Source organism: Novipirellula rosea (genome assembly GCF_039541335.1).
Taxonomy (GTDB): domain Bacteria; phylum Planctomycetota; class Planctomycetia; order Pirellulales; family Pirellulaceae; genus Novipirellula; species Novipirellula rosea.
Map to the genome: position 1 here is coordinate 230,686 of NZ_BAABGA010000120.1, position 115,343 is coordinate 346,028.

A 115,343-nucleotide genomic window follows, 5' to 3' on the forward strand; every position below is an offset into this window, starting at 1 on the left:
CGATTCCACGGTTACGGTCGAGTTGTTTGACGCGATCGATTCGGAACAAGTGTCGGTACAGTTTATTGCCTTAGATGCAAATCACGCGAATGTGTTGATCGAAAATCGAACCGATCGCGTCTTACATCTCGAGTTGCCCAACGCAATCGCCGCCGTTCCCGTACTGGCTCAACTTGGTTTCGGTGGACAACAAGCAGGCTTCGGAGCTCAGCAGGGGCAAGGCGGTCAGAACGGCGGCGGCAACCAAAGCGTCGGCGGAGGTTTTCAGCAAGGTGCACAACCGGGCGGCAATGCCTTTGGTAACAACGGACTAGGAAACAATCTTGGTGGCGGCAACGCCAGACAGGGCAACGGGTTTGGGATGGGATTCATGCGAATCGCGGCTCAGAAAACTCGCAAACTGGTCGCCACGACGGTTTGTTTGGAACAGGGGAAACCCGAGCCCAATGCCAAAGTGAAATACCAGATGATCCGCATCGAGCAATACACGCAGGACGAAAGATTAGTCGAACTTTGTCAGCAACTGGCTCTTGAAAACGTGTCGCAAAAAGTGGCTCAGGCGGTCGCATGGCATTATGCCAACGGTTTGAGTTGGGAAGAACTCGCCAAACTCAACCGTATCGAATCACGGTATTTGGGGAACATTCGGATGTTTCGCCAACAGGAACTCAATGACGCCAAAGCCTTTGTCGAAGCACTGGAAAAATCGAGCAACGAAAGCTCGCAAACGCTTCCAGAATCCTCACTCTCGCAGAATCTGTCGGTTTCCCAGAATTCCGCTGTCTTGATTGCAAGATAAACAGCGGGATTTGATCTTTCCGACGCCAAGCGGGTTTTGGTATCTGCAATGCACGATGAAGACCATTGCATTCCCAACACCGCGTTCTCGGCAAACATCCCGATCCACCCCTCACGGCGGTGAAGGACATTCGGCTGGAAATTCGTCGAAACAATCGGCGGCGAAACGGAAGATGTTGGGGTTCGATGCGGTTCGCGGTGTCGCCGCGCTGGCGGTGGTGCTGCTGCATGCCTGTGTGCCCTATTTGCAAAACCCGATGCCTGGCTTGGCGTGGTCGGTTCGCGATTCCGCTAGCCGATCGGTGGATTGGCTGTTCTGGGGCATCGAAGTTTTCATCATGCCCTTGTTCTTGGTTTTAGCAGGCTATTTTGCCTGGCAAACCTTGTCATGCCGTGGCATCGGTCCGCTCGTCCGCAGTCGCGCTAAACGATTGTTGGTGCCGCTTGCCTTTGCGGTGTGTGTGGTGTTGCCAATGGACTTGTACACCTGGGTGCTGGGGTGGGTCGTCGAAGGCATTGTCGAACCAGTCAAGCTAAAGAGTTTGAAGTTTGACGGAGCCGTGGATCGTGATTTGTGGGGCCTGAGTCATTTATGGTTCTTGCAATACGTCTTCTTGTACGTTGTCGTTGCCGCCGTTGTCGCTCGCTTTGATACGCTGCGAAATTTGACAACCAAAATTGCCGAACGTTTGCCGCTCGCCGTTACACTGTTAGCCGCAGCAGGCGTCGTCACGCTGATGGTCGCACCGGAAGTCGTATGGGGATTTCAACACGCGTTTCTTCCTGTGGCCAGTAAATGGGTTTACAGTGGAACGTTTTTCGCTGCGGGGATGTTGGTCAGTAAAGTGGATCCCCGATTGGCGTTTTTTGAGACCCGAATTAAACCGTTGGCAATTGCAAGCGTGATGCTATTAGTGACTGCCGTATCACTGGGGCGCTGGAATCTGCAGTATGGCGAGAGCGCATTAGCACAATCGGGACTCGCGGTCGTCACGGTGCTGGCGGCTTATGCAGTGACATTCTTGACGATCGCCGTGAGCCGCAAAATCAATCATCTTTCGTTGCCGCTGCAATACTTAGCGGCGGCGTCGTTCTGGATCTACTTGGTCCATCATCCAATCCTTGGCTTGGTCCATCTTGATCTCAAGCAGTGGATGCCTGCGACGGCACCTGCGGTCAAGATGGCAGCCGCATTCTGTATCAGCGTAGGGCTAAGCTTGTTGACCTACGAAGGGCTCGTTCGCCGCACGCGACTGGGACGAATGCTGGGAATGCAGTGGACGCCTTCATCACCGCCGGTCGATGTGTTGCCAATGCGACGAGAGTCGGTCGTAACCGAAACCGAAATCGCAACCGAAAGCGTGCCACAGCGCCGCGCTGCCTAAGCGGCGTCAAGTAAAGAGCCCACGTGATCGCTATTGCGGGGGAAGGATAATTTCGACCTGGGAATCGTCGATCATCGCATCGAATGGACTCACGGGTTCAAATTGGTTCATCGGTTCGAGACATCCGATGCCGCAACCGCCGATCATCTCGAGTTCAACGGAACCACCGTTCACGCGAACGCGAGGATGATGATTTGGGCAGTCAGGATTTCGACAATCCGGAGTGTTGGGACAAACGCTCGCATACGGGATTTGGTCCAACTGAGCTTTGGCCACACAGGCGGCTTGATTCTCTCGGAGCGTTCCTGCGGCATAGGGGGAAATGATTTCGGGCTTCAAGAAAACAATTAGCTCACTTTCGCGAACTTCGCTACTCTGGCTTCGAAACAGTCTACCGATATATTTGACATCTTTCAAATAGGGAACACCCCGCACCGTTTCGGTGATGTTCTTTTGGCGAAGTCCTCCCATCGCAAACAGTTGTCCATTGCCAACGCGAACCGTCGTCTCGGCGTTACGACTGTCAATTACCGGGTATGCGTTGCGGTATTCCGCAACGACGCTGTATTCCGGTTGCACCTGCATTTCAATCGTGCCATCTTGGCTGATCCGCGGGGTGACGTTCAGGATGATGCCCGCTTCTTCGAACTCGACTTGGGGAATCGATCCGGTGCTGGTTACGATCGAAGTGACAATCGGTAAACGTTGGACAATTTTTATCGACGCTTGGCAGCGATCACCCACCGTGACGGTCGGATCCGCAAGGATCTTGGCTTCGGATGTGGCGCTAAGTGCTTGCAGGGCCACACTTGCATCATAAGAGTTATTGAGGGTACGAAATCCGAGTGACGAGGTGGGACTGCCTAGTCCCAAGTCAGTGCCCGCTTCGATCGCATTTCGAAAAACGCTGATCTCTTCGTCGGTGCCTGGGTTTAGCAAGCTTGTCGATCGGCTATGGGGACCATGGGACCAATTCACCCCCAATCCTTCTGCCTCTTTTAAACTGACGTCATAGATCAATGCCGTGATGCGGACTTGGGGGCGAGGGATATCAAGTTGCTCGATCGCTTGGGCCGCCAACCGCAATTGATCCGGCGTCCCTCGGATCATGATGCGATTTTCTTTTGCGTAGGTCGCCACCGTGATCGTGTCTCCGAGCACCGCTTGCAGTGATTCGGTCATCTCTTCCGCTTCGGTGAATTGAGGCGTGAAGTAGGCGATACCATCGGTAGTCAAAATCGTCTCGGTGATTGTCTGCGCTGCACCCGGTAAAGGTAGATGCGGAGGAGGAGGAGGAAGCGTTGCTGCGACTTGGGGCGACAATCGCAAGATCAACTCTTGCACGTTGTCGACGCGTTCGGGGCGGTCGACGATCAAGATCGATCCGTTTCCAATCTTGCGGATCTGACCTCGCTCGCTGAGCAACAACTGCACCGCATCGATCGTTGCATCGAGATCGCCAGCATTTGCCGGTACCGGAATCAATCGCGAAACAAAATCGGGGTTGTTGGATCCCACTTGATCGATTGGCAGCACTACCAAGCTGCTGCCGGTTTGTCGGTAACTGTAGCCGGATGAATTGAGTACTGCGGACAAGACTTCACGTAGCGGTGTCTCGTAAAAGGTTCCGCTAACCTCACCGCTGATCGTATCCGCCGCGACAATGTTGACTTTCCAAAGGTCGCTGAGCAAGAAGATCACTTCGTTGAGCGGCGTTTTGCGAAATGTGATGCTCCCTTTTTGATCCAACTGTGCGGCGATGCTGTTGGAACCCGAGTTTTTTTCTTGCTCGCCCGGAGGAACGTCGTGATGCGGTTCCGCAGTCGCGGGCTGTTTCACACTTTCCGCTGTGAACAGGACGTCAGGGGCATTGGCCGCCGTCAACACTCGGCTCTCGGGCTTGAAGATCACGGGGTGACCGCTGCCGGGAATCGGAATCAGATCGGGGACATCGGCGACACTCAGATTCGTAGCTGCGCCGCTTGTGTTGAAATCGCCAATCGGGGCGAATGTCTCTTCGCCCACGGCGCTTAGCAGACCGCAGCCGGCTACAAGCAGAGCCGCTGCAAGTCGTCCAAATAGACCACGCTTCGGTGCAAGGCACGAAAGCGTGGCGATAGAATCATTTTTCGACATTGTGCCATCCATGGCAGTGTGTTGATTCAGCTAGTTCTGGTCGGCATTACGTTGGCAAATAAACTTGGTCTAGTAAAAAATCCGAATGCCCCGGGGGTGACGAGCGAACTCGTCTTCGTCTTCGATTGGTTTGAGGCTAAGCCCGAAAACAATCAATCGCAACTCTGACGCGACAACCGGCAGATTCCCTTCCGTGGGCATCATCACCATGCTGTTCGTCGATAAATACCAACCCTGATTGGCGATGCCTTGCAGGATTTTGGTTACCGTTTCGAGAGATCCATCAATTCGCAACTCAATTTCATGAGTGTGCAAAATGTAATCCGATTCGTCACTGTATTGAGGCGGTGATTCTTCGCGAGGATCATCATTTTCGATGGCCCACGGTCGGACACGCCCCTTACTGATTTCGAGACTTCGCAGTCGTCCTCCTGCATTGCGAATGATCGCAATCAAGGTGCTGCGAACCTCTTGGCTCTTTTCTGGATCGATCGAACGATTCCGATGAGAGGCCAAGTCGGTGCGAATGTGATTTTCAAGTTCACGCAAACGTTTTTGATTGTTTTGCACTAATGTGAACTGACCATCCATTGCACGAAGTTCGCGTGCTTCACTCTGCAGCCTAAAGTATTCATCGACCCATGGAATACCTATCGCGATGATCGCAAGCAAACTTAGGCTCGCGACGATTGCTCGGGTTGCCCGGCTATTCAGGTTATTCATGTTGTGCTGGCTCGACAGAGAGGGGATGACGCGGAGTCATGGACAAACGAATCGAGAATCGAGTCGCTTCCGAATTGGCCTCCGGCGTGGTGGAATGCAGAGCCACTTCGCTCACTTCAGGCAACTGTCGTAATTGTTCGAGGATTTCGTAAACGACGCGTTCATCGAGCACCGTGCCTTCGAGCCGTATGTGCGATCCCGACTCGACGCGATATTCATTCAGTTTTGCCAAGTCCGGCAAACTTTGCGTGATCCGTTCCAGCTGTGCAATCCAATCGACTTCGGCGGATTGACGTTCAATTGCCTTGCGGTGTTCAAGCAACTCGCGTTGGCGTGCGAGTTCGGTCATCCGTGTTTGAGTGGCGATCACTTGAGCCTGGACTTGCTCGGTCCCTTGTTTTAGCTGCGAAGCGTGATGGCGGGCGTGATGGACCATCGTGAAACTGAGCATCAGCAACAGAGCCGCTACCAACGCAGGCCACGCGACGCGAAGGATCTGAGCGGGCAACGAAAGTTCGGGGGCGCGGCGGACATCACGCAGCAGATCGGGGACCTCCTCGACCGTCACGCCAAGCATCAGCGGCAAGACCGAAGCGACGGCAGGAACACAGTGCGAATCGCAATCGACGTTACTGATATCGTAAAGTTGCGGGCAGGGGGGCACGCGGAGGATGACTTCGTCAAATTCGGGACTGCGTTGAAAGCGTTCCGCGGCGTCTTCTACTTTTTCAGCCGTGCCGCAAATCAATAGTTTTTTGAGGCCGCCGCCGTCGATCCCCAAATGGCGATGACAGAATCGTTGCAGGCGTGAAATATGTCCATCCAACGTGGCTTGTAGCGCTTCGACCGTTTTGGCAGTGGCCGGACGGTAATCCAAAATCAAGCGGCCTTCGTGAATGATACCCACATTCCAGCGGGTTCCTGTGCCGTCGGCGATCAGTAAGGGATGCGCGGAATCGGTACTGGTGTAGCCGATCAACCGTGCCATGCTGATCAGCGAGGGTTCCGCCCACGCGACCTCGATATCGCTCTCTCGCAACGTGTCGTAAATCATTCGCATCACCGATTGATTGGCGACGCTGGTGGCGGCGTAATCCGATTGAGCATCGATGCGAGTCCGCAGCAATCCGGTGACTTTCTCGCCCGGTCCCAATTGCAGGTAACGGGGCACTCGATGCTGCAGCGTCGACAATTCGTGGTCGACCGTGTCGGATGTCCCTAGCGTGATTCGGTTAACACAAATGTCACCATCCAACGACAAACATACCGTGCCTCGCCGCATGTCGTGACGGTCCACCAGCGTGGCGATTGCATCGGCAAAGGCCGAAGCGTGCGACGCAGTCAACCATCCGTTGGCGATAGGGCAGCGAATGGCATCAATTTCCAGCCGATACCGTTCCCCTTGAATCGGAGTGGCGATCGCGACCTGAACCATTCGGTTTTCAATCCACAAACCAAAAAGTTTGCCGCGTTCATTGTCGTTTTTTTGTTTCGATGACAGAGATGTCATTGCAGGAAATCCTCCTGCATCAAGCGTAGGTTGTGGTTAACGCAACGAATCAAAATTTCGTTTTGCAAGCATCTCGACTTTAACGGTCGTTCGGATCGTGCCGCATCGGCGAGATGTAGTGATGGTAGGGGGCGGTTTTTGCCGAAAGTACTACTGGTCTGCAGCAACAACGACGGTCGTTCCCAAGTAGGTCCTTTCCGCCCAGCCAGCAATCACTCAGTTCGTAATCGCCCAACACGTAATCGTCATGCTCGATACACCGGTCGCCTTTATCGTATTTAACCGTCCTGCGCAGACACGGCAGTCGTTTGCGGCCATTCGAAAGGCTCGCCCGAAGACCTTGTTCATCATCAGCGATGGTCCCCGACGCGAGCGAAAGGGCGAGGCTGAATTGGTGGCCCAGTCACGGCAAATTGCCGAGAGCGTTGATTGGCCTTGCGACATCCGGCGCATCTATTCAGACACCAATTTGGGCTGCGCCCAGCGTGTTAGCAGCGGGATCACGGCGGTGTTTCAGCAGGTCGAACAAGCGATCATCTTAGAGGACGACTGCGTCCCCAACCAAACCTTCTTTCGCTTTTGCAACGAACTGCTCGTTCGATATCGAGATGACACACGCGTGATGGCGATCAGCGGCGACAATTTTCAAACGGGGACGCACGACCCGGCGGATTCTTATTACTTCTCGAAATACCTGCACTGTTGGGGCTGGGCTACGTGGCGCCGGGCCTGGCAGCATTACGCAGGGACTCTCGAGGCGTGGCCCGATTTTCGCGACCGCGATGGTTTGCAGACGTTTTGTCACTCGCTGAGCGAACGAGACTATTGGATGCGAACATTCAATCGCGTTCACGCGGGAGAAATCGACACCTGGGATTTCACCTGGTTGTTGGCCTGTTGGATGAACCATGGCCTGACCGTTTTACCGACAAAGAATTTGGTGTCGAATATTGGTTTCGGCGAAGACGCAACTCACACGTCCCACTCGAGTCCGTTTGAGAATTTGCCAACGTACGAATTCCAAACGCTCGAGCATCCGAAATATGTTTGCCGGTCGGTCGAAAAAGACTTGGCAACGGATCGGATGATGTTCAGTCGCGGTAAGCTGCGGTTTCGCCACGTCGTGCAGCTCGCCCGCCAATACAATCCGCTCGTTCGTCGTGCGGCATAACGAGGCGGCTTTACGACCTGTTGCCAGCAATTTGACGGTTGCAGTGCTTTGCCAGTTGGCAGAGCGTTGCCGATTAGCCGTGCTCAATCAGGCTGTCTTTGGCAAAACACGTGGGGCGGTCCAAAGACGCCCGCCCCTGCCGTCTCACTCAGGCGACGTGGCGGAGTGAGTGATTGAATTGATCGAGTCGGTCCAACATGTCAAACTCGTTGTTGTGGACGGTCAACTCGGTCACGCCCATCCTTTTGAAATCGATATAGTTACCGTGCAACTGCTCACCCCCGTAACGATGCAGCAGCATCATTTGTCCGGGGAATAGAGCGTTCAGGTAGGCGGCACCACCCTGGACTGCGATCCGGTGCTGTGATTGCGAAAGCAAACACAACTGGAACTCGTTAAACGACAGATGCTGGTAATCTTCGTACAGATCTTCGGCGAGTATCACACCTTGATCACGCAGTCGTTCTTTCTCATTCAGATTCCCCACGGGCATGTGGTCGTGCACGATGTGCGACGTGGGACGGAGGTAGACCAGACTAAACCGATCTTGGGTCTTCTGCACGACGCGGTCCAAGAACGCAGTGGACAGGAAATTGATCGGCGGATGATCCCACTCGACGTTGTATTTGTTGAAAATCAACAACAGCGGTTTGGAAAAACTTAAGTCGATTTTGTTGCCGTAATGTGCCGCAAAGTTGGGCGGTTCCCAGCGGTTTGCATCGGGGCTCTCGTGAGGCCGTTGATCGATCGAATCGAGGTGTTTTACGAACTGGCGTCGATCGTAGACCTCGCGATGATCGGGCGAGAAGAAATAGAAACACTTTGTCCCGCTACAGCTGACCGTTCGCTGCAGACATCCGATTTTTGCGAGATGGTAGGCGTAGGGAACGTGGTAGAACATTTCATAACCAAACTCACAGCCTTGGCTATCCACGATCGAACTCGGGTACGGACCGATCGGCCGAACGTTGGGTTTGCCTTGCAGCCGATGCTTTAACGCAGCGAGACGATTCGACCAAGAAAACGTTGGTTTGATGTCGTCATGGCATGCCAGCCGAGGATTTTGATTACGCTGCATTTTGCTTCTCCGCAAGTTCTCGCTTCGCATAACGTCGCTCTCGCCATTTTGCTTTTAACGCTCGGCGAAACGAGCGGATTTGAAATGCGAGGGAAGGGGGTTCGTTGTCGATAATCCAAGTAGCCCGTTCCACCTTTAGGAAGCGAGAATGCTTTTCACAGAAATCGTAAACGGGTTTGCGAATGGCACATTCACCTTGTTCGTCGGTCCAACACCAATCATCGCCAGTCATAATGGCATTGGGGAACAGTTCATGGCAAAGTTCGATTTCACTGCCGACTTTGTCCGAGTCCAAGTAAATAAGGTCGGGCTTTAGACCCATCGCCGACAGTTCGTAAAGGATCGCGGGCGAGTATTCTTTGACGGGAATCACACGGTCTTGGTTGTCCCACAAGTTGGTGAGAAAGGTTTGATAGAATCCGTTCTCACGTCCTAGCTGATTCGCAACCATTTCACTTTGGTTGTTTTCAATTGCGTAAGTCTTCAGATCCCAGGATGCAGGCCAAGGGTCGACCGCCACCACATTGACGGTCGATGATGCGGCCAACCAATCACGGATCGATCCTCCGAGAAACGAGCCAATTTCTAAGATCAGGCTGACGTTGTTGCGGCGAATCTTTTCCGTGACCATCCAGCGACCACCGCCATCCATGCTCCAATGAATCGGATCAAAATCAGGGCGTTCGATTGGCCAAGGATACCGTTGACGAAGCAAGTCGATTGCGGCTTGATTGGTTGCGGAAAGAGAAGGGATCATCGGAACCTCAATTTTTTAGATCGAACGAGTCGAATCGCACGACGAACAGTCAACATAAATGATGCAATGAAATTTGACCTGCGACTCGCTTCGCCGCCGGTCCCGTAGCGGGATTATGCCGCGCGGCGAGTTTCCAAAGGATGCGGAGCGAGTTGCAAGATGCGACCCGAACGACGTTGCATTTCTTTGTCAGCTAAGTGCATTGCCGAAGCAATGACTTGGTGCATGTCGTAATACCGATACGTAGCTAATCGGCCGCCGATTAAATAATTGTCCGGAAGCATGGCGGCGTAACGCTGTTGAAGTGCTTCGCCCTGTTCGTTGTTGACGGGATAATACATCTCGTCACCCACTTTCCAATCCGCAGGGTACTCGTGCGTGATCACCGTATGATCACTGCGGACGGGATCAAAATGTTTGTGTTCGACACATCGCGTGTAAGGCGTTTCCGCGTCGGTGTAATTGATCGCCGCGATGCCTTGATAATCAGGCGACTGAATGACTTGTTGCTCGAATCGCAATCCACGCCAATCGTTGGCCCCAAGCTGGTATTGAAACAACCGATCCAGCGGACCCGTGTAGACGATGCGGTCGCTGATGGATTCGAAATGAGATTGATCGCCTAAAAAATCGACGTTGGTTTCGACGGCGATTCCCTTCAGCAATTTTTGGAACAACTGGGTGTAACCACCCTCGGGAATCCCACAGAATCGATCGTTGAAATAGTCGTCGTTCCAGGTCAATCGAATCGGTAAGCGGCGGATAATCGAGCTGGGCAACTCTTTGGGGTCACGTCCCCACTGCTTTTTGGTGTAGCCGTATACAAACGTTTCGTAGATTTCTTGGCCAACTTGTGACAACACCCATTCTTCGAGATTGGCAGGGTTTTCAATCGGGACACGCTCGGCTTCGAGACGCCGCTCCGCTTCCTGTGGTGTTTTGACGCCCCAAAGTTGGTGCAGTGTTGTCAAATTGATCGGGAACGAGAGCATTCGACCGCGAAAATTGACTTTGGGCCGATAGCTGAAGCGGCTGAAGCGTGCAAATTGGTTGACAAAGTTCCAGACGCCTTCGTCATTGGTGTGAAAGATATGTGGCCCGTATTGATGAACGTGAATACCGCCGACATCGTCCGTGTAGCAATTGCCCGCAATATGACCTCGTTTTTCGATAACGAGGCACTTGGCTCCTGCGTCGGTCATTCGTCTTGCGAAGACCGAACCAAAGAATCCGGCGCCCACGATTACGTAGTCATACATCCCTGTCTCACTTCAGCCATTCTGGCGAATTCGCGGCGATAGAGCACACCGATGTCATCAATCGGATGGGTTTTACCAAAGGTAGCGATCGCGCACTTCCTAACGGTCAGCTTCGTCCGGATTGTGACGATTGCTTGAACAAAAAACTTGACTTTTGTTGTTTTGGCAAGTGTCATGATGGCTGCCAATAAGTTCTCGGAATATTCGCTATAACGAGTGAAGTCCTTCGGATCCGATCACTTGCCCTTTTTGCTGATCTCGTTTGTGCTTTTTGGAGTCAAACACCATGCTTCCCTCGCTGCGACGTCGTATTTTGTCCGCTACTGGACACCGGACCGCGCGTCGTGACCGTTTGACGTGGAGCTTGGCTGCTTTAGAGCCACGGGTTTTGCTTGCCGGCGACGCGGGCGTCGCCGTCGCCAATTCGGTTGACTTTGTCGAAGTTGGATCGCCCGCAGAAAACGCTGCCCACTCGCCCACCGCCGCAGCAGCGAACGACGCGATCGCAAAGGATGCCGGTCAGTCCATCGCAACCCGCAGCATCGTGTTTGTTGATTCGGAGGTCGCCGATCACGATCTGTTGTCGAGCGCCGTATCGCCCGGCGCCGAAGTGATCCTGTTGTCGATCAACCAAGATGCGATCTCGCAAATCACCGAGACGCTTGCGAGTCGGCACAATGTTGCGTCGATTCACATCGTTAGCCACGGCGCGGCTGGGCAATTGCAACTCTCGGGCGAAATCGTCGACGCCGCCACGATCCAGTCACACGCCCAGCAATTGGCAAAGTGGTCTTTTTCTCTCACACCCGACGCCGACATCTTGCTGTATGGGTGCGAAGTGGGGGCGGGAAGTGGCGGGGAAGCGTTGCTGCGCAGTATCGCCAACTTGACCGGTGCCGATGTTGCTGCATCGATCGACATCAGCGGTGCGAGGTCGCAAGGGGCGAATTGGGCTCTCGAAAAAACGATTGGTCAAATCGAATCGGGACTCGCGTTTCAAGCAAACGTCCTGGCACGCTACAAACACACGCTGCCGGTCAACACGTCGTTGGTTAATCTGACCAGCTTTTCGTCTGCGGATTCAATCAATCTTAATGGGGGTGCCTCGTTCACCGGGGATGGCAAGTTGCAGCTAACCTCGGCGGCGATGTATCAAGCCGGGTCTGGATTCTTCGCGACTCCGGTTGCGCTCAGCAAAAATACTTCGTTTCAAACCAGCTTCTCGTTCGAGATCAATGAGGGGGCCGGAGCGGGCGGTGCTGACGGGCTTGCCTTTGTCTTGCAGAATTCGCCTCAGGGGGCTGACGCGGTTGGCGGGAATGCAGGATGGTTGGGGTATGGAGGTATCGGACGCAGCATCGCGATCGAGTTGGATACTTGGAAAAATAGCTGGGACCAATTTGGCGACGAAATTGCAGTCACTCTCAATGGCGATTTTCGAACACAAATCGCAGCGGTAGCGTCTCCAATCAATCTAAATTCAGGCTCGGTGGGGCACGCATGGATCGATTACGACGGAGCCACGAACATGCTCAGTGTGTTTGTGGCGAATTCCAATACCAAACCGGCGACGGCGTCGCTGGTGACCAATGTCGACCTGCAAGCTCATCTGGGGGAACGCTTCTTTGCTGGTTTTACCGCCAGCAACTATAACTTGCCCAATGCCCACAAAATCGATTCGTGGTCGATGGATATCCAAGACGACTTCGGTATCGGCGGCGTCACCACTTACGCGTTAGCTCAGAGTCAAATCTCGGTCAGCGAAGCGGCCGGTGGGACGACGCTACAAATCGTGCGAACCGGTGACATTTCCCAGGCGGGTTCGGTTCGTTACCAAAGCAGCAACCAATCGGCGACGGCGGGCAGCGATTATACCGCGGTCAGCGGCATCGCCTACTTTGCCGCAAACGAATCGATGGTGCAGGTTGATTTGTCAATCCTTGACGATGACGAAACCGAACCCGCAGAATCGTTCAGACTGTCTCTTAGCGATCCCGACGCAGGTGTGTTGGGGGCGCGTCAAACAGCGACGGTAACGATTTACGATGATGAGCAAGCCGTGCCGAGTTTCGCCAGTTTCAGCAGCGGCGATCCGATCAATTTGAACGGCGGGGCTTCGATTTCCGGCGGTGCGTTACAGGTCACCTCGTCAGCCGCGTACCAAGCGGGGGCGGCGTTTTACACCACTCCGATCAACATCAGCGAAAATACCTCGTTCCAAACCAGTTTTGCTTTCCAGATTAACGGGGGTGCAGGAGCGGGCGGTGCCGATGGCTTCGCCCTTGTGCTGCAGAATTCGCCTCGTGGAAGTGACGCGTTAGGTGGCAACGCAGGATGGCTTGGTTACGGAGGGATCGGGCAAAGCGTGGCGATCGAATTCGATACTTGGCGAAACGGCTGGGACCAATTCAGTGACGAGATCGCCGTCACTCGCAATGGTGACTTTCAAAATCAAATCGCGGCTGCAGCGTCTCCGGTCAATTTGAATTCGGGCTCCGTCAACTATGCTTGGGTCGAGTACAACGGCGACACCAATGAATTGACGGTTTACGTCTCCGACACCAATCAACGTCCCACCACACCAAGTTTGACCACTCAGATTGACTTGCGAAGTGTGGTTGGTAATCAGTTGTACGCTGGTTTCTCCGCGAGTTCCTACAACTTGCCCAACGCTCATCGGATTCTATCCTGGTCGATGACCGTGGATGATACACCCCCGGTTCCACCAGCGCCTACGTTTGTTTTGGAAAGAAGCCAAATCAGTGTGAGCGAATCAGCGGGCGAGGTGGTTTTGCGTGTTCGTCGTAGCGGCGATTTATCCCAAGCCGCATCGGTGCGATACCAAACAGAGAATCAAACTGCGACCGCGGGCAGCGATTACGTTGGCAAAAGTGGTACATTGTCGTTTGGTGTCAATCAAGCGGTCGCTGAAATCGTGATCGACCTTATTGATGATGCGGACCCCGAGTCGCTGGAATCGTTTACTGTTTCGCTCTCCAATCCAAGTGGGGCGGCATTAGGCAGTGTCAGCTCCGCCGTTGTGAATCTTTTGGATGATGAGCAATCGCTCCCGAACTTTGCCAACTTTGACGGTGGCAGCCCGATCACTCGCAACGGCAGTGCTTCGGTCACGGGGGGGCGACTGCAAATCACTTCAGCCGCTCCGTACCAAGCCGGCTCGGCGTTTTATAACGACGCGATCGATCTGAACAGCAACACCTCGTTTCAGTCCAACTTTTCCTTTGCGATCAATGGCGGTGCCGGGGCAGGCGGTGCCGATGGTTTTGCCTTTGTGCTGCAGAATTCGCCGCAATCCACCGCAGCCCTCGGTGGTAACGCGGGCTGGCTCGGCTATGGTGGAATTAGCCGAAGTGTTGCGATTGAGTTTGATACTTGGAAAAACACATGGGACGCGTTTGGCGACGAAGTTTCGGTGAACCTCAATGGTGATTTTCAAAACTCGATCGGTTCGGCGGCTTCGCCGATCAATTTGAATTCTGGTGCGATCGGCTACGCATGGGTGGACTACGACGGGATCACCAACACGCTGCGTGTTTATGTGTCCGAGAAAAATCAAAAACCGACGACTCCCACGCTCGTTCGCAATATCGACCTCGCTGCCGTACTGGGCAATCGATTTTATGCGGGGTTCACCGCGAGCAACTACAACCTGCCCAATGCTCATCAGATTGTTTCGTGGTCGATGAATTTGGATCAGCCTGTTGATCCAAGCAACAATGGTCCTGCCACCTTCGCGCTGCAGTCCACGCAAGTGACCGTCAATGAATCGGCTGGCGAAGCGATCGTTGGGGTGGTTCGCACCGGCAACGCCTCAGCGGCCGCGTCGATCAACTACCAGACCTTCGACGCGACGGGTTCGCAAGCCGCCAAGGCAGGGGTTGATTACACGCGAACCGTCGGGGTGCTGAACTTTTCAGCAGGGCAACGTTATGCCGAAATCCGCATTCCCATTCTGAATGATGATTTGGAAGAAGGGCTCGAATCGTTTGTCGTAACTATCGACAATCCGGTTGACGCCGAACTTGGTGTGCCGCGAACCGCGACGGTCGCGATTCTGGATGACGAGCAACAATTGCCCTCGTTTGTCAATTTTGACTCTGCGGATCTAATCAATCTCAATGGCAACGCGTCAGTCAGTGGAGGGTATCTGCAACTCACCTCGGACGCTCCGATTCAGACCGGCACCGCATTTTTTTCAGCCCCGGTAGACGTCTTTTCGAGTTCGTCGTTTCAAACCAGCTTTAGCTTCCAAATGAATGGGGGTTGGGGGGCCGGAGGCGCCGACGGACTTGCATTTGTCATGCAAAATTCGGCTGCAGGTTCGGATGCGATCGGCTTCGGGTCGTATGGACTCGGTTACGGCGGACTCGCGAACAGCGTCGCCATCGAACTGGATACTTGGAAAAACGGTTTCGACAAATACAACGACGAGATCGCGATCGTCGTAAATGGAAACGTTCAAACACCGCTCTCGCAAGCGCCATCGCCGATCAATCTAAACTTCGGCGGCGTCTACTATGCGTGGATTGATTACAACGGGACCAGCGATGTGTTGGCGGTCTACATTTCCGATACCCCCGAGAAACCAGGGTTGGCGAACGTCAAAGCGACCGTGCAACTTGATCAAGTGGTCGGCAGCCAGATGTATGTGGGCTTTAGTGCCGCCGATTACGATCGACCTAATCGCCACCGGATCGGATCATGGTGGATGAACACTCAGGCACCTGTTGCAGATCCGCCGGTGCTTCCCAAAGGTGAAATCCGCACCTCGATTGTTCACAGCGGTTTGATTCAACCCACCGCGATCGATTGGTCCGCCGATGGACGTAATCTGTATGTTGCTGAGAAAGCGGGAATCGTCAAGGTGTACCGAGATGGTAAGTTGGCGTCGGCTCCGATCATCAACATTTCACGTATCGTCAATAACGTATCCGACCGCGGGCTGTTGGATGTGGCAGTGCACCCGGATTTAGAAAACAACCCCTACATGTACTTGCTGTACACCTACGATCCTCCGGAGGTGTGGAATCATGTCGGCAATGGTCTAGCAGGACCGGACGGAACTGGAAATCGCGTTGGGCAATTGATGCGGATCACGCTCGATGAGACGACGGATTTCACGACGATGGTGGCGGGATCGGAAACGATTCTGTTGGGCAATGCGAGTACTTGGGGCAACTTCAACGCGTTTACCAATAGTGTCACGAACATGGCCGAGCCTCCCGCCGGTCAAAACCCAGACGGTTCGTACATCCAAGATTTTATCAATAGCGACAGCACGACGCATTCGATTGCATCGCTCGAGTTTGCTCCAGACGGCAGTCTGTTTGTCTCGATTGGTGACGGCGCTAGTTACAACCAGATGGATCCTCGTGCGGTCCGCGTCCAGGATATCGATAGCTTGTCCGGAAAGGTGTTGCGTATCGATCCAGTCACCGGCCAAGGCTTAGCAGATAATCCCTTCTTCAATGGTGACGCCGACGCTAATCGTTCGAAAGTCTATCAACTCGGACTACGCAACCCATTCCGGATTGCAGTGGACGACGTCACAGGCCGATTGTTCATTGGCGATGTCGGCTGGACCACGTGGGAAGAAATCAACACTGGCGATCCAGGAGCCAACTTTGGCTGGCCCTATTACGAAGGAGGCCAGGGGTACAATATCGTCACCCCAGGCGGTTACCTCGGACTTCCCTCGGGACAACAATTTTTGGCCAACGGCGGCGAAGCAACTCCGTCAATCATTTCGCTCAATCACGCTGGCGATGGTATCAACGCGATTGTGATGGGCGATGTGATTCGCGGCGGCGACCTGGGGCTGTTGTATGAAGGTGACATCATCTTCAATGATTTGGGCCAAGGCATCGTGCGACGGGCGTCCGTGAACGCTGATGGAAAAGTGACCGAGATTTCGGCCTTCACCACTGGCGCGCAGTATGTGGTCGATATGCGTCAGGGGATCGACGGCGAGATGTACTTTGTCGACCTTTTGGATGGCCAGATCGGCCGCTGGGAAGTGGTCTAGCCACCAGGACTTTTTAGAGCGGAGCGGCGCGAGCCGCCCGGTCATAATCGAACGACTTGCTTAGAAGCGGCGATTGACGGCAAATTCGGCAATCGCTTTCAGTGATGTTTTGGCCGCTGAATCCGCCAACACGTCGAGCGCCGCGATCGCTTTGCGTTGATATTGCAAAGCGGTTTCTCGGGTGTAATCGCAAGCATCGCTCTGGTCCAGCCAAGGCATGATCGTCTCGGTTCGGCGACGACTCGGTTCGGCCAATAATTGCAAGATCTGAGTTCGTCTCGCATCGTCGGCGGTTTGCAAAAGGCGAATGATCGGCAATGTCATTTTGCCCTGCTGAAGATCGGTCCCGAGCGTTTTGCCGACTCGTTCGTCGCTGCCCCACAGATCGAGGTAATCGTCGGCGATTTGGAACGCGATGCCCAGCGAATCACCGTACTCGGCAAGCGACGCGGTGACTTCGGGACTGCCGTCGGCGAAATGGGATCCCAATTGGCAGGCGACTCGGCACAGCTCAGCGGTCTTACCCTGAATCATTTCGATGTAGGTCGTCTCGTCGATGTCCAAAACATCCCGCTTCAACACTTGCCGCATCTCGCCTTCGCACACCAAACGCGACGCTTCACCGATCCAGCGGCATGCTTCGGTCGATGGCAAGGTTGCCGCCAAACGGAAACTTTGGGCGAAAAGATAGTCTCCCAACAAGATGCTGGTGTGGTTGTTCCACTTGGCATTGACCGTGGGCACATGGCGACGGGTATCCGCATCATCAAGCACGTCATCGTGGATCAGCGTGGCGGTATGGACCATTTCGATCACGACGCCGAGCACCACGTGGTCCTCGCGAACCGATCCGACGGCCGAGGCCGCCAACAGCAACATCGCTGGCCGCAACCGTTTTCCGCCTAATTGAGTGCCGTGGCGGAGTACCGGAACGAGCGATTCATAAGGCGACTGCAGCTCTTGGTGGAACCGTTTTTCGACGCGAACGAGGTCCGACGCGATCGGGCCATACAACTTGGCAAATTGGTCGGCCAAGACACGCGACGTCGCGTGGCCGTTGGATTCGCTAGGGCGAGATTCGCTGTCATTTTCCGTCGTCAATTGAGCAGCGTGAAAGGTTGAGGTCGAATCCATTTCGGCGAAACCGTTAAGTGAAACAGGATGGACGAGCCAATGCGGCATACCACATTCCAATGGAACCGCAATAAAGCACGCGAAGCAACCGACAATCCCCCCGCTAGCTTGCTAGAAATTTAACGATTTCTAGCCGCGACGTTAATTCCAGCCATAGCTTGGCAACAAATCGCGGTTTTGGCGATAGGGCTTAGCGTCCCCGGCCCGGCCGGGCTCTCGTTGACATCGATGCTTTCGAGCCGCATACTTCGTCAAGACTTGGGTGCTGAATCGACCTGTCGTCGCTTCAGAGAATAGGGAAAACGGTGCAAATCCGTTGCGGTCCCGCCGCTGTAACCGGAAATGAACCCCGCACAATGCCACTGTGGTCGAATCGACCTTGGGAAGGCGTGGGGGACAAATAATCCGGGAGCCAGAAGACCTGCCCAAACGTCATTTTTAGTTGTGGTAGTACCCTCGGGGAATTGGGAACTATCGCGTCTCTACCTTGATGATTTCGGGAATGGTATCGCGGCCGCAGCGTGGTCGTGATGCGGTCTTCGTTTGTCTGCGCGTGAGTCGTGATACGTGATCGATCAATCCTGCCGGGGGGGCTGCGCCGGAGGTTTACGCCTCCGCTCATTCACTCGAGGAACAAGATGAGCAAGCGTTTTTGTCGGTCACGAGGTTTCACGTTGGTCGAATTGCTGGTGGTGATCGCAATCATCGGCGTCTTAGTCGGGCTGCTATTGCCCGCGGTCCAGGCCGCCCGCGAGGCGGCGAGACGAATGCAGTGTGGAAACAATCTGAAACAGATCGGATTGGCACTGCACAATTACGAGTCCGCATATCGGGTTTGGCCAGCGCAGTCGTCCTCTCCGAGTCAAGGAAAAGGGTTCATTACCAAACGCGGCAGCTGGTTCACGGCGGTGCTGCCATTTATTGAACAAGATGGCTTGTTCCAATCCTTTGATGGAAATTACCACTGGCACGATCCAGAAAACGCGGAGGCGGTGAATGCCAAAGTGCCCGCCATGAGCTGTCCGTCGGTTCCCGAGCGTCGTGGTTTCGAGTGGACCGTGCTGGTCGATTATGCCAATGCCACGACGACCTCGTACACATTGTCCGCTCGTGATTTCTATGACGGCGCAACAACCGATTACGCCAACGTCGGAGGAGTTGGGACGCAGCTCAACGCCGTGTTGCCCCCATCGCAGCAACTTCATGATCCTCGAAATTGTGGGATTCTAAAATCGACCGCCGTCCGGCTCTCGGATGTTATCGATGGTTTGTCAAACACCCTGCTAGTGGTCGAGTGTGCGGGACGACCCGAGCTTTTCCAAAACGGTCGACTCGTCGGCGATGGGGCGTCTCCGAAAACGTGGAGCGGCAGTTCCAGTGTTACGCGTCCGTTTCCAACCGGCGGCGTGTGGGCCAGTCATAACAAAGGCTTCACAGTGGACGGGGCACTGCCCGATGGCAACACCGCGATCCGCCCTGGATCGTGTTCGATCAATTGCAGCAACGATAACGAAGTCTACTCGTTTCATGTCGGAGGGGCACAAACCTTGGTCGCCGATGGTTCGGTCCGTTTTTTGACGAGCTCGCTGCCCATCGATCAGCTTGTCGCACTTGTGAGCCGCAATGGACACGAAGTGGTGACGTTGGACTAAGCCAATCCTCGGACATGCTTTGCCTTACTTCCACTGGGGTGGTGAGCGTTCATTGGGCTCGGCGGGAAGCAAGGCACGGAAAAATTGCAGCAATGAAAGTGAGACGACAATGACCGCCAAGACATTAATGATCCAAGGAACGAGCTCGTCGGCTGGCAAGAGTTTGCTGACTGCGGCGATTTGTCGTTGCTTTGCGCGTCGAGGTGTCCGCGTTGCTCCGTTCAAGGCTCAAAACATGTCGAATAATGCTGCCGTTTGTGCGGATGGATCCGAGATTGGGCGTTCCCAAGCTCTGCAAGCGATCGCCGCCGGTGTGCCCCCGACCGCCGATATGAATCCGATCTTGCTGAAACCCGAGGGCGACTCGCATTCGCAAGTGATTGTCAACGGTCGACCGCTCGGATCGCTCGCAGCGGCAGCTTACTTCCGCCGCCGCAGCGAATACTGGGGTGTGGTCACCGGTGCGTTGGATCGGATGCGAGACGAATATGAATTGGTCGTGATCGAAGGGGCCGGCAGCCCCGCGGAACTCAACCTCGCCGACGTCGAAATGGTCAACATGTCGGTTGCTCGTTATTGCCAATCACCAGTGCTGCTGGTGGGCGACATCGAGCGAGGCGGTGTGTTTGCTCAGCTGCTGGGTACTCTATGGTTGCTAACGCCCGAAGATCGAGCACTCGTGCGGGGGCTAATTGTCAACAAGTTTCGTGGCGATCTACGGCTGTTTGATCGCGGTGTCGAGATGCTCGAAACGCGAGGCGAGGTTCCTGTTTTAGGCGTCTTGCCCTGGATCGATTCGCTGCGGTTGCCCGAAGAAGACGCGGCCACGCTGTCTGAGAAATCTAGCAGCCCTGCACTAATGTCCGACGCCGACCAGGTCAACGTTGTCGTCATCCAATTCCCTCACATCGCGAATTTTGACGACTTCGATCCGCTGGAGAATGAACCGGGCGTGTCGCTCCGCTACGTTCGTTCGTCGGGATCGTTCGGACGCCCCGATCTGATCATTCTGCCAGGCACCAAGAATACGATCGCGGATTTGGATTGGCTGCGATCAACAGGATTGGAGCGGTGCATCATGGCGTCCCATGACCAGGGATCCAGGGTGGTTGGGATCTGCGGCGGCTATCAAATGCTCGGTCGCCGAATCAACAACCCCCATCATCTCGAACATGCTCGCAGCCGTGTCGAGGGGCTCGGGTTGCTTGAGATCGAGACGACGTTTCAGCACGAAAAACAAACCTTTCAAGTTGAAACACAAATTACCGACGACGCAATCGCGCCTGGTACACAGAGACAACGGGTCCGCGGCTACGAGATTCATGTGGGCCAAACGGTTTCGCAATCGACATGGCTTCAGCGAGCGAATTTGTCGACTGGATCGGTGCCGCCTGCGAACGCATCGGATGGTGCCCGTTCCGCCGATGGTCGCGTGTGGGGCTGTTATCTGCATGGTCTGTTTCACAACGACGCCTTTCGTCATGCATGGCTGAGAACGTTTCGAACGTTTTCACAAGACTCGTCCTTGGTCAATGCCGACGACGTTTTAACCACATCGCTGGACCGCCTTGCGGACGCTTTTGAATCGCATGTCGACATTCAACAACTCGATCAGATTATTTGGCCTCAGGAGATTTCTAAATGAATTCAGCAAACGACGTTAACGGCGAACGCGACGTTAACCAAGAACACAAAGCGAAGATGGTTCGCATCAATGAGGCTGCCGATCGGAAGCTTGCCAAAGCAACGATCGAAAAAGGGCTGGTCATCGTTCACACCGGAGCCGGCAAAGGAAAATCGACAGCGGCGTTTGGGATGGCGATCCGGGCACTCGGGCAAGGAATGAAGGTCGGAATTGTCCAGTTCATCAAAGGAGCGATCCCGACCGGCGAGGCCGCATTTTTTGCCAAACTCGATCTCCCTGTCGAAATGCACACACTCGGGGAAGGGTTCACTTGGAAGACGCAAGACCGCGAGCGCGATATCGCAACCGCCGAAAAAGGCTGGCAAAAAGCAGTTGAATTGATGCGAGATCCATCGTTCGACATGGTGATCCTCGATGAATTGAACATCGCGACCAAATATGACTATGTGTCGATCACGCGAGTCATCGAAGAATTGAAGCAGAAACGACAAATGTTGCATGTCGTTTTGACCGGCCGCAATGCAAGTCCCGAATTGATCGAGATCGCCGACCTCGTTTCCGAAATGAAAGTCATCAAACATCCGTACGGGCACGGTGTGAAACCTCAACGCGGAGTCGAGTTTTGAGCAATATGCTTCACCCCCAACGCAAAGGGACGCTGACCTTGATCCTGGGCGGTGTGCGAAGTGGCAAGAGCCAATTTGCACACTCCTTGGCGCTCGAGCTGGGCGATGACGACGTGCTGTTTGTGGCCACCGCCGAAGTGGGCGACCAAGAGATGTCACGGAGGATCGAGCTGCACCGCCGGTCACGCCCTGCGACGTGGCAGACACTCGAACAGACTCGCGGTATCGGCAAAACGTTGGCCGCGATGCCATCGCTGCCCGCGGTGGTGCTGGTGGATTGTCTGACGCTTTTAACCAGCAATGTGATGCTGAGCGACGATCCCGTGCACGATCCTCTGAACGATCCTCTGCACAATGCCATGAACAAGGGAAATCGGGACCCACGCGATACCGACATCGCAGCAACGGACGCGTCGATCGAAAGTCGTTTGGATACCGAAGTGGATGATCTGATTCAATTCGCAGAACGGCACTGCGTGCATCTGATCGTTGTCTCCGGCGAAGTTGGCATGGGGATCGTGCCGGAGCACTCGCTCGGTCGACAGTTCCGAGACTTGTTAGGACGAGCCAACCAAACGCTTGCAGCCCACGCCACCGCGACCTACTTGATGGTGGCGGGGTTGCCCGTCGAGGTATCCGCGATTGCGACCACGGTGCAGCAAGCGTCGAGCTATTTACAGGCGACAAGAACCAAGGAGATTCTATGACTCAGAACATGATTGTCCTCAGCTTGTTGGTGGCTGTCCTCGGTTGCCACGACCACTTTCCACAGACGCCCACGCCTCCCACGCCTCCCACGGCCGCGAGCGTCGTGGTCGTGGATCGCTTGGATCGTGAACTGCGATTCGAAGCGATACCACGACGGATCGTCTCGCTATCCCCATCGACGACGGAGTTATTGTTTGCCATCGGTGCCGGTCCCCAAGTTGTCGGGGCAACAAAACATTGCAATTACCCCGATGCCGCCGCCGAGGTGCCTCGCGTGGGAGCGGGCACTTTGGAAAGCATCAGTCGTGAAACCATTCTCAGCTTGCAACCGGACCTCGTGCTTTGCAAATGGGACACGCATCAACCGCTGGTCGATCCGCTGACGCGACTCGGCATTTCCGTGATTGCGATCGGTCCAGAAAACCTTCAAGCCCTGTTTCAGGAAGCTCGCTTGTTAGGAAAGGTTCTCGGCAGAGAATCCGAAGCCGACGCATTAGTGGATTCGATGACGATGCGACTCGATCACTTGACCTCGTTGGTCGAGCAGATAGCGCCGCGTGAGCGTCGTAGCGTTTTTTATGAAGTTTGGGACGATCCGCTGATGACGGCGGGGCCGAATTCGTTCATCGGCGAATTGCTGACACTTGGCGGTATGCAAAACATTTTTGCCGACACATCGGTTCGCTACCCCAAAGTCAGCGGTGAGGTGGTGGTGCATCGAAATCCCGAGGTGATTTTGGCGCCCTCGACCCACGCAGACCAAGTCAGTGTTCAGCAATTGCTCTCACGCCAAGGCTGGAGCGAAATTACTGCGATTCGCGAGCAACAAGTTTTCTTGATTGATGGCGATCAAGTTTCACGCTGCGGGCCACGACTGATCGATGCACTCGAACAAATGATCACCGCGGTTTATCCCGATCAAATGGTAATGATGAAGGGATCCAATCTTTGAACCGCTGTATTTTTGTCCTTGTCGCGTCCGGCGTGCTGTTGTTCGTGCTGGCGTTGGTCAGTCTGGTCGTTGGACCGATCCCCATTCGGCTAACCAGCGTCGTGCAGTGGTTGATCGGCGGCGATGGCGTCAGTTTAACATCGAGCGAACAGGCGATCTTGTGGGAGCTCCGCTTGCCACGCATCGTGACCGCTTGTTTTGTGGGCGGATCGCTTGGGATATCGGGCGTCGGTTTTCAAGCCTTGTTCCGCAATCCGTTGGCCGACCCGTACGTGATTGGTGCCTCTAGCGGCGCCGCGTTGGGCGTGACGTTAGCGTTGGTCACGGGGTTTCAGCTCAGTTTTATGGGACTCGGCGGCACCGCACTCGCAGCCCTGTTGGGATCGATTCTCGCGGTGATCGTCGTCTTTGCGATTGGATCGGTCGGTCGCGACGGTTCTTCCCTTTCGCTGCTGTTGGCCGGAGTGGCACTTAGCAGCATGATCAACGCCCTGGTTTCACTGATGATGTATTTGCATGAGGAAAAGGTGGTCGTGATCCTGGCGTGGTTGATGGGCAGTTTGGCCGACAATGATTGGAACGTTGTGCTCGCGACTGCCATCGCATCGTTTGCGGGATTCAGCATTCTGTTCAGTTTGTCGCGAGCACTCGATGCGTTCTCGCTCGGGGATGTTGCCTCTCAATCGTTAGGCTTGGACTTAGTTCGCTTTCGCATTTTGATGGTCACGGGATCCAGTTTGGCAACGGCCGCCGCCGTCGCCGCCGCTGGCATCATCGGATTCATCGGCTTGATCGCTCCGCACATTGCCCGGGCTCTAGTGGGTCCGCGACATCGCTTTTTGATTCCCATGAGTGCAGTGGTGGGAGCCACCTTGTTATTGATTGCCGACGGATTGGCACGCACGATTGTGGCTCCTGCCGAGTTGCCGGTGGGGATCGTCACCGCGATTCTCGGCTGCCCTTTCTTTCTGTTTTTACTGAAAACGCGTGCAAAAGTAGGAGGCTTGGCATCATGACGCGTTTCTACGCCCAAGGGCTGACTTTTTCGTACGCCGATCGTTTGATTCTCGATTCGATCTCGTTGGAGTTTTGCGCGGGCGAAATCTTGGTGCTGCTGGGAGCCAACGGAGCGGGCAAGACGACATTGTTGCAATCGCTCAGTCGCCAATTGAATCCGGTGAATGGCGTCGTTGGTGTCGACGGCCGCGATATCCAAACGATGTCGCGACGATCGCTGGCTCAATCGATCGCGTTCATGCCTCAGCAAGAGAACCGAGGAACGCCGCTGCGAGTGATCGATGTCGTTCGACTCGGCCGGACACCGCATCGCGGTTGGTGGATGCCTTTGACCCGCGATGATTCCGATATCGTGGATCAATCGCTCGAGGCCGCAGGGTTGACGGACCTGCGAGATCGTGTGATTACGGAATTGTCCGGCGGTGAATGGAGGCGAATGATTTTGGCGAGGGCATTGGCTCAAGCGTCCCCAATTGTTTTGCTGGATGAACCCACCGCAGGGCTTGATCTGAAATTTCAATTTGATGTTCTCGATCGCGTGCGTCAGATGGCCAAGCAACGGGGGCTAATCGTCGTGGTGACATTGCATGACCTGAACCATGCGGCGCTGTTCGGCGACCGTTTGGCACTGCTGTCGCAGCGTTCCATTTTGGCGCTCGGTTCGCCGCAAGAAGTTTTGCAGCCGCACCTTATCGAGCAGGCCTTTGGCGTTTCGGTGGTGGTGATCGAACATCCCGTTCATGGCACCCCCTTTGTCGTTCCACTGGGTGAATCGTGTACGAGTGAAACTCAGCAGCGCCACGGCAAAGGAGTGCCCCGTGAGTGAAGTGACCGCTGTCTGCGTGCTACTAATCGCCGTGGTTCTCGATGGCGTACTGGGCGACCCACCCAATTCGCTGCACCCCGTCGCATGGATGGGACGCTTTGTTGGTTGGGGACGTAAACGAAGCCGCGCGACGAAAAATTCAATCCGTTTTCTGCAGGGATGTGCAGTGTTCGCCTGTGGGGCCGTCATCGTCGCCACGGTGGGAGTCTTGATTCAGATCGCTTGCCGGCAATTCCCGCACTGGTTTGCCCTCCTCGTTCAAGCGGCGGTGTTGAAGAGTACATTTAGCGTTCGCTCACTCGCGGGCGCCGCGGGATCCGTTGCAGAGGCGTTGTCAAACGAAGATCTAAACACAGCACGCCACCAAGTTGCTTATCATCTGGTCAGCCGCGATGTGACGACGCTCGATGCGTCTCAGTTATCTGCCGCGACGATTGAATCGGTCGCCGAGAATACAAGCGACTCGTTCATCGCTCCGCTTTTCTATTTTGTTGTCGCCGGACTTCCCGGAGCACTGCTGTATCGATTCGTCAACACGGCCGATGCGATGCTTGGTTATCGCACTCACGAACTCGAGTGGTTTGGCAAACCCGCGGCAAAAATCGATGATCTTCTGAATTTGATTCCGTCACGATTAACGGCTCTCGTGATGCTGATGATCTATGGCGCCTATGTGCGCCGGACCAATCCTGCGATTGCGATTTGGTGGCGAGACCATTCGTTGACGGCAAGCCCAAACGCGGGGCACCCGATGAGTGCGGCGGCTGGCGTTTTGGGGATCGTGTTGGAAAAACAAGACCACTATCGCCTTGGTGAGGGACAACCGCTGCCCGGCATCCAGTCGCTCCAACAATCAATCGCGATGTTGTGGACAACCGCCATCGCCGCCGTTGTCTTGAGCGTCGCGGGGTTGTTGATGTGGAGAACGTTATGAAACGAGTCAGCTCTGAATGCATGTCGGACCGCAGTCATCACACCGAAGCGGTTCATGGTGGCTTGGACCCAAGTGAATTAGCACGCTACGGCGTTGCTATCGACACGATGCTTGATTTCAGCAGCAATCTATTGCCATTTGGGCCTGCCCCGAGTGTTCGCCGAGCGGTGGAATCGGTGTCGCTTGACCGTTATCCCGATCGCGATTGCAATCAGCTTCGTGATGCGATTGCCAAGCGGTATGGCGTTGATCGCGAAACGTTGTTGGTGGGCAACGGATGTAGTGAATTGATTCACTTGGTGGCATCGGCGTTCGTGGATTCCCATCGGCACACGCTGATTGTCGGACCCACGTTCACCGAGTACCAGCGGGCAACGCGTATCGCCGGTGGGACGGTGCGTTTCGTTACTGCCGAGGCAAACGATGGCTTTGCCGTGGATGTCGACGTCATCGATCACGCTGTCTCTTCGCAAACATCGCTCAAAGTGGTTTGGATATGCAATCCGAATAACCCTACCGGCCAGAGTGTCGCAAAATCGGATCTCGTCGATTTAATTCAACGTCATCCGCACGTGGTCTTTGTAGTCGATGAGTCCTACATCGAATTTGCAGAGAACACCGAATCACTGCTCGACACCGAGCATGAGAATTTGGTGGTGCTGCGTTCGATGACCAAAGCCTATTGCATCGCCGGATTGCGACTAGGGTTCGCCAAACTTCCGGAAAACCTGCACCGCACGCTTCGTGGTCGCCGCATCCCATGGTCGGTCAACAGCATTGCTCAAGCCGCTGGCGTTGCCGCGATCCAAGACGTGGCCTACTACAACGAAGCGATGGCACGCTTGCAGGATGCGAAACAGGATTTTCTTTGCAAGTTGACCGCACGCTCGCTGACTCCGCTGGCGAGTGACACAGGATTCTTTTTGCTGCCCGTGAACGATGCGTCAGAAATACGGAAGCAATTGATCGCCCAAGGCATGGTGGTCCGTGATTGCCATTCCTTTGGACTGGACAATTTTCTGCGAATCGCGGTACTTGCCCCGTCACACAACCGCCGATTGGTTGCGGCGCTGACACGACTGCTTTCGAATTCGCCATCCCCAAATTTAACACCACCCTCTTTGCGTGATCCGAGGATCCAATGACCGACGCTGTCATCCACGATTGCAACGATTTGGTTCGTGATCGTCTGAATCGACTGTGCAAACCGCCAGGCAGTTTGGGGGATCTCGAATCGCTTGCGCATCGATTGTGTACGACTCAGCAAACGTTGACGCCGAAAACGACCCCGCGACGCACGGTTGTCTTCGCCGCCGATCATGGAGTCACGCGGGAAGGGGTAACCGCGTGGCCCAGTGAAGTGACCGCATCGGTCGTCCGCTTGATGCAACAACAACGAACCGCCAGCGGTGTTTTCGCCCGTGCGCTACAGTGCGGTTACGAAGTCGCGGATGTCGGTTTGTTGCATCCTGTTGAGTCCGTGTCGTCAAGCGTCCGGTTTTTCAATGCCGCGAAGCGACGAGGAACTGGTAATCTGCGATGCGAACCGGCAATGAGCGAGGACGAATTCGATTACGTCTGGCAGGTCGGTGGAAAACGAGCCGAAGCGGCCGCGAGCGACGGATGTCATTTGGTCGTCGGCGGCGAAATGGGAATCGGCAATACCACCTCGGCCAGTTGCATGATCGGTTTGCTTGCCGATGTAGATGCATCCCAAGTCGTCGGGCGTGGGGCGGGGATTGACGATGAGGGTTTGGTTCGCAAACGCGGCGTGGTCTGCGACGCGATCGATCGAGTTCGCTCACTCGGTGGCACGGATGCAAAACAAGTGGGATGCCAAGTTGGCGGATTGGAGATCGTCGCGTTGGCGGGGTTCTACGCACGTGCCGCCGAGCTTGGTTTGACCATTGTGCTGGATGGTTTTATCGCGACGGCGGCGGCGATTCTGGCGGAATCGATATGCCAAGGCAGCGTGCAGCGGATGATCGCGGGGCATTGTTCTGCGGAACCGGGACATCGGGCGGCGCTATCGCATTTGGGTTTGTCGCCGCTACTGGATCTGAATTTCCGACTCGGCGAAGCCACCGGTGCTTTGACGGCACTGCCGCTGATCGATTTGGCCGCAGCAATGATCAATGACATGGCAACCTTGGATGATTTGGAAAAACCATGAGCAATCTCGAAACGACAATCGCCGACGATGATGCCACGTCGTGGTGGCGGGACTTCTGCACCGCGGTTCAGTTCCTGACTCGCATTCCGATTCCTCATGATGGTGATGCAACGCCCGAATCCTACACGCATTCACTCCGCCGATCGGTCTTGTTTTTTCCATTGGTTGGCGGGTTGATCGGGCTCGCCACCGCGGCCGTAGCATTGACGACGTCGATTGGATTTTCACCGCTGGTTTGCGGTTTCCTGGCGATCGGGATGGAGGCGTTGTTGACGGGGGCGTTTCACGAAGACGCACTCGCCGACACTTGTGACGCATTGGGCGGCGGATGGACCCGCGAACAAGTGCTCGAAATCATGAAAGACAGTCGGCTGGGCACCTACGGGACGCTCGGTTTGGTCGTGGGGGTGGGGGTGCGGGTAGCCGCAACTGCAACACTGTTGTCCGCCGGTTGGATGTGGGCGATGGCCAGCATCGTGGCGGCGTCAACGCTCGCTCGCATTGCGATCATCGGCATGATGATTTCGACGCCACCCATCACGAGTCGGCAATCGCAAGCCAAGGACATATCGGGAATGCAAACAACACGGACCCTGATCGTGTCGACATTGATGACGATGCCGCTTTGGGTGGGATGGTTTTGGTTGTCGCCGATGACCGCGTGCGGATCGACCCTCGCTGCGTTCATCATGTTGCTGTGGTTTCGACACAAAATTCTCTCGCGCGTTCAAGGCACCACCGGTGATTTATTGGGGTGCAGTGCGTTTCTGGTTCAGCTTGTCATCTTGATGGGGTCGACGTGGAGCATCCGACATGGCTGAGCTGATCATGATTCGACACGCCGAAGTCGAGGCTCGTTGGAAGTCGATATGTTACGGCGCGAGCGATGTGCCGCTTAGCGAGGCTGGATTGCTGCAATCGCAAAGGCTTGCCGATCGTTGGAAACATCGTCCACAACCGATCTGTGTTTACCACAGCGGCGTGCGGCGAACTGAGTTGCTTGCACGAATGATCGCGGGACATTTCCCCTCGCTGAATCTCGTCGCCGACGCTCGGCTTTGTGAGCGCGACTACGGCGATTGGCAGGGGAAAAGCTGGGACGAGGTCTACGCCGCCGATCCTGATTTCCATCGTCTGATTCATCAACCCGAGACCTATCGTCCGCCTCGCGGTGAGTCAACGAGTGTGATGCAATCACGAATCGCAGAGTGGTTCGCCTCGGTCATCAAATCGACATCCGAGGGAACGGTGATCGCGATCAGCCACAGTGGACCGATGGCGGCATTGGCGGGTCACTGCTTGAATCTACATGCTTCGCAGTGGGAACCGTGGATGATGAAACCGCTCGAAGCGATTCGGTTGCGGTGGGATCGATGCGACGGCCAGGTTCACGTCAGCCGTGATGGACGCCGGTAATCGCCGGACTTGCCGCCGGATTTGGCCTCCAAGACGACGGGCCCGATTTCGATCCCGCGGTCGATCGATTTGACCATGTCATAGACCGTCAGCGCTGCGATCGATGCCGCCGTCATCGCTTCCATTTCGACCCCGGTTTTCGCGGATGTTCGCACGGTGACATGGCAGACCAATGTCGCCTGAAGCTCTCCGGTGTCATCGTCGGACTCGTGATCGGTTTTCCAGTTGAAATCGACGCTGACCGATTCGATCGGGATCGCATGGCACAGCGGGATCAGTTGCGAGGTTAACTTGGTTGCTTGGATTGCGGCCAAGCGGGCCACTGCCAACACGTCGCCTTTGGCGGCTTTGGATCCTCGGATCACCTCGGCGGTCGCCGGGGCCATCACGATTTCAGCCGACGCGATCGCTTCACGTACGGTGACCGGTTTGGCCGACACGTCGACCATGTGGGCGTTGCCCGAGGCATCAAAATGAGACAAGGGTGAATCCGAATGGCGAGGAGGTAGCTGATTTCCTATTAAAACCGATTCTGCATTGAAACCGATTCTGCAGGGATCCATTTTATCGGGAACGCGTCGCGATTTTTCGGTTGGGAAATAAAAAAACGTCGCACACCTCGGGATGGTGTGCGACGTCTTTGATCGAGGCATTCAGGATCATCTATCAGCGGCGAACCGACTTGCTTCAGCCGCCTTGGTTTGCTGACTAGACTAATTCTTTCTTGCTTCCGACGAGAGTTCGCAAGCGTTCGGCGAGCAGGTGCGCGTCGAATGGCTTTTTGAACGTCTCATTGATGCTGCTTCGGTCGAAGCTCATCGGTTGCCCATCGTCGGGAAGCAATGCAATCAGCACGATATCGGTGAAGTCGATGTTCTTGCGCAGATTTTGGCAAATCTGAACCGCCTCGATCTTACCGATCGAGAAGTCGACAATGATACAGTCTGGATTGAAGCTTTCCGCTTGAATTCCCGCTTCGAAACCGCTCGCGGCCACAGCCACTTTGAATGCTTTTTCGGGTGGAAGTTCACGCTTGAGGTTCTCGATCAGCACCTGGTCTTGGGCGACGATCAGGCATTTCGCCATCGCTTCGTCTTCCAAGTCGCCCAGGGGCATACCGTGTTCCTTCAAGAACTTGATCAGGTACTCACGCGGAATGCGTCGGTCCTGAGATCCTGGAATGCGATAACCTTTTAATCGTCCCGAATCGAACCATTTTGATACAGTTCGGGGTGCTACTTTACAGATCTTGGCGACCTGTCCAGTTGTGAAGACCTTCATACTAGGTACTCCATAACGCCTCGTTTAATTTTCCCTCGACCAATGGTGCGTCGGTAACCATTGATCTAGCGGCCTTATTCGTCCTTCACTTCCTGTACAACCGGTCCTGAGTCGGTCGTTTTGTTTTCGTAGTGGGTTACGAACGCAAAGTTACAGTCATGATTAACGCTGGGTCGGGCCAGCCGGCTCGCATCCTGCGACGCTTACCGAGCGGGATTCCTCGCGGTTTGTTTATTAAAAATTAGGCGAACCCATTCACATGAGATCGTTTTTCAGGGGATAGAAGCTGCGAGTCGTCGTGACAAACCGTCATCGATCGGAGAGCATCCCCAACGCATTCACCATCCGTGCCGAAGTAACACTGATGCTTGTTCGTTGTGGGTTGCAACCCAATGCCATGTTGGTCGTTCGTACTCGCGGATACCCAAACTAAGTTGCCTGTGCAGCAAAGTCTTGGTGATCGCGTTTCCCAGATTCCCCCCTGGGCAGATCGAGGCTAATGTCTTGGTTGCCCTTCACGAAGAATCGCTGCGATGCTCTGACGAATCAAAAACCTCGCAACGTTCGACGCGTCAAGAAAAGACACCTCGATCCGAGAGTTAATGTCGAGTAAAACAGGGTCAACTCTTTAGTGCGTTTGATCTCGAAAAAGCAGTATCAACGGTTTCGCCTGTCAAGAGCGTTTTGACGACAGCAACGTCCACAAGGGATGTTCTGCAAAAACTCTCGCGTTTCTCACTCTTTCGACGCACGGATGGCGTGCCAAACGATTGGCAAAGCAGCTCGATTTAACCATAAAAAAATTTTGGGGCTCAATCGACTTTTCTGAATTGCACGACCGCACTGTTCCTTTGGCGTTGCCAAAACGGGGCAAAAGATTCGAGAAATCGCGGTTTCGTGGCGAACTTCCCTCAAGTTTTCGTTGCGACATCAAGTTCGCAAGAGCCGCTTCTGTGTTCCTCTTTTACTCTAGTCTACCCGCTCCCATTGCGGTTCCGCTAAACTTTGCCCACGAATTCGATTTCAGTCACGACCCAACCCTCGTCCGCTCGGAATCGCTTCGGCTAAGTTGATAGCATGTCACCGACGTCTCTAGGATATTTTTGATGCAAGACGCAGCTCGCTCGTTCTTTCGTTCCGCGATCGAGACCCCCAGTCCTTCGGGGTTTGAAGAGCCGATCCAGTCGCTGATTCGCGACTACATCACTCCCTTTGCCGACAACGTCCGCTCGGATGTGCACGGAAACCTGGTTGCCAGCGTGGGGGATTTGTCGGGCCCAAAGCTGATGTATGCCGGTCACTGCGACCAAATTGGGATGCTGATTTCGCATATCGATGAATTGGGGTTCCTCTACGCCCAAACAATTGGCGGCTGGGATCCTCAGCAATTGATCGGTCAAGCGATGACGATTTGGACCGCCCAAGGTCCCGTCGCTGCGGTGATCAGCCGCAAGCCGATTCACTTGCTGAATGATCAAGAACGAAAGCAAGTGGTTCAGCTCAAAGAAATGTGGCTCGATATCGGTGCCAAAGACGAAACCGAAGCGAGGCAATTGGTTCGCATCGGCGACCCGGTGACATTGGACCTCACCTACCGACCCCTGCTGGGGGATTTGGTCAGCGGTCCGGGAATGGACAACAAAACCGGCATGTGGACCGTGATGGAAGCACTTCGGCGGGCATCGACGTCGGTCGGCTCGCTTCGCTGTCACCTGCACAGTGTCTCGACCGTCCAGGAAGAGATTGGATTGCGTGGCGCAAAAACGGCGGCCGGCAGTATCAATCCTGATGTCGCCATCGCTGTCGACGTGACACACGCATCGGATTGCCCCACCATCGAAAAGCAACAACAAGGCGACATTCGTCTTGGTAGAGGTCCAGTTATTTTCCGTGGGCCGAACATCAATGCCAAGGTGGCACAACGATTGATCGAATTGGCGGAAAAAAACTCAATTCCTTACCAGCTCGCCGCCATCGGCCGCGCCACGCCCAATGATGCAAATGTATTGCAGACCCACGGCGGAGGGGTGGCGACCGGTCTCGTCTCGATCCCGAATCGTTATATGCACTCGGCAGTCGAGGTCGTCTCGTTGTCGGATATCGACCATGTCGCTGAATTGTTAGCAAAGTTCGCACAATCCTTAACATTGGATGATGATTTTATTCCATCATAGAAAGGTTGCTTGAGAGTGATTCGAGCATCGATGGGAGTGAATGGCGGTTTATGGCTCAGGACAGTGGATACCTTGAACGCGTGTTTGCAGATGCACGCTCGACCTACCAGGCGCTCGCCGATGCGCTGCCGGTCAGCTTGCTGATCAAAGACACCGAAGGTCGGCGGCTGTTTGCCAATAAAAAGTATCTGGAAGTGCGAGGTCAATCACTCGACGAGATCCTCAACAAAGACGACTTCGACCTGTTTCCAGTCCATCTTGCCGCCTGTTACGTCGCGGACGACCAAGTGGTGATGCGAAGTGGCGAGGCGCTGCACAACATCGAAGAAACGATCGCCATCGATGGCAGCCCTCGTTGGATCGAGAGGATGAAGTGTCCGATCAAGGACAGCCAGCAGAAAGTGATCGGCATTCAGGTCATGTTTTGGGATGTGACCGAGCGGATCAAAGCCGAAGAAGAACTGCGGCACGAGCAGAGTTTGCTGAAGACGCTGCTGGACAACATCCCCGACTCGATCTATTTCAAAGATACCGAAAGTCGCTTTCTAAGAATTAGTCGAGCGATGGCGAAGAAATTCGCGATGGAAAATGCAAGTGATGTCGTCGGCAAAGACGACTCGGATATTTTTACTTCCGAACATGCACAGCTGGCTCGCAAAGATGAACTGCGAGTGATGCAAAGTGGTGAAGCGCTCGTGGACCGTCTCGAACGTGAGACGTGGGCCGATCGCGAAGACACTTGGTGCATGTCGACCAAAATGCCGTTCCGTGACGAGTCCGGGAAAATCATCGGCACGTTTGGTATCAGTCGCGATGTCACCGAGCTGACTAAATCGCAACAAGAGCTCCGCGAAGCACGTGACGTTGCCACCAAAGCGAATGAAGCCAAGAGTAACTTTTTGGCCAATATGAGCCACGAGATCCGCACTCCGATGAATGCGATCATCGGTATGTCCGAGCTGTTGGCCCAATCCGATCTGACGCCCGAACAGCGTGATTACAACACGCTCGTTCGTGATTCTGCCGACTCGTTACTGCGACTGTTGAACGAGATTCTCGACTTTTCCAAGATCGAAGCCAATAAACTTGAACTCGAGTCGATCCCCTTTGCCACGCGTGATGTGATTGAAAAAGCGGGGCAGACGCTGTCGTTGAAAGCATCCGAAAAGAACCTCGAGTTGCTCTGCCGCATCGCCCCCGACGTGCCCAGCCGTTTGATGGGTGACCCCGGTCGGTTGCGGCAAGTGTTGGTGAATTTGATCGGCAATGCGATCAAGTTTACTGAGACGGGACACATCTTTGTCGACGTCAACACGACCGAGGCTCCTTGCACCGGGTCGACACCCGAGTCGACGCCCGGGCAGGTAGGTGGGCAGGTAAATGACGAGGCCGAATTGGCGGACAATACGCTTTGGCTTCGCTTTCAAATTTCCGATACGGGCATTGGAATCCCCGAGGACAAGATCCAATCCGTGCTCGAGGCGTTCACTCAAGCCGACTCGTCAACCACACGTCGTTTTGGAGGGACCGGGCTCGGGCTCGCCATTTCAAGGCAGTTGATCGATTTGATGAAAGGGAAATTGGAAGTCGAAAGCGAAGTCGGCAAAGGCACTACGTTCTGGTTCGCGGCGCCGTTTCCGATTGCTGCCGTGCAAACATCTCCTGACAATCATCTGCGACAACTTGCGGGAACGCGGGTGTTGGTCGTCGACGATAACCCGGTGAACCGTCGCATTCTAGAAGAGATTTTTTCAGTTTGGGGGTTCAAGCCGACACTGGTGGATGGTGGCAAGAATGCCTTGCTGCGAGTTCGTGAAGCCAATCTTCGAGAGCAGCCGTTTCAGTTAATCGTGCTCGATTGCATGATGCCCGAGATGGATGGTTTCCAGTTGGCCCGACTGCTTCGCGAACAGTTTCCCGGCGACGCCGCTCGGCTGATCATGTTGTCTTCCGCAAATCTGCCGGATCGCTCGGACGAACTCGACGAACTCAACATCTCGCGTTACTTGAACAAACCGGTGATCCAATCTGAATTGTTGGACACAATCGTGCAAGTACTTGAAGTCGCTCCCCCTTGCGAACCGCCCCTGCAAACGCCCGTCAACGCAACCACGCCGATGCGAGTCCTTGTTGCCGAGGATGGGTTGGCAAACCAGCAAGTCGCGATTGGGATGCTGAAAGCGTGCGGGCACAAAATCAAAATTGCCAACGATGGAAGCGAAGCGGTTGCATGTTGGCAGAGCGAACCGTTCGATGTCATCTTGATGGACATGCACATGCCGGTAATGGATGGCATTGAAGCGACCAAGCTGATACGCGAGCAGGAAAAAGAATTCAATCCGCCGCGGCATATCCCGATCATCGCGTTGACGGCCGCCGCAATGCAAGAAGATTCCGATTCCTGCTTGTCCGCTGGCATGGACGCGTTTTTGACCAAGCCGATTCACCCGCGACGGCTGCAGGAAACGCTGGCTCGTTTCGCCGACCAGCCTGGCTGTGACTCTGCCGACCACGAAGCGACTGCCGACCGCGAGTCAACATCCGATCGCGAGTCGACTGTGGTCGACGCAGTGGTTTCCGACCACAAGTCCCCCGTTTCGTCGACCGGCGGTTCGCTGGCCGATACGACGGGTGACGGGTTATCACAGGCAGATTTTGATTCGCAGTACGATGATTCGGACGTGGTCGATCTGCGGGCTGCGGAGTCACGGATCCCCGGCGGACGCCGCGGCGTACGACGGTTGGCCGAGGTTTTTATCGGCGAATGCGAGACGCTGCTGGGAATTTTGGTCAAAACGGTTCCCGACGGCGATTTGACCGAGATCGGACGTGCTGCGCATACTTTGAAGGGCTCGGCGAACCTGTTCTTCGCCCACCAGGTGTACGGGACGGCTCGCGAGATCGAGCAGTCCGCAAAAGAGGGCCGCCGTGAAGATCTTGTCAAACTTCTGAAAAAACTAAACGGTGAAGCGGCAGCGATGCTCCGGGTTTTACGGCATATTGTTGCCACATCCTCCGGTTCTAAAAGAACTTAGGTCTCATTTGCTAAGTGTCCAGTGCAGCCCGCTGCTGTCCGGCGTGTCACCCCGAGGGACCTGGACATTCGGGGCGCCCCCCTATTAGAACACAGCCGAAATGCTTGCTTGGCGTCCGAGAGAGGCTCGTGTGGTTTGAGGGCCCAGGCTCATGGTGCTGCCGGATCCCCCGAATATTATTGACCTTCGCCCCTTTTTTTGCTACAATCGTCCTCTGAAACGCGTGATTGCCTAACAATCCCGCTGAAAAACAAGCCTATAGACTTGCCACCCTCCCCAAAAAACACCAGAGCCATCCGCGACTTTTATCAAAAATAGTTGCTTTACGGATCTGGGCCTACCTAAACACCGCATCGAATCCTGGCGAGCTTGACTCACCGCACGCCCGGAGATGTTGTCCCCACCTTGAGTTTGACGTGATGAAACAAAACTCCATCACATCGATTCCTCGAGACTGTGCCCATCGAGCGTTCTCGTTTCCATTATCGATCGCTTGAATTCTATCCAATCACGTTGAACGTTTTCTCAATTCGGAGAATTGCAAACATGCGTTGTCACGGAAATCCTTTTAGCCGTCGTGGCTTTCTCGCCGCCGGAACCCTCGGCACGATTGGGTTGTCGCTACCCGAATTGCTCATGCGTCAGGCGGCGGCGGAACAAAAACAATATGATTTTGTGGAAGCCAAAGCAAAAAGCGTCATCCATATCTTTTTGCCCGGCGGTTTGGCACAACAGGAATCGTTTGACCCCAAACCGTATAGCCCTCTGGAATACCGGGGCGAACTCAAAACGATCAAAACTAATACGGGCGAAGTCTTCTGCGAGACGATCCCGCAATTAGCCAAGCGGGCAGACAAGTTCAGCGTGATTCGGTCGATGAGCCACGGCGAGGCGGCCCATGAGCGGGGCACCCACAATATGTTCACTGGCTACAAGCCGAGCCCGGCACTGCAGTATCCTTGCTTCGGTTCGGTCGTCAGTCACGAGTACGGCCCACGCAATAATTTGCCACCGTACGTATGTATCCCCAACGTCCCCAACGAATTCGCTGGGACGGGCTATTTGCCAAGCAGCTATGGTGCGTTCGCGCTCGGTTCGGATCCCAATCGCAGCGATTTCAAGGTCCGCGACCTGAATCTTGCTGGCGGTGTGGACGAAGCACGCTTCACGCGTCGCAAAAGTGCACTGGAAGTGGTCAACAGCCACTTCACCTCGGTGACCCAGGCTGACAATATCGAAGCGATGAACACGTTCTATCAACGAGCGTATGATTTGCTCGATACCCCGGCAGCTCGCGAAGCGTTTGATATCGAAAAAGAAGACGCCAAAATGCGAGATCGCTACGGTCGCAACGACGCGGGGCAACGCATGTTGATGGCTCGCCGTTTGGTCGAGGCCGGATCTCGTTTAGTGACCCTGACCTATGGTGGCTGGGATATGCACAACGACATCACCGGCGGGATGCGACGATCCACTCCGGCATTGGACGTGGCGTTGTCCGCGCTGTTGGACGATTTGTCCGAGCGAGGCATGCTCGATGAAACGCTCGTCATGGTCAGCAGCGAATTTGGCCGCACGCCGAAGATCAACAAAGATGCCGGCCGTGACCACTGGCCAAAGGTGTTCAGTGTGATGTTGGCTGGTGGGGGAATCAAGGGAGGCACAATCTACGGTGCCTCGGATTCGACCGCATCGGAACCCGAAGAAAATGCGGTTTCCCCAGCTGACCTTGCGACCACCATGTATCGCTTGCTGGGCATTGTTGCCGACAAAGAATTGATGGCTCCTGGGGATCGCCCGATCGAAATCGTCGATGGCGGCAACATCATCGAGCCATTGTTGGCGTAACGCGGCACATTTTGCTGCCCGTTTTGTCAGGAGAATTCGAGTGAGGGCACCTTGTGTCCTCGCTCTGCTCTGACGCCTTTCGTTAATCATTTTAGTGCGGCGTCGACTCGCCGCCTTGCATCGTTTGAACTCGCCTCTATTGGACGCCCAAGTGAATTCACGATCCCTCGCCACCGCGTTTGTTGCATTGAGCTTGACTACGCTGGTTGCCACTACCGCAATGGCAACGCTGCCGGAAGTCACCCGTCTGAAACCCCTCGGCGTCCGCCGTGGCGAAGAAACGACGGTCTTGTTTCAAGGTGCCCGGCTGAAGGATGCACATCAAGTGCTGACCGATGTCCCCGGCATCACGATTCTTGAAGTCAAACCGATCGACAACGCCAAGGTCGAAGTCAAGCTGAAGGCGGATGAAAAACTTGCCCCTGGCTTGTACCCCGTTCGCTTGATCACCAAGAGCGGCATTGCCAACCTGCGACTGTTGGGCGTTGGAACGATGCCTGTGGTTCAAGAGGTGGAACCGAACAATGATTTCAGCAAGCCGCAAACCATCGAGCTGAACACGACGGTCGAAGGGGTTGTCGATCGTGAAGACGTTGATCATTTTCAGGTCAAGTTGAAGGCGGGCGATACGCTAAACGTCGAGATCGAAGGACTCCGTTTGGCTTATTCGCTGAACAATCAGAATATTCTCGATCCCTTTGTTTCGATTCTGAACGAAGGACGTTTCGAAGTCGCCACCAGCGACGATTCGGCTCTGTTGCAACAAGATGGTGTGTGTTCGTTCACCGCGACCGAAGATGGTACCTACACCGTCCTTGTCCGCGACAGTTCGTTCGGGGGCAATGGCAACGCCGGTTATCGGCTGCATGTCGGGACGTTTCCTCGTCCGGTTGCCGCCGTTCCCGGTGGGGGCGTTCCAGGCGACACGCTAAAAGCGAACTTGGTTTCATTGGATGGCACAATCAGTCAAGCATCGGTCCAACTTCCTAGCGAACCCCATGATCAATGGGCGGTGGTCACCGAAAACGAAAAAGGCATTTCGCCATCACCTAACTGGGTGCGAGTCAACGAGTTGCCTGTGGTGATGGAACAGGAACCCAACGACGACCGCGCCAAGGCGCCCGAGTCCGCTGTGCCCGCTGCGTTTTGTGGTGTGATTGAAAAAGAGGGCGATTTCGATTGCTTCAGTTTTCAATGCAAAAAGGGACAGCGTTTCCGTGTGACCGTGTTCGCTCGCAATGTGATTCGTTCACCTTTGGATGCCGTGCTGAACGTGTTTGCTCCCGATGGAAAGACTTTGTCGTCCTCGGATGACATCGGCACGAACATGGATCCGTACGTCGAGTTTACTGCTCCGGCCGACGGAAAACATAGTGTTCGGATTTATGATCATCTTCGCGGCGGCAGTGCGATCCATCATTACCGCATCGAAGTCACTCCCGCAGTCAGCGAGTTTGATTTGAGCTTGGCCGAGTTGCGTCGTTATTACCCGCAAGTGGTCTCGGTGCCAATCGGCGGCCAAACCGCATTCATGGTCAATGCGACACGTCGAGGATACAACGGCGAAATCTTCATGGAACTTGATGGGCTTCCTGAAAACGTCGTCGCTCAAACCTTCCCCATGCCCGCCGGGCGTGGCGAGATTCCGGTGCTGTTGACTGCGAAACCCGAAGCAACGCATGCCGCTTCGCTGTTTGATATTCGCGGTAAAGGTGATGAGAAAAACGCCACCGTGACGGGCCAACTAAAGCAAACTCACCAATTGGTGCTCGGCCAAAACCGGCGTCCGATGTGGGGCTATGATACCGATCGTGCCGCGGTGGCAGTCACCGACGCGGCTCCTTTTGAGATCGAGTTGGTCCAACCGAAAACGCCCATCGTTCGCGATGGTAGCAAGGAATTGGTCGTCCGCATCAAACGTGGCGAAGGGTTCGACGGGGCGGTTTCGCTACGTACGCTCTACAATCCGCCTGGGGTTGCGGTCAACAATAGCCGCAAAATCGACAAAGGCCAAACCGAAGTTCAAATTCCGATCACCGCGAACGGTAGTGCCGCTGTCGGAACGTGGCCGTTGATTATGATCGCAAGTTACCCCACCGATAACGGCACGGCGGAAATCGCGACGACCCCCATCATGTTGGAGATCCAATCGCAACTGTTCCGCTACAAGTTCCCTCGCTCCGCTGCCGAACTTGGAACCGAAGCGACGGTGGCAGTCGAAGTCGAAGTACTGCGAGATCTTCCTGGTGACGCGGAAGTGGAACTGGTCGGAATTCCAAATGGTTTGACCAGTTCGGCTGCAGTCCAAAAAATCAGCAAAGATTCAACGAGCGTGATCTTCCCAATCACAGTTGCCAAAGACGCTAAGACCGGGAACCACAAAACGCTCGTCTGTAAATCACGTGTTACCGTCGGTGACGAAGTGATTGTGCAAACCAATGGCACGGGTGAAATTCGTGTGGATGCACCGTTGCCACCGAAGAAAGACGCACCGGCTAAACCGGCTGCAAAACCCAAGCCTGCCGAAGCCAAGCCCGCCGCGCCAAAACCACTCAGCCGGCTCGAACAGCTTCGTCAAATGAAGAACCAGTAAGCACGCGTCACGGCGGGGAGGACGTTTTCGCATGTCCTATCTCCGTCGATCGTCCCCCCCGTATTCAATCGATCCCGTATTTAAACGATCCTGATTTAAACGATCCTGATTTAAACGATCGCTTTTATTGTTCAACGAGGAACATCGGCATGAAGTTTCCATTCATCAAATTACTCGAGCGGATCGCTCTCGGCGTGGTCATCACCGCGACCGGTGCCGTTTCGGCGATCGCGGTCGCGCCCGAGTCATCGACTCCGAGCAGCAACACGGCGCGTCGACCCAACATTGCGGTCTACCCGAGTGAAATCAAGCTTGGTTCGGCTCGTGATTTCCAGTCGTTCGTCGCAGTGCTGCGACGCGACGACGGTATCACCGAAGACGCCAGCGAGCGAATGGAGTGGTCGATCGCCGACGAATCCAAAGTCCGTCGTGACGGTTTCATGCTGCATCCGGTCGCCGATGGCCAAACCGAGTTGGTGGGCTCGTACGCGGGCACCGAGGTTCGTGTGCCGATCACCGTGACGGGCGCATCAACCAAACCTGAAATCAGCTTCGAAAAAGACATCATGCCCGTGCTAACACGCTCGGGGTGTAACACCGGATCATGCCATGGTGCCGCTCGCGGCAAAGATGGGTTCCGTGTCAGTTTGTTTGGTTTTGACCCTGATGGAGACTACTTTCGCATCACGCGTGAGATTGGTTTCCGACGTATTAACCTTGCGGTTCCCGAAGAGAGTTTGTTCTTAAAAAAATCGATCGGTGCCGTGCCTCACACCGGCGGCAAGCTGTTTGACACCGATTCGGACTATTACGCCACGATTTTAGAGTGGTTGCAGAAGGGCGCCAAAGCCGATCCTGCCGATGCCAAGCCACCGGCTGTCGAGTCGCTTGCGATCTATCCGCCTCAAGCGGTCATCGAAGGTGATGGAACCCAGCAGCGATTTGTGGCCGTGGCCACCTACAGCGACGGCAGCACGCGTGACGTCACTCGGCTCGCCGCGTTTACATCCAACAACTCGGGTACCGCCGAAATCGATTCGATGGGCGTGGTTACCGCCGGACGTCGCGGTGAAGCATTCGTAACGGCTCGCTTCGTCACCGAGACGGTCGGCAGCCAAGTGTTGGCGCTTCCGACCGAGTTGCAGTACACCGCTCCGAAGATCGAAGGCGAATACATCGATCAACTTGTCGGCAAAAAACTGCAACAGCTTCGTATCCTGCCAAGCGGACGCTGCAGCGACGAAGAATTCCTGCGGCGTGTCACTTTGGACATCACGGGGTTGTTGCCGACCGAACAAGAGTATCAGCAGTTTGTCGCTGACGCCGCTCCCAACAAGCGTGCGGAATTGATCGATCGTTTGCTCGAACGGAAAGAGTTCAGCGAGATCTGGGCGATGAAGTTTGCGCAGTTATTGATGATCAAGAGCAGCAATACGGTCAGCTACAAATCGGCATTTTTGTATGCGAATTGGTTGACTGACAAATTTGCTCGTAACGTCCCCATCGATCAGATGGTACGTGAACTACTGACCAGCACCGGCGGTACGTTCACTTCGCCAGCGACCAACTTTTACGAGATCGAACGCGACACACTGAAGACGGCCGAAAATGTCGCCCAAGTCTTTATGGGCATCCGAACGCAATGTGCCCAGTGTCATAACCATCCGTTTGACCGCTGGACCATGAATGACTACTACGGTTTCGCTTCGTTCTTCTCGCAAGTGGGACGTAAACAAGCCGAAGACTATCGCGAAAAGATCGTTTACAACCGTTTTGGTGGCGAAGTCAATCACCTCGTGACGGGCAAGCCCGTGCCACCCACTTTCCTCGGCGGCGAATCGCCTGACACCAAAGGCAAAGATCGTCGCGAAGTGGTTGCGAACTGGTTGACCAGCAAAGACAACCCGTACTTTGCTCGCTCGATTGCCAACCGGATTTGGGCTCATTTCATGGGCGTAGGTTTGGTGGATCAAGTCGACGATATCCGTATCAGTAACCCACCAAGCAACCCCGAACTGTTTGATACACTCGGTAACAAATTGGTGGAATACAATTTCGACATGCGGTCCCTTGTTCGCGATATTTGCAACAGCGAAGCGTATCAACGCAGTTGCCAATCGAACGAGACCAATGCTCATGACAACCGCAACTATGCGTACGCCGTCGTGCGACGTATCCCGGCGGAAAGCATGCTCGATTGTCTGTGCCAAGTCACCGAAGCGCCTGAAAAGTATCGCGGGCTGCCACTGGGTGCATCGGCGGTGCAAATCGCCGATGGTGCAACCTCGACTTACTTCCTGGACACCTTTGGACGCTCGCCGCGAGCGACCGTTTGCGAGTGCGAAGCGACCACGTCGCCATCGCTTTCGCAAGCACTGCACCTGCTAAACGGAAGCTCTGTGACGAACAAGATCGAGCAGGGCAAAGTGATTCAGAAATGGGTCAAAGAGGAAAAACTGAGCAACGAGCAGGTGATTGAGCGAATTTATATCCGCTCGCTCTCTCGTAAACCGACCAAGGAAGAACATGAGAAACTGCTCGCGACGATTCCAGCCGAAGGGGACAGCACGGCTGCACTTTCGGATGTTTTCTGGGCCGTTCTGAACAGTCGCGAGTTTGCATTTAATCACTGATTAGAATGTAAAAACGCCTTTGATTTCTCACTCGAAAACTCGATCCTCCACACGATTTCCAATCGCTATGATTCGACTGAATATTGCCGCCTTACTTGTTCTGTTCGGTTGCGGAGTCAGCTTCGCTGCTGACGAAAAGTCCACTCCCGAAGTGAAGAAGGTTACGTTTGAAGACGATGTCAAGCCGATCTTTCGCCAACATTGTGCTAGCTGTCACAACCAAGGCGAAAAAAAGGGCGGCTTGGCATTGGATACCTACACGGCATTGATCGAAGGGGGTGGTAGCGGCGAGGTCGTTTACGATGACGGCGACCCATCAGCTAGCCGTTTGTGGCAGTTGGTCAATCATGATGACACGCCGATCATGCCTCCGAACCAAGACAAATTGCCTGCCGAACAGTTGGCAGTCATCCAGGCTTGGATCGAAGGGGGCATCTTGGAAAACTCGGGTTCCAAGGCCAAAGCGAAAAAGAAGAACTCACTTGCCTTTGTCGCAAGCACTGGCGGGAAACCCGAAGGCCCCGTGGCGATGCCCGAATCGATTCCTCAGCGTGTGCCTGTTGTTACAGATCGAGCTGCTGCGATTTCGGCGATTGGCACAAGCCCCTGGGCACCGTTGGTCGCGATCGCGGGACAAAAGCAAATCGCACTGTATCACACGGAAACGTCTGAGCTGCTGGGCATCTTGCCATTCGAAGAGGGGATTGCACAGTCGCTGCGTTTTAGTCGTGACGGCAGCTTTTTAATCGCAGGTGGCGGCGAGCATTCTTTGAAGGGAATCGCGGCGATCTATGACGTCAAAACCGGCGAACGCGTGGCCACGGTTGGCGACGAATTGGATGTGGTTTTTGACGCCGATGTGAACGCCAGTATGTCGCGAGTCGCGATGGGCGGGCCGCAGAAGATGTTGCGTATTTACGACGCTACCGATGGCGAGTTGCTTTTTGATCTGAAGAAACATACCGACTGGATCTTTGCGGTCGCTTACAGCCCCGATGGGGTGTTGATCGCGTCGGGGGACCGCTCGGCAGGCCTTAGTTTGTGGGAAGCCGATACCGGCCGATTGTATTTGGATTTGGCCGGTCACAAAGGAGCGATCAATTCCGTTGCATGGCGAGACGATTCGAATGTCCTGGCCAGTGCGAGTGATGACGGAACCGTCAAAGTCTGGGATGTCGCCGAAGGCAAAACGATCAAGTCGTTTAATGCTCATGGTGGCGGTGTCACCGCGGTTGCCTTTGATCATCAAGGACGAATCGTTACCGCAGGTAAAGACAACCGAGCCAAACTCTGGGATGCCAATGGGGGGCTGATTCGCGAGTTCAAACCGGTTTCCGAAGATGTGCTCGAGGTGGCGATTACCCACGATGGCAGCCGAGTGATCTATGGCGATTGGGACGGGCAAGTCTTCAGCGCCCTGTCCGAGAAACCCGAAGAGAAACAAGCGTTGGCAGCGAATCCGCCTCCAGCCGCCGAGCGAGCCAAAGTCGTTCAGCAGCAATTGGCGTCGATCCAAAAAACGATGCAGCCGATCAAGGCCGAGCTTGATGCTGCCATGAACGCCGTTGCAGCGGCTCAGAAACCGATCGACGAACTCAATGCAAAAATCGCTGCTGCCAAAGCGGAAGCAGAAAAAGCGAAGGCGGCCGCTGACGCTGCGGCAAAGAAGGTTGGCGAATTGGATGGGCAAATGCCCGCCTTGGCCAACGCATCGCGTGACAAGCACGACGCCGTGATCGCCGTTCGCGTGCAAACCAACGGTGACGTGGCTAAGCTTGACGCCGTTGCAGCGGCCGAACAAGCTTTGATCGATCACTTGGCCCAATTGGTCAAGCTGCGTCGGGACCGCATCGCGACTGCGAATTCGATTGCGACACACCAGCAAACTTCGGCGGCCAAGACCACCGAAGCAGCCGAGCTGGCCAAAGGCCTTCCCGCACTTCAAGAAGCATTGGCCAAAGCTCAGCAGGCCGCCGATGCGATGAAGCAAAAGTACGATGGTATTGCCACTCAGTTGACCGCGGTGCAGACGAAATTAGATCAATTGTCAGCCGCCATCCATTAGTGCTAAGGTAATGGGGGTGCAGGGGATTGCGTGAAAACCATGCAGCCATCGAGCTTGATTGACCCCCATGACTGTTCAACCATCACAACAACGTTCGGCCGTGCTCGCGGACGATCTAGGGCATTTCTTGACCGAGCAGCTCTCGACTGAGAGTGGTTCCGGCAATCGGTCGGCTCACGGCGGGCGATTAGAACCGATGTTTCCAGGGCTGGCGTACGGCCGCCATCGTGGTCCCTCGCGTCGGGGGTGTCGCCAGGCTGCCGTGGCCATTTCACTGTTTCAAGACGCGGATCAGCAGTGGGTCATTCCGTTGACCCAGCGTCCGATGACGCTGAAGCATCACGGTGGCCAGATCTGTTTGCCGGGGGGACGCCGAGAAGCAGGCGAATCGCCCGAAGAAGCAGCTCTACGTGAATTTGAAGAGGAACTGGGCGTGCGTCCGGAGGTGCAGACGTGTTGCGGCCGGCTAGGCGAGCAATACGTTTATGCCAGCGATAATGCGGTCCAACCGGTGGTCTTTATTCTCGAAACGCCATTACTTCAGTGGCAGCCGGATCCGATCGAAGTTGAGAACGTGATCCTGATGCCCCTCTCCGAGTTGTTTCGTCCCTCGCGACGAATTGTTGTCCAAATGAAAAAACGAGTGCACTTGATTGAAACAAGGGCCGATCGAAACCCATCATTGGGGGCTGATACTCTGCAATTTGCCGCTCCTGCGTTTCAATACCATGACTATCGGATTTGGGGAGCAACGGCGATGATTTTGGACGAATTGGCTCGGATATTGCTGCCTTATTACAATCGGTCAAAAGTGACTGGCAATTAGGCCACTTTGACAGTGGGGCAAATTGACAGCGAACGCTCTGTAACTAACAATTTGCGCTGGCAACCTATTTTTCAAAAGGAAGTTTCCATGGCATCTGATGCTGTAAAAGAATTCACTGATGAGAACTTCGATAGCGAAGTCCTTCAGGCTGACTCCCCTGTGCTTGTTGATTTTTGGGCACCTTGGTGTGGTCCATGTCGTCAGATCGCTCCGATGATTGACGAATTGGCCAGCGAAAACCCATCGGTCAAGATTGGCAAGATCAACATCGACGACAACCCTGGAATCGCCCAAAAGTTCGGAATTAGCAGCATTCCTACGCTGTTGGTTTTCAAGGGTGGCGAAGTTTCAGAAAGTTTTGTTGGCGTTCGCCCCAAGGCAGCGCTTCAACAAGCACTCGATGCGTCGGTTGCTTAAACGCGTCGGTTATTTGAGCGTCGGTTAATTTTGAGCATCGAAGGATGCGCGGAACACGTAGGCACTGTGTTACTTCACAGTGCCTTTTTTTATGCGCCCAGCTGATCTGCTCTCGTTTTCGATAAAGCGAGGGGGGGGGCGGGCAAACGCGAATCCCTACCTTCTGGCAATGGTGGCTACCAGGAAACGCTTCATAGCATGGGCTTACTCGCTAGTGCCGACTGAATGGTGACGAAACAGTGGCCAGCGCCAAAACGGCTAACAAAGCAGCCGTCTGAAATGGCGATGGGGATCGCGCTAGTACTGCGCCTGCGTGCTGCGGACTCGCCCATCCTGAGCAACCTGCCATACTTGACGGCTGTATAGGTCGATTGCAGTCAACCAACCTCCGCCATAGCAAAACGTGTCGATGTCCAACAAGTGTCCAATATCAAGAATTTCGCCATCTCGCATCGCCGTGTGCCCCACCACGGCTGTTTTGCCGCTGATGTGAGCTGCCGGGAAACCGTCGTTCAGCGTGTACCAACGCAGCATTTCGGGCGGTTGGTGCTCGAGCGGCGTGTCAGGATCGTACGCCGCATGAGTAAAGAAATAGTCTTCGTACTCGAAGTAATCGCCCAACGAATCGAAAAAGTCCTCGTGGCTTTGTGGCAAAAAATCTAATCCGCCATCAAAACCGTAGCTATCGAGCGTTTCGACCCCACCATATTTCAGCCATCCGTGAGGCGATTGGCCGTCGCGAATGACCTCCAGCATCATCTCCTCGTGGTTGCCCACCAATCCGATCAACTGTGTTGATCTGCGAAGCTCGATCAGCGTGTCGATCACTCCACGCGAATCAGGACCTCGATCGACGTAATCGCCCAAGGTCACGACGATGTCCTTGGTCGTAGGGGCAACCTCCGCAAGCAATCGCTCGAGAGCGACCTTACAGCCGTGAATGTCACCAATCGCGATAAGTCGCTCAGACAATTTTGAAAAGCCCCATGCTGTATTCAATTTGACGATCGTGGGTTCAATCTGCCGCTAATCGTAACGGTATAAAATCAAGGGTACTAATACAAGTTCGAGTTGGCAATTAGCGGCACCCTGCCTTTGGCGATCCTGGGCGGCCCAAACTGACGGTGGCCCTGGTTTTTTGGGTACAATTCCAGCCGCGCCCACGTTGATATCAGTGGGCGAAGGGGGGCGCATGGATCGACTTCAAAACGATAACACTCTAAACGATCCTAACGTTTTCGGTGTCATTCGTGGGTGCTGTCCCCTTTTTCTGTTTCCTGGATTGCGATCTTTTGTCGCTGACGGGGGGCCCCTAGCAGCGGAAAACTAGCTTGTCCGCAACACGATTTGTATTCCTGAAAACGCCCGACAATGATCGAAGAAATTTGAGAACTTGACTTGGATTCATTTTCGTGGGTAACACCCGCTGCGTTGGAATTGAAGTAAAATAGAGCAATGTCATCTCGTTAGTGGCTAACCCGGGGGGATTGAGATTGATAGAACGAACTTTTCTCACTTTCGAAATACTGAAATTGGTATCCTCGCTAGCGTTAACTGCTAGCGTTTAGTTTCAGTCACCTGCGATTCGCAACCGGCTCCGACATTTTTAAACCGAATGGTTAAGTGCAAATGACGATCCCGACCCCCCCAAGCAATTCGCAAACCCGCCACGCTGTGGCTGGTGGCCTGCAGAGCAATCTCGAAGTGGTGGATGCTTGGGACGAGGAAGAGCTCGAAGAGGAGTCGTTCTTTGCGGCAAGCGAGACCACAGCGTTTGCCGGCAGCATGTTGGTCCATTTGATCATCATCTTGTCTTTGGCATTGGTCCCGTTGGTGATGCCGGTCGATGAAGAGGCCGTGGTGTTGGTGTCGCCTCCGGCTGAACAGGAGATCGAAAAAGTCGAGATGATCGACGATGTAACCTACAGTGATTTGCCGCAAACCGAAGTTGGCGCGAACAGCACCGCCGACGCGGCGATGGCGGAAGCATCGGCGGAAATGTTCGCCGAGATCTCCGAGATCCCAAACCCGGTCGATCTCGAACCGACGGACTTGGGGCAGATCATGGTCAACAAGATGTTCACCGAAGCGGTCGCTCCGTTGGATCGATTGAAGAATCAAAAGGGGCAAGTCGGCCAGAGTACGCAAGGGGCCGCAGGCGCGGTGGACCGAATCACGTTCGAGATTCTGCAATCGCTCGAAGAACGCCCCACGTTGGTTGTGTGGTTGTTTGATCAAAGTGGATCGCTGCATCGCCAGCGTCAAGAAATTCGCGATCGCTTCCAGCGAATCTACAGTGAGCTGGGGATTGCCAAAGAGAGCAAAGCGGCAGGGTTCCGCCGCAACACCAATGACAGCCCTCTGTTGAGTTCCGTTGTCGGCTTTGGCAAAACCGTCACGCTGTTTACCGAAGAACCGATCGAAGATCTGGAAGAGATCAAATCGATCGTGCAAAACATCCCTGTGGATACCTCGGGCGAAGAGCGGGTCTTTTCGGCCATCACATCCGCAGCCGATCAATACAAATCTTTGCGGCGTAGCCGCGGTGGCAACGGTCCCCAGCGAAACGTGTTGTTCGTGGTCGTGACCGATGAACGAGGTGACGACGCGAACATGCTCGAGCAATCCATTGCGGCGTGTCGCAAATGGGCGATTCCGGTTTACGTGATCGGCGTTCCCGCGCCCTTTGGTCGCGAGCACACGCTGGTGAAATACGTCGACCCCGATCCTAAATATGACCAATCGCCCCAATGGGCCCAGGTCGATCAAGGCCCTGAAACGTTTTATCCCGAACAGGTTCAAGTCGGTTTCACGGCGGACTTTAAACAGGAACCGGTGATCGACAGCGGATTTGGTCCCTATGCATTGACGCGTCTGTGTTATGAAACCGGGGGGATCTATTTCACGGTTCATCCCAATCGCAATGTGTCTCGCCGGGTTCGGTCGTCTGAGATCGACGCCTTTGCCGCGGACATCGAATACTTTTTCGATCCCAATGCGATGGCGCGATATCGTCCCGACTACTTGGCGCCTCAGGATTACGTGACCAAGGTGAAAGCAAGCCCGCTACGTCAAGCACTTGTGCAGGCGGCACAGATGCGACCCGCGCAAGGGTTGTCGCGACCGCAGACACGTTTTGTCAAACGCAGCGAAGCTCAATTGGTGGGCGATTTGACCAAGGCACAACAAGACGCAGCTAAGTTGGAGCCCACGTTGATCCAAATGGCGACGATTCTTGAACCTGGAATGAAGGCCCGCGAAAGTGAAGAAAGTCTCCGCTGGAAGGCGGGATTTGACTTAGCGATGGGCCGAGTGCTTGCTCAGAAAGTACGCACCGAAACCTACAATGCGATGCTCGCCAAAGGCAAACGGGGCATGCCATTCGAAAAAGAAAAGAACAATACTTGGATCTTAGAGCCGAGCGAAGAAATTTCGGTGGGAAGCAAGTGGGAACGCGAAGCAGCACTGGCCAAAGAGCTGCTTGAAGGCGTCACGCGTGATCACAAAGGCACCCCCTGGGCGCTACTCGCCGATCAAGAGCTGACTGTCCCAATTGGTTGGAAGTGGAAAGAAACCTTCACCGATCTGACGCCACGTAAACCGGGTGGTGGTGGCGGCGGCGGAAACAACAATCCGCCCAAGGACGACCAGAAGCGGATGCTCAAGAAAGCACCCTCTCGGCCTGTTCCGAAGCTGTAGAAACTGCTCAAGTTCACACATTGCTCACAAGACATCCGCACACGCTTTGTCTTGTCACGGTACGGACTTCGTTGCTTCTTTCGAAGTGCTTTGGCGCTCTTCGGCCGCTTGGTAAATTTTGGCCAATCGCAACATCAGCGATTCAAGACGCTCGTAGTACGCTGTCTCCGCCATCGTCGCTTTTTCCGATTGCAGTGTTTCGATTTCACTTTCAATCGTGTCGCGACGTTGTCTTTCTTCTGGCGACAGCGGTGCTTGGTTCACCGCCGCAAAGAGCGTCATCTTTGCAGCTCGGCGACCATCGAGCTGAGTGTCCGGTTTCGCGGCGATCGAAGGGGTGTTGCCGCGGAAGGCTTTAAATGAAGTCCCTAAACCATCGCCGTTGTCGTCAATCAACGCATGCTCGCTGCTAATCCTAGCCTCGGTGTCATAGAACTCTTTCACCGCTGCGTTGGCTTTTAAAAACGCTTCTTGCACCGAGACCTCATCGTCGTGATCCAAGTCCGCATCGAGGGAACCGATCGCTTCGGCAAAGTAGCGACCGAAACGAGCATAGTTTTGCTCGCTGCCGCTTTGTGTCGCCGTGACAATCACACGCCCCGGGGCAGATAATGCATTAATAAACGGACCACTTGCCGAAGCACCGTTGACAATCACTAGTGGACGATCAAGCGGCTTGATCCACTCGGCCAACTCGGTGGCCGAAACATCAGGCCCTCGCAAGTTGAACTTGGCCACGTTCTGCGCGAACGTGCCGTGACCGATCAAGACAATCCACAGCGGAGCCGATGTTACGCGATCCGCTTCGGCGATCCAGGACTTTAGTTGTTCACGATCCGGCGTCCCAGACGATGTCGAATCACCGATCTGGTGTAATTTCACCGAAGTCGACTCGACATGCCGTTTCCACTGGTCCGCAGTCTCAGCAAATTCAGCCGCATATTCATCGTTGCCGCCGGCTCCGACGACCAGCAGCAGATCGGTCGCAGTGGCATCTTTGGGCTGGACCTCGTCTGCCCCAACGCTATCGATGTAGACGTGCGAGGCGAACAGTGTGATTCCTAATGCGACGGTAAACCATCGATTCATGACAAACCTTTCCAGCGACGTAATCCCCATTCACCACACAAGCAGAGGATGGCGGCGACCAAAACCCAAACATTGTGCCAGAGAGGATAGACCCAAGTTTCGGTAACGGGGACTTTTAAATTCGGCAATTCGGCGGCAAAGTCAGCCAATGCATTATTGGCAATCACTTTACCACCGCTTTGTTTCGCAATCGTTTCCAACAACGGGCGGTTTAAACTGAGTTGACGAAACTCGGCTGTATCTGGCTGAGCGACCCAGCCCGTGTCTGCTTCGCCAACAAAATGACCATCTGCTGATTTCGCTGCCACATGCACTCGGTAGGCGTTGGACTGATTTGTCCAAAAGGCAGCGCGGTACACCCCGGGGGCATCGTCGTCCGCAGTGGCTTGGATCTGGATGACGTCGTCTCGGTCATCATCGCGAGTTCGTTTTTCAATCGGCGTGATCGTTAATTCGATCTCAGCGTTGTCGATCGGCAAGTACGCTTCGTCGCGAACATGCACCACTATTCGTGCCGGTTCGTTCGGGTCGACATTCGGCTCGACTCTCGCTTCGACTTGACGCGGCACGTCACCGACAAGCCAATGTGCCATTTGCCGCCACGCTTGGGCCGCATCATCCCCATCGTTGTTTTTCGAACGCGGATCATGACGCATCGACCATCTCCATAAATCAGCAATGGGCATCGCTGCGGTACGCCCTTTGCCGAATCGCTGGGCGACGATCGCAGGCAGCGGATCGCCCTTGGGGTCCTGGACGGTGGCCAATGTGAGTGCTCCCGGTTTGACATCGCCGACGGCATTGACCGAGGTGAACGGAGGCATTTGAGCAAAACGATCGGATTCCGCCGTTTCGTTCTCTCGCAGCCGTGCCCAAGGCTCAAGCATTCCTTCGCGAGTTAACTTCATCCGGTATGCCCCCGCGACACTGGCGTCGCTAGACCGCGGACCATAGACCGGGGCGAGTTCTCCGAGCGGGCTGTCGGCAAACGATTTGCCGGCAAACGACTCTTGGCCTCCGAGCATCAACAATCCACCGCCTCGGCTGCTGACGAATTGACGCATCAGCAGCATCTGGTCCTGCGTGAAATATTCGGATTCGATGTCATCAAGAATGATCGCGTGATAGGCAAAAAGCTCTTCGCGTGTCTCGGGGAACCCGTCGCTCAATTCTTCGGATTCTTTGACACCCAAACGAATCATCACAGGTTCATCATACTGCTGGACCAATTCGTCTTCGGCGCTGTCGACACCATCAAACAATCGGTTCGTGCTGGGGGAACTTGATCCGGTGACTCCTTGATCGCGAAAACTAAACTTCGGTTCTTTATTGGCGATCCGCAGTAAACCTACCAATTGAATCTCGGCATCGGCGGCAAGTGATCGTCGCAAAAATTTGAACTCCCAATTGGGGCGTCCGGCGACATACAAAATTCGGTAAGGCCCCGATTTGCGATCGACCGCAATCATTCGCTGGTTGTTAACGAGCGTCGCTTCGGAGGTTTCGCGTGCGGCTGTCCCCTTCGAGTCCTTCGATTCGCCCTTCGCTTCAAATGCTTGGCGATCTCGTTCCTCAAACACAATCGTTCGGTAAAATCGCAGTCCCGGTTCATCCGGTCGAAAGCGAAACGTGACTTCGTTATCCGTTTCGGATGTCGAGGTTGTGAGCGTTTGTTCTTCGACGAGTTTGCCGTGATCGAGATCACGAAGTTGGACGACGAGTTTCCGCTTCGTCGGATTCGCATCGACTTGGACACGGATCGTCACCGGAGCCGATTCAAAATCCGTTTGGCTGACACTGACATCCGCGATTCGAACATCGTTGATCGCTTCATTTGCGGACGACAGCACTGGGTAGACGGGAAATCCCAACGTGGACCAATCGAAATTTGTGTCGGGCGGATCGGTCAAATTGCCATCACTGAACAGCACCACGCCCGCCACAGGACGCGCCGCGAACCGCTCACCGAGTGACTGCAAGCTGGTCGACAGCGACGACGCTGTGCCCTCATTTGACAGAGTCGGATCTGCCAATTCGAGTGCCGCGATCCGCGAATCAAACGAATAACCTCGCACGTCAAAATCTTGTTCCAAGCGAATCCGCCAATCATTTTCGGGCGAGATTTGCTTTGAAACAACGTCCGCCCGCGTTTCTTTGGCCCCTTTGGGTTTCACCTGCATGCTCTTGCTGTTGTCGACCAGGATCGGCAACACATTGGCTTTAGGTCGCGGCCGTGTACCGCTGCGCATCGGCTGTAATAAACAGATTGCGATCAAGGTGATGGCGGCAATTTTTAGTGCTGCCGCCAACCACCGTACCGCGCCCATCGTGTGCTGTGATGTGTAGTTCCAAAGCGTTAACGCCGCCAAAATTACCGCCGCGATCGAGACGGGAATCACCCAGTCGGGCGCCCCCCATATTAAATTTTCGTTTAGCGGGAACATCGCGTCAGCGGTCAAAATCGAGAAGATCATTTGCTACGCCCGCTTCCAAGGTTCTCGTAATATTTGCGAACCGCCTCGGTGAATTGGCTCGGGACCGGATCACGATCGACCGGAACTTGTGCATTTTTCTCAGCGGATCGTCGCATGTATTCCTCTTGGACATCACGTTGCAACTCACGTAGGGGGTCGGCGATCATCTCTTCGATCAATTTCCATTGCGGTGCCTTGGAATGACGCAGCAGATCCGTTCGGACTTGGCGTGCGCGATCACGAATTTGGGAAGCGCGCGTACGCAGTTCAGGATCCTCGACCATTTCTTCGACGTCGCGGAGTTGATCGGACCATTCACGAAATCCGTCCCCGGCGATCGGCGATCCACTCGGGCTCTGGGCCGCCACACGACTTTGACTCGGAGTGGCCCCTCGGATTCCTGCTTGCCCTTCTCTTCCTTCCGCCGGAGCACGCCCAGGGCTTTCACTCTCACTCTCGCCAGGAAGCATTGACTGTCCCTGGCCCTGTTGCCCCGGCTGTCCCTGTTGCCCCTGCCCCTCGCTCTGCTCTTTTCCCTCGCTCGATTCGCTATTCGATTCGCCGCTCTGCTCGCCGCGGCCTTCCGTCCCTTGCTGTCCCTTCTCCCCCGGCTGTTGACCCTGTCCCTGTCCGGACTCCCCGTCTTGCCCCCGCTCCCCCTCTCCCAACTCCCCCTCTCCCCCTCTTTCTTCCCCGATCTCTTCGTCCAAATCTCGAGCCAGCTGCTCTAGTGTGTTGGCGGCGCGTCGCAGTCCTTCCGTTTCGTCACCAAGAATCGAACTGGCAGCTTGTTCAAGTTCCTCTCGCAACGCTTTGACCCCTTCGGCAGCCGCCGTCTCGGCTTGACGAGCCTCTTCCTTGAAACCTGCTTGAACCAGCTCGGACGTCTCTTCTAGACGACGATCCACTTCACGCTGCTGCAGATTGCGAAACGAGTCATATAGCTCTTTCGCCAACAGCGGCTCGACGGTTTCGGCTTGCTCGACCGTTTCCTGGATTTTGTTTTCCAACTGCGACAGATCGCGGCGTTGCTCTTCGAGTTGTTTTTCGAGTTGTTGCTGTTCTGCGTTGCGACGCAGCCCAGGCGACGGATTTTCCGACTCTTCGCGTAACGCTTCCGAGAGTCGTTGTTGCTTCTGGTCGAGTGCTTGTGCGTCGGCTCGCATTTCACGCATCGCATCACTAAATTGTCCCGAGGTGCGCTGTCGAAATTCGTCCTGCAACTCTTCGAGTTCACGTTCGGCGCGTTTACCAGCCGCCAGCGCCGACGAGGCATCCTCTTGTGCGAGTGCTTCGCTGGCCCGACGCTGGTTCTCGCGAGTTTCTTCGAGCTGCTCGCGTTGCTGCTGCATCGATTCTTGGTTCTCGGGACTCTGCATCCGCTCGGCCAATTCATCGGTTTCACGCAACAAGTTTTGCTGCTGTTCTCGCAGTCGTTTGATCTGTCGGCGGATCTCTTCCTTTTCCTTTTCGGACTCGGCTAACTCCAGTGCGGATTGCAATTGTGCCAGCTGCTTGTTGATGTCTTCTTGACGTTGGGCAAGTTCCCGTAGCCGACTGAGTACTTGTCGCTCTTCGCGTTGCTGTGCCGCCTCAGGCGAATTGGCTTCCGCTTGCTGCTCGGTCTCGTAGCGATTTTCATCTTGATCGAGTTCGAGTTCGTTTAATTGCTGTTGACGCTTCGACGCCGAGCTGCTGGAACTACTTTGGCTTTGTTGCTGAGCCCGAGTGACTTGAAACTCTCTTGCCCGCAACTTCAACAAGCCTGCATAACTCGCTTGTTCGGATGCCAACGCCTCGTCAAGCGTTTCAGTCGTCTTGGATTGTTGTGATTTCTCGAGTTCACTTGCGGCGGACTGCATATGGACGCGAACGCCCTCGACGATCAATTTTGATTGAGGGTCGCTAAGCTCCGCCGCGAGTTCATCGAGCATTTCGATTGCGTTTTGTTGCCCCTGGAGGATCTCTTTGACGTTTTCGGCAAATTCGGGCGACACTTCCGCGCCCGCTTCATCACGAATAACACGCCAAGTCGCATTGATGATTTGTTTTTGCAGCTCGGCAAGCTCTTCAGCCGCTTGCTCATTCTGGCTCGCCGGAGCCTGGCCGCTTGGTGGCGGTTCCCCTTCGCGGAAGATTTCTTCAAAGGGACGCACCTCGGCAAAGAACATATCGCTTTGCGTTCGCCGCACTTGTCCACCGGGCCCAATGTCTTCGGCCCAGAAATAGTACGCAAACAATTGGTCCGGTTCGGCGTCGAGTGCTTCAAACTCAACCATGTGCGAAAAACCCTGTTTCCGCTTCGCTGTATCCTTTTCTTCGAACGCGATCTCCGTCGCCTTGCCCTCGAAGTTGTAAGACAGTCCGACTCGATGGAGCCCAAAGTCGTCTGCGATATCTGCGGCAAGCGACAACTCTTCGAGCGGCGAGACGCTCACGTCACCTCCTTGAGTCAGTTTGATGCTGGGCGGCTGATTGGGCAGCACTTTCGCGACCAACTCGGCTGGATACTTGTTCTGACGTCCCTGTTCGTCGATCAATTCCAACGTGTAGCGTTTTGTCTCTTCCATCCGCAGTTCGACCATCATCCCGTCACCTGTCGTGTGGTCCATTGGCTGCAGCGGCGTTCGTGTTCCGTCTTTTTCCACGAGCGTCGCCGACGCGACCGGCTTGTTCAAATGGCAGTGCCAAGTGAGTATCGTCCCCTGGACGGCCGATACACGCACAGTGTCTTCGATCCGTTTGTCATCCATGCCGGTGTACTCGGGGAAGTCCAACAGCGCATCACTTCGCACCAACTTCGGAAACTCAAAGACGCTGATCGCGTATGTTGGGCTCGACCAATCACGCGTCAGAATTTGGTACTCAAAGGCTTCGTCGACAGAGGCTAAAAACGCGGCGACGATCGGGTCCTGCAGGTTTTGCTTCATCGTCAATCGCTGTTCACTGCCATCACGTTTGATCACACGCAGCTCGGCTTCGCTCGGTGCGACCGATTCAAAACGAGCGGTGATCACCAAACTCGTGTCGCGTTCGATTTCCGCGTTCCCAGGATCGACAATCGCGTTGCTCTGGTTCGCTCGCGGTATGCTCGCGCCGACTTGCGAAGGGTCCGCCGACGTTACAAACAACATGCCCAGCACCCCCGCCATCACCAACGTGGCGCTCAAACCCGACACTCGGCTGAGCCACAATTGGCTTTGCGGAACCGTTTCGATCCAGCGGTTGCGTTGCGAATGATCGCACGCTTCGCGAATCACGCGTTGCTGTAAATAACTGTCTGATTTTTCCTCGCGAGTGGTCAATGAAACTGCAGTCAGTAGCCGCTGCTGCAGACTTGGGAACTTGGATTCAATCTTGCTGGCGATCGAGTGAGGATCCGAATAGCTTCGCCGTGTCACCGCCCAGGCGATCAGCATCGCCAGCGAAGCGACACCCAGCAGGATGATCGCCGTTTCCGAACCCATGACCTGACCTGCACGTGCCGCAGGCAACAAGCTCCAAGCCAATCCCGCAAATACGAGTGCGATCAAAGCCAGCAACCACCCCAAGCGTCGTTCTTGAAATCGAGACGTCACTTGATGAAGTCGTTTTCGTAATGTTTTTTCCATCATCGTAAACCACTTTTATTGGCGTATACGGACCAGCAACGTTTCAGTGACCAGCAATCCCATTGCGGCAGCCATCAACCACTGCCACAGCTTTTGATTGCTCTCGAGTTCAACGTCTTTCGATTGTCGCTCGGACTCTTTTCGAACTTCGTTTGACTGTGCTTTCCCGAGTTGAACACCCAACTTTTCGAGTGTCGCCGCATCCATCGGCTCCACATGGCTTTCCGAGTCCGCAAGGTTGACTGCGATCGTTTGTAATTTGCCATCTTGATCCATCCGATAAACGCCCGGACGAGTCAAACGATTGTCAGAGTCCAACGTCGTCGATTCCGGCGCATCGCCCTCGGGTGCTGCGACTCGAGTTGGGTGCCCAGAGGCTTCGTCCAACCGATCGCCAACTCGGTAGCGATTGCCGTCCGCCCGAGCCCGTTGACCTCGATCAAAGATGCTAAACATCAACGGGATAAATTTAGTCGACAGCGACAACTGACTGGCCTGGGGTTGCCATCCCGCAGCCAACACAATCAGATGTCCATCCCCGACGGAATGTTCGATTAACGCAGGATCACCGTCATCAAACTTTGCCAATACCTTCGTGTCAGCAGGTAAACCGTGGATTTCACGATGAGACCAAAACCGCGTTTTGGTAAAGTCATTGAACTGCGGGTCGGCCATCGGCGAGAACACAGGATGTTCGAAATCGATATGAGAAAGCATCGCGTAGTCATCTAGTTTTGCTTCGGAAACTTCGATTCCCGGTGCTTCTTCGTCACCGTTTTCAATCAGAGCGACTAGCGTCGATGACCAGTTTGCATCAGGTTCCGCGAGCACGAGTAACACCGTCCCACCGGCATCCGCATAACGCCCAATCCGTCTCGCCATCGCTTCGTCAAGTGGTTGGGTGACCACCACCAACGGCGTGGTCTTTAGACTGCTAGGTTGAACCGCACTGCCAGGAATCAAATTCGTATCACTGGTGATCGTCACCGTTCGCTGCGGCGTATCAAAGGGAACCTGTTCCAGGTAGTACAGCAAACGGTCTCGCGGATCTTGTTTGTTTTCCTGATCACCCACGAAGACAATGTTGGCGGTTTCCGGTTGCGGCCGCACGAGATAGGCGGCATTGTCGAACGGTTCTTGGTCGCCGCTGAGAACTAACGACGTGACGTTGGCGTCGGGAAGCGGGATCGAGACGGTTCGTGATTCCCCGGGCGGAACATGGACCGGCATCGCGTCGATCGTTTTGTTTTCAGAGGTGGTCCAGGTCAGACGAAAGTCGCTTGCGTTTGTTCCCGCCGCGTTGGAAACGCGGACGCGTCGTTTTTCGGTTCGAGATCCGCCACGTTTGGACGCCGCTCCGATCGGATCGCCCTCGGCATCATTATCCTCGCCAGACGACTGCAATATCCGAACCCAGGCGTTACCCGCGTTGGTGCCTCGAACCGCACGCACGTCCAATTTGACGTTCTCGGGCCAAGTAAAACGCTGCAGACTTTCGATTTCGCTTCCGGATTGCATATCGCTAATCAAGATCAAATTTGCATCGCGTTGATCGCCTTCCTGATCCGCCTCGCTGGCTGCGGCCATGTCGGCAGCGTAAACAAGTGCTCGCCCCAGATCGGAATTTCGCCACGACGGTACGAGATCCTGAAGCGATAACCGAGCGACCGAAAAACGCTGGTCGGCGGCCAATTCGTAGGACTGTTCGAATGGGAACAGCGTCTTGGGGTCATCGTCATAGCCGATGATCGCAAGTTGATCGTTTTTGCCAAGTTCGCCGATCACGCGATCGACTTGCCCGATCGCTTGATCCCAAACGCCCACCCGTTTCATGCTGGCACTGGTATCTATCAGCACCACAAAACGCTGGCCGCTGGCGTCGGAATCGGTAACCGCTTCGGTGCGAAAAAAGGGACGTGCAAACGCCGCGGCGAGTAACAAAATCGCCAGCGAACGAATCAGCAACAGCAACCAATTGTCCAATCGGCTGCGACGCGTCAACTGCGGTGGCGTCGGTTTCAAAAACATCAACGAGCTGAACGCGATGTTCCCTTTGGGTTGACGGCGAATCAAGTGGAACAGGATCGGCAGCCCGATCGCCAACGCTCCGGCAAAATACAACGGGGCTAACAAGCTCATGAAGTGCCTCCGCTGCGAGCGGACCGAGCCAGCATCCCGGCGCGAGCGGCACCACGGGACCGCCGCTGTTGTGAATTCAGTAAATGGAACAACGAATCATGAAGCGGTTCGCGGGTCACGATTTCATGCAAACTGACACCCAAGGAACTGCACACAATCTGCAGCTGTTTTCGGTGTTCGGCAAACTGTTCTTGGTATTGGGCTGCAGCGACCTCAGGATCCAAATAGATTTCGCGTCCGGTTTCCATGTCCAGCACCATGCTGGGCGACTCGAGCTGGAAATCGATTTCCGCCGGATCCAAGGTCCGCAAAATCACGACTTCATGCCCCCGTGATCTTAGGTAGGCCAGATTGGTTCGCAGCGTTTCGGTGGGGGTCAACAAGTCCGAGATCATGATCACCAAACCGCGTCGCCCGACAAGATTGGCAATCTGTTTCAGCGGCGATTCAATGTCAGTCCCTTTGCCGCTTAGCGGGCGTGAAAGTGCCACCAACATTTGATGCAGATGACCGACTCGGCGTCGAGCGGGAATGAACTCGCCAATCGCCTCGTCAAACGTCAGCACACCGACACAATCCCGTTGCAGAGACAGGAAATAGGCGAACGTCGCTGCCAAGGTTCTCGCGTATTCGATCTTGCTATACTCGATCGATCCGTAGCCCATCGAGCGACTTTGATCGACCACTAAATAACAATTGCGATTCGTTTCGTCTTCGAACTTTTTAATATACAGGCGATCGCTGCGGGCAAAACGTTTCCAATCCAAGCCCCGCAGATCGTCCCCGATGGTGTAAGGCCGATACTCACTGAATTCCACCGACGATCCATGCATCGGGCTTCGATGCAGCCCATCGAAAAATCCTTCGACAACCGTTTTGGCCCGCAGTTGCAAATTCTTGATTCGCATGATCGCTGCCGGATCAATCGAGGCAATATCGCCGCGAGAAGGCTGGACCATCATGCCATCTCCGTGGGCACAGTCTGCAACAATTGATCGATTACATTTTCGATCGTGACGCCTTCGGCTTCCGCTTTGTAACTGAGCAAGACTCGATGTCGTAGCGTCGGGTGGGCAAGGGCACGAATGTCATCCATTCGCACGTGGGCATTGCCCGACAGCAGCGCTCGCGCCTTGGCACCGAGCACCAGCGTTTGCGCCGCTCGCAACCCCGCGCCCCAGCTAACCCATTGGTTGATAAAATCGGGAGTTCGGTCGCGATCGGGCCGCGTCGATGCGGCCAAGCGAACCGCATACGCCCCCACTTCCTCGGCAATCGGCACGCGGCGAACGGTTTCATGAAACCGCAAAATGTCTTCGCCTGTAAACAAGGGCTCGATCGGTTCAGCACGCCGCGAGGTCGTTTGCATCACCACCGCCAACTCATCCTTGGGAGGCAGATAATCAATCAGCACGTTGAACATGAAACGATCCAATTGAGCTTCGGGTAGCGGATATGTTCCTTCCATTTCGATCGGGTTTTGTGTCGCCAGCACAAAAAATGGCTCCTCCAGCGGATAGCGACGTCCCGCAGCGGTGACTTGATGCTCCTGCATCGCTTCGAGTAGTGCAGCCTGCGTCTTGGGCGGCGTCCGGTTGATTTCGTCCGCCAAGACGACGTTGGCAAAGATCGGGCCTTTGACAAACGTCATCTTGCGATGCCCACCTCCAGAATCTTCCAAAATCTCGGTACCGGTGATGTCCGCAGGCATCAGGTCCGGAGTGAACTGGATGCGTTGAAATTTCAAGTGAAAGATTTGAGCAACACTGCGGACCAGCAGCGTTTTGGCCAATCCCGGTGCTCCCGTGATCAGACAGTGTCCACCGGCAAATAGGCTGATTAGCAATTGTTCGATCACATCGTGTTGACCGATGATGGTCTTGGAAAGCTCGGCGTAGATTCGCTCGCGGCCATTGCGAATTTGCTCGACCGTGCGTGCTTCCTCTTCCACTGACAATGCTTCAGTGCTCATGCTGCTTTCCTTGATTTGATTTAGAACTCAGTGATTCCTGCCGAACGGTTTCTTAGTGGGTCATCGCGTAGGTCACGATGTTGATGCCCATCGGGTAGGCTTTCTTGACGGAAAACTCTTCAAAATACCATTGGTTCTCGCCTTCGCGTTCCCAGCCGTCACCGAGATCGGTGTTGTGGCAAATGAAGACCATGATCCGTCCCTCGTCGTCGTTGATCGCACGATAATGAGGCGTACTGGTATCGCTTCCATCGGAAGCCCATTCATACGACCCGACCTCGCCCGCCATGCCGCGGCGAGCCGCGTTGATCGCGGGCACTTGCGGCTTCTCTTTCAGGTCATAGACGTTGTGGAAAATCTCGTGCGACAGCGGCACCTCGACCGGATCACGATCGGGAAAGACCCGTTTCAATTCACGACGCATGTTTTCGTATTGCGAATCGCCCCAGAAATCATCGACCATCAAAAAGCCGCCGTTCAAGCAGTATTGGCGGAGTGCAGCGACTTCGGCTTGACTGAAAACCAAGCTGCCCGGTTCGATGATGTAGATGAACGGATAATCAAACAATCGATCATCGGTCAATTCCAGGACGATGGGTTCGGGATTGACCTTCAGCGAGGTCAGTTGTTGCAAACGGAGTGAGAAATTTAGATCGCTGTCGCGGTAATCGGTTGCCCAACCACCGCCGCCTCCGCGTCCGCCATACGAGTCGTATTTGATTCGCACAAAGGTAAACAAATCGCCAGGGAAATTAGGATCGACTTCCCAATCGGGGACGCCATTGCGTTCGGTGTGAGGGCCCGAGTGACGCCACCGCCATCCTCGTTGTGCAACCGCCGCTCCGGCAACAAAGACGAACAGAACGCCGATCAGCAGGAAACGTCGGGTGATCATTTTTCCTCTCCGCTCTCTCTCTGATTCGTTGTGACACTACAGCATCAATAACGGTTGCCGATTCACTGCGAATCCGCCACGATTTCCAACAGCAATCGATGGGCGTCACGGTAACGCGGTGCAGCTTCGAGGGCCGCTAACACGTGCCGTTTGGCAGACGTCGTTTCACCGCTTTGAAGCCAGGCACGGGCGAGCTGGAAATTCAGTGCGGCAGGGTCGATCGGATCCATTTGCAAAAGCGCCTCTAACGGTCGAATCTCTTTCTCTGGCTTCTTCAATTTCGCCGCGGCCACCGCCATGTGCTCGTATCCAAACGGCTGTAGCGGCTGAATCGCCAGCGTCGCTTCGCTGTATTCTAAAACGTGTTGCCAGTCATCGTGTTGCGTTGCGATCTCGATTAAACGCCGGTACGAGGGCAAAGCATCGCTGGAAAGTGCTAAAACTTGCTCGCGAGTCTCACGTTCGCGTTTTTCCTGGCCCAATCGCTGGTAAACGTCAGCCAATAATTCAAGTGGACCTTCCCGCTCTTGCGTTACCGCCCCGAGTTCGACGATTTTCTCGAGTACTGGCAATGCCTTTTGGTCCTGTTTACCCGCAATCCACGCTTCGGCAAGTCGCCGCAATCCCCAATAGTTCGTGGGGTGATCTTCCACCCATTTGGCTAGCTCGTCCGTCGTTGCATCGGCGGGCAAGTCTTCCCGCGACCAATCCGCTTCGGGGGCAAACGCCTCGGCTTTTTCACGTGCGTAGGTTGCGAATTCGACATCAAGTCGATCGAGCGAGCCCACTGATCGCGTCAACGCATCGTCGATCGACAACCCGTCGGCTAAAGAAACAAGGACCGTTATCAGCGATTCAATACCGTGCTTTTCAATCAGGAATTCGATGACCAGCGAGGACTCGTAATAGGCAAACTGAAGATGCAAAGCCGACGGAGGACTCAGAAACGCGGAACTCAACTTGCTGACAGGCGTTAACGATTCACCCAAGATCATCTCGCGATACTGAGGCGTCATCGACTCACCCCACGCAGGATTTCGCATCCGTTCTTCGTAGACCGAAATGCCTTCGCTGAGCCAACGTGGCATTCGGTTCTTGGTTTTCTCGAGTGTCACGACATGACAAAACTCGTGCCACAATACGCTCTTCCAATTGTACGGTCGCTCCCCCTGACTGGCCGGACTATTGGCGGTGATCACACGGCCAAAGCAAACGCCTAAATAACCATCGCCGCCGGGTAACCCGAACGTGCGGATGGCAAAATCTTTCTGCTCGGGAAAGATTTCGACCATGATCGGTGCATCGGGTTGGACGTCATATTTTTCACACAGCGTCGCTCGCGCCTCGGTTAACAACTCAAGCACCGCGTCGCCATATAGGTCTGCTTCCTTGGGATCCATCCGGACGTGAATATCGCCCGATTCTAAAACGCTAAAGCCTTTGATTCGGTCATAAAGCGTCAACAAATTGTGGGCGACAACGTTGTAAGGATCGTCGTCCGCGACCGATTTGGCCAGCGTCCAACCCTTGTCGTCGTTGCCGAGACGTAGCAGGTCTTGAGCGAGTTGGAAATTCGCGGCGTGATAGTCGGGGTCGAATTCGAGGGCGCGACGTTGGTAAGCGGCACCCTCTGCGAACCGGTATTTCTGCGACAAATTGCTGCCGATCAAATAGTCGACACGCGGATTCTTGTTCCAAGTACGGAGTGCTTTGCTACGCATTTCCTGCTCACGCTCGGTGTCGCCTTCGAGATGCGCCATCACGCTACGCAATGCCCAAGCGTCTGGTTCCGACGGATTGATTTTTAACACAGCTGTGATCGCGGCTTCTGCATCGTCATACAGTTCACGGTCCAAGGCCAATTCGGCTTGCATCAACAAGGCCGGAACGTGGTTGGGGTTCAGTTCGAGTGCTCGTTGCAGCGATTCGATGGTGACCTTGGTATCAGACGATTCGAATGCACGCGCTTTCAAGTAGCTGATCCGTGGATCGGTGTCATCGATCCGTTCGGCCTCGGCCAGCGTTTCTGCCGCGACCTTGTAATCGCCTTTTTCTAACGCGAGCTCGGCGGTCGCGATGTAGGCTTCGAGAAAATCGGGATTCGAGTCCCGTACACGGTCGTAAAACATCTCCAGCACTTGGCGGGCATCCTCGCCCTCTTCGACAAAATAGCGGCCCGCCGCGATCAGGTTGTCTCGGCTAGCGAAGCGAAGCGGCGAACTTTGCAAAATTTGAAAAAATCGCTTTCGCTCCTCGTCCGCTCGTTCGGAGAGATTGTTGAAGCGGATCGCTTCGAGCCCCAACATCCTGAGTGTCATGCTGGTGGGGTACCGCCGAATTGCATCCTCGTACGTTTGCAATGCCTCGGCGTATTTGCCTTGTTCCAATTGGCACTGAATCAACAGTCGTGACCATCGTTCATTCCAAATGCCGCTTTCGACTGCCGCCGATGCAACCGCCTCGGCTTCCGTATATTTGCCAATTCGAAATTGATCTTGGGCCGATTCCAGATCGTTGGCGATCGCAGAAACCGCCAACGATGCGAAGCACAGTAACATCGCGAGATGAAATGGAGGGGCAGACAATGGCAAGGCTCCTAGGCGAGGTGGGATCGAGAAGCTGCCTATGATTCTAGCGTGTTCGCAAGCCGCTGTCTGGTTTCGCAAAGAAGCGATTTATGCGGCACGATGGCAAACCACATAGACTACGGGGACTTTACCTGCCGTTTAGCGAGGATGAAAAGCGAAGCGATTCCCAATAGATTGCCGTGGAGGGGGGCTTCGATCCACTGGAAGGAATTTTTAGAAAGCGTCGCTGATTGTCGTTGCCAATCGCTCCCACAGCGATGTCCAAGGAACGTTGATCTTGACGTAGCCCGTCGAACGCATTGCCAATGACGGACGGCTCGGACGGGCGTTCGCTTGATCGCTCGCTCGCAGTCGAACTCGCACTTGATAATACGCAACGCCAGGTCCGTTTCCACGGCTCGACGGATTCACCATTCGCTTGCTCGCCAATTCTTCGGGAATTTTGTCCGTCGACGAGGATGCCACTTCGACCACTTTGCCGCGGAACGCTCCGGGCGATAAGTGAGGCAGCATCAATGAAACCGATTGTCCCTCGCGTACGTAACGCAGGTCTTGCTGGCGTACCAAGGCGATCGCATCATATTGCCCCGGTTCTCCCAAGCTGCCGAACTCGGTTCCCGCTTCGATCCAAGCTCCACGATTTTGCATTGCTAGCGCAGTGCTCTCCCACGTCCTTAGCTCGTGAGTATTGCGGATGTTCTGCACACGATGAGCGGCCGAGAAAACGACTCCGGATGCGGGAGCCACGATTTCCAATTGCGACGCTTCGGAAGCAAGCAGTTGTAACTGATGCTGGCTCGAGTCAATCGATTTGGACACCACCAAGATGCGATCTGAAATTTGTCGAGTCGTGGGGCGGACACTTTGCAAACTCGTCAGCTCGGTCTGCAACGCCTGCAATCTCGTTTGCTCTTCCACAATCGACAGCATCAGATCGGGATTCGTCAACTTTGCGATCACGTCACCCTGTTTCACCAGTGAACCTTCTCGAATACCGTCGACGATCCGTCCTGGCGAGGTTGCCACGATCGGTTGGGAATTCGAAATGCCGATGGTCATGGGGGCCTTGATCCGGTGTGGTAGCGGAATCCAAAACGCGGCGGCAATCACTGATGTCACAATCACCCCGATGGCGATGGGACGCCGCAGCAGCCCCAATCGGTTTCGTCGGCGGGATGGCGGGGGGACGAAAACCGCTCGCAGCCATCGGCTGACGCCTAACATCAGGACCAATAACAACAGAATCCCGACGACAGACCCTAAATCCACTCGTTCCGCTTGGCGATAGACCCACATCCCCAACGTGGCATAGACCAATATTCGATAGACCAAACTGGCAACCCAGTACATTCGCAATCGAGCGGGCGACAGATGACTCGCCAAGCGATTTGCGGATTCGATACGTGCGTCCGCCAAGGCATCGTTCCATATCAATCGTCGTAGCCACGTTTGCATCGAAACGGACGCTTGCGAAGCAAGATTGGGAACGCCTATCCAATCCGAGAGAATGTAGTAACCGTCGTAGCGGAGCAGCGGATTGCCATTGAACACCACGGTGCTGACCGAACCGACGAACATCACCGTGACGCAAAGATCGCGAAGGAGCGAATCGGTAAGCAGCAACCAAAATAACATTGCAATCGCAGCGACGAACAATTCGGCCATCATGCCGGCGCTCGACACCATAATCCGTTTCCAACGTTGTTTCAGTAACCAGGCGTCTGACACGTCGCAATACAGTACCGGCATGCCAAACAACAACATCACCCCGATTTGACGGCACTCGGCTCCGAACCATTTGCATGTCACTGCGTGAGCGATTTCATGCAGCAATTTCAAACCGAATATCACGGCGATCAGTAACACGCCCCAATCTGCGACAGGCTCGCGTGTCACCGCATCGAGATGCATGGCAATTTGATCGAAATACACCACGGCTGTCGCGGCCATGATGATCGTGAATGCAATTGCAGCGATTCGCACCGGCAAGGAGAAAATCGCTCGCAAACACGGCAGCAAGCGGTCAAGCTCTTGGTCGACCGCAATGCCGGGCAAACGAATCGCCAACGGTTCATGCCACCAGCGACGTGATGCCTTCGTTTGCAGTGTCGTTTGATTCGGGGATGCGTGGTCGTCAAAATCCGTGTCGTCGTCGACTGCATCACGGCCCTCTTCGCTGCCTGTCAGCAAACCGCTGCGAAGTGCTTCGGCGAAAAATTCGACCACGGACTCGGGTGAAACGTATTGCGGTGCAAATAGCGACTTGCACTCCTGAGTGATTTCGCTCAGCGAACGCGTGCCATCGGCGAGTTGCAGCAGGCTACGGTCTCGCTCACTGAGATGAAAATACTCGTTGGCAAACGGATCTTTGGCAATCCAAGCGACGTGGGCTCCCATTTCGGTACGTTGCCACTTCAGATCAGGACGCAACCGCAAACGATTCGCCGACACGCTCATGGCATCCTCAAATGCATCGTCATTCGCATCCCCGGAAGCACTGCGTCATCGGGGTTATCGAACTCTATGGTGAAACGTACTTGCTGATTCACGGGATCTATTTCGGGACTGACAAAGACGATGTCGCCAGTTCGCTCGATCACGTTTCCGCCAGAATCATGCAGGAAAAGGGTTGGCGAATCGACCGTCAACAATGGCTTTCTGAGCTTGGCGTCGACGTAGCCTTCGGCGCGAAGCCGACGCAGTCCCACCAACCGCACGACGGGGTCGCCGGCCCGAACCCAATCGCCTCGACGCCGCATCACGTCGACCACCGTGGCGTCAAACGGAGCGACGACGTTGTGGTGATCGAGAAGCAGTTCGGCGAGTTCACTTTGGTTTTGATGTCGTTGCTGCTCGAGAATTTCGATCTCGTGTTGATGTGCCGATTGAGACATTTGGATTTCGGCTTCATCGACTGCAATCTTTTGCACCCTCTCGGCCTGTTTTTCCGAATCGACGTTGAGTTGGTCGATTTGTCGTTCAAAACGAGCTTGCTCTTTTTCGAGTCTCGCTCGTTCATAAGCAAGACTTAATCCATCAATTTCCGATTGTGAAACACTGTCGATGTAGCGTTTGCGTGCGTCGAATGCCCTTGCCAATTCGTTTTTAGCGACCGCTTCGGCCTTGGTCGCAGCCAACACTCGCAAGTCATTGCTCGCCTTCTGTGTTGCGATCGTCACGTCGACCGATTGTTGTTTGCCGAGTTGTTGTTGTCGTCGGTACGCCTTTTCAGCTAACGCGACGGTGGAGGGATCGTCTGCTTTGGCGGTCGCAATTGCCAGCTCGATTTTGGCGAGTCGCTGTTGCAGTTCCGCACGCCGACGGTCGAGCGTCGCAAGAATGTCGCCACGTTTTACAGTCATGCCTTCATGAACCGCCAACGTGTCAATCGCTCCGGTTTCAAGTGACGGCACCTGAACTTCGTTTACCACAACCACGATCAAGTCTTCGATCTTCAGCGAATCCGTTTCAGCGTATAACGGATTTGCCGACACGGAAAACGCAATAATCGTAAGCACATGGGTCAGGGCGCGATAATTGTTCATAATCAAAATCCTCTTACGTCTACAGCGTTGCCACGAAAAGGCGTTCTATAGCGTCGTACGCCACCACTGAATCAATCCACGAAACCAAACAAACCCGATCGCTCGACGTCCCGTCCATATCTCCACTGTCGCGGTCGCTCCGGTTCGTAGCGATTTCAGCGCCGCAGCATCGGTGTCTGCCGGACGAACGAGCCCCTTGATCACCCAGTCGCCTTGGACGCTCCTTTGAGTAACGTTGTCTAATTGAGTGAGCGTCGCATCATGAATGTTCTGCGGACTCGAGCGAAGTGAAAATCGACAACGGCGTTTCGCTTCCTGATCCGACTGCAACAGATAACCGAAATCAGAATCGTTCACCTCGATTTCAAGCTCCCAACCTGCCTCGGGTGAATACACCTCGGCCAGGAATTGACCTCGGGCGATCGGACGCGATGCCAAATTCTCTCGCATGTTCCAATGATCGATCTTGCCCGCGATGGGGCTTCGCACGACGAGTTGTTGTTGCTGTGCGACCACCAAATCGTGTTGCAAAAGCAATCCTTCGAGCTTTGTCTTCAGCACCTGCTCGTCTGCCGAACGGTTTCGCTCGCGAATTTCGCTTGGCGACGAACCACGGCCTGCAACGATCGCAGCCAAACTGGTTTGCAATGCCGCAATTTCCCCTTCGATTTGCTGCTGTTTCGTATCCAAGTCATGGCTGCGAATCACCATCAACGTTGCTGCTTCGTTCACAGACGAACCGTTGTCGACGAGCAACTCGGTGACCACGCCATCGGCCGGAGCGTAAACGTTGTGACGCTGTTTTGCTACGACGCGTCCTTCGGCCGGGATCCAGAAATCGACCCGAATCAACGATATCAAAATTGCCGCCGTTGCGACGACGAGAGCGATCACGGTCGCTTTTTTAGCGAATCGCATGGAGAGCCATGGATCGATCCACGAGCGTAAACTGACTGCGTCTCGACGAATCGCTTGCGTCAATGCGTCCGCAACCACGTCACGCAGGTCGGCAAAGGAACCATCGTTATCACGCGATGATACCGTAAACTGCTCGAGTACAATCACGGCCGCATCGGTAAGATTGTTTAGCGGGATCGGTTCGATTGCGATCGCACGAGATCCCGATTCAATCAGATAGGCTTCGAGCGTCTCACGCAGCGGATCGGGGACGTCGTCGCCACGCCCGACAACGAACTCGATTGATTTGCCGTGACTTGCGACCTGAGCGGCAAGGTTTTGCATCAATCGAGCGAGTCGACTACGACGATCGACATTCTTACTGGTCGAACATGAAACCAATCGATAGGCGGAACTCGACTTGCCACCGCGGCGATGCAGGATGCTGGCTCGGTCGGCACCGACGTACTTGGCAACCGCTCGCCCCACGTGAGCAAACGAATCGTTGATCCCGATGCCGTGATGCAGTTGACCGACAACATGATCCCGAGCGTGGCGTCTCGCTAGATGGGACTGCAATGCGTCGGCTTCGTGACGTAAGAAAGCGAGGGTCGCGGATTCGAGTACAGCCTTACTCATTTCGGCGATCGGTGGCTGGATTGCCACGTGCACCGAGTCGGACCATCGGACCTCGATTCCGACCACACTGTCATGGGATACACGGGCCTGTGTGATGCATGTTTGGGCGTGGTCATACCAAAGCGAAGCGGCAGTAAAATCACCTTGGTCGATTGCCACAGCTGATTCGGGTGACCTGTCTTGATGAACGTCAATCCCGGATCTAGCCAAGACATGACGTTCGCCATGTTGGTCGGACCAAACGACCACGCTTCGTGATTTTGCAGTCTGCTGCGTCGCGTCGGCAAGTTCTTGAAAGAACGTTGGCGCCGGCAACGCCGCGTGCGACAAGCGATCGACGTGGCGGACAAGCGATTCCGCATCCTTCCACGTTTGCTCGGCTCGATGCTGGGGGTTGGACATGACGCAATGGGCTAGTTGACTGCAAACGGGGATCGTTGGAAGCGTGTTCATTTTAACCACGATTCCCGAGTTTCCCGCCTCCGGAACGCATGTTTCACGGGACTTATTGTGTCGATCGTGCGAATCATCCCGAATTCGCTCAATGTAGTCTTCGTGAATGTACGAATAAGGGTAATTGTACGGATTGGTCTGATTGTGCGGGGAATCTGCCTCGCTCGACCAAAACGAGAAACGGAAAACAAAGTGCTGCGACGTTCAACACGCACTGACGGAATCACATCAGCAAGGCGAGGCGGCCCGTTGCGTCCGATCGCGTTGACGATGCTGGTGTGCGCCGTTGGCGTGATTGCGGCGATCGGTTGTCAAACACACCGGAATTTTTCCGAGACGATCGCCAACGACACCTCCTCGATCGATACGATCATGCAAATGGTCGACGCGGGAGCTCCTGCGATCACGTTCCCAGACGTCTCAGCCACTCCACTGACCCTACGCTCGATCGAAGATTTTGCCACGCTGCAATATCGGGACATGTCGTTGCAGGAAACGATTCACACGGCGCTGCAGCACTCGCAAGTGATGCGTGATTTGGGGGCCACGATTCTTCGTGCTCCGCAAACCGTGGTGACCGATCAAACCAAACCGCTTGCCGAACTGGACCCTCAAACCAGTATTGAATCCGCGTTGGCCGCCTATGACGCTCAGTTCTATGCGCTTGGCAAATGGCAGAATAATGATCGCCGATTCAACAACCGGTTCTTTGGTGGTGGCGCGAACGCGTTCAAGCAAGACACGCATGACTATGTCTTTCAGCTATCCAAACGGACTGCCACGGGCGCCGAGTTTGCTGTTCGCAACGTTATCGATTACGACGCCAACAATGCCACCGGCAATCTGACCGACAGCGCCTGGCAAAGTCAGATCCATGCCGAGATGCGGCAACCATTAATGCAAGGCGGCGGGCTGCAATTCAATCGCATCGCAGGCCCGGCGGCACAGCCCGGGATTTATGCAGGCGTTTTGATCGCCAAAGTGAACAACGACATCACCTCGGCCAAGTTTCGCCAAGGGGCGCGCGATTACATCAGCAATGTAATCAACGCCTACTGGGATCTGTATTTTGCCTATCGCGACCTCGACGCAAAACGCGATGCTCTCGAGCGAAGCCGAGAAACGTGGCAAAACTATGAGGCCCAGAAATCGAGCAATCGCAAAGCCGGCGCGAGCGAAGCGTTTGCACGTGAACAGTACTTTCGTTTCCAAAGCGAATTGCAAGATGCGGTTGCGGGCAAGTTGATCCAGCGAACGCAGGTTAACAACTCCACTTCGGGAGGCACGTTCGCAGGTCAAGGAGGCGTTTTGGCGTCCGAGAGACGGCTGAGGCTGTTGATCGGATTGCCGCTCAGCGATGATGCACTGATTCGTCCCAATGACGAACCACTCCATGCCCCGATGACGTTTGATTGGGACTCGATTTCGATCGAAGCGATTCGGCTTCGCAGCGAACTGCAGCAACAACGGCTGCTCGTCAAGCGACGCGAGATGGAAGCACTGGCGGCAAAGAACTTTCTGATGCCGACTCTCGATCTTGTTACGATCTACCGCGTCCGAGGTTTGGACCAAGGTCTCGCTGGCGATAACTCGGCCTTTAAACAACTGGGAACGCTGGATTATCAAGAGTACGAAGCGAGTCTGGAACTGAAGCTGCCCGTCGGATTTCGGCAAGGCTATTTGGCGGTTCGTCATGCCAAGTCGCAATTGGCACGCGAACACGCAGTGCTCGAAGAACAAGAGCGGCAGATCTTGCACGACCTTGCTGCGGTGGTCGGCGAAAGCGATCGCGCGTTTACGCAAATGGAAACCAATCTGAATCGCTATCTCGCCGCTCGCGATGCGCTGCAGATCCTGGACGTGAATCGTGCGGAGGGGTTGCCGGTGAATCTCGAACAATTGCTCGATGCGCAGCGACGTGTCACCGAGGCTCAATCACGATACTTTCTGTCGATGGTCGAGTACACCGTGGCGGCTAAGAACGTCCAGTTCGAAAAAGGGACGCTCTTGCAGACCGCCAATCTATTTTTGGTCGACGAAACCACGTCGCCCATCCTGTTGGCTGACCCCCTCGGCGATTCGGCCGGTACACCCGCGGACGCGTCGTAAGGTTCGCGGTTGCCAAGACGTGAGTGAGGGGGGGCGTATCTTTCGTGGTGCGGCAACTTCGTGCCGGCGCTCGCGAAACATCGGCATCGTTTGTGTATATTGGCCACGCTGGCAAACGTTGGCTGTCGTTTGAAACCCTCTCGTTTACCCCACCCGCTGAACCCACCCGCATTATGTCATCACACTCACTTCGATCGCTTTGTGCGTTACTGTTTACTCTGATTTTGGTCGCTCCGACGTACGGGGGGACCACAACGTGGGACGGGAAAAACGACACCAGCCGAATCGAAGTGACGGTCGTCTACTTTGTCCCCGCGGATCGTCAATCGTTGCCCGATTGGAAAGATCGCGTCCAGTACTATGCCCGCCGATTGGAACAGTTCCACGCTCGTGAGTTTGGCGACCAATCCAAGTTGACGGTGACCGTCCACCCCGAACCCTTTGTGTCCAAGGAAACGACTGAAACGCTTCGCGAAGGGGACGCGAACAAGATTTACTTTCGCACGTTAAGCGAAGTTGATCGGACGCTCGCATTTGCGCAGAACAAGCCCGAAGAGCGAGACGCGTTTCCAATCCTGCTCGTTCTAAGCGAAATCAATTGGCGACCGCTGGACGACTTCTATCGCTTGCACCCCGAGGGGGGAAAGTTGGTCTTTGAAGGCAACTTAAACCAAGGACAACATTTTCCTGGCGCGACCTCAGGAGGGGCACGGGCAGCCTATCTGGCCAATCGTGGCGTCGGTTGGGGATTGGTCAGCGGTGATGGATGGCGGGTGCCCTATCGCGGCACTGACTGCGTTGTCTATCACGAAGGCTGCGGGCACACCGTGGGATTACCGCACCCAGAACCGGGCAATGGTTCGGTGATGAGCATGGGACAATACCGCGGTTGGATCAGCGAATCATGGCTCGACAAAGAACAGAAAAGTCGGATGGGATGGGAGCCTGCGTCCCCTGAATCGCTTGAGGACAAAAGCGACGAACCGTCGTTAGCACTTGAGCTGTTTACGCGTTTTCGAGCGATTCCCGAGCCGATGGTGCCTAAACCGAATCAAGACGTACGCTTGAAATTGGATTGGCCTGCAGGCGTACAAGTCAAATCACTTCGCGTTCGCTATCAAACGGCAATCGACGCACCTTGGATCGATGTTCCTAACGTCGTTTCCGCCGCACAACCGGAAACGGTTTCGCTTGGACGTTTTGACCGTGAGATTCCAATCAGCTATCGCGTCGATGCCGAACTCCATTCGGGTGAAACCGCTGAGATCTGGGGGTATCTACAAGTGCGATCCGAAGCGAATCAGAATCCGTTGCCGCGAAGGCTCTCAGATGATCTTTTTCAGACACGCACATCCGTGATCTCGGGCGATTCATCGGACTCAGGCGATACATCGGACTCAAAAGTCATTGCCCCGTTTCCAGCCAACGCAGTCGATTTGCTGTCATTGATCGATCCTTCGCATGCATTTACAACTGGCGAATGGACAAAACGCGATGGAAAACTGGAAAGTAGCAAAGGCTACGGAGTCCGCATCGAACTGCCCTACACTCCGCCCGCCGAGTATCGAATCGTTGCGATCGTGGAACCGCTTGATCCGCCCGACGCTTTGTTGTTTGGATTGAGGGCGAGTGACAAGCGATTCGCAGCCTTATTCAATTATGGCAAAACGGATGTCGCCAAGTCTGCGATCGAGAACATCGACAACAAGAATGTGGGCAACCAAACCACCTTCTCTGGCAACTTGTTCAAACAGAACCAAATGTCACAAGTGGTCGTGGAGGTACGAGGTGAGCGTGTGCAGATGTCGGTCGATGGACATCGGATCGTGGATTGGCAAGGCGACGCTTCGCGTTTGTCGCTCTCGGATTACTGGTCGACACCGAACGATCAAGCGTTGATGTTGGGATGTTACGATTGCCGCTACCGCTTCCACCGCATCACGCTTGAGCCGATCCGTGGCAAAGGTAGCGAACACGTTCAAAAGTAGCGAAGAAGCGATCACCGGCTAGAAACCGGGGCGATTCATCTTGACTTCCGCGGCAAAAATTACGGACTGTCAGCCGAGACTGCCAGCTTTCTTTAGGAAATCTGGCTAAATTTCCGAAAATAGGAGTTTGTCTCAGTGACCCCTCGGTTGTTGATTTCCGCGTTTTTCACTTTCGTTTCGCTCGTCGTTTCCGTAATCGGGACGGTGGAGGCTCAGGGCGTTTACTCCGCCGGCCCCAATGTGATCGTCAACAATTCCGGCTCGTTTGATCCCTATTCGGCTCAGACGTCGGCGGGAGGTGGCAATTTGTTCAGCGGCGGTAACATGTTCTCGTTCCCGTCGATCGGTGGTTTTGTGCCGAACATGGAACAGCGAATTGCCGACCGGCTATGGATTCGCGGCGAATATCTGTATTGGGAAGCCTCCGGGATGGATACGCCTCCGTTGGTGACAACGAGCCCCGATGGGACGCCACAAAACCGCGCGGGAATTCTCGGCGAATCAGGGACCGCTGTGCTGTTTGGCGGCGGCGAACTGAATGACGGCGGACACAGCGGGTTTCGCGGCAAAGCGGGGTTTTGGATCACTCCGCAAGGCTCGTTTGCGATCGAAGGCGAATACTTTGGTCTGTTCGACGACGGCGACGGTTTCTCGGCTGCAGGCGATGGGTCGCCTATTTTGGCGAGGCCCTTTTTTGATACGACCAATGACCGAGAAACCGCCCAACTCGTCTCCTATCCCGGTGTCGTTAACGGTGCCCTCAATATCAGTTCCGACACCGATCTTCAATCGGCCATGATCAACGTGCGAGCCGCGCTGATGCCAACGTTTGCCGGTTGCAACAACGGCGGCGGACTCGATCGCGTCGATTGGATCATCGGCTATCGCAATCTGCAACTTGATGATCGCCTGTCGTTCTCTGAGTCGCTTTCGTCCCAAGTTGTCGGCGTGCCAGGCACGATCGAACTGAGCGAGCAATTCAGTACCGAGAACCGGTTCAATGGACTGCAGCTCGGCGTGATTCACCAGGCGACGTTCGACCGCGCCTGGCTCGAATCGACCATGCGAGTTGCCGTCGGTACGAACACTCAGCGAGTCAATATCTCGGGCACCACCTCGATCACCGAAAATGGCGTCACCGAACGTTATCCCGGTGGCCTGCTGACGCAAACCAGCAACATCGGTTCGTATCGTGACAAAGAGTTCACGATGATCCCTGAACTTGGATTGACGCTCGGTGTTCGCATCACCAGTTGGTTTCATGCCACGGTCGGCTATTCGCTACTCTACTTTCCCAACGTCGTCCGCGCTGGGGATCAAATCGATCGCAACGTGAACCCGAATCTGATTCCCGAACCCAACAATCCCGTCACCGGTTCGCTCCGCCCGCAATTCAGTTTTGTCGAAACGGATTACTGGGCGCAAGGCATTAACTTCGGTGGCCAATTGCAATTCTAAGTTACGGGCACTGTTGCGGTGCATCTTAGGTGCCGCGTTCCGTGTACAGTCTCAATTTCAAGCGGCACGGCGGGCCGTCTGCACCGAACGCGTGCTGATTCGTGTCAATCCGTGACGAACCAAACGCCACCCCGGCGCAACGGAAACCACAGCAAGATTGATGCGACAGAAAAATGGTCAGACCTAACTTGCAGTTTCCTCATCTTTCTGTAGCCCATTTTCTTGTTCTCTTTTGAACGCGTGATAAAGCGGCGTCCAACGCTGCAGCTCAACCGAGTGCGCCGGGTGCATCTGGTTGCACGGGCCACCTCAAGTTCGGTGACTTCAACCGACGTGGCTTCAACGCTAATCGCACACTAATCAGAACCCATGTGAGGCGACCGGCCGCGCAACGAGCATGCCAGACGGCGCGACCAACACATCGACCAATGACGCACCGTTGAGGCAAACACAGAACGGTTTACCAATCGAGTCAGGCTTAACGGTTTCATAAAACGGCATGCCACACCATTCCTGCGTGAAGTCTTCGGTGAATCGACCGAGAGTTGTTGGGATGGGATCACCACCGATTACCGGAACGAGAACGGTGTCGGTCAGTGACAACACACCAGCCACGACGTTGCCGAAGAAGCGAATCTCGGTGTTGGCGAAATTGTCTTGCGCCATCCGCATCACGCGTTCGTAATGGAAGATGGTATCAATTACCAATGCTTAGGTCGCCCAACGGTTAGAACATCCGTCGCCGCCGTGAACGAAGACAACGACATTGATTAACGAGTGATTCTACCAACAGGACGCACGTTGAACAAAGACTGCAGGCGATTGCGAAGCAACTTTGCGGATGTTCTTTGTTGGTGGGCAAGTCTAGGGTCAACCCGATTTTGTCTCACCAGAATCAACGTCGTTTTGGATTCCATCCACAATCGCATCAAACCATGTTTTCAAGCAGGCCAAACCGCAAAACGATAAATCAAATTGGCCGCCTGGTAGATCGTTAACGACCCGAATATCCGCACTGTCAGACATGTCGGTTTGCGTGCCGTGATATCCAACGTTCATGAACGCCAAATGCCTAGAATCGTCAGAATCATCATGGATGCTATTTCGCCGTGACTCGTCCAGAAGCAATGCGCCCGCTGAAACGTATGCGACGCCATTTGAGATCGGCCCTGCACAGTGAAAACATGTGCCAGGGGGTTTAGAGCTTGACTTAGTCATTAGTCCAGCGAGACGCTGCCTTTGATCAACCAACGGTGTTATGTACGACTCGGTGTCGTAACTTTATGGGGAAGCGACTCCATGCTGAAGACTCACTTTTAATTGCCCTGATTTTAATGCACTTTTGTTGGCGAGGTACGGTTCATTGCCGCAAGTTCTTTCGGTTTGTTCGCTCTTGCTGTTCCCGCGTAACCCAGCGGAGTGAGTCACTCCACTGCTCCTCCGGCGGAATCGATAGCGTCACAAATTCTCGTCGCTCCATCGTCGCTGCCTAACCCGGTTCACACTCGTGCGTTCTACGGCGGGCTGCCGATCAAGCGGATTGTGTTCGGGTGAATTACCGCCCACGGCTTGGAAAGCCGAGCGACAATGGGCTGACGCAAGGCGATTTTGACAGCCGAATGGGGGACAGATGGAATCGTCGCTCGATCGCGCGGTTTGTGTCCAGAAGAATGACCGCCAACCACTTGGAACGCGGAGCGACATTGCTAGCATTCTGGCTGGGACTCTGCCCGATAATCGGTATAGATCACCACGCTTTCCTAGGCCCCTTGTTTTATCCAGTCGGATGTGTGACACATACATGAGCATACGGACATCCCATTCCTTGGAAAACAAGCGTGCTGCAAATGACTCGACCAGGTCTTTTTCAACGTCGATCCATTTCCAACCTCCTCCCCCAGGCTAAATCGGCCCAGGCTAAATCGGCCCAGCCTAAATCGGCCCAGCCTAAATCGGCTCGCCGTAAAAGTCGGCGTCGTTTGGCAGTCGAGCTGCTCGAGCACCGCCGCGTGTTGGCGGTCGCGGTCGACCTGGCAACGATCCAAGGCGTCGTCACCAACAGCGGCGATAACGTCGACGGCGCCACCGTCCAGCTGTACCGCGACAATGGTGACAACACATTTGACATTGCGACCGACACGTCGGTCACTAGCACAACCACTGCGACCAATGGCCAATATCAATTCCCGCGTCTGACAGCCGGTTCGTATTTCGTGCGTCAGCCCGCGCAAACCATTGACGGACGCTCGCTGTTGGAACAGGTCACTCCGCTGATTTCGATCAGTGGGACTGCGGTGCAGGGCCAGATCATTCAAACGATCGATGGGTTCAATTCGGCGGCCCAGAGCGTCTCGGACACCACGGCGGACGGCAATCCGGTGATCAGCAGTGTTGCAGCACCCCAAGTCATCGGCGGCGAACGTGACTTGTTCGTCAACAAAACGAGTGCGACCGGCTCGATTCAATTGAGTGTCAACGACCCACTGCTTCCCGATTTGTTGTCGTTTGACTCCGCCCAACTCGGGGATGGACAACGGCGGATTTCGTGGGACGGGCCTGACGGCACCGCGTTGACGATCGATGACACCGGGCTCGCAGGCATCGATCTGACACAATCCGGGACTGCAGCGGGCGTTCGATTGCAAGTCGGAGCGGACCGCGCCGGTGGAACCGCCATCGTCCGCATCTATTCTGATGACGGCGACGGCGCAACGGCAACACGATTCAGCACCGCGACGCTGGCCATTCCCGATACCGGGGGGACTCCGTCGTCGGCAGAATTTTTGCCGTTTACATCCTTCGTTGACGGGAACGGCGGCGGGGGGGCTGCGGATTTGAACAGTGTTGGAGCGATCGAGATCGAAATCAGCGGTAGTGCTAACGTCAACGGCACCGTCGAATTGGTCGGCACGATCGGGCCTACGGTGATCGTTCAGGACATCGTCAATGTCGAGAGCGCTGATCTTTCGCTGACCAAAACCGTTGACAATGCGGCGCCGTCGGTCGGCCAAGACGTGACCTTCACGATCACGGTCAACAACGCGGGGCCTAGCAATGCGACCAATGTGCAGGTCAGCGATTTGTTGCCTGCGGGATTGACGTTTGTCAGCAGCACGCCGTCACAGGGAACTTACGACGAAGTCACTGGGATTTGGAATGTCGGCTCGATCGTAAACGCCGCCAACGCCACCTTGGCGATCGTGGCTACGACCACCGGGCCCAATACCACGACCAATACGGCTCAGGTCAGCCAAGTCGACCAAGCCGACCCCGACAGTACTCCGGGCGATGATGTGATTGGCGACGACGACTTGGCCAGTGTCGAAGTCTCGCCGCAACAAGTCGACGTTTCGCTGAGCAAAACCATCGACAACGCGACACCCAACGTGGGTCAAAACGTGACGTTCACTGTCACGGCCGCCAACCAAGGCCCTAACACAGCCACCGGCGTGGTCGTTCGTGACGTGCTGCCCAGTGGAATGACTCTCGTCTCGGCGACACCCAGCCAAGGCAATTTTAATACCAGCTCGGGATTGTGGAGCGTTGGCTCGATCACGGTCGGGGCCACTCCGACGCTGACGATCGTCGCCAGCGTCGATACGATTGGACCTCGCACCAATACGGCCGAGGTGACTGCGGTGGACCAAGCCGACATCGACAGCACGCCGGATAACCAAGACGCAACCGAAGATGATCAAGCCAGTGTCGCACTGGACACCCCGATCGCAGATCTCTCGCTGACCAAAACCGCCAGCGATCTGCGTCCCAACGTGGGCGATGCACTCAGCTTTACGATCACGTTGGCTAACGCTGGCCCTGCCGACGCCAGTGGCGTGACGGTCACGGATGTGCTGCCTGCCGGCATCGCGTTTGTCTCGTCGACCGTGACGGCCGGCGACTACGACGCATCGACTGGTATCTGGACCGTAGGCGATGTGGCGGTGGGGGCAACGCCAACATTAACGATCAACGCTCGCGTCGAAGCCGCCGACGTCGTGACCAATACGGCTCGAATTGCGACATCCAATCAGTTCGACCCCGATAGCACGCCAGGGAACGATGTCGAGAGCGAAGACGATCAAGAAACGATCACCCTAACGCCTCGCACCATCGATTTGTCACTGACAAAAACGTTGGATGTGCCGCGACCGAGCATCGGCCAGAACGTCGTCTTTACCATCACGGCAGCCAACGCGGGGCCCGACACGGCTACCGGTGTCGTCATCGCGGACGCCCTGCCCACCGGATTGACATTCGTGTCGGCAAATCCTTCGCAAGGAAACTACGACGCGGGCACCGGGCTGTGGACAGTCGGCGACGTCACTACGACCGACACCCCGACCCTGGAAATCACAGCCCAATTTACTGCGACAGCAAACACGACCAACATCGCCCAAGTCAACGCGGCGAACGAGTTTGATATCGACAGCACTCCTGGGAATAGCGTCGCAAGCGAAGACGACCAGGCGTCGATCAGCGTCGTGCCGGCCAGTGCCGATCTGTCGCTGACCAAGACCGTCGATACGGCGACGCCGAATGTGGGTGACATTGTCACGTTTACGATCACTGCCACTAACGCTGGGCCGGACAATGCGACCGGCGTGGTTGTGCGAGACTTGTTGCCTGGCGGCACCACTTTTGTTGACGCGGTGGCGTCGATTGGCAGCTACGACGAAACGACCGGCCGTTGGACGTTGGGCACGTTAACCGCGGCAACTCCTGCAACGCTGACGATCCGTGCTCGCACGTCTTCGACGAACCTGGTGACGAACACCGCAGAGATTATTGCCGCCGATCAATTGGATCCCGATTCGACGCCCAACAACAACGATCCGGGCGAGGATGATCAGGCCGTTGCCACGCTGCAGTCGCAGCAAATCGACTTGTCGCTGACAAAAACGATCGATAATGCTCGTCCAAACTTGGGCGACAACGTGACCTTCACGATCACCGTCAACAACGCAGGCCCCTCGGGTGCGACCGGGGTGGTGGTCACCGACACGTTGCCCGTCGGGTTGTCGTTGGTCAGCAGCACGCCGAGCCAAGGTAGTTTTAACACCACCACGGGAGCGTGGAACGTGGGTGCGTTGGCGCTGGACGGTTTTGCCACATTGACGTTGGTCGCCAGCGTCGATGCACTGGGCAGCGCGACCAATACGGCTCACGTCACGGCAGCCAATCAAGTCGATATCGACTCGACGCCGGGCAACAACGATCCCAACGAAGACGATCAAGCGAGTGTCGACTTTGCCGTCCCGATCGCCGATCTGGCGTTGACGAAAACCGCCAGCAAGTCGAATCCCAATATTGGCGAGAACGTGACTTTCCGGATCACGCTTCGTAACACCGGCCCCGACGATGCGACTGGTGTCCGCGTCACCGACATCCTGCCCGCAGGATTGGCGTTTGTGTCGACCAGTTTAAGTACCGGCAGCTACGATCCGTTGACAGGAATTTGGAGCGTTGGTTCGGTCACCGCCAATGGCAGCGAGACGCTCGACATCGTGGCGCTCGTGGAAACACGAGGAGCCAAAACGAACACCGCCCGCGTCACCACGGCCAACGAGGCCGACCCGGACTCGACGCCAGGCAACAACGACCCCGACGAAGATGACCAAGACCAAGTCACGATCTCGCCGCCGCAGATTGATCTGTCGCTGACAAAAACGGCAAGCGTGGATCGTCCGGCCGTCGGGCAAAACGTCGACTTTGTCGTGACCGTTGCTAACGCTGGTCCTGACCCTGCAACCGGTGTCGTCGTGACTGACTTGCTCCCGGCAGGTTTTACGTTGACCAACAGCAGCGTTTCGGCAGGCAGTTACAACGCGACAACTGGAATTTGGAATGTCGGCGCGATCGTCGCGGGCGGTTCGCAAACGTTGACGTTGACGGCGCGTGTGGACACGATCGGTGAGAAAACCAATGTCGCTCAAGTCACTTCCGCGAACCAATTCGATATCGACAGCACGCCTGGGAACGACGTGACAAGCGAAGACGACTACGCGATCGTCAGCATCACGCCCGCAAGTGCCGATTTGTCGCTCGAAAAAACGATCAGCAACTCGGCACCGAACGTTGGATCACAAGTCACGTTCACGTTGACGGCTCGGAATGCCGGACCGGATGCGGCCGAGAATGTAGTGGTGACCGATCCGTTGCCAGCGGGACTGAGCTTTGTCAGTGCGACACCGAGCGTCGGCAGCTACGATTCTGCGACACGAACGTGGACGATTCCCACGCTGGCCAATGCGGCATCCGCAACGCTGGACATCATCGTGACGGTCGATTCGATCGGCGAAAAGACGAATACGGCGGAAATCACATCGTCGAGCCAATTCGATCCCGACAGCACCCCGGGCAACGCGGTCGCTGGCGAAGACGACACCGCCAGCGCCACGTTGACGCCCCAATTAGTCGACTTGGCACTCAGCAAGATGATTGACGAACCAAAGCCGAGCGTTGGCGACACGATTGAGTACACCGTGACGCTGACCAACGCGGGGCCGTCGAGTGCGACCGGCGTCGTGGTGACCGATCTGCTTCCTAGCGGAGTTCAATTTGTCAGTTCGACTCCGAGCCAAGGCACTTACGACGCGACCAGTGGTCTATGGAGCGTAGGGACGGTCGCCAACGGTGCCACGCCGACGCTGGTGATTCGTGCTACCGTGCTCAGCTCGGGGACGGCGACGAACACTGCCGAGGTTACCGCAGCGGACCAAACCGATTTTGACAGCACGCCGGATAACGGAGTCGTCACAGAAGATGACATCGCATCGGCCTCGTTCACCACGCCCGTGGCCGACTTGGCACTGACCAAGATCGTCAACGACATGACGCCTGATCGTGGCGAGAATATCACATTCACGCTGAATCTATCCAACGCGGGTCCCGATGCTGCCACGGGCGTAACGGTACGTGACCAGTTGCCGCCTGGATTAACATTTGTGTCGGCAACGCCAAGCATCGGCACGTTTGACGCGATCACCGGCATTTGGACTGTTCCACGGATTGAAAGTGCGGCTCAGGCGGCGCTATCGATCGTGGCTACCGTGACGTCGGGGAATACATCCATCAATCGCGCCGAGGTTCTGACAAGTCGCCAATTTGATCCCGACAGCACTCCGGGGAACGCAATTGATGGCGAAGACGATATGGCGTCGGTCAACATCACGCCCAACGTGGTTGATGTTTCGGTCAGCGCCAGCGTGGATAATGAAACGCCGGTGGTCGGCGACACGATCGCGATCACGATCAATGCCGACAACGCAGGTCCGGCGACGGCGACGGGGGTCTCGGTCAGCGCCCCGGTCCCCTCAGGATTAACATTGGTGTCGGCCAACCCAGGGCAAGGCAGTTACGATCCGGCGACCAGCATTTGGTTCATCGGGCCGCTGCAACCTGGCGTCCGCGCCCAATTGATCTTAAACGCCACCGTAGATGTGCGAGGGGTGAAAGAGTTGCCGGTCGAGGTGATCACGACGGACCAATTTGACGTCGACAGCACGCCGAACAACGACGTTGCCAGCGAAGATGATCAAACGTTATTGTTGATTCGTGCCCCGCGTCTGCTGAGCAAGCGGTTGTTCTTGTCGCGATAGGCAGGGTCCACAAGCGAGGACGCCTACGTCGCGAAAGTCGCGAAGACTTTCGGCGCTTCGAGATGCAGGACGAAACTCTTGACGAGTATCGCTACATGAAATCGACCTTGAAACCAGCGATGCTCTTCACACTCGCTGGTGGAAGGGAAAGATCGCTTCGGCGAACGACTCGGCGGTCGGGAATCGCCGCGCCGGGTCGACGTCGATCGCTTGGCGGATCACGTCGCGGAGCGTTTTTGGTAGATAGGTGGCAACGTCCAAGACGGCGTGCGTTTTCTCGGGCTGAAACACCATGTCAGGTTCTTTGCCGGTGGCGAACCGGAACAGACAGCAACCGCACGCGAACAGGTCCACCGCCGGAGTCGCAGCGGCCACATCTCGCCGCTGCTCAGGTGATCTGTGCAGTTGCTCGGGGGCAAGGTAGAACTGCGGGGCGGTCGCCGATCGATCGTGCGTCATCGAACTAGGATCGTCGGTTTGGCTGTCGATGGCCGGTTCGAAATTTCCGAGTTTGATTTGTAAATGGCGTCCTTCGCGATACCCGAAGATGCTCGACGGATGGATGCGGCGGTGCAAGATTTGCTGCTGATGGGCACAGTGAATCGCTTGCAAGACACGCGACACGGTCCATGTTGCGGTCACGATTCGTCGCTCGGGCGATTGACCATCGGTTGTGGCAAGTAGGTTCAGCGGATCGACCGATTCCATCACCAAAAACGGTTGGTCGTCCTCGATTCCGAACTCGATCGTTTTCAGGATTCGCGGGTGATCGAGACTGGTCAGCACCGCGGCCTCGCGAAAGAATGCTTGTTTCGCTTCATCGCTGCAAACGACGCCGGCGTGAAAGACTTTCATCAGATAAGGCGTTTGTGTGCGATGATCTTTCGCCATATAGAGCGTCGAGGTGCGATCACGCGAGATTGGTCGCTCTAGCAGATAGACTCCCATCGCCAGCATGTTTGCTTCGACTTGCTGAGGCGAAGCTTCGTCACGCCACCGCGACGGCTGCGTTTCACACTCTGCAATCCGTGTTTGTAAAATCGATGCTTGTGCCGATTGTCTTTGTGTAACAGGGAAATCGACGGCGGATTTCGTCGGTGCCGAATGATCACGCGTCCGCTCGGCCGAATCATGCTCTTCTACTGACGGTTCGCTCTGCAGCGGGACTTGCTCTGCATCCAGAACTTCGCACACGATCTCGGTCTCACCGACACCAAACCGATCCCCGTCGACCAGCGACGCGGCGACTAAACGAACGCCGTTGACCCAAGTCCCGTTACTGGAATCGTTGTCGATCAGCTGCACGCGTGGCGGGGCGATCTGCAAACATAGATGTTCACGAGAGAACGCTTTTTCGAGCGGCAGCTTTAGATGCGACGGGGATTGTCGGCCCAGCACAATTGTGGCGTCTTCAGCAAAGGTCCACGAAGCCCCTACGTGAGGTCCCTTGGTCACGCGAAGCCGGATGGACGACTCGGCACGCGAGCGGTGGGGATCACCGGGTTGGATCAGAATGGTTTCGTCGCTCATTCGTTCACTGCGTCACTGAGTTGCAAGCGATTATTCATCCTTCGCGTCGGCCTTGTTTGCGTTGTCGTCGTTGGCCGCGTCCTGGGGTGGCTTGGGTGCGGGTTCGTCGCGAACCTCTTTCGCCAAATCCATGTTGACGATTGCATCGGCGATCCATTCTTCGTCTGGACTGATTTCCAGTAGTGCCAACAGTTCGCGAAACTGGGGAGCGATTTGGTCGTAGACAAATTCGGTTCCCGGTTTGGCTTTGCCAAATTCGATTCCATTTTGCAGCATGAATTTGCTCAGCGTGGCGATGTTGCGTTGTTCGGGCGGGTAGGCTTCGGTGTAGGCCCTACGCTGGATCGCATTGACATCGGTGTCCGCTGCCTGCATCACGGTTTGATTGACGCGTCGCAGAAAAGCCTCGGCATCGTTGATCCGTCGCCACTCGGCAAGCGACAAGCCTTTGCGTTTGTTTGGCGGATAGCGATGGTAGAATTTCGACGAGATCGCTTCAAACGCCGTGGCAAATTGTTTTGAAAGTGCAAACTGTTGTTCTGGCGTCACTTCGCGACCCAGCATCTGTTCGGCGAGTTCGGTCATTTTGTCTCGCTCGACTGTAAATTCAGGATCGCGGAACAGAAACGGCCAGGTTTTGAATAGATCGGGAAGCGGGCTGGTCAGTGAGAGGGCGATGGCTCCCCCGGATGCGGGCGTTTGCACTTGCAGGGCTGCGAGCGTCTCGTCGCTCAACAGTGGTAAATTGGCGGAAATCCCCGGTGACAAATCCCCGCCCGAAAGGAAACCATTTTGCTGAGCATTGATCTGGTCGAGCAAAAAGTTGAACAGATTGCCGTTTCGCACGGCGTATCGTGAATTGGCGGGATCGCTGAATGCGCGGTCAAATAGCGACGCCACGCGTGCCCGCTGCTCGACCATCGGCTTGCGACGGTTTTCGATGTCCGCTGCCAGCTTGTTCCATTTGCGAACGTCATACTCTTCCTGCATATTCCAATAGTTCTGCATGACTTTCAGTTTTAAGTCGACTTTCTTCGAAGCCGCTTCGACCAATTTGATCTCCGACTTCGCGAACAACAATCTAGCCTCGGCAAGGCTTCGGGTCCGTTCGCCATCGGCTTTCATCAAGTTCGCTTGCGCATTGACTCGGTTGCTGATCGTGTCACTGGAATTGTTTCGGATCACGATTTGGGCCGATGCACTCGGGCATGTTTGTGTTACACCGATGCCAGCCAACAGAAAGAGAAGCGTGAATCGCATGAGCAGGATTTCCTAAGGAGTAGACTCGGGGGCCGCCGGGATCGCTGCGGCCATCGTCTTCGCCGTTACCACTTCGAGTATAACCGCTGAGTCTTCGTCGGGCGGTGCTTGATAAGCAACCAACCCCAATAACGCTGCGTCTCGCACGACCGGAGCACCAAGCAAATTCAAGCCCTGAACTTGCTCGGCGGTCGCTTTGATTCGTAGCGATCCGGCAATCCCATCATACTCAGGGTCTTGCCCGAGGACGCGTAAGGCAAGCCAATCCAAATTCGCTTTTTCGGACGAATCAAAAAACGGATCCTCGTGATCAAACCCCGAATTCAGCAGATCCACGGCCAATCCGGGCCGCACCGATCGCTCGTTTTCGAGTGCGACGTGGGGAATGGACTTGCGGATTCGCAGCCAGCCGACATCCGCTGACGCAGCGGCGGTCATGGCTAAATTCACAAGCCGAGCGGCTTGTTGGAGCAAAGGGTTTCCTGATGAGTTTGCCGCATCGCCACTCGCTTTTGCCGCCTCGTTTTGCTGGATGTATTGTTGGCGAAGCAAGTCAGACGTCTGAACCCGTTTATCAAATTCGGCAAGCACGCCGGACGCCGTGATCGCGTACTCTTGCATCGTCGCGATGTGTACCACTTTGGGATGCGAGTAACCGTTTTGCTGCATCATCGAGATGCTGTGCACGATCGATCCCGTCGTGGACAAAAGATGGTCATCGGTTGCAACGGCGGTTCCGAGCCGAAAATAACTGTGCGTCTCCTCGTTCAGGATCAACACCCAGTAGACACAATCGTCGATGGTAAAGGCCGACTCCTCTGCGTCATCCAGTGGCGGCGTGATTAGGGGCGACGTGACCGGAGGTACCGCAGCAGTGTTAACGGGAGTCACGGATTCAGAGGACGGGGCTTCAGCGGTTTGGGGTGTGGAATCGACCGTGTTCTCGGCGGATTCGTCCGGAACAGCAGCCGTAATCGGTTCCAGGATGTCAGCGTTTGGCTTTGTCGTCACCGACTCCGTTCCTGAGAACGAGGTCGATAATAAATAGATCGCTAACAAAACTGGCAACAACACAGGGAGCCACGCGAATGATTGAATCCAAGTGCGGCGACGATTCGGATCCGCACTGAGGGACGCAGCCAGCCGGTTCTGACTCCGACTCGAATCATTCAAACTCGAATTCGTCAGCTGAAAGAATTTTTCAGTCGCAATCGGACGCGAGCCGAGGTAAACCGTCTGGTTCGGGCTTAGCAAACAGGCGTTGATTCGTTTTCTGAAGTCGGCATCGACAAACAATCCATTGCGGCTTTGAGTGTCTCGCAGAACACAAGTCCCACTTCTGCCAACGATCAATATCGCATGTCGTCCGGAAATCTCGGGATGATCCAGGGTCAGATCACAATCCGATGCTCGGCCGACGCTCAGCACGGCGTCGGCTCCCTGCTCGCTGGGCCAAGGCAACAGGATCGATTCGGTTAAATAGAGTCGCTCAGCCGCGAGGATGCGTCGTGGTTGGTCGATGAAATCGATCGCAGATTGTCGGCCGGCGATGCCCACGCGGCCTTGACGCGGCAGCACTGTGAAGACGCCATTGTGATGGCGGACTTCGCAGTGCAATGGCTTGACGTCGGGCGAGTTCACGACAATGCTGCAGTTGCGGTCGCTGCCAATTGTCCACGTCGTCGATTCGTGCCGAGTCATGGCATTATCCTGTGGCGATTGAAGTTGGCGGCGGGGTCACCAGGCAAGCGAAATACAAAACGCTGTTCTCCGAGGATGAAAGTGGAACCGGATCGTAGCGTTGCCGAGGTGACTCGGTGCCACACCCCGTTGCGGCTGTTCTGATCTTCGAGAATCCAGCCGCTGCTGGTTTCACTCAGCACCGCGTGAAGCGGATCAATCGTGATGTGATTCAACACGATATCCGCGGACGAAGGATCACGGCCAATTTGCAACCGTTTTCCGGTTGGGATGGTGATCTCGTACGACAAGCTGCCAATTTCTATCAGCTGAAATTGGGGTGGTGTCCCCTGCGTGCGTTCCCAACGGAACCCAACTCCGCCAATCATGAACGAGTCGTCAGGGGCAAGGTGAATGATCGGTTTGCGGATAAAGGTGCCATTGGTACTTTGTTGATCGACTAGTTGCCAAAGATAGCCGCCGTTGGAATCGCTGGTCCGCTGGATTTTGGCGTGTAGCGAGGAAATGTCGGCATCGTTGGCGAAGCACCAATCGGCTTGGCGGCGGCCGAGCGTCGTTTCGGCCTTTCGCAGCCGCAACACTTCCCCGTCGGTTTCGCTGTCATCGTCCAACGCGATCAGCAGTGGTGTGGGGACACGCCGTTCGGGTAGCAGTGGCCGCGTGCTGGAGATATTTGCTGGGCTGGGGGCATTTGCAATATGAATATCAATTGCCGTCATCTGGGCATCGACCGTGCCACACTCGAGACATCGTTGCCCAAGCTCGATCCAGCGTTTGCACTTTGGACAGACAGGCATGGTGAAGCTCAGCGGGGGAATCGAGACAAGGCGGCGAGCTGAACTGATTTATGAGGATCAGATATCGAGATCGTCGCACAGAAAAGGGGAACCGTCGTCAGGGCAAAATCGCACATTCGGTGACTCCGCGAGACTACGATTATGATAGTTTAACACTGTGCGATGATGTCGTGGGGGCTAATGATGCGTTGGCGTGTTTTCCATCGTGGCATCTGGAGCATTACCTGCGGCTCTCAAAGAAAGTCAATTTCGCCGTAGCAATACTCGCCAGAGCGTGGAGTGCTTCGCTGTATTTCCAGCGTCTGGCGACGGTAGCGACGGTTGGGGTGGACGCGCTGCACCCGATCCACGGCACCGGCGATTTCGTGCACCGGCAATTTCGTGCACCGGCAATTTCGTGCACCGGCGATAGCGACACTTTTCACTGTTTTCGAGGCGATCTCTTGGCGATAGAGCTTCAAACCGAATGCCCGGCCTGCGAATCGTCTGCTCAGATTGACGCATCGTTGATTGGGAAAAAGGTAGGTTGTCCCACCTGCCAACGGTTGTTTTACGCCAATCGAGCCCGCCCCGTCGCCGCCGGAAACCAGCTTGCCGCCGTGCTGACGCGTCCCTCGACAACGTCAGCCGAGCATCGCCCAGTGGCGTCAGTCCAGGGATCGCCAGTAACGGCATTACCGGCGTCCAACGACGTGTCCAAATTGCCTCAGCAACTCGGGCGTTATCAGCTTGATCGCGTGATCGGCGAAGGGGCGTTTGGAACGGTTTGGCTTTGCCGTGACACGCACACATCGCGCAGTGTCGCCCTTAAATTGCCTCATTTTGAATCCCGCGATAAAAAGCGGGCGGCACGGTTTATCACCGAAGCGAGAGCGGCCGCGGCATTGCGGCATCCCAATATCGTCGCGGTCCTGAATGCGGGGCGAGTCGGCGGACAACACTTCATTGCCACGGAATATGTCCCAGGGCCAACACTGGACGAATTTGCGGCAACGAAAATGCCGTCACAGCGTGAGGCGGCCGAGTGCATTCGTAAACTCGCGTTGGCTCTCGACTATGCTCATCGACACGAGATCGTGCATCGCGATGTCAAACCCCTGAACATTATCATCGATAGCAAAGGCGAGCCTCAGTTGCTGGATTTTGGGTTGGCCAAGCGACTCGATTTTGATTCGGCGTTAACGATCGACGGTTCGGTGTTGGGAACGCCCGCCTACATGCCGCCTGAGCAGGCGCGGGGGGACATTGCCGCGATTGGTCCGGCGACGGACCAGTATTCGCTGGCCGCTTGTCTGTACTTTTTGCTGACTGGGCAGTCTCCGTTTTCAGGCAATTCCGCAGCCGTGTTGCAGATGGCGATCCACAGTGCACCGACGCCGATTTTACAGCTAAATCCGCAAGTTGATTTGAACTTGGTCGCGATTTGTCAACGCGCGATGGCCTACGAACCCGCCAAACGTTACGCCAGTTGCGGGGAATTTGCACATGAGTTAAAGCTGTTTTTGCACGACTTGCCGGTACGTGCACGCCCCCTTTCGGTTCGCGAACGATTCTCAGGTTGGTGCCGTCGCAATCCCGCCGAGGCCAAGTTTGCCGCCGCCGTCGCGGTCGTGCTGTTGTTCGGCGTTCTGATCAGCAGCATCGGTTGGTTATCGGCACGACGAACCATGGCGGAAGCCACAGAGCGTGAACAGGACGCCGCAGCATTAGTGCAACAGCGTCAGCAAGTACAGACTGATTTGCAGCGACGATTGCGCGAAATTGAAACCGCGACGCGACGAGCTCAGGCAGCCCAAGCTATGGCTGAGAAGCAGCGCGCGACCTTTGAATACGAGTCGCTGCAATTGAATCAAGCCATTCAGCAGACTCAGCGAAATACCGCATTGGTGATCCAAACGACTGAATCGCTGAAAGCGGAAGAGACGAAAATCGCAGAACTTCATCAGGAGATCGCAGGCACCGCGACCACCGTCTCGGAAACAAAACAGGCGTTGGTTGCCATGCGTTTGCGAAGCGAAGCGGACCAATTGCTAAAGGAACGGTTGCAAGGGGTTCGGCACGCGATCGAATCAGAGAGTTTTGAGGAAGCGAGACGCAAACTGAATGAAATCCCCGAATCGCTTCAGGGCTGGGAAACGGGGGTTCTGTCCTCGCTTGTCGATCAACGGCAAGCGAAAATCAAAGTTCACACAATCGACTTGTCTCTATTGGGAAACGATTTTGGGACGCCGGAATGGCACTTGGTCGCCACCGATTCGCCTGACAAGTTTTTGTTGTTTCAGGCGGCGCAGTCGACGACGAAGTTGTTGATGATCGATTTTGCCTCGGCGTCGGCGGTCGACATCGGCGAGATTGGGTCGGTCAACGATGTATGCTTCAGCGAACAACTTGGATCGCTGACGCTTGCATCGGCGGGCCGCATTCCACGATGGACGACGGTGGCAAATCAGCAGCCTTTTGAGGAATTGCTGTACGCGGTATCTCCACCCGCGAATTCATTGTGGAGTATCGATCAGATGATCGTTCATCCGCGGCATGGGACGGTCTACGCGGCCGTCAGTGTTTCGAACCCCTACGAGTTGCTGCAGTCAGGATCCGCGGTCAATTACCGAGTCGCCGCTCGATTGCAACGAATCAAACGTGCCGAAGAACAACGCAAATTAGAGGGCCCCTTGATTGATCGTCATGCGAACGAGTGGTTTGATACGTTCCGTTTGATGCGAATGAATGGCGACAAACCGGGAGTGATTTGGGAGCGGTACAACGACGCTTCTGTGAGACGTTCGCTACAACGATTTCTTAACGACCGAAGTCAAGCGTGGGGCTCTGCAGAGATTGATCGGATCGAGACACCGTCCATCTGTGATGTCTATTCCGAGTCCGGAAAACATCACCTCGCCATCATGGCAAGTTATCAAATTGGGCTGCGTACCAGACCGCGTCCGGGGTTGCCCGTCAAAGCCCCCCACAATGAGATCATGACCATCATGGTGCCAATCTCCAATCGAGACCCAAATACGATCTTGCCAACGAAAGTGTTTGTCACCAGTCAGGATTGGTGGACGTTGAACCGGGGGCAGATCGGTGCGAGTTCGCTCTCGCTTCGAGAGCGGTCGGGAAGTTCGCGATCGACATGGATTGTTCCTTCCGAAATATCCGAACCGATGACCGAGGATGCTGGCGTCCTTGCTACTCGCAATCGTATCGGCAGCAGCGTTTTAGTGGTCGATTCCGCAACGATCAACCGACTTCGAGGCCCTTTAGTCTGGCAATCCGAAATACCGATCCACCGCTTTGCCCCGACACTTCGCTGGGTTACCTGTTATGCCGACGAAGGTGAACTGATGTTTGGCGAAGTTGGCAAAGATGATTTCCATGCAATTGCATCGCTAGATCACGAAGGATTCGGCGAATCGATGCAATTGACAGCGGACGCTCGCTATTTGTTTCGCAAAAATTCCAACTCGATCGAGTTTGTCGATATGGAACATCTTGTTCCTGTGGCGGTGCGGGATCCAGTGGGCGAGCCGAATGCGGAGGCGGATCCGTGAGCAACATTGTCAAAATCGAGCTGCCATCGCGATTCCAATTCAACCGCAAATTGGGGACCGGGCGTACTGCCCATGTCGTGTTGGCCAAGGATCAGGAATTGCATCGCGAAGTCGCCATTAAACTGATTCAGATTCGAACGTCCAGAACCGACGCGGTCGCGGCAAGCGTCAACTTTGATTCCGATACTCGTCGACGAGCGAGACGTGAAGTCGATCTGGCGTGTCGATTGCGGCATCCGCACATTGTCGCCGCTTATGACTTTTTCGAGACGCAATCGGCGATGGGATTGGTCCAGCAGGCGATTGAGGGAAGTGATTGGGCTGCCGAATCGACTCGCACGAGCGAACGCGAGCAGGTGTCGCGAATGCGGAAATTGGCGTTAGCGGTTCATTACATTCACGAACAAGGCTGGGCTCACGGCGATATCAAACCCGAGAATGTGTTGGTTGATGCAGATGGAGAACCGTACCTCTGTGACTTCGGTAGCGCCCGTCTTTTGACCGATTCCGGCGTTGCGGTTGGCGATGATCACGTCGCCTCGGATGACATTGAGATCAACGGCACTCCCGCCTACATGGCGCCGGAATGCGCAGCGGGACTGTCGCCCGCAAGCGTTGCTGCGGACGTTTACTCGTTGGGAATGTTGTTGATTGATCGGTTGACCGGGAGTTGCCCTTTTAGCGGAACGCCCGCATCGATTCTTGACGCGGTCGTCCATCGTGGTCCACCGCCGCTTGTTTCACTGGGGTATTACAGCAATCCGCGGATGCAGTCGATTGTTGACAAAGCGACTTGCCATGACCCAAGGGATCGCTACCAAACCGCTGCCGCATTTGCCGAGGATTTGAGCCATTATTTAGACAATCGTCCCTTGCTGGCCAAAGCATCCAATCAATGGGAACGATGGCGATTGTGGGGCAAACGCAATCCGACGATGCGAGTCTTGAGTGGGCTTTTTGTGTCGGTGCTTGTGTCAGCTATTTTGCTGGTGACTGCCAATTGGCGATCGGCCAACCTGCAAAGCAAGCGGTTGATTCAAAGCGAGACCCAACTCAATCTCGAATCCAATGCGTTGCGAAAGAGCGAAAGAGAACTGACCGTGTTGATCGAGACGCTACGACTGCGGCAAGCGGCGGTGCAGCGTGCCGAATCGCTTTCAATCCAGTTGCGAAACAACGCCGAAGCGATTCAGCTCGAACGGTTGGCGATGGTCGAGAAATCCAAGAAACTCGAGGCGGATGCCAAGCAGAAAATGCATGCCCTGCATATGTCGATTATCAAATCAAAGGCAGCCAACATTCGGTTAAAGTCACTCAGCGAACAATCCACCGCCGAGCGGTCACGATTACAAAGTTTCACGAAACAGATCGCTGCCAATGAAAGCCACGAAGCGATTGATGCCGCCATTGCCTCGATGCAAGCCTCGAACTGGGACGAAATGGAACTATCGCTTTCCGCAGTTCACGACGATTTCCGTGGGTTCCTGTATCACCATCTCTCGATGATCGCGTTTCAGGGAAGCGTGACGCCTCGCACTCAGACGTTCGATATCCCGTTCGACGTCGAAAAAGTGGTCTCGAGTCCCAGTGCCGCTGCGTTGGCCGCGTTTTCACGAGGGGGCCACGGCGTCTGGATCAATAAGGCAAGCCATCGGGTTGTTCCTCTGCCTGCACCCGACGAAATACGCAACGCTAGATCAGAGATCACAGCGGCCGCGATTTCCGCCGATGGGAATGACATTGCCATCGGCTGGGACCACAAGGGCAGCTCGCAGCGGATCACGACCTATCATGTCACAGACGATCTGATTCAAATCAAACACGATCATCGGCTATCTCAGAACGTGAACGCGATGCGGTTTGCCGGAAGAAATCTGTATGCGTTGGTCTCGTCGCAAAACGGAGACTCGATTGGCTTGCTCGACCTTCAAACAAACACGTTTGTTTGGCAACGTGAAGCCGAGTCTGACGCAGACGCCCGCACCCGTAACGCAATCATGTTGTTGGAAACACAATGTAATCCCTACTCGACGCTGGCGTTTGCACTTTTCTCTAACGCTTCCACGCCGCAGTTGGAAATTGTTTGCATTGACTTTCGTTCCGAAGACGCTCTGCCGATGGTTCACACCTTTGAGCTCGGGAACGTTGATTCGGCGTGGAACTTGACTTCGCTGTTCTTTTCAGAGGGCACCGCGATTGGGACGGTGAAAGAACAAGCCGTGTCGGTCGAACCTGTGTCACTGCAGACGCATGATGCGAAAGCGATGATCAACCGAAATCAAACCCTACCGATTCGTTTGTGGCGGATGCCCGATGGAGTTGGTGTCGGTTCATCACCACTTGTCCGCCAAGAGGCGATGGCGATGTCCATGACTGGCGGCGGGATGGGCATGGGCACGGGGATGGAAACGGGGGATAAGTTGAGTGACGTCTTTCCGGATTCCATCACGGGGCGTCTGGTGTGCATCGATCGCGACCAGTTGGAAGTGGTGTCGGTTGCTGCGTCCGAGGATGGGACGCCGTCTGAGTTGGTTTCACTGCACTCATTGCCACTGATCCCATCGATTCGGTACGTGCGAGGGTTGGCGACAGCGGACCATTCTCACTTCGTTCAGCGTGCGGATCACAAACTTGTCTTGCACCCGCTACAGCACCGACCGAATCACGTTTACGTCTCGGTCGAAGATTTCGTAGCCGATCTTCGCGAGTTCACCGATCGCAACAACCTCGATGCGATTCTGATGCAAGAATGAACTCGCCATCGATCATTGTGGTCAACGAAAACGCGGAACTGCGGGTTGGCGTCCCGCACACCGCGATGGACCCGAGCTCACGTTGCCGCGGAAAATTGGGGTGATTTTGTAGCCGAAATTGCGTCTCGCATGGCTAAAATAGGAGCGTCATGGTCCTGGAAATCGCCGCTCGGACGATTCGATCGTCGTGGCGGGAATCTTTCGTCGTTTTCTGGTGTTTTTGGGGTCGGCAGCGGGACAGATTTCGCTAATATGTCGCGACAAATTTGAGCCGGTCTCGGGATCCTTTCGCCTTCCTACGCCTATGCCTGAATCCTCTGCGCTGCCCTCAGGGATGTACTCTCTGTTTTTGGGTGCCTTGATCGTTTATCTGATCGCCATGTACGTGGTTGGCTTTATCGCCCAACGCCGCGTCCGCAACGTTGAGGATTTTGTACTCGCAGGCCGTCGACTGCCCACGTCGCTGGCCACGATCACGATTATTGCGACGTGGTTTGGTGCCGAATCGCTGATGACGACGGCGGACGAGGTCGGTAACGAGGGACTTCGCAAGGCGATGCTCGATCCGATTGGGATCGCGGGTTGTTTGCTGCTAGCCGGTTTGTTTGTCGCCGCGCCAATGTGGCGGATGGGAATTTTGACCGTACCCGACTTCTTTTTCCGCCGGTTTGGAAAAACGGCCGAGATCATGTCGTCGCTGATCATCGTGCCCAGTTATTTTGGCTGGGTAGCCGCCCAGTTTTTTGCCCTCGCGCAATTGCTTGATGTGTTCTTTGGGATTCCCCGTGAATGGGGCATCTTGGCGGTGGCGACGATCGGAACGGGCTACACGTTGCTTGGCGGGATGTGGACGATCACGTGGACCGACGCGATTCAGATGTCGTTCATCTTGCTCGGTCTGCTGCTACTTGGACATGCGATTTTGGTTCACTTGGGCGACGGATCGATGATCGAAGGGGTTTCGGTGATGCAAACCGAAATCGACGAATCACGCTGGCGGATTGCCGACCCGCCGACCTTTTGGCGTGACACGATGGTCGCGATCAGCGCGTTGGCGATCGGGGCGCTGGGGAATTTGCCAATGCAAGATTTGATGCAGCGAATTTTTTCGGCCAAGAGCGACCAAGTCGCCTCGCGAGCTTGTTTGTGGGCTGCAGCGGGCTATTTGTTGATGGGCGTCTTGCCGGTGGGCACGGGAATGGCTGCCCACTTGTTGTTGCCTCGTACCGACGGCGAACTCGATGGCGTGGTGATCCTGGTCGCCAGCAAGTTGCTCAATCCGGTGTTGCTGCTTGTCTTCTTTCTCGCGATTGTGTCGGCAGTGCTTTCGACGATCGTCAGTGCCGTGATGGCACCGTCGGCGGTGATGGCCCACAACTTGGTCGAACCGTTATGGCGGCGGACGCGTTCGACGCCTCCCAGCGAAAAAGGATTGTTGCGATTGCAGCGTGGGGCAATCGTATTGGTGACCGCAGCCTCGGCATGGTTGGCCTATCGTGGGGAGGGCGCCTACGAATTGGTTCAAGGGTCCTACTCGATGGCGCTCGTCAGTTTAGTGGTGCCGTTTTTGATTGGATTGAGATTCGAGAATATCCCATCGCTTGCCGCCAAGCTTGCGATGTTGTTCGGAATCACGGTCTGGTCGCTGCACATGTTGTTGGGATGGGAGGTGTTTTTCGAACCGTGGTTGGAGGCGTACGGAATGCCGATCCCTCACGAATTGGCGGGGACGATTTGCAGTGCGGTTGGTTTCGCAGTCGGCTGGATGCTGGGGACAACCGAAGCGGCCGAGACAGACGAAGTCACGGGTTGATCGCGGAATCGAGCCCAAGCTGCACCCCAACTAGTGGTTTGGCGGGCGCATAGAATAATCCCTGATGCGACAGTTTGGCATACAGGTGATCAATTGGCGTTTCGCATCGAGCGTGCGTCTTAAGAATGTAGTTTGCTAAGCGATTCGAGATCAGATAGCCCACCGTACCCAGCGGCGTTTCGCAAACACGATGAAACGGGCCATGCTTTTCCACGATACGAAACTTGCCGTTTTGACCAATGTTGCGTTGCAAGTGGATGTAGTCAAATTCGCGAGGGAGTGCGTCGCTGATCTCGACCAGTCCGAAGTCGGGATCGGGCTCGAAACAAAAATCGTCTTCCAGGATGCACGCCCAAGGCAATCGATAATCGACCACCCGCCGTAGCGCACGCAGATGTGCAAGATAACAACCAATCTCGCCAACTCGCATCTCTTGCAGCGTCTTGGCAGATACCGGCAACTGATCCGTTCGCCATTTGGCCGCTTCGACGCCGTCAACCACCTCGTACGGCAAATTCAGAGGTTGGATTTTGCTTAAGCCTGATTGACGACGATGCGGATCGTCGGGCAACGAAATCATGAATCGATGCATGATGGATTGCCTTTCTAATGATGAACCAAAATCGCAAACTGACGCAGCGACCGGGCGTTGCCATGCACCACAGGAATTTTGCCGATGCGGCGGCTGATCACCAATCCCTCGGGCGACACGGTGACTTCACCGATGCGGCGATCATGGACGCAGTAATTCCAGCCTTCGTCCGCGGCGTACCAGCGATGCGGTTGTTGGTGACAGTAGAGATTTAATCCCATTTGGTCGCCCCAATCGGTGGTTCCCGCAAGCTCAGGACCTTGCCGCATTTGGTGGGCTGCGGAAAAATAGCGATACAGCGTCGCGGCGGTACCCGCGGCAAACCCGCTGTTCAAAAACGGATTGCGTTTTAACAGTTCAAAGGCATGGCTTCGGTGCCAAGGATCGTGGATCGATAACGACCAGGCGGGGATCACGGCGTTGTGGGGGTAACCCTTAGGTTCGACCACCGCGTGGACCACGTCGGGACGCATCGCTACCGAATGCCAAAGCGAATCGAGTCGCGTTTGAAACACGACGTCCGAGACATCCCAATACGCCACGGCAGCGTTGGCTGGCAAACGCTGCGTGATCTCAGCGAATTCGTGAAGTCGCCGCACCGGAACCATGGTGCCGTTGCTGGGGCGAGCCACGACATGGACATCGGATAACTGCGTAAGACGCCGAATTTCAGACGGGTACAAACCGTAAGTGACCGCGATCACGGGACACGCGTTTCCCCAGGTTCGCAAGGAACGCAAAAACTGGTGTTCAAATCGCTGAAGATCGCGGCGATCAAACGCTGCGAGTACGTAGGGCGAGTGGGCGAGCGGATGGTGGTTTGAAGCGGGCTGCGGCATCGCGGCGGCAACGTGGTTGGATTTTCCAAGGTGAGTCGCTTTTGCGATTCCACAATAAGTAATGCCGATGCCTTGTCGACGCAGATCTTCGCAGCAGCACGAACATTCACATTGGTTCGGCGTGGAGCGAAATTGAACGGACTTGAGTACCTCGCCACGAAACAAACAGGCGCCCATCCCAACATGGCCGGCATTGGCGCTGGTTTGATTTTCAAGGTCATAGTCCGCGGCCACCGCGCCCAGCGTGGGGGAACGTTCAAGCCGATGAACGAGCGTGGCGATACAGTGCGGATCAAGCAGCACATCATCGTCGACGAACATCACCCAGTCGGCGGTGGCACGCTGTTTGATTTGATTACGCGCACGGGCGATGGTTTGCCACCGATTTCGATCGTCGCCGTGGGGCCACCCCGTTGCGATATGCAGTCGCACGTTGACATCGTTTTGGCGGTGGATCGCATCGACCACAACCGGTGGCGGTTCGCTGTGCGGGCGACACAGCATCAACACGTCAACGGCAGGCAACAGATCGCCCTGAATCGTCACGGGGTGAGGCCATCAACACGGTCCAAAAATCCATCGTCACATTGCGATACCGATCCGCTGCTTCGGTCTAGAAATCCATCGTCGCATTGGGATTGCGATGCGGACCGCAAGGACGTGAAATCATCGAGATGCGGATCTTTCAGTTCCTCGTCCCCCACTGTCCGGGCCGAACGAATGTCAGAATCGCAGGGCGTTTCATGTTCTTGTCGCGTCGCAAACACCCCGCTTGCACCAGTTTGAGCCTGCGCTGTCAACGTCGCTCGTTTCGTCCCGCCTGCCTGGTAATGGTCTCGTGATCGGTCGCAAGGAAGCGGCGGATAATATTGGGAACTCTCGGCGGCAGTCATCCCGGTGTGAACTTCCAACAAGGTCGGGCTGAACTCGGGCACGTACAGCACGCCGAGCACGCGAGGGGCGTCATTGAGTTGCTTTTGTAGCCCAGGCAACACTTCGGATTCGAGCAACCATGTCCCATTATCCCAAGCGAAATTTGCGGGGTTTTTGGGTAAAAACACGGCACGTACCTCCGTCACCAAAACGCTACGAATGATCGTCACGCGTGGCGATGGACGCTCGGTAGCCAACAACCACTCGCCACCGGGGTTGACTCCGCCGCAATCGGCCACAGGCAGTTGCTCGATTGACTGTAACGCCAACTCCGCCACGCGTGGCAAGGTTGCCGGAAACGTGACAGTACCGGCCAACAGCAATTGTCTATAGCGTTCTCGATCCATAGCTTGGCTCGTCATCAAAAGGGAGGATGGTCATGATGTCAATTTTGCTCCTCGTGTCGGGCCATTGTATTCCCCGGTTTGGCCAAGTGGTTTGCTGTGCGGTCGAATCGCTCGCAAATTCTACAATTTTTCGCCAACCAAATTCAGCGGTCTTCGCTTGGCATCGTGCGGGCGATGCGAAAAGACAGGTAGACGCGGTCGAGATAGGCGGAGTGCCAATTCCGCTGTGCCGCGCGTGCATCAAGTGGTTGGTACAGAATTGCACCGCCACGAGTCGCCATCCGAGTTTCTTTGTCAATCGTTGTCAGTGAAATCGCGGGATCGGAAACGGGAGCACTTGCAAACGCCGGATAAGGCTCATACGCTGCATGGCACCACTCCATCGCATTGCCAAGCATATCGAACAGCCCGTAATCGTTGGGCAACAAACGAGCGACCGGATGCATTTTGAAATCTGAATTTTCGGCGGTCCACGCATGCCATCGCAAGCGACGAGAATCGAATCCAAACCAACGTCCGCGACTTGATCCGCCACGACAGGCAAATTCCCATTCGATTTCGGTGGGCAATCGGTAACCAATCCGTTTGTGATAGTCGTGGGGAAGATGCATTCCAGGTTTGATTTCATCGATCGGCGGGTAACACATTTGCGACTCAGGGATCGCTTCCTGTTCGCTGAGCCAACGGCAATATTTTGCCGCGTCGAACCAATTGACTCCGATCACAGGACAGTCATCGCTCGGAGTATAGTGAGACGCAAACGTATGCTCGGGGCGAAATTGGCGAAACTGCGCCGTCGTCACTTCACAGGTGGCGATGGCGTAGCGGCGATCGAGTTGAAAAGGGGTTTGAGCTTCTTTGCTGCCATCGCGTCCTGGTTCGGTCGCCGGCGATCCGGCCCAGATGAGATCATCGGGTTGGATTACGACCATCCGGTCCCCTGCCAAGGAACGGAGTTCGCCTGGGGATTCGATGGGTGTCGATACGTCCAACGCGACATCCCAGGCGGTTGATATCGCCTGGATTGCCGAACGCAGGCCTGGATCCGAGCTTTCCGCATACCAATGCGAAAGTTGGGCGATCACGTCATCCCGACGCGATTCGGAAATGGAATCGGTCGGATAGATGGCTAATGCCATCGCACAACTGCGACGCAGCATGACGTCTTGGTCGATGTTTTCGAGATGGTCGATCAGCCAGTCCGCAGACAATTCAAACGCGGCGAACGATTCGATCACCGCTCCTCGAGTCGCCTCAGAGAAATCGGCCTGCATCGCTGCTGCCATCCGTTGCCGATCGCCCAATTTAAACATCGCAGCTAACAGATTTTGCAGTCGGTTGCACTTGTCGACTTTCTCGGAAAACGCAGTTTGCGGACGCCACCACAGCGACCCAAAGTGCGGTGTCGCGTCGTCGGCCGTCGAGGCGATTGCGAGGCAGACGGGATAGTAGCCTTTGCCCATCGCGACACGTGTTTGCTGCAGATGTTCGCGTCTAGGCTGCGAGGAAATGTTGTGCACTTCGACCGGCAATTCGGACCACCACACCGCGGTGATGTCACGCTGGGAATCGCTGAACAATCGGTTGTCAAATTGTTGCGACACTAGCGTATTGGCGCGGCCGTAGTGGTTTAGGTGGTCATGCCATTTGCGATTTTGACGCCAAGCTTCGCGAAATTCGAGCGGTCGGTCCACTTTCCAGCGAATGGAGGCAAAGTAATCTTCGCCGTCGGATTTTTGAAACGTTAGATTGGTGCGTGGCATCTTAATCCCACGCTCAACCAGCGGTCTCCAGCCGTCGTCGCCATGGACGTCCTGGTGAACGTCGACGTACAGATCAGCGTCCAACAACCCCGAATCGTCGGGAACCTTTATCCAAACGCAGCTGTATTTTTCAGCGTCACCTTGGCGATAGGCGTGCAGCGTGTCGGGAAAGTAACGCTCGGCTCGATGAGCGTTGTTCTGGTCACGAAGCTCATCTGCGGAAACGTCGACGCAGTAACGAGACTCGGCACCATCACGCAATGTCAACATTGCCCAGAAACGCTGCGATCCTATTGTATAGGGTACCAATTCCGTGACCCGGTAACCCGCCTCGGCAAGTTCGTGGATCAGGGGCTGAGCCTCGGTGTCGGCGACTTTATGCAAAACGATCGCATGCGATCCGATTGCCGCTTCGCACCGACGAAGTCGCTCGTCCAGGGTTTTGCTCAATTCTCGGGGAGCAAGTCCTGAGACCGCATCGCGTTTGCCAACGCACCACCACGGTGACCCCCATGGTTGAGTGACGTCAATCGAAGGAGGCTGTTCGGCCACTTCGGTTCGCCATCGTGCCTCGACAGCTTGACGCCCTTTGTCACCATATTTTGCGATTGCATCGGTGTAGGCGACCATTTCGGAAGGAAACGCGTAGGGCAGGTGAGCAACAAGCCTGGGCAAGTCGTTTGCGGCGAATGCCACCAATAAATTAGCCGCGTTAACCGAGTCGTGTTTCCGTGTTTTGTCATCCAGGTGCGAATCCAATAACGGAACCAAGTCTTGGCCAATCGGTTTGAAGGCGTCGCCCCAACGCTGAATCCACAGCGGATTCTCGTTCAGCAAAAGCTTCATCAATCGAGTCAAATTGACTTTGTTTCGCAATTGATCTCGTCGTGACGGATCATTGGCCAGCATACATGCGGCGCGAATCAATTTGTCTCGCGACGCAAGTTGCGTGGACCAGATGTCGGCAAAGGATTTCTCACCGATACAGTTTGCGTGAACATAGTTTTTGGCGATCGTGACCACCTCGTCCACCGGTGCCTCGAGCACATAGTTGGCGAGCAGGTCGGCGGCCTTGGGATTGGAATCGGCGAGCACGAGTGCCGCGCGGACTCGATCCGGTATCAGTGTCTGTTCGTCATTGATTATGCGAGCGGCATCCTCGGTCGCGAAATCCGAATCGTGCAGCGAGGTTGCCAATAAAACCGCATCGTTCATTTTGGCGTCCAACAACCGCTCCATCGCCATTCGGCTGGCGTTGACTTCGTTACGATGATGCAGCCATTGGTAGCCCGAGAACACGATCGTCAAGAGCGTCATGATTGCAAGCGACCATAGTGCCACGTTTGTCAGGTGTCGCTTTTTTGCCGCCTTCATCATTTTTTGCTGCGGGGCATTGCAGCGATGCAAGTCGGTGTATCGGCGAATCGTCAAATATTCGCCAAGCGTTGGCAGCGATTGTGGTAACGGACGAACACGATACAGATCCGAAAACTCTTCCAATCGCAAACGGGCTTTGCCCTTTTTCGTCGAACGGTTTCGGTACTCGATCCATTGCCGGATCGGGGCGATCAGAAAGTCATGCGTCAATTGGTACCCGCCGGACCTGTTTTCGGAACTGCCCGGTTCTGCGGAATCCCCACTGTCGCTCGCATTGCTTGAGTCGGTCGCACTTTGCAGGTCGCTGCTTAGGCTGTCCGTTGCTATGCGGTCGGTGGGAGTGATCAGATGCATTTCGCGGTCCAAGATCGCCAGCAGTTCCCGAAATGAACTTTTCTCGCGATACGATGCGGCTTGCGCAAGTTCTTCTTTGCTGCGAACCGAGCCTTTGATCCGCGAGGTGGCTTCGGGCAGCAGGGCGCGCAGCACGCGATGGGCCCCCTCGGCATGAATCCGAGTTCGTCGTCGAGCCAGCTCGCTATCAAACGTTTCATCTAGAAAACGCATGCCAAGCCCGGCACCACCGTCGTCAAATAGCCCTTCGGCGTGATCCCAAGATCGATTCTTTAACATTTCGGTCAGCAAGGCTAATTGCACACAGATAACACGGCCGCCGGCGGCCAAGTACTGAACCGCCTGGTCCAAAAACTCATTTTGGCTTGGCGATAATTGCTCGCGATTTTCAGGCAGTTTCTGGTACGCGGCGCCGAACAATGCCAACACGTTTCGTGCATGCGACTCGTCGAACAGGTCCACGGCGGTCGCGTTGACGTTTTCGGCAATCGTGTAGTCAAGGGCTTGCATCAACCGTGTGACCCCCATCCAAAAATCGTCGCGAACCATCAACACGCACTGCAAGTATTCACCATCACATTGCCGCAACGCCTGGACCAATGCGGCGCGAGAACCATCGGGGTTGGCAAACAACCATTGCTCGAACTGGTCGATAAAGATCACCACGCGGCGACGCTGTAGACGCCGGATCATCGCAAACGACTCAACCACATCCTGCTGCGGATCATTCGCCGGATCGCGAATCAGCGACAATCTTGAAATGATCTGGTCGTGCAGGGTTCGTTCGGTGTCCTCGGCCGTCGCTTGGACGTAAATCGAAATGACATCGTCGGGCAATCGTGGGATGATGCCGGCGCGAACGAGCGAGGTTTTTCCGCAACCGCTCGGGCCGTAAATCACACCGACGGACACAGGATTCGCATCGGAATGCGTTTCAAATTTCGAGAGCCAAAAGCGGATGATTTCCGGAACGCCGTCACGGTCACGTGGGCCTGGCAATAGTTGCAGAAAGAAATCGGCATCCCGAGTATCAAACGGTCTCAATCCCTTCGGAACCACTTGTGGCAGCGGCGGCGTATTGGGGCTTGTCAAATCGGTTCCGATTGCCGGAATGCCCTGCACCAGCGTGCTGTGAAGCGTTTCCCGGCGTGTGGTGTCCATCGACTCTCGCGGGGCAAGCCATTGTCTAAGATCGTTGGCAAACGCTTCGCCCGTTGGGTAACGCTCGCTGATTGATTTGGATAATCCTTTCAGACAGATTCGAGAAAGTTCGCTGGGAATGTTGGCGTCGATTTGCCGCGGGGGTGTCGGTTCGCTATACAAAATTTCGTCATACAACCCATCGGCGACCGTGGATTGAAATGGTCGCTGGCCGGTGAGCAGTTCGTACATCACGACGCCGATCGAATACAGATCCGATCGGCCATCGACACGGTGTCCCTCGCCGCGTGCTTGTTCGGGACTCATGTAGGCAGGAGTTCCTACATAGGCCGGGCCGCCACGCGGATCGACATCTCGTAACGCCAATCCAAAGTCAGCAACGTAGGGACGCCCTTGTTCATCAATCAAAATATTGCTGGGTTTGATGTCGCGATGTACGACGCCGTGTTGATGTGCAAAAGCAATCGCGTCGGCAACTTGAGCGAGCAAGGTTGCGATCGCTTCGTAGCTGGGGTGTTGTCGGGTTGCCCATTGCGACAAATCGCAGCCGCGAATTCGCTTGGTCACGATGTAGCAGGCAATCTTCGCCGCCGTTGCCGCGCGATAGACCGGAATGATATTGGGATGGTCTAAGCTGGCGATCGCGCGGGCTTCGCGTAAATATAGATTGACCGTCGCGGATTTCGAGACCAGTGAATGATGGGGGATTTTGAGTGCCACGTCGCGCTGTAGCGTCGTGTCATAGGCAAGAAACACCGTTCCAAATCCGCCTCGCCCCAGCACTTCTCGAATCACAAATTCTTCGATTTGTTCAGGCACTTCCTCGATCGGTGGACCTGACTCGGTTCCCAAAAATTCGAAGGTGAGCGATTCGCTATTTTTCGTTTTCTTGGGATCCACGTATTTGCTTTCCAGAGAAACTCGCCAATGCAAACATCGTCACCACCCGAGGATCGTGTTCATTGCGATCAGCGACTTGATCTTCCGACGTTTTTTCCGGTCGAGTCCTCGCCACAGAGTCATTGATTACGTGCCCCGCCGCGATTGTAGCAAAAATTGTTTTGTTTCGAGACTGGCAGCACAGCCACACTGGGGACGAATCTCGAGGAAGAATGCTGGGGAATTTCCCCATGCGTGCTTCGATTGGTCATGGTGGGGCGATTGATTGGGGGTGGGCACCACATTGCCCCGCCTCGGTGCAGGATGATGCGAGGTGCGTCCGGTGCGGTGAACCGACGCGTTTAGGTGGACATCGGCTGCGGTGTCAATCAAGATAGGGCAAACCGCTCCATTGTCCTCCACCCTCGAGAATTCTTGATGCGCACCGATCCTTTCCATTGTCTCGCCGTGATGGCGCTTTCGCTTTTGACCGTGTTGCCAACGTTGGCGGACGAGACCGACAAGGCTGAGAAGAAAACGTCCGAAGAATCCAAGCAGGAAAAAGAGCAGGAAAAAGAGGTCGTCAAGTTCGATGGCGTGTTTGAGTCGTTGTCGAGTCACGAAATCGCGGCCGACACCGAGCAGATCGATTCTTATGTGATCAAGCGAATCTTGCCGCACGGCAACAACGTCAAGAAAGGGGCCGCAGTCGTCTGGTTCGAGACCAAAGAAATCGATGAAAAAATCAGCAAAGCGGAATTCAATTTAGCACTCGCCAAGCTGGCGTTTGAGGAAGCCGAATTTAGTTATGAGCAATTTCGCGAACAACAAGAACTTGACCGCAAAGCTGCTGAGTTAACACGCAAAGAGGCACGGCAAGCCTATGACAACTTTGTTGACGTGGATCGCGAGCAGCAAATTATGTCGGCCGAGGTGCAGTTGAAACGCTCCGAAGAATCGCTCGAGTATGTGGAAGAAGAGCTGAACCAACTCGAAAAAATGTACGAAGAGGACGACTTGACCGAAGAGTCCGAAGAAATCGTACTCAAGCGTGCTCGCCGCGCGGTCGAGCAAGCGAAGTACAACTTGGAATTAACCAAGACACGTACCCAACGGACGCTCGAGCAAACGATTCCTAGTCAACAAGAAAAACAGGAAGCGACACTCGCTCGAGCCGAGTTGGCGTTTGCCAAAACGGTCCAAGATTTGAAGGTTGCACGTCTGAAGCGTGACATCGAACGACGTCGACAAAAAACAGAACTCGACAAAAAGCAAGCCGACTTCAAAACCTTGCAAGCCGAACGCCGTGGGCTTGTCCTCAACTCGCCGATCGATGGGCTGGTTTACCATGGCCAACTGACGCGTGGGAAACTCGGTGACAAGGCTAGCACCTTGGACGTGAAATCCAAAGTCACGGCAAGGCAAGTCGTGGCGACGATTGTGCAGCCCGAGCGGTTGCGAATCACCGCTGACATCAGCGAAGAGCAACGAGCCAAAGTCAACGTAGGCATGAAAGGGACGGCGATTCCGAAAGCGTTTCCCGAGCTGAAATTCCCTGTTACCCTTCAATCGATTGCCAAAGTGCCTTATGCCGCGAACAAAATCGAGTGCACCGTGGTGATCAACGGTAAACTCAAATACGCGGAACTCGTGCCTGGGATGACCTGCAGTATCGAGTTTAAAAAGGCGGACAAGGAATGAGCGGGGCAAGAGATTGGTTGCAAGCGGTGGTGTTCGTCGCCACGGCGGTGATGGTGAGTGGGCCGGTCGTTGCGGAAGAGGCGGCGCTGGCCGATCCGCCGCCGACTCGGTTGCAAAAGCTCGACTTCAGCAAGCCTCCGTCGCTGCCCGAGGTTGACGCGCTCAGTGCCGAAACGATCGAGCAATCGATTCGCAAGGGTGTCGATTTCTTGGTGGCGGATCAAAACCCTAACGGGTCATGGGGATCGCCAACGAACACCAAAGATTTGAACATTTATGCCCCCGTGCCTGGCGCCCATCATGCGTTTCGCACCGCGACCACTTCGTTGTGTTTGTCGGCGCTGATCGAGTGTGCTGCAAGCGATGACGCCGCGGCACAGACCGCGATCGAAAAAGGAGAGGCATGGTTGTTCGAGTATTTGCCAAGGCTGCGTCGCGCCGATGGCACCGCCATCTACAACGTGTGGGGGCATCTGTATTCGATCGAAGCCCTGGTCCATCTGCACAAACGACACGAGGGCGATACGCAGAAGTTAACTGAAATTCGAACCTTAATCGAGCAGCAATATGACATGCTGCGGCGATACGAGTCGGTCGACGGCGGTTGGGGCTATTATGATTTTCGTTACCAAGCCAAACGTCCAACCTCCAGCTCGATCAGCTTCGTCGGTGGGGCTGCATTGGTTGCGATGCAGCAGGCAAAATCGATCGGGATCGATCCTCCACGAAACGTGGTCGACCGCGCGGTGGCTGCAATCAAACGGCAACAAAAACCTGACTTCACCTATTTGTATGGCGAGTACTTAAAAGACCGTCCGATGCGTGAGATCAATCGTCCCGGTGGCTCGCTTGGCCGTTCGCAGTGCTGCAATCTCGCGTTACGCCAATGGGGTGACACGACGGTGACCGACAACGTGCTGAAGCATTGGCTGTATCGGCTCTACGAGCGAAATGGCTGGTTGGACATCGGGCGCAAACGACCGATCCCGCACGAATCATGGTTTCAGGTCGCAGGCTATTTTTATTACTTTGGCCACTACTATGCGGCCATGTGTGTGGACCAGTTGCCGGCTGCGGAGCGTGCACCCTATCAAGCGATGTTGGCGGATCTGATTGTCCCACTGCAAGAAAAGAACGGATGCTGGTGGGATTATCCGCTGTACGATTACCACCGTCCCTACGGCACCGCGATGGCGACGATGACGCTACAGCGTTGTTTGCCTGCAGAGTAAAGATTTTTCGATCTATAAGTTTCCGATTCAAACGTAGCGAAAATCGCCAAGACATTCAGATTGCCGGGGTGCCGAAACTCTTGGCGAGTTTCGCTACGACAGTTATCGATCGCCACCTAGCTGCGAATCATGCGGATCAGGTCGTCATTGGAAAGCTTCGCGGCGGCCTCGGTTCCTTCCATTACACCGGCGACCAGATCACGTTTGGATTCATGGAGTGCCAGGATCTCTTCCTCGATCGTTCCCTTGGCGATGATGCGGTAAACCATCACCGGTTTGTCTTGGCCGTAACGATGGGCTCGGTCGGTGGCTTGGTCTTCGACCGCCGGATTCCACCACGGATCCATGTGGATTACATAGTCGGCCGCGGTCAAATTCAATCCGGTTCCGCCCGCTTTCAGCGAGATCAAGAAGACATCGGCAGTCCCTTGCTGAAAACGATCGACTGCTTGTTGGCGTGCCGTGGCAGGCGTCGATCCGTCCAAGTATTCGTACGTGATTCCGCGTGCTTCGAGCGCCGTTCGGATCAATGCCAAGTGGGCGGTGAATTGGCTAAACACAAGCGCGCGGTGTCCTTCTTCGCGAAGACTATCGAGCGTTTCGCATAGTTGGTCCAGTTTCGCGGACGACTCGGTCCACGTTTCATTGACCAACCCGGCGTGGCAAGAAATTTGACGAAGCCGCGTCAGCATCGCCAGAATTTTGAACCGCTGGTCTTTGATTTCGGTTTGGGATTCGAGCTGTTCGATTTCGCCGATCGCGACCCGCCGCACCTTCTCGTATTCGGCGCGTTCGGCGGGGCTCAGGTCGACATACAGGTTCATTTCCGTTCGCGGCGGCAGTTCTGTCAGCACCTCGGATTTGGTCCGTCGCAACACAAACGGCTTCAAACGCTCGGCCAACGCCTTGCGGGCAGCTTCGTCGTTCTGTTTTTCAATTGGCAAGGCAAATCGTTTACGAAAATGATCCCAGCCGCCAAACACGCCGGGGGAAACGACATGGAACAGACTCCACAATTCGCCGAGATGATTTTCGACGGGCGTGCCTGTCAGTGCCACGGTCCAATCGGCCTTGAGTGCGGCAATTGCCTTGGAGGTTTTGCTGCGGCTATTTTTGATCGCCTGAGCCTCGTCAAGCACGATCGTGCCCCATTGGACTTTCGCGAGTGCTTCGGCATCACGCAGGACCAGTCCGTAACTGCAAATGACAAGGTTGCCAGGACCCACCGATGGCAAAAACTCTTCACGTTCGGTTTCGCGGTACAGATGCACGTTTAAATCGGGAGTGAACCGGCCGGCTTCGCGAGCCCAGTTGAATCCGACCGAGGTGGGGGCGATCACCAAGCTGGGACCGATTTCGGATCGATCCAATAGAACGGCAAGCGTTTGCAGCGTTTTGCCCAACCCCATGTCATCGGCCAAAATTCCGCCGACGCCCCATTCGGCAAGTCGACGCATCCATTTGTATCCGTCGATTTGATAGTCGCGCAGTGTCGCGTCAAGATTCTTGGGGAGCGAGGGATTCAGTTTTTCGGCGCGGTTGAGCCGCGTCAGACATTTCTGCCACGATTTGGCTGCTTTGATTTCGATGTCCGATTCCATCAGATCGCGGATCGCCGGCGCCGCGGTGGCATCGAGTTTTAGTGTTTGACGATCCGCGTGCGTCGCATCATGCAGGCGATTGAGCCGTTCTCGTAGCGAATCGGAAATACGGGCCCAGCCGCCGTCACCGACTCGGACGAAGTCACCCTGGATCGCGTCGGCGGTTACCGAGGAAAGCCCATCCATTAGTTCTTTCAAAGGGACTTTCGTGTCGCCAAAATCACACTCGCCAGTAATGCCAAACCAATTCCGCTTGCTAGTGATATCGACCCGCACATTTTTGCTGGAAAGACTTCCTAGAACCGAGATCGGTTTCTCGCTCCGTTTGTCCCACAGCACCTCGATATCGAGCTCATTTGATTGGAGTTGTTCGATCACGCTCAGCGCGGTGCGAAAATCAGTGATCGTACCGAATCCGGTGCTGTCGTCGATCTCCAAATCAAGTGACTCGGCGATCTGCTGAGCTCGCTGAAACTCGTCCGTGGCAACACGTTGGACTTGTACCGATTTCTGTTCACGCATGATCGTGACGACCATCGGATCCGCCCCCGGGCGCCGCAGTATGCCGGCTGCATCGCGGAAGCGAATGCCATAGTCCATTGCACCGTCACTGCGTGATCTCAGCAACAACGCAAGCGTTGCCGGTTCTTGGATGATCGGTCCGGCATGCGATTCAGGCAGTCGCAACGAAATTCGTTTTTGCAGCGGACGCACTTTCTCGATGACCGCATCGATTTGGTCGTCGTCGAATTGGCCAAGTCCCATGGCATCACGCATCAGTTCGACGTTCTCGCCATTCATTTCGCTCAGATACAAGACACGATTTTCCGAGTCAATGCCCAAGAATGCTTCGGGCGTGCAAAGCACTTTTGTCTCTGGAATTTTTCCGTTTTCATCGGTAAAGCCAAACGCCCATTTCCCGCTTTGCTTCAGTGGCAACAGGGCTAGATAAATGGAGGCTCGAACAATCTGGCAGGGCTCGCCATCAAGCATCACATTGGGCTGATCGACGAGCAATGGCAACGTGTGAAACGCATCCAGAATCAATCCCGATCCACCGTAGTAGTAACTCTCATCGTCGCGAACGATACCCGCGACCACTCGGCGGTCAGCGGTGGTTAGCGGCAAATCCACCTCTTTGACGATCCGGTCCAACGACAATTTCTTGCCCTTGGTGTAGCCACCGCCCCGTTTTTTCTGCATTTGCAGTACGGGGCCGACCGAAATATATCCGTCTTCGAGTTTAAAATCCCATGCGACACGCTGAACTCGTTGCTCTTGAAGAACCGGTAAGCTGTCGTCACCCGAGGCGACGTCATCGGATGTCAGCGAAGAATTAAAATCCAGCAACGCATTCAATCGCCGAATCGCTCGCTCTTTTAAATCGATCTCAAAGCGAGCGTAGTTTGCTTTGCCGCTGGCAAACGTTCCCTGGATGATGTTTCGCGATAGAGGCGAGTTCAAGAATTCCAGTTGGTCCAACAAGTAATCAACGAATTCATATTGATGCAGACAAGCTTGCTTGCCCGCTGCGTCGTCACAATTGCATCCCGTTGATGGCTCGGCATCGTCGACTCGGGCAAACACCTCGAACTTATTTCGTGCAGCGATCACGACGCCATGAAATTCTCCCGTCGAGAAAACCTGTTCGGCGGAACAGCGTACGTGGTTAAAATTGCTCTGTCGGGCGATCGCATGGGGAAACGCGTTGAGCATATCGACCAACCGGTCGTGCCACTGCGAATACCGGCGTCGGCCTGCGTTGGGATCGGCTTTGGGCGGCAATAAAAAAGAGGGCAAGCTCGCGTCATCTGCCGTTGCTCTTGCCTTTGCGAGTTGGGCAAGTGCCGCCCGCATTGCTTGTGGGTCTAAAGATCCGTCTTTCATTGCAGCAAGCCTTGGCGTGAATCGTAACGCGGCGTCATGGTCGCTAAGTCAAGATTAGGGCCCGCGACCGAGATTTGCGTCGTTGTACCAAATTCGCGGTTTATTGCCGAGTCATGACGCCAAAGCCAGCGTCACTGCGCTGGTCGCAGGGGCTTAATGGTTCGCTTGGCCTTTGATCGTCCGCTGGGCGACTTCCCAGGCATCCGCCAAGTGAGTCAGGTAACCGTCAGGACTGAGCAATGACCCCACGTCCTGGCTTTCGATTTCAAACAGCCAGCCTTCACCGTAGGTATCGGCATTGATCACCGATGGGTCCGTCAAGCAAGTCTCGTTGATCGCCACCAAGACACCGGCAATCGGCGCATACAGGTCGCTTTCCGCTTTTTTGCTTTCGATTGCCCCCATCAATTGACGTGACGCGATGGGGGTCGCCGGTTCGAGTGTCCACTCTAGAAAGTAGACATCTTGCAACAGCCGCACGGCATAGCCGGTCAAGCCGAAACGCCAACGATCGTCCGTGGTTTGTAACGCCCACATGTGATTGCTGACGTACATGCGGTCGCCAGGAAACTCGGCGGTAAATTCGCCCATCGCGAACGAGAACGAATCACTGCTCACGTGTAGCGAACCCCTTGGTGCTCAGGCTCGAAGAACGCGGGCAACAAAGCGTCCGCACGCAGCAATCCATCGCGAGTCAGACGGATGGTGTCGCCATCGATCGTGACCAAACCGTCCTCGACATAGCTGTTCCATTGTTCTTGCCAATCCGAGACGATGTCGACACCAAATTTGTCGCGGAAATAGCCGACCTCTAAATAGCCTCGCTTGAGCAGCAGGATCATTTCGCGAACCAAGCGTTGATGATCGGTGGGAACGAACCCACGTCCAAGCGGCAATTCGCCCGCCTCGATGGCACCGAGATATTGTTCGAGTTCAGGCAGGTTCTGGTAATGCACTCCGCTGGCGTGACCAAAGCTGGCGATTCCGGTTGCCAACAAATCGGCGCCCTGCCAAAGGTTGTCGCGGTACGAAAAGTTTACTTTGCTCGGGTCTTTGACCACGGTATAGGCGCTGCTGACGCTGTAGCCTGCGGCGATGAATTCGCTGAATGCGTAGTCGACCCAAGCTCGTTTGGTCTCCCACTCAGCCACGGGGCTTTCGACTTTGTTACCGAGTATGTCCTTGCTGTAGACCGTGTTAAACGGCAACTCCATTTGATAGATCGTGACGCTTTCGGGGGACAGTTCGAGCGTCCGCCGCACGTTCTCTTTCCAATTGTCCCAGGTCTCGCCGACCATGCCGGAGATCAAATCGATGTTGACGTTGGGGAATTGAGCAGCGCTGATCCATTCCCAAGCATTGAACACCTGTTTGCTCAGGTGGGCACGTCCGTTGTCCTCGAGGATTTTGTCCGAAAAGTTCTCAATCCCCAAACTCAGACGCGTCACGCCTAGTTCTTCGCGAAGCGTTTTGACTTTGGTTTCGCTCAGCGTTCCTGGTTCGCACTCGAACGTCACCTCTTCGGCGCCATCCCAAGTGATATGTTCGCGAAGTCGATCGGCAAGCTTGGTGAGCTGCTTCGGCGCCAGAAAGCTGGGCGTGCCACCGCCGAAGTAGACAAACCGGAACGGTCGGTCGCCCATCACGGGCAGCTTGCTGACCATCGAGATTTCGTTGCAAAGCGCATCAACATACCGCTGGACTTCGGCCGCGTTGACGTCGGTGAAAACTTTGAAGTAACAAAACTTGCAGCGCTTGCGACAAAACGGAATGTGCAGATAGAGCCCTAGCGGCGTGTCCTCTTTGGGGGCGTGATGCAACGCCTCTTTGACCGCTGGCAACTCCTCTTTCTTCCACTGGCTGTAAGGTGGGTAGTTCGAGATGAAGTAGCTGCCGACTTCGGTTTTCTTTTTATCGCTTGCGGCCGATGACATGTGGATTGGCTTTGGGCTGTAGGAGGGAAAGGATTCAAGCGGGAGGACGACTTGATGCAAGTCACGTGTTCAGCATCAGATGGGGGCGATTTCAAACGGGCTAGGTAGCGGGTTTGGCAAAGCACCGTACAATACCATTATCATCGGCCACAAATACTTCGCCACCGGCGATTGCAGGCGGCGCGATAAACGAGCCACGAATTTCATATTTCCAGCGTTCGCTTCCGTCGGTAAGTGACAAGCGAATCAGCCGTCCATCGGTCGCCGCGATCCAGACATCGTCTGCGGAGATCACAGGCGATGCATCGGCGCGGCGACGAAGAGTATAACGCCACAAGCGTTTTCCGGTCTTCATCGAAATCGAATCGACCTGTTTGTTCTGGCTACTGACGATCACTTGATCACCCGAGACCGCTGCACTGCCGCGGTACTCTTGCGGGCGATCTTCGTCGATGTAACGCCACTTTTCTTTTTGGTTTTTCCAATCCAATGCCAAAACCGCTCCGTCCATGATCGGCAAAAAGGCATAATCGCCGAGAATCGCCGGTGTGCTGCCGGTGGGCCCCCCGAGCGGAAGCGTCTCTCCGATCGCTTTGCCCGTGTTTAGGTCGACAACGTGCAATTGCCCATCGCATCCGCCCAGGAACGTGCGATCCCCGGCGACGGTGGGGCTGCAGCGAATTTGGTCGTCGGTTTGGTAAGTCCACACCGGCGAGCCGTCTTTGACGGCAAAGCAGTACAGTTTGCCATCTTGGCTGGCGATCAGCACATTGTCACCAAAAAATGCCGCCGAGCCATCGATCTCGCCTTCGGTTTCCGCTTGCCACAGCAGTTTTCCCGTTTTGGCATCGAGAAAATAGAAATTGCCTTCGACATCGCCGATCGCCAGATGCCCGTCGTGAAATGCGGGCGGGGCGGTGAACCCTGTGTCATAATCGTGCGTCCACACTTCTTTGCCGTCGACGCGTGAAATCGCATACAGCTTTCCCATCACGTCGGCTGCAAACACTAAATTATCAGCAATAACCAAGGCGGATTCGATCGCCTCGTCGGCCTTGTATTCCCATTTTACGACCAAATCCTTCGGAACCCTTTGATCGGTCGCCCCGGTCGATTCGGGGTTCCCGCGGGCCAGCGTCCACTCGCTGAGTGACTTGCGAGCCGATTCGTCAGAGGCGGTCCCGGCGGGGGCGGTAGCAATGGCAGCAGAAATTGAGAGCAAAACGACGGCAAATTTGACACAGCCCGCTTTAGAAAACGTGTTTATCTTCAACATTGCAGCTTATTTTTGAGTCTTTGAGATAGCCGGTAGTCAAAATCGGCGATTCCAGCGATTATACGTGCTTGCTTGACCCTGCGAATGCAG

The 115,343-nt window shown here is 55.1% G+C and carries 70 protein-coding genes and 1 riboswitch (1 of these 71 running past the window's edge); of the genes, 34 read left to right on the forward strand and 36 right to left on the reverse strand.

Going from position 1 to position 115,343, the window contains the following annotated elements; all coding sequences use genetic code 11:
- Both ABD971_RS33190 and ABD971_RS33195 read left to right on the forward strand, forming a co-directional pair.
- Nucleotides 1-799: the 3' portion of a hypothetical protein gene (locus ABD971_RS33190; protein ID WP_345327949.1), read on the forward strand. The gene continues 92 nt to the left of window position 1, outside the view; the window shows 799 of its 891 coding nt (coding positions 93-891); its start codon lies off the left edge, out of view; it ends in the stop codon at nt 797-799.
- 55 nt (nt 800-854) lie between these two features.
- Entirely contained in the window at nt 855-2,183 is a 1,329-nt protein-coding gene (locus tag ABD971_RS33195; protein WP_345327950.1) for an acyltransferase family protein, read from the forward strand.
- 30 nt (nt 2,184-2,213) lie between these two features.
- On the opposite strand, the gene ABD971_RS33200 is transcribed toward ABD971_RS33195, so the two are convergent.
- The 3 genes from ABD971_RS33200 to ABD971_RS33210 form a co-directional block, all read right to left on the reverse strand.
- Nucleotides 2,214-4,319 carry a type II secretion system protein GspD gene (locus ABD971_RS33200; RefSeq protein WP_345327951.1) on the reverse strand — a complete coding sequence of 702 codons (2,106 nt, stop codon included), beginning with the start codon at nt 4,317-4,319 and terminating at the stop codon, nt 2,214-2,216.
- Between the two features lie 69 nt (nt 4,320-4,388).
- Nucleotides 4,389-5,042 carry a hypothetical protein gene (locus tag ABD971_RS33205; protein ID WP_345327952.1) on the reverse strand — a complete coding sequence of 218 codons (654 nt, stop codon included), beginning with the start codon at nt 5,040-5,042 and terminating at the stop codon, nt 4,389-4,391.
- A complete protein-coding gene (locus tag ABD971_RS33210) occupies nt 5,035-6,552 on the reverse strand; it encodes a PilN domain-containing protein (protein WP_345327953.1) in 1,518 nt (505 codons plus the stop codon). Before ABD971_RS33210 ends, ABD971_RS33205 begins: the two co-directional genes overlap by 8 nt.
- Before the next feature lie 247 nt (nt 6,553-6,799).
- On the opposite strand from ABD971_RS33210, the gene ABD971_RS33215 reads away from it, so the two are divergent.
- Complete coding sequence (locus ABD971_RS33215) at nt 6,800-7,723, forward strand: glycosyltransferase family 2 protein (protein ID WP_345327954.1); 924 nt, start codon at nt 6,800-6,802, stop codon at nt 7,721-7,723.
- Between the two features lie 148 nt (nt 7,724-7,871).
- On the opposite strand, the gene ABD971_RS33220 is transcribed toward ABD971_RS33215, so the two are convergent.
- From ABD971_RS33220 to ABD971_RS33235, 4 genes are all read right to left on the reverse strand, one after another.
- On the reverse strand, nt 7,872-8,801 hold the full coding sequence (locus ABD971_RS33220) for a hypothetical protein (protein ID WP_345327955.1): 930 nt from the start codon (nt 8,799-8,801) through the stop codon (nt 7,872-7,874).
- A complete protein-coding gene (locus ABD971_RS33225; RefSeq protein WP_339936189.1) occupies nt 8,791-9,558 on the reverse strand; it encodes a class I SAM-dependent methyltransferase in 768 nt (255 codons plus the stop codon). The genes ABD971_RS33220 and ABD971_RS33225 overlap by 11 nt, the downstream gene beginning before the upstream one ends.
- A gap of 113 nt (nt 9,559-9,671) precedes the next feature.
- Nucleotides 9,672-10,817: a UDP-galactopyranose mutase gene (glf, locus tag ABD971_RS33230; RefSeq protein WP_345327956.1), complete on the reverse strand. Its 1,146-nt coding sequence runs from the start codon at nt 10,815-10,817 to the stop codon at nt 9,672-9,674.
- Nucleotides 10,802-10,993, reverse strand: a complete 192-nt coding sequence (locus ABD971_RS33235; protein ID WP_339936192.1) for a hypothetical protein — start codon at nt 10,991-10,993, stop codon at nt 10,802-10,804. The genes glf and ABD971_RS33235 overlap by 16 nt, the downstream gene beginning before the upstream one ends.
- A 110-nt stretch (nt 10,994-11,103) precedes the next feature.
- Between ABD971_RS33235 and ABD971_RS33240 the strand changes: the two genes are divergently transcribed.
- Nucleotides 11,104-16,863 carry a Calx-beta domain-containing protein gene (locus tag ABD971_RS33240; RefSeq protein ID WP_345327957.1) on the forward strand — a complete coding sequence of 1,920 codons (5,760 nt, stop codon included), beginning with the start codon at nt 11,104-11,106 and terminating at the stop codon, nt 16,861-16,863.
- Nucleotides 16,864-16,923: 60 nt separating this feature from the next.
- Here ABD971_RS33240 and ABD971_RS33245 read toward each other — a convergent pair whose 3' ends face one another.
- Nucleotides 16,924-18,045 (reverse strand): polyprenyl synthetase family protein, encoded by a 1,122-nt coding sequence (locus tag ABD971_RS33245; RefSeq protein ID WP_345327958.1) that lies wholly within the window; start codon nt 18,043-18,045, stop codon nt 16,924-16,926.
- A 195-nt stretch (nt 18,046-18,240) separates the two neighbouring features.
- Nucleotides 18,241-18,440: riboswitch (cobalamin riboswitch) on the forward strand.
- 195 nt (nt 18,441-18,635) lie between these two features.
- Here ABD971_RS33245 and ABD971_RS33250 point away from each other — a divergent pair.
- From ABD971_RS33250 to ABD971_RS33305, 12 genes are all read left to right on the forward strand, one after another.
- Nucleotides 18,636-19,649 (forward strand): DUF1559 family PulG-like putative transporter, encoded by a 1,014-nt coding sequence (locus tag ABD971_RS33250; protein ID WP_345327959.1) that lies wholly within the window; start codon nt 18,636-18,638, stop codon nt 19,647-19,649.
- A 109-nt stretch (nt 19,650-19,758) separates the two neighbouring features.
- Nucleotides 19,759-21,294, forward strand: a complete 1,536-nt coding sequence (locus ABD971_RS33255; RefSeq protein WP_345327960.1) for a cobyric acid synthase — start codon at nt 19,759-19,761, stop codon at nt 21,292-21,294.
- Entirely contained in the window at nt 21,291-21,920 is a 630-nt protein-coding gene (cobO, locus tag ABD971_RS33260) for a cob(I)yrinic acid a,c-diamide adenosyltransferase (RefSeq protein WP_339936201.1), read from the forward strand. The genes ABD971_RS33255 and cobO overlap by 4 nt, the downstream gene beginning before the upstream one ends.
- 5 nt (nt 21,921-21,925) lie before the next feature.
- Nucleotides 21,926-22,627 (forward strand): bifunctional adenosylcobinamide kinase/adenosylcobinamide-phosphate guanylyltransferase, encoded by a 702-nt coding sequence (gene cobU, locus ABD971_RS33265; protein ID WP_345328518.1) that lies wholly within the window; start codon nt 21,926-21,928, stop codon nt 22,625-22,627.
- Nucleotides 22,624-23,580, forward strand: coding sequence for an ABC transporter substrate-binding protein (locus ABD971_RS33270; RefSeq protein WP_345327961.1), 957 nt, complete (start codon nt 22,624-22,626; stop codon nt 23,578-23,580). Before cobU ends, ABD971_RS33270 begins: the two co-directional genes overlap by 4 nt.
- Complete coding sequence (locus ABD971_RS33275) at nt 23,577-24,596, forward strand: FecCD family ABC transporter permease (RefSeq protein WP_345327962.1); 1,020 nt, start codon at nt 23,577-23,579, stop codon at nt 24,594-24,596. Before ABD971_RS33270 ends, ABD971_RS33275 begins: the two co-directional genes overlap by 4 nt.
- Entirely contained in the window at nt 24,593-25,423 is an 831-nt protein-coding gene (locus ABD971_RS33280; protein WP_345327963.1) for an ABC transporter ATP-binding protein, read from the forward strand. Before ABD971_RS33275 ends, ABD971_RS33280 begins: the two co-directional genes overlap by 4 nt.
- Nucleotides 25,416-26,357: a cobalamin biosynthesis protein gene (locus ABD971_RS33285; RefSeq protein ID WP_345327964.1), complete on the forward strand. Its 942-nt coding sequence runs from the start codon at nt 25,416-25,418 to the stop codon at nt 26,355-26,357. The genes ABD971_RS33280 and ABD971_RS33285 overlap by 8 nt, the downstream gene beginning before the upstream one ends.
- Nucleotides 26,354-27,502, forward strand: a complete 1,149-nt coding sequence (locus tag ABD971_RS33290) for a pyridoxal phosphate-dependent aminotransferase (RefSeq protein WP_345327965.1) — start codon at nt 26,354-26,356, stop codon at nt 27,500-27,502. Before ABD971_RS33285 ends, ABD971_RS33290 begins: the two co-directional genes overlap by 4 nt.
- Complete coding sequence (gene cobT / locus ABD971_RS33295; protein WP_345327966.1) at nt 27,499-28,530, forward strand: nicotinate-nucleotide--dimethylbenzimidazole phosphoribosyltransferase; 1,032 nt, start codon at nt 27,499-27,501, stop codon at nt 28,528-28,530. Before ABD971_RS33290 ends, cobT begins: the two co-directional genes overlap by 4 nt.
- Nucleotides 28,527-29,351, forward strand: a complete 825-nt coding sequence (locus ABD971_RS33300) for an adenosylcobinamide-GDP ribazoletransferase (protein ID WP_345327967.1) — start codon at nt 28,527-28,529, stop codon at nt 29,349-29,351. Before cobT ends, ABD971_RS33300 begins: the two co-directional genes overlap by 4 nt.
- Nucleotides 29,344-29,946 (forward strand): histidine phosphatase family protein, encoded by a 603-nt coding sequence (locus ABD971_RS33305; RefSeq protein ID WP_345327968.1) that lies wholly within the window; start codon nt 29,344-29,346, stop codon nt 29,944-29,946. The genes ABD971_RS33300 and ABD971_RS33305 overlap by 8 nt, the downstream gene beginning before the upstream one ends.
- On the opposite strand, the gene moaC is transcribed toward ABD971_RS33305, so the two are convergent.
- Nucleotides 29,919-30,428, reverse strand: coding sequence for a cyclic pyranopterin monophosphate synthase MoaC (gene moaC / locus ABD971_RS33310; RefSeq protein ID WP_345327969.1), 510 nt, complete (start codon nt 30,426-30,428; stop codon nt 29,919-29,921). The genes ABD971_RS33305 and moaC overlap by 28 nt on opposite strands.
- A 226-nt stretch (nt 30,429-30,654) precedes the next feature.
- A complete protein-coding gene (locus tag ABD971_RS33315; RefSeq protein ID WP_040770725.1) occupies nt 30,655-31,227 on the reverse strand; it encodes a helix-turn-helix domain-containing protein in 573 nt (190 codons plus the stop codon).
- 1,106 nt (nt 31,228-32,333) lie between these two features.
- Between ABD971_RS33315 and ABD971_RS33320 the strand changes: the two genes are divergently transcribed.
- The 8 genes from ABD971_RS33320 to trxA all read left to right on the forward strand — a co-directional run bounded on the left by ABD971_RS33320 (nt 32,334) and on the right by trxA (nt 46,818).
- Nucleotides 32,334-33,401 carry a M42 family metallopeptidase gene (locus ABD971_RS33320; RefSeq protein WP_339936229.1) on the forward strand — a complete coding sequence of 356 codons (1,068 nt, stop codon included), beginning with the start codon at nt 32,334-32,336 and terminating at the stop codon, nt 33,399-33,401.
- 50 nt (nt 33,402-33,451) lie between these two features.
- Nucleotides 33,452-36,436, forward strand: a complete 2,985-nt coding sequence (locus ABD971_RS33325; protein ID WP_345327970.1) for a hybrid sensor histidine kinase/response regulator — start codon at nt 33,452-33,454, stop codon at nt 36,434-36,436.
- Nucleotides 36,437-36,982: 546 nt separating this feature from the next.
- Entirely contained in the window at nt 36,983-38,284 is a 1,302-nt protein-coding gene (locus ABD971_RS33330; RefSeq protein WP_339936233.1) for a DUF1501 domain-containing protein, read from the forward strand.
- 151 nt (nt 38,285-38,435) lie between these two features.
- A complete protein-coding gene (locus tag ABD971_RS33335; RefSeq protein WP_345327971.1) occupies nt 38,436-40,877 on the forward strand; it encodes a pre-peptidase C-terminal domain-containing protein in 2,442 nt (813 codons plus the stop codon).
- A gap of 149 nt (nt 40,878-41,026) precedes the next feature.
- Nucleotides 41,027-43,510 carry a DUF1549 domain-containing protein gene (locus tag ABD971_RS33340; RefSeq protein ID WP_339936237.1) on the forward strand — a complete coding sequence of 828 codons (2,484 nt, stop codon included), beginning with the start codon at nt 41,027-41,029 and terminating at the stop codon, nt 43,508-43,510.
- Between the two features lie 67 nt (nt 43,511-43,577).
- Complete coding sequence (locus tag ABD971_RS33345; RefSeq protein WP_345327972.1) at nt 43,578-45,575, forward strand: c-type cytochrome domain-containing protein; 1,998 nt, start codon at nt 43,578-43,580, stop codon at nt 45,573-45,575.
- A 67-nt stretch (nt 45,576-45,642) separates the two neighbouring features.
- Nucleotides 45,643-46,401, forward strand: coding sequence for an NUDIX hydrolase (locus ABD971_RS33350; RefSeq protein WP_339936240.1), 759 nt, complete (start codon nt 45,643-45,645; stop codon nt 46,399-46,401).
- Between the two features lie 12 nt (nt 46,402-46,413).
- The gene (gene trxA, locus ABD971_RS33355; protein ID WP_425571408.1) at nt 46,414-46,818 is read left to right on the forward strand and encodes a thioredoxin; all 405 of its coding nucleotides are present in this window, start codon (nt 46,414-46,416) and stop codon (nt 46,816-46,818) included.
- 297 nt (nt 46,819-47,115) lie between these two features.
- Here the strand turns inward: trxA and ABD971_RS33360 are convergent, their stop codons facing one another.
- Nucleotides 47,116-47,790, reverse strand: a complete 675-nt coding sequence (locus ABD971_RS33360; protein ID WP_339936242.1) for a metallophosphoesterase family protein — start codon at nt 47,788-47,790, stop codon at nt 47,116-47,118.
- 657 nt (nt 47,791-48,447) lie between these two features.
- Between ABD971_RS33360 and ABD971_RS33365 the strand changes: the two genes are divergently transcribed.
- On the forward strand, nt 48,448-50,517 hold the full coding sequence (locus ABD971_RS33365) for a vWA domain-containing protein (RefSeq protein ID WP_345327973.1): 2,070 nt from the start codon (nt 48,448-48,450) through the stop codon (nt 50,515-50,517).
- Between the two features lie 54 nt (nt 50,518-50,571).
- On the opposite strand, the gene ABD971_RS33370 is transcribed toward ABD971_RS33365, so the two are convergent.
- The 11 genes from ABD971_RS33370 to ABD971_RS33420 all read right to left on the reverse strand — a co-directional run bounded on the left by ABD971_RS33370 (nt 50,572) and on the right by ABD971_RS33420 (nt 70,768).
- Nucleotides 50,572-51,606, reverse strand: a complete 1,035-nt coding sequence (locus ABD971_RS33370) for a hypothetical protein (protein WP_345327974.1) — start codon at nt 51,604-51,606, stop codon at nt 50,572-50,574.
- Entirely contained in the window at nt 51,603-54,080 is a 2,478-nt protein-coding gene (locus tag ABD971_RS33375; RefSeq protein WP_345327975.1) for a glutamine amidotransferase, read from the reverse strand. The genes ABD971_RS33370 and ABD971_RS33375 overlap by 4 nt, the downstream gene beginning before the upstream one ends.
- Nucleotides 54,077-57,694 carry a DUF4175 family protein gene (locus tag ABD971_RS33380; RefSeq protein WP_345327976.1) on the reverse strand — a complete coding sequence of 1,206 codons (3,618 nt, stop codon included), beginning with the start codon at nt 57,692-57,694 and terminating at the stop codon, nt 54,077-54,079. The genes ABD971_RS33375 and ABD971_RS33380 overlap by 4 nt, the downstream gene beginning before the upstream one ends.
- 12 nt (nt 57,695-57,706) lie before the next feature.
- The gene (locus ABD971_RS33385; RefSeq protein WP_345327977.1) at nt 57,707-59,830 is read right to left on the reverse strand and encodes a BatA domain-containing protein; all 2,124 of its coding nucleotides are present in this window, start codon (nt 59,828-59,830) and stop codon (nt 57,707-57,709) included.
- On the reverse strand, nt 59,827-60,789 hold the full coding sequence (locus ABD971_RS33390) for a DUF58 domain-containing protein (protein WP_345327978.1): 963 nt from the start codon (nt 60,787-60,789) through the stop codon (nt 59,827-59,829). Before ABD971_RS33390 ends, ABD971_RS33385 begins: the two co-directional genes overlap by 4 nt.
- Nucleotides 60,789-61,802: an AAA family ATPase gene (locus ABD971_RS33395; RefSeq protein WP_339936256.1), complete on the reverse strand. Its 1,014-nt coding sequence runs from the start codon at nt 61,800-61,802 to the stop codon at nt 60,789-60,791. The genes ABD971_RS33390 and ABD971_RS33395 overlap by 1 nt, the downstream gene beginning before the upstream one ends.
- A gap of 52 nt (nt 61,803-61,854) precedes the next feature.
- Nucleotides 61,855-62,697, reverse strand: coding sequence for a DUF4159 domain-containing protein (locus ABD971_RS33400; RefSeq protein WP_339936258.1), 843 nt, complete (start codon nt 62,695-62,697; stop codon nt 61,855-61,857).
- Between the two features lie 62 nt (nt 62,698-62,759).
- Nucleotides 62,760-65,282 (reverse strand): tetratricopeptide repeat protein, encoded by a 2,523-nt coding sequence (locus ABD971_RS33405; protein WP_345327979.1) that lies wholly within the window; start codon nt 65,280-65,282, stop codon nt 62,760-62,762.
- A gap of 216 nt (nt 65,283-65,498) precedes the next feature.
- Complete coding sequence (locus ABD971_RS33410; protein WP_345327980.1) at nt 65,499-67,742, reverse strand: site-2 protease family protein; 2,244 nt, start codon at nt 67,740-67,742, stop codon at nt 65,499-65,501.
- Nucleotides 67,739-68,830: an efflux RND transporter periplasmic adaptor subunit gene (locus ABD971_RS33415; protein WP_345327981.1), complete on the reverse strand. Its 1,092-nt coding sequence runs from the start codon at nt 68,828-68,830 to the stop codon at nt 67,739-67,741. Before ABD971_RS33415 ends, ABD971_RS33410 begins: the two co-directional genes overlap by 4 nt.
- A gap of 45 nt (nt 68,831-68,875) precedes the next feature.
- Nucleotides 68,876-70,768, reverse strand: coding sequence for an efflux RND transporter periplasmic adaptor subunit (locus ABD971_RS33420; protein WP_345327982.1), 1,893 nt, complete (start codon nt 70,766-70,768; stop codon nt 68,876-68,878).
- Nucleotides 70,769-71,089: 321 nt separating this feature from the next.
- Here ABD971_RS33420 and ABD971_RS33425 point away from each other — a divergent pair, with 321 nt between their 5' ends.
- The 3 genes from ABD971_RS33425 (at nt 71,090) to ABD971_RS33435 (ending at nt 76,374) form a co-directional block, all read left to right on the forward strand.
- Nucleotides 71,090-72,928, forward strand: coding sequence for a TolC family protein (locus ABD971_RS33425; RefSeq protein WP_345328519.1), 1,839 nt, complete (start codon nt 71,090-71,092; stop codon nt 72,926-72,928).
- Nucleotides 72,929-73,101: 173 nt separating this feature from the next.
- Nucleotides 73,102-74,916, forward strand: coding sequence for a hypothetical protein (locus ABD971_RS33430; protein ID WP_345327983.1), 1,815 nt, complete (start codon nt 73,102-73,104; stop codon nt 74,914-74,916).
- Nucleotides 74,917-75,051: 135 nt separating this feature from the next.
- Entirely contained in the window at nt 75,052-76,374 is a 1,323-nt protein-coding gene (locus ABD971_RS33435) for a BBP7 family outer membrane beta-barrel protein (RefSeq protein WP_345327984.1), read from the forward strand.
- 360 nt (nt 76,375-76,734) lie between these two features.
- Here the strand turns inward: ABD971_RS33435 and ABD971_RS33440 are convergent, their stop codons facing one another.
- On the reverse strand, nt 76,735-77,082 hold the full coding sequence (locus tag ABD971_RS33440) for a hypothetical protein (protein ID WP_345327985.1): 348 nt from the start codon (nt 77,080-77,082) through the stop codon (nt 76,735-76,737).
- A 162-nt stretch (nt 77,083-77,244) separates the two neighbouring features.
- Nucleotides 77,245-77,433 carry a hypothetical protein gene (locus ABD971_RS33445; RefSeq protein ID WP_345327986.1) on the reverse strand — a complete coding sequence of 63 codons (189 nt, stop codon included), beginning with the start codon at nt 77,431-77,433 and terminating at the stop codon, nt 77,245-77,247.
- Nucleotides 77,434-78,353: 920 nt separating this feature from the next.
- Here ABD971_RS33445 and ABD971_RS33450 point away from each other — a divergent pair.
- Nucleotides 78,354-83,972 (forward strand): DUF11 domain-containing protein, encoded by a 5,619-nt coding sequence (locus ABD971_RS33450; RefSeq protein WP_345327987.1) that lies wholly within the window; start codon nt 78,354-78,356, stop codon nt 83,970-83,972.
- 126 nt (nt 83,973-84,098) lie between these two features.
- On the opposite strand, the gene ABD971_RS33455 is transcribed toward ABD971_RS33450, so the two are convergent.
- Genes ABD971_RS33455 through ABD971_RS33470 form a run of 4 tightly spaced genes read right to left on the reverse strand, consistent with a single transcriptional unit; the run spans nt 84,099 to nt 89,260 of the window.
- Complete coding sequence (locus tag ABD971_RS33455) at nt 84,099-85,502, reverse strand: protein kinase domain-containing protein (protein WP_345327988.1); 1,404 nt, start codon at nt 85,500-85,502, stop codon at nt 84,099-84,101.
- 30 nt (nt 85,503-85,532) lie between these two features.
- The gene (locus tag ABD971_RS33460) at nt 85,533-86,762 is read right to left on the reverse strand and encodes a hypothetical protein (RefSeq protein ID WP_345327989.1); all 1,230 of its coding nucleotides are present in this window, start codon (nt 86,760-86,762) and stop codon (nt 85,533-85,535) included.
- Nucleotides 86,763-86,774: 12 nt separating this feature from the next.
- Nucleotides 86,775-88,463 (reverse strand): FHA domain-containing protein, encoded by a 1,689-nt coding sequence (locus tag ABD971_RS33465; protein ID WP_345327990.1) that lies wholly within the window; start codon nt 88,461-88,463, stop codon nt 86,775-86,777.
- Nucleotides 88,460-89,260: an FHA domain-containing protein gene (locus ABD971_RS33470; protein ID WP_345327991.1), complete on the reverse strand. Its 801-nt coding sequence runs from the start codon at nt 89,258-89,260 to the stop codon at nt 88,460-88,462. The genes ABD971_RS33465 and ABD971_RS33470 overlap by 4 nt, the downstream gene beginning before the upstream one ends.
- 119 nt (nt 89,261-89,379) lie before the next feature.
- On the opposite strand from ABD971_RS33470, the gene ABD971_RS33475 reads away from it, so the two are divergent.
- From ABD971_RS33475 to ABD971_RS33485, 3 genes are all read left to right on the forward strand, one after another.
- Nucleotides 89,380-92,811: a serine/threonine protein kinase gene (locus tag ABD971_RS33475; RefSeq protein ID WP_345327992.1), complete on the forward strand. Its 3,432-nt coding sequence runs from the start codon at nt 89,380-89,382 to the stop codon at nt 92,809-92,811.
- Nucleotides 92,808-95,564, forward strand: coding sequence for a serine/threonine protein kinase (locus tag ABD971_RS33480; RefSeq protein ID WP_345327993.1), 2,757 nt, complete (start codon nt 92,808-92,810; stop codon nt 95,562-95,564). Before ABD971_RS33475 ends, ABD971_RS33480 begins: the two co-directional genes overlap by 4 nt.
- A gap of 304 nt (nt 95,565-95,868) precedes the next feature.
- The gene (locus ABD971_RS33485) at nt 95,869-97,377 is read left to right on the forward strand and encodes a high affinity choline transporter 1 (RefSeq protein ID WP_339936288.1); all 1,509 of its coding nucleotides are present in this window, start codon (nt 95,869-95,871) and stop codon (nt 97,375-97,377) included.
- On the opposite strand, the gene ABD971_RS33490 is transcribed toward ABD971_RS33485, so the two are convergent.
- From ABD971_RS33490 to ABD971_RS33505, 4 genes are all read right to left on the reverse strand, one after another.
- A complete protein-coding gene (locus tag ABD971_RS33490; protein WP_345327994.1) occupies nt 97,367-97,969 on the reverse strand; it encodes a glycosyltransferase family 25 protein in 603 nt (200 codons plus the stop codon). The genes ABD971_RS33485 and ABD971_RS33490 overlap by 11 nt on opposite strands.
- 14 nt (nt 97,970-97,983) lie before the next feature.
- Entirely contained in the window at nt 97,984-99,333 is a 1,350-nt protein-coding gene (locus ABD971_RS33495; protein ID WP_345327995.1) for a glycosyltransferase, read from the reverse strand.
- 17 nt (nt 99,334-99,350) lie between these two features.
- Nucleotides 99,351-100,103: a hypothetical protein gene (locus tag ABD971_RS33500; protein ID WP_345327996.1), complete on the reverse strand. Its 753-nt coding sequence runs from the start codon at nt 100,101-100,103 to the stop codon at nt 99,351-99,353.
- Nucleotides 100,104-100,231: 128 nt separating this feature from the next.
- Nucleotides 100,232-105,643: a bifunctional serine/threonine-protein kinase/formylglycine-generating enzyme family protein gene (locus ABD971_RS33505; RefSeq protein ID WP_345327997.1), complete on the reverse strand. Its 5,412-nt coding sequence runs from the start codon at nt 105,641-105,643 to the stop codon at nt 100,232-100,234.
- A 417-nt stretch (nt 105,644-106,060) separates the two neighbouring features.
- Between ABD971_RS33505 and ABD971_RS33510 the strand changes: the two genes are divergently transcribed.
- Together ABD971_RS33510 and ABD971_RS33515 are read left to right on the forward strand one after the other, a co-directional pair.
- Nucleotides 106,061-107,323, forward strand: a complete 1,263-nt coding sequence (locus tag ABD971_RS33510) for an HlyD family secretion protein (protein WP_345327998.1) — start codon at nt 106,061-106,063, stop codon at nt 107,321-107,323.
- Complete coding sequence (locus ABD971_RS33515) at nt 107,320-108,555, forward strand: hypothetical protein (protein WP_425571409.1); 1,236 nt, start codon at nt 107,320-107,322, stop codon at nt 108,553-108,555. Before ABD971_RS33510 ends, ABD971_RS33515 begins: the two co-directional genes overlap by 4 nt.
- 116 nt (nt 108,556-108,671) lie before the next feature.
- On the opposite strand, the gene ABD971_RS33520 is transcribed toward ABD971_RS33515, so the two are convergent.
- From ABD971_RS33520 to ABD971_RS33535, 4 genes are all read right to left on the reverse strand, one after another.
- The gene (locus ABD971_RS33520) at nt 108,672-112,043 is read right to left on the reverse strand and encodes a DEAD/DEAH box helicase (RefSeq protein WP_345327999.1); all 3,372 of its coding nucleotides are present in this window, start codon (nt 112,041-112,043) and stop codon (nt 108,672-108,674) included.
- A gap of 153 nt (nt 112,044-112,196) precedes the next feature.
- Entirely contained in the window at nt 112,197-112,634 is a 438-nt protein-coding gene (locus ABD971_RS33525) for a glycine cleavage system protein H (RefSeq protein ID WP_425571418.1), read from the reverse strand.
- Between the two features lie 23 nt (nt 112,635-112,657).
- Nucleotides 112,658-113,977 (reverse strand): coproporphyrinogen-III oxidase family protein, encoded by a 1,320-nt coding sequence (locus ABD971_RS33530; protein WP_345328001.1) that lies wholly within the window; start codon nt 113,975-113,977, stop codon nt 112,658-112,660.
- Between the two features lie 100 nt (nt 113,978-114,077).
- Nucleotides 114,078-115,253, reverse strand: coding sequence for an outer membrane protein assembly factor BamB family protein (locus tag ABD971_RS33535; protein WP_345328002.1), 1,176 nt, complete (start codon nt 115,251-115,253; stop codon nt 114,078-114,080).
- Nucleotides 115,254-115,343 lie beyond the last annotated feature (90 nt).

Excerpts from the sequence above, each read along its gene's own strand:
- ABD971_RS33320 (WP_339936229.1), top strand. The coding sequence starts at position 32,334 with ATGCAAGACGCAGCTCGCTCGTTCTTTCGTTCCGCGATCGAGACCCCC.
- ABD971_RS33510 (WP_345327998.1), top strand. The coding sequence starts at position 106,061 with ATGCGCACCGATCCTTTCCATTGTCTCGCCGTGATGGCGCTTTCGCTT.
- ABD971_RS33470 (WP_345327991.1), bottom strand. The coding sequence starts at position 89,260 with ATGCCTGTCTGTCCAAAGTGCAAACGCTGGATCGAGCTTGGGCAACGA.
- ABD971_RS33210 (WP_345327953.1), bottom strand. The coding sequence starts at position 6,552 with ATGACATCTCTGTCATCGAAACAAAAAAACGACAATGAACGCGGCAAA.
- ABD971_RS33465 (WP_345327990.1), bottom strand. The coding sequence starts at position 88,463 with ATGACTCGGCACGAATCGACGACGTGGACAATTGGCAGCGACCGCAAC.
- ABD971_RS33195 (WP_345327950.1), top strand. The coding sequence starts at position 855 with ATGAAGACCATTGCATTCCCAACACCGCGTTCTCGGCAAACATCCCGA.
- ABD971_RS33425 (WP_345328519.1), top strand. The coding sequence starts at position 71,090 with ATGCTGGTGTGCGCCGTTGGCGTGATTGCGGCGATCGGTTGTCAAACA.
- cobU (WP_345328518.1), top strand. The coding sequence starts at position 21,926 with ATGCTTCACCCCCAACGCAAAGGGACGCTGACCTTGATCCTGGGCGGT.
- ABD971_RS33420 (WP_345327982.1), bottom strand. The coding sequence starts at position 70,768 with ATGTCCAACCCCCAGCATCGAGCCGAGCAAACGTGGAAGGATGCGGAA.
- ABD971_RS33375 (WP_345327975.1), bottom strand. The coding sequence starts at position 54,080 with ATGATCTTCTCGATTTTGACCGCTGACGCGATGTTCCCGCTAAACGAA.
- ABD971_RS33455 (WP_345327988.1), bottom strand. The coding sequence starts at position 85,502 with ATGAGCGACGAAACCATTCTGATCCAACCCGGTGATCCCCACCGCTCG.
- ABD971_RS33205 (WP_345327952.1), bottom strand. The coding sequence starts at position 5,042 with ATGAATAACCTGAATAGCCGGGCAACCCGAGCAATCGTCGCGAGCCTA.
- ABD971_RS33315 (WP_040770725.1), bottom strand. The coding sequence starts at position 31,227 with ATGAAGGTCTTCACAACTGGACAGGTCGCCAAGATCTGTAAAGTAGCA.
- ABD971_RS33280 (WP_345327963.1), top strand. The coding sequence starts at position 24,593 with ATGACGCGTTTCTACGCCCAAGGGCTGACTTTTTCGTACGCCGATCGT.
- ABD971_RS33400 (WP_339936258.1), bottom strand. The coding sequence starts at position 62,697 with ATGATCACCCGACGTTTCCTGCTGATCGGCGTTCTGTTCGTCTTTGTT.
- ABD971_RS33445 (WP_345327986.1), bottom strand. The coding sequence starts at position 77,433 with ATGAACGTTGGATATCACGGCACGCAAACCGACATGTCTGACAGTGCG.
- ABD971_RS33255 (WP_345327960.1), top strand. The coding sequence starts at position 19,759 with ATGACCGCCAAGACATTAATGATCCAAGGAACGAGCTCGTCGGCTGGC.
- ABD971_RS33500 (WP_345327996.1), bottom strand. The coding sequence starts at position 100,103 with ATGACGAGCCAAGCTATGGATCGAGAACGCTATAGACAATTGCTGTTG.
- ABD971_RS33460 (WP_345327989.1), bottom strand. The coding sequence starts at position 86,762 with ATGCGATTCACGCTTCTCTTTCTGTTGGCTGGCATCGGTGTAACACAA.
- ABD971_RS33350 (WP_339936240.1), top strand. The coding sequence starts at position 45,643 with ATGACTGTTCAACCATCACAACAACGTTCGGCCGTGCTCGCGGACGAT.
- ABD971_RS33300 (WP_345327967.1), top strand. The coding sequence starts at position 28,527 with ATGAGCAATCTCGAAACGACAATCGCCGACGATGATGCCACGTCGTGG.
- ABD971_RS33225 (WP_339936189.1), bottom strand. The coding sequence starts at position 9,558 with ATGATCCCTTCTCTTTCCGCAACCAATCAAGCCGCAATCGACTTGCTT.
- ABD971_RS33530 (WP_345328001.1), bottom strand. The coding sequence starts at position 113,977 with ATGTCATCGGCCGCAAGCGATAAAAAGAAAACCGAAGTCGGCAGCTAC.
- ABD971_RS33215 (WP_345327954.1), top strand. The coding sequence starts at position 6,800 with ATGCTCGATACACCGGTCGCCTTTATCGTATTTAACCGTCCTGCGCAG.
- ABD971_RS33520 (WP_345327999.1), bottom strand. The coding sequence starts at position 112,043 with ATGAAAGACGGATCTTTAGACCCACAAGCAATGCGGGCGGCACTTGCC.
- ABD971_RS33235 (WP_339936192.1), bottom strand. The coding sequence starts at position 10,993 with ATGACACTTGCCAAAACAACAAAAGTCAAGTTTTTTGTTCAAGCAATC.
- ABD971_RS33515 (WP_425571409.1), top strand. The coding sequence starts at position 107,320 with ATGAGCGGGGCAAGAGATTGGTTGCAAGCGGTGGTGTTCGTCGCCACG.
- ABD971_RS33330 (WP_339936233.1), top strand. The coding sequence starts at position 36,983 with ATGCGTTGTCACGGAAATCCTTTTAGCCGTCGTGGCTTTCTCGCCGCC.
- ABD971_RS33490 (WP_345327994.1), bottom strand. The coding sequence starts at position 97,969 with ATGCATCGATTCATGATTTCGTTGCCCGACGATCCGCATCGTCGTCAA.
- cobT (WP_345327966.1), top strand. The coding sequence starts at position 27,499 with ATGACCGACGCTGTCATCCACGATTGCAACGATTTGGTTCGTGATCGT.
- ABD971_RS33390 (WP_345327978.1), bottom strand. The coding sequence starts at position 60,789 with ATGGTCCAGCCTTCTCGCGGCGATATTGCCTCGATTGATCCGGCAGCG.
- cobO (WP_339936201.1), top strand. The coding sequence starts at position 21,291 with ATGAATTCAGCAAACGACGTTAACGGCGAACGCGACGTTAACCAAGAA.
- ABD971_RS33535 (WP_345328002.1), bottom strand. The coding sequence starts at position 115,253 with ATGTTGAAGATAAACACGTTTTCTAAAGCGGGCTGTGTCAAATTTGCC.
- ABD971_RS33345 (WP_345327972.1), top strand. The coding sequence starts at position 43,578 with ATGATTCGACTGAATATTGCCGCCTTACTTGTTCTGTTCGGTTGCGGA.
- ABD971_RS33340 (WP_339936237.1), top strand. The coding sequence starts at position 41,027 with ATGAAGTTTCCATTCATCAAATTACTCGAGCGGATCGCTCTCGGCGTG.
- ABD971_RS33380 (WP_345327976.1), bottom strand. The coding sequence starts at position 57,694 with ATGATGGAAAAAACATTACGAAAACGACTTCATCAAGTGACGTCTCGA.
- ABD971_RS33385 (WP_345327977.1), bottom strand. The coding sequence starts at position 59,830 with ATGAGCTTGTTAGCCCCGTTGTATTTTGCCGGAGCGTTGGCGATCGGG.
- ABD971_RS33200 (WP_345327951.1), bottom strand. The coding sequence starts at position 4,319 with ATGTCGAAAAATGATTCTATCGCCACGCTTTCGTGCCTTGCACCGAAG.
- ABD971_RS33325 (WP_345327970.1), top strand. The coding sequence starts at position 33,452 with ATGGCTCAGGACAGTGGATACCTTGAACGCGTGTTTGCAGATGCACGC.
- ABD971_RS33525 (WP_425571418.1), bottom strand. The coding sequence starts at position 112,634 with ATGGGCGAATTTACCGCCGAGTTTCCTGGCGACCGCATGTACGTCAGC.
- ABD971_RS33415 (WP_345327981.1), bottom strand. The coding sequence starts at position 68,830 with ATGAACAATTATCGCGCCCTGACCCATGTGCTTACGATTATTGCGTTT.
- ABD971_RS33485 (WP_339936288.1), top strand. The coding sequence starts at position 95,869 with ATGCCTGAATCCTCTGCGCTGCCCTCAGGGATGTACTCTCTGTTTTTG.
- ABD971_RS33270 (WP_345327961.1), top strand. The coding sequence starts at position 22,624 with ATGACTCAGAACATGATTGTCCTCAGCTTGTTGGTGGCTGTCCTCGGT.
- glf (WP_345327956.1), bottom strand. The coding sequence starts at position 10,817 with ATGTATGACTACGTAATCGTGGGCGCCGGATTCTTTGGTTCGGTCTTC.
- ABD971_RS33370 (WP_345327974.1), bottom strand. The coding sequence starts at position 51,606 with ATGAATCGATGGTTTACCGTCGCATTAGGAATCACACTGTTCGCCTCG.
- ABD971_RS33395 (WP_339936256.1), bottom strand. The coding sequence starts at position 61,802 with ATGAGCACTGAAGCATTGTCAGTGGAAGAGGAAGCACGCACGGTCGAG.
- ABD971_RS33365 (WP_345327973.1), top strand. The coding sequence starts at position 48,448 with ATGACGATCCCGACCCCCCCAAGCAATTCGCAAACCCGCCACGCTGTG.
- ABD971_RS33290 (WP_345327965.1), top strand. The coding sequence starts at position 26,354 with ATGAAACGAGTCAGCTCTGAATGCATGTCGGACCGCAGTCATCACACC.
- ABD971_RS33250 (WP_345327959.1), top strand. The coding sequence starts at position 18,636 with ATGAGCAAGCGTTTTTGTCGGTCACGAGGTTTCACGTTGGTCGAATTG.
- ABD971_RS33245 (WP_345327958.1), bottom strand. The coding sequence starts at position 18,045 with ATGCCGCATTGGCTCGTCCATCCTGTTTCACTTAACGGTTTCGCCGAA.
- ABD971_RS33410 (WP_345327980.1), bottom strand. The coding sequence starts at position 67,742 with ATGAGCGTGTCGGCGAATCGTTTGCGGTTGCGTCCTGATCTGAAGTGG.
- ABD971_RS33305 (WP_345327968.1), top strand. The coding sequence starts at position 29,344 with ATGGCTGAGCTGATCATGATTCGACACGCCGAAGTCGAGGCTCGTTGG.
- ABD971_RS33220 (WP_345327955.1), bottom strand. The coding sequence starts at position 8,801 with ATGCAGCGTAATCAAAATCCTCGGCTGGCATGCCATGACGACATCAAA.
- ABD971_RS33240 (WP_345327957.1), top strand. The coding sequence starts at position 11,104 with ATGCTTCCCTCGCTGCGACGTCGTATTTTGTCCGCTACTGGACACCGG.
- ABD971_RS33430 (WP_345327983.1), top strand. The coding sequence starts at position 73,102 with ATGTCATCACACTCACTTCGATCGCTTTGTGCGTTACTGTTTACTCTG.